Source organism: Paracoccus xiamenensis, from assembly GCF_011308835.1.
GTDB lineage: Bacteria > Pseudomonadota > Alphaproteobacteria > Rhodobacterales > Rhodobacteraceae > Paracoccus > Paracoccus xiamenensis.
The window spans coordinates 112,563-222,286 of record NZ_JAAOHY010000004.1 but is presented as its reverse complement, the minus strand read 5'-3'; the positions used below and the strand labels follow the sequence as shown (position 1 = coordinate 222,286).

The window sequence follows — 109,724 nt, the reverse complement described above, 5'->3', positions numbered from 1 at the left end:
GACATCGCGCCTTCGACTGCGCTGCGCGAATGGTTCGGCCATGATCCGGACCGCTGGGCAGAGTTCCGCTCTCGCTATCGCGCCGAGCTGGCGGACCACCCGGTCGAACTGGACCATATCCGCGACCTGGCAGGCAGGGGCATGGTCACCTTGGTCTACGGCGCTCGCGACAAAATCCGTAACAACGCCGTCGTCCTGCGCGACGCGCTTCTGGGGAAAGAGAATGGCTAGGCCCGCAAGGTTGCCCGGACAAGTTGTGGTGACGACACGCGCTCTCTCGCAGGCCAAATCATCACCAGCCCGCCGGCGGCTTCATCACCAAGGGGCACCCACCACGCCGCCGCACCGGGTTCTCGCGACAAGATCACCCTACCCGCACCCAAGACATGCAAAAGGCGCGGCCTTGGCCGCGCCTGCGGGCACCTTTGCCCCTTTTTCGCCCTTGCGCGACCTAGATCAGCAGGACCTGTGTGCCGATCTTGGTCAGGTCGTACATTTCCTTGATATGTTCGTTATACAGGCCAATGCAGCCGTTCGAGGATTTGCGGCCGATCTTGCGGGTGTCGTGGGTGCCGTGCAGGCGGTAATATTGCCAGCTGAACCACAGCGCATGCGTCCCCAGCGGATTGTCCGGCCCCGGCGGCACAAAATCGGGCCATTCCGGGTTACGCTTTTTCATTTCCGGCGTCGGCGCCCAGCTGGGGCCTTCCACCTTCTTGATGATCTCGGTCCGGCCGCGACGGGTCAGTTCGGGCGAAACCGGGATCGAGGAGGGGTACAGCCGATAGATTGTCTGATCCTCGGACCAGTAATGCACGCAGCGCGAGGTCAGGTCGCACAAGATCGCCCCATTCGTCAGGCTGCTGAAATAGGGCTGCCAGTCCTGCGCGCGAAAGCTGGAAATGTTGCGGCGCTGATCGGCATCCGAATCGAATTGCACCTGTCCCGCATCGGGCGTCTGCTGCGCCATTGCCGGTACAGTCAGCCCGGCCGCGCCAAGCGCTGTTGCGGTGGTCAAAAAGTTGCGGCGGCTAAAGCCGCTTGTCGTATCACTCATCTCTGTCTCCTGCTCCGGCCATCTGCCGCGGCCTTGCGGTCATATATTCCGCGATACGCCCGCAAGGCAGGGCTCGACAAATCAAACTGTTGTCACTGTGCCAGTTCGGTTCGGAAATGTGGTGAAAATCACGCAATATTGGCTTTGCGACATGCCAATGCCGCGCTAAACGGGCAAAAAACCACTAACAAGATCACGATCAAGGATCACGAGGGGCAGCATGAAGCAGTTCATCATTCTGACGCTGGCGGCGCTTGCGCTGACCGCCTGCGCGCCGCGCAACCCGGGCGCAGAGCTTGGGCCGGACGGGCAGCCGATTCCGGTGGCCTACACCATCAACGCGGCCGAGGCAGCAGCTATTCCCGACCGCGTTCTGGGCCAGATCAACACGCTGCGCGCCGGGTCGGGCGCGGTTCCCTTGCGCCTCGACCCCGGACTTGCCGCCGCCGCGGCAGCGCATTCGCGCGACATGGCAGCGCAGAACCGCGCCTGGCACTTCGGTTCTGACGGGTCGTCGCCGCTGGATCGGGCGCGTCGTGCCGGTTATGCTGGGCAGCTGGTCGGCGAAAACATCAGCGAAAGCTATGAAAATGACGTCGCCACGCTGCAAGCCTGGATGCAGGCCCGCGACACCCGCGATGTCATCATGGACCCCAGCGCGACCGCATTGGGCGTCGCCTGGTATCAGGAGCCGTCGCGCAAGATCTGGTGGACGCTGGTCACCGGCAAATAGAACCGCAAACAAAGCGGCATTCGAGGCTGGATCGCCGCGAATGCCGCCCCGTCCATGGCAGCCCCTCTGCGGCTTAATGCCGGACGGGGCCGCGCTTGGCCCTGCGACCCGTCCAATTGCGCCGCGTATTTAACCGGTCGCCCAGAATACCGGTGATCTCTCAAGGATGGCCGCCTGCTGCTGCCTTTAATCGCGCAAAGCAGTTTTTTTCAGAACGCCTCCGCGACGGTCGCGCCGCCTGTTTCCCAGCACCGCGCCCGCATTTCTCAACCGACCGGATGGCAGTTCCACACCCGCCGCCCTCGACAAAGCGCAAGCCGCTGAGGTGACGGATGCCCCGGCATTCGTCGTTGCAACACCGCCGGAGCGCTAGAACAGCAGATCAAAGGGGCTGACCGCGTCGCCGAAGATATTGATCCGCAGATCTGCGCGACGGTCGCCGTCAATATCGATCTGCATCTGCCCACCGCCCTTGATCGAACCATAGCGGACCTCGACGTCGCCTTGCCCGGTGAAGGCCTCAGCGCCTCGCCAGACCAACACCCCCGGCAGCGGGGTCAGGTCGATCACATCGCGGCCCGACGCAAAGTCGAAGATCGTGTCAAGTTCCCCCATACTGCCAGCCGAAGGCGTGATGAACACAAAGACATCCGCGCCGGTGCCGCCGGTCAGCCGGTCATAGCCATCGCCGCCGATCAGCGTGTCGTGGCCGATGCCGCCGTCCAGGGTATCGCTGCCCGCGCCACCGATCAGCTTGTCATCGCCGCGCTCCCCGATCAGGCGATCCCCGCCGCTTTCACCATCGATATGATCGTTTCCCGCACCACCATAGGCCAGGTCGGCGCCAGAACCGCCGGTAATGGTATCGCGATCGGCATCTCCGCTGAGATAGTCGTTCCCGCTGCCCCCGACCAAGTGATCGCGCCCGGCACCGCCTCGCATAGTGTCATTGCCGGTCCCGCCATCCATGAAATCCGCGCCACCATCCCCCCACATCGCATCATTGCCGGCATCGCCATAGACCCGGTCATTCCCATTCCCGCCGCGAAGCGCCTTGTCGTTGCCGCCGCCGCCATAGATCCGGTCGTCGCCATCCTCGCCCACCAGGCGATCGCTCCCGGATCCGCCGTAAATCAAATCATTGCCAGAGCCGCCCTCGATCGTATCCGAGCCGCCGGCCCCCCTCGCCTGGTCATCGCCCGAACCCAGGTTGACCCAGTCATTGCCAGAGCCGCCGGTTACCGTATCGTTGCCGGAATGCGCACTGACGAAATTATCGGTCCCCGCCGTGACGATCATGTCGTTTCCACCGCCCCCGCCAATCCGCGCGCCAGAGGTTTGACCGTAAAGCCGATCATGCCCGGCGCCGCCCAGGATCCTGTCCCTGCCGCCGCCGCCATAGATCAGGTCGCTGCCCGGCCCACCGTCCAGAAAATCGTTGCCTGACCCGCCCCAGAGGATGTCATTGCCATGCGCTCCACTGATAATGTCGCGCAGGTCATGGCCACGCAGCCGGTCGTCGCCCGATCCGCCATTGATGACGTTATGGCCCGCCCCGCCTTCGACTGAATCGTGACCGTTCTGGGCATAAATGACGTCATTGCCACCGCCGCCTTTTATGTAATCTGCACCATTGCCGCCGAAGATCTTATCATTTCCCGTGCCGCCATAGATCAGATCCTGCTGGTTGTTACCCTTCAGCACATCGTGACCATGACGGCCACTCAAATAAGAACCCGCAGAGGTCGCATGCAGCGTGTCACTCCCGCTACCGCCATATTGCCGGTCCGCCTTGGGCGTCAGCTTTGGCATCGCTGACGGCGGCTCATACCTGCCAGAGCTGCCCGGCTGCACTGGCTCAGCCGCCGGGGTTCCGGGGTGAGGGCTGACGGGCTGGACCAGGTCGGCATAGTCGATGTCATTGACGTAATGGGCCAACCTGAACATCTGCTCGGTGAAATCCGACGGGCGAAGCATCGTTCCGTTTTTTGTCATGATTTCGACCTTGACCGTACCGGCTGTCAGCAGGGCACCGGTCGAGGTCGGAACGATCTGCAGTTGCGCGATGCTGCGCACAAAGGCCAGTTCCGACAGGTCGAGCTGGTCGTAGCGGGGATCATAGTCGTGAATGACGACCATTGAGGCACCGTGGCCGGGCACGAAGATGTCTGACCCAAGCCCGCCCCGCATGTGAACGACACCTTCGCGCGCAACGAGGATATCGTCACCCGCCCCGCCCGACAGGGCGGAGGAGCCGCCGACGCCAACCAGAATGTCATCGCCATCCCGGCCACGGTTGTTGCCGGATCTCACCCGCGAAACGCCGATGTTACCCGGATCGAAAGAAAACTGGGTGATGCCGATTTCCGTGCCGCTGGTAACGAATACGGCGATCCGGTCGCCGATGACCCGCGCCTCGATGGCAGAGACATTGGCCAGTGCAAGAGCGTCGGTATCCTCGATCGAGGTGAGAAGGATCAGCCGCCCTTGGCCGTCCAGCGTCATCACCGAAATACCGTCATCACCGCCCCCAACGAAGATGAATGCCCGGCCCTGCATCTCGACCACGGCCATCGCGGTCGTGGCCTGGAACCGGGTGCTGCCGGAATCCACAACGTGATCGGCAAGCGAAAGGCCGCCAGAACTGGAAATCCGAAAGACGGTGATCGAATCGCTGTGCGCGCCGGTGACGATCAGGTAATTTCCGCTGGCCGTGGCGACCGCGGCGACCTCGCGCGGTGCGGAAATGCCGATGGTGTTGCCCGCGTCGATCCGCCCCGTCAACGCGATCCCTGCATCAGAGAGCCTGAAGACCGCCAGCATGTTGCCTTGGCTGGAAGCCGCATAGCCGAAGGTGCCCCCATTGACCGAGATGACATCCAGATCGACAAACTCCGCATCGACAGCAAAGCCGGACATCGGCTTAACCTCGCCGACCTTGCGCAGCCGGGCGCTGTCGCTCATCTCGAACAGCGACATGCCCATCACACCATCACGGGCGAACAGCATGTAGCCCTGGCCGTCGATCTCGAAATGCTTTGTCGCGACCACGTCGCCCGGGATCTGTGTCGTCGGAAACAGCGGGACAAACCTGCCCGGCTTGCCGGAACTGAACACCTGCAACCCAGAATTCACACTGCCCTGCATGCCGGTGTAGACGATCAGGTCATTGCCGTCGCGCTGAACCACCTCCATTCTGGGGCTGCTGTAATAGGTTCCGAATTTCAGCGGATTCGCCCGCGCAAGAGATGCGGCCGCCTTATCCGCATCGCTCAGCTTATAGAACAGGCTACTGCCCAGGTTGCTGGTCGAAACGAGGATCGAACCCGCCGCAGTGTCGACGATGGCCAGATCGGTGATGTTGTCGCTGTAGTCGGGCCTCTGCGAAACCAAGGTCGCGACATGATTGCACCTCAACACCCACCCCCGATTCCTTTGCACCTTCACCTGCGACGAGACTGGCATCCGGCGGTTAAGATCATCTTTCGGCAGCCGCGCTCACTGCTGGAAAACTCCCTAAAATTCTATGCACCACAGATGGATTACGCCCCTCGAGGTCGGCAGGCGCCGCTGCCGCGCGGATCGGCGGCGCGGGTCAGGATTATTCGCCAATGCTGGTTTTTTGATTTGCATCCACGGCAAGTTGTGGCAGTCCGGCAGCGGCCCAAAGCAGGATAAGGCGATGCAGATCGAAACCACCTCTCTTCCCGGCGTGCTGCTGCTGACGCCGCGCCGTCATGGCGATGCGCGTGGTTTCTTCAGCGAGAGCTGGAACCGCCGGACGCTGGAACAGGCGGGCATCCTCCTGCCCGAATTCGTGCAGGACAATCATTCCATGTCCGCCGCGCCCGGCACGCTGCGCGGGTTGCATTACCAATCGCCGCCGATGGCGCAGGGCAAGTTGGTGCGCTGCGGTCGCGGCGCGCTTTATGATGTGGCGGTCGACGTCCGGCGTGGCAGCCCGGCCTATGGCCAGTGGTTCGGTGCCGAGCTGAGCTTTGAAAACGGCCGCCAGCTGTGGATTCCGCCCGGCCTCCTGCATGGCTTCGTCACCCGCCAGCCCGAAACCGAGATCGTCTATAAATGCAGCGCGTATTATTCGGCCGAGCATGATGGCGGGGTACGCTGGGATACGCTGGGCATCGACTGGGGCGTATCCGCGCCGATCCTGTCTGACAAGGACCGCAACGCCCCCGCCTTCGCCGATTGGCAATCCCCCTTCACCTACGAAAGCTGAGCAATGAAGATCCTCGTCACCGGCGGGGCCGGTTTCATCGGCTCTGCCGTCGTCCGTCAAGCCATTCGCGCCGGGCACGAAGTCGTCAACCTGGACGCGCTGACCTATGCGGCCAACCTGGCGAATGTGGCCAGCGTCTCGAACGCGCCGGGCTATGTGTTTGAACATGCCGACATCCGTGACCGGCCGGCGCTTGACCGCATATTCGCCCTGCACCGCCCCGACGCGGTGATGCACCTTGCCGCCGAAAGCCATGTCGACCGCTCGATCGACGGGCCGGGCGCTTTCATCGACACCAACGTCACCGGCACCTTCAACCTACTGGAGGCCGCCCGCGCCCATTGGACCCACGAAGGCAGGCCCGACGCCTTTCGCTTTCAACACGTCTCAACGGATGAGGTCTTCGGCTCGCTTGGCGAAGGCGGCCAGTTCACCGAAGACAGTCCCTATGACCCGCGCAGCCCCTATTCGGCATCCAAAGCGGCCTCGGACCACCTTGTTCGCGCCTGGCACGAAACCTATGGCCTGCCGGTGGTGATGACAAATTGTTCCAACAATTACGGGCCTTTCCACTTTCCCGAGAAGCTGGTGCCAGTGGTGATCCTGAAGGCGCTTTCGGGTCAGCCGATCCCGGTTTACGGCGATGGCGGCCATGTGCGCGACTGGCTTTATGTCGAGGATCACGCCGATGCGCTGCTGACGGTCCTGCAAAATGGCGAACCCGGACGCAGCTACAATATCGGCGGCGAAAACGAGGCCCGCAATATCGACCTGGTGCTCACCATCTGCGCGCATATGGATGCGCTGCATCCCCAAGGCGAACCGCATGCCGACCTGATCACCTTCGTCCCCGACCGCCCCGGCCATGACCGCCGCTATGCGATCGACCCGGCACGGATCCGCGACGAACTGGGCTGGCGGCCCTCGGTCACGGTCGAGGAAGGGCTGCGCCGCACCGTTGCCTGGTATCTGGACAACGAGGATTGGTGGCGCCCCTTGCTTGCGCGCGACGGTGTCGGCAAGCGGCTGGGGCACGGCTGATGGACGGGCTTCTGGTATTCGGCAAGACCGGCCAGGTGGCGCGGGAACTGGCGCGGATCGCCCCGGGCGCGTGTTTCGCCGGCCGTGATGCCGTCGATCTGACCGATCCGGCCGGCTGCGCCGCACTGATCCGCGCGCAAAGCCCCCGCGCCGTCATCAATGCCGCCGCCTATACAGCAGTCGACAGGGCCGAAACCGATGCCGAGGCCGCCCGTGCGGTCAATGCCGCAGCCCCCGGCGCCATGGCCGCGGCCTGCGCCGAACTGGGTGTCCCCTTCGTCCATATCTCGACCGATTACGTCTTCGACGGCGCGGGCGACCAGCCCCGAACCGAGGACGCGCCGACCGGCCCGCTGGGTGTTTACGGCCAGACCAAACTTGACGGCGAGGCGGCCATTGCTGCCGTCGGCGGCCAATATGCGATCCTGCGCACCAGCTGGGTGTTTTCCGCCCATGGATCGAATTTCGTGAAAACCATGCTTCGCCTCGGCGCGGAACGCGACCGGCTAAGCATCGTCGCCGACCAGATCGGCGGCCCGACCGCTGCCGCCGATATCGCCGCTGCCCTGCTCTCCATGACGGCCACCATGGCCAGCGACGGCACGAAGGGCGGCATCTATCACTTTGCAGGCGAACCCGATGTCAGCTGGGCCGCTTTTGCCCGCGAGATCTTCGCCCAGTCGGGCCTCGCCACGCAGGTCGTGGACATTCCCAGCCGCGACTATCCGACCCCCGCCACGCGGCCACTCAATTCACGGCTCGACTGCCGCGCCATCACCCGCGATTTCGGCATCGCGCGGCCCGATTGGCGCGTCGCATTGCAAGACGTCATCAAGGAGCTTCGCGCATGACCCAACGCAAGGGCATCATTCTGGCCGGCGGCTCGGGGACGCGGCTTTACCCGATCACCATGGGTTTGTCCAAGCAGCTGCTGCCGATCTACGACAAGCCGATGATCTATTACCCGATCACGGTGCTCATGCTGGCCCAGATCCGAGAAATCGCCATCATCACCACGCCTGAGGATCAGGACCAGTTCCGCCGCCTGCTGGGCGATGGCAGCCAGTGGGGGCTGGATTTCACCTATATCGTGCAACCCTCGCCCGATGGCCTGGCACAGGCCTATCTGCTGGCGCGTGACTTCCTTAACGGTGCCGGTTCGGCCATGGTGCTGGGCGACAACATATTTTTCGGCCATGGCCTGTCCGAACTGCTGACCGCCGCCGACACCAAGCCGCAGGGCGGGACGGTTTTCGGCTATCGCGTGGCCGACCCCGAGCGTTACGGCGTGGTCGATTTCGACGGAAATGGTCAGGTCCGCGCGATCATCGAAAAGCCCGAGATCCCGCCGTCGCAATATGCCGTCACCGGGCTTTATTTTCTGGATGGCACCGCACCGGACCGCGCCGGCGAGATCCGCCCCTCGCAGCGCAACGAACTGGAAATCACAACGCTTCTGGAAACCTACCTGCATCAGGGCCAGCTGACCGTGGAACGCATGGGCCGCGGTTACGCCTGGCTGGACACCGGCACCCATGGCAGCCTGCTGGATGCAGGCAACTTCGTGCGCACGCTGGAACGGCGGCAAGGCCTGCAAACGGGATGCCCCGACGAGATCGCCTTTGACCAAGGCTGGATCGACGCAGATCAACTTTCCCAGCGCGCCGCGCTTTTCGCCAAAAACGAATATGGCCGCTATCTGGCCGGATTGCTGAAGCAGAGCTAGCCGAGCGCCCGGATCAGCCCCGGCAGTTCGGCGAAGTCCGAAAACAGCGCCCGGTGCGGCAGGCTGTCGGCAGGCGCGTGGCGATAGCCCTCGGTGAACAGGAAAAAGGGCAGAGCTGCGGCCTTTGCGGTGGCGGCGTCAACCTCGCTGTCGCCGACATAGGCCGCCGGACCGGGGGGCATACGCCGCAGGGTCTCGGACAGAGGCGCAGGGTCGGGCTTGCGCGGCAGGCCGCTGTCACCGCCCAGCACCACGTCGAAATACCCCGCCAGCTCCAGATGCCGCAGCACGGCCAGCGCCGGGGCCAGCGGTTTGTTGGTGCAGACCGCCAGCCGGTGGCCCGCCGCTTGCAGGGCCTGCAAGGCAGCCTCGACGCCGGGATAAGGCTGCGTCAGCGTCACCGCATGTTCGTATCGCGCGATCAGATTGTCGGCCATCCGGGCGGCGCGGGCGGAGTCCTTGATTCCATGCGCGCCAAGCAGGCTGTCGACCAGATGCGGCACACCGCGCCCGACAAAGCCGCGCACGGTCGGCAGGTCAAAGCCCCCCAACCCCTCGTCGCCCAGCACGATATTCGCCGTGGCGTGGATATCTGGGGCGCTGTCGATCAGCGTCCCGTCCAGATCGAAGACGATATTCACGCGTGTTTCAGCGCCGATTCTGCGGCGTCGCGAATGGCGCGCATATTCTCGCCATACACCTGCGGCGCGTCGACCGAGCCGCCCTTGAACACCGCCGAGCCAGCGACCAGAACATCGGCCCCTGCCTTGGCGACCAGGGCCGCAGTTTTCGGATCGACCCCGCCATCGACCTGAATATGGATCGGCCGGTCGCCGATCATGCCGCGCAGCCGGGCGATCTTGTCGACCTGGCTATGGATGAATTTCTGCCCGCCGAACCCGGGGTTCACCGACATGATCAGCACCATGTCGGCCAGATCCAGAACATATTCGATGGCTTCAAGCGGCGTGCCCGGATTCAACGCCACCCCCGCCTTCTTGCCAGTGCCGCGGATCGCCTGCAGCGTGCGGTGGATATGCGGGCCGGCCTCGACATGGGCGGTGATCATGTCCGCGCCCGCCTCGGCATAGGCTTCGATATAGGGGTCGACCGGCGCGATCATCAGATGCACATCCATGAAGGTCTTCACATGCGGGCGAAAGGCTTTCACGGCCGGCGGGCCGAAGGTCAGGTTCGGAACGAAATGCCCGTCCATCACGTCGACATGAACCCAGTCTGCGCCCTGATCCTCGATGGCACGGATCTCGCGGCCGAAATCGGCGAAATCGGCGGACAGGATCGAAGGCGCGATCTTGATGCTGCGGTCGAAACTCATGGCGGGCCTCGCGGTCGTATGGATGGAATGCGCCCGAGCGTTACGGCCTAAAGCGGGCCTGCGTCAACCTGCGTTAGCGCCGGTCAATGACCCGCGGCGCAAGACTTTTCCCGCCATGTGGGCAATGCCTGGCGCGATATTCACTTGTCATTGGCATCTTCAGCGCTCCAGCATCGCGCGATCAGTGCTGCCCCTCAGCCTTCCGCCGCAAGCGCCCCCCAAGCGCCGCCGCATAAAGCGCCGCCGTCCCCGCCAGCGTTTGCCGTCGAAGCCCCAGACGCGCGAACTCTCGCGCCATAAACCACCCTGGCCGCCCCAGCGCGGCGCTAAAGCGGGCAAGCACCTCCTCGTTCTCGGGTGTCAGCAGCCCAGGCGCCGATGACAGAGCCGCAACGTTAAGGTGCAGCCATCCCCCATAATCGCCGGCGAAAAGCTGTGCCAAACGGGCCTTCATGGCCGGGATCGTATCGTTGCGGCCTTTCAGATTGTCACCATGTTGCCGATACAGCAGCACCTCGGCATCATCACGAATGATGCCCATGCCAGCACCGGACACGGCCTGATACAGCCACCAGTCATGCGATTCGACGCCAACCGTCATCGCCGCCGGTGCAGCCTGCCGGACCAGCTGGATGGCCGCAGGCGTCAGCACGCAGGTATTGCCCGCCGTCACCGCCTGGACCAGAGCATTCCGGAAATTGAACGGCCCGGCAAAGCGTTTAGACCCCACCAGCGGCTTGAGCTGCGCATCACAGATCGTCGTGCAGGCTGAATACAGCCCCGCCTCTGGCCGCGCCTGCAATGCTGCGATCGCCCTGCTCAGCTTGTCTGGTCGCCAGACATCGTCCTGATCGGCAAGCGAAAGATACTCATCCGCCTCGGGCATCGCCAACATTGCCAGGAAGTTCCGTGTGGCCCCGCCCCTCGGCCCCTGAACCAGCGTGACCTGCCCGTCTGGAAACCGCGCGGCGAAATCCCGCACGATCCGTGGCCCGGCGTCGGAAGACCCATCATCGGAAACCACCAGTCGCCAATCCCGGTGATCCTGCGCCGCGATGCTGTCCAACTGCGCCGCGACGTGTTCCGCGCCATTGTACAGCGCCAGACCGATCATAACCCGAGCCACACCACTCTCCTGCAAGCCGCATCGGTGCGCTTGTCAAACCTCACCGAAAACAATGCGCAATCATCCTGCGCCATCTGCACGATCTATTCCCATCTCGCACGAGCGCAAGCCAATGGGCGCCATCGCCCCATTCCAGCGACCGCCCCCAGTTCATAATCCGCAGCCTTCCCGGGGCAAGTGTTATGGGCGCCCTGATTTCCATAGCAAGGCAGCATGTCTGCGAAACAATCTGGCAAGAGGAAGCCGCGAGCAGGCAATTCTAAACCGCATCCTGCCGAGCGATATCCTCAATGAGCACGTCTTTCACAATCCCGCCGGTGATGTCCGTGGCGGTTTTCATCAGCGCGTCACGCAGGCGGCGCATCCGCGGCTCGATGGTATAGTTGCCGTCGAACCCCCCTGTATTGGCCTGGATCAGCAAGGTTCGCAGGAAGGCGTCGCGCAAACGGAACTCCTGCTGAAAGATGGCTTCCTGCTGATCAGCGGGCATTTCGACGGTCAGCGTCAGGACCATCATCCCATCCAGTCGGTCACCATGCATGACCGGAACAAAGAACTGCGAGGGAAACCGGAAAAAGGCCGTCGGCGCCGCTTCCTTACCCGCAGAGCCCTGCGCATCGCGGTTCGCACCCTCGACAATCGGCGCATTGCTATCGTTGGCCGACGCGCCATCGTCTTGCACAACCGGATCGGGCGCGCCGTCAGCCTTCGGCTGGGGGCGCAGCATGTCGCCCCCGAACAGGCCAGCTGCTGCCGCAATGAAAATGGCGATCACCGGGATCAGCTTCTTCAGCATGATAGCCTCTCAATAGGGCAGGATGATGTCGGCGACCTGCTGGCCATAGCGTGGCTGCTGGACGTCCATGATCTGGCCGCGACCACCATAGGAAATCCGCGCGCCAGCGATGCGGTCATAGGAAATCTCGTTGTTTCGGCCGATATCCTCGGGTCGCACGAAGCCCGAAACCAGCAATTCGCGCATCTCGAAATTGACGCGAACTTCCTGACTGCCCTGAATATGCAGCGTGCCATTCGGCAGCCGGTCGATCACCGTCGCCGCGACCCGCAGCGTCAGCTTGTCGCGCCGCGAGACCTTTCCGGCCCCCTTGTAGGTCGAGGACGAATCCGCATCCACGGCATTGGCCATCGATGCGCCTTGCGTCATCCGCTTGTCGAGGCTTTGTGGCAGGCCGACAAAATCGGGAATGCTGACCTCGTCCGCGGCCGAGCGCGACCGGTTCGAGCTGTTCGAAATCTCGGCCCGGTCGTCGATTTCGATGACCACCGTCAGGATGTCCCCACGCGTCGCCGCGCGGCGATCGCGGACCAGCGAGCTCTGCTCGCCCGCCCAAAGCGAAGCATCCGCTTCGGGGCGCTGCGGGGTTTCGGGCAGGAACAGCTCGGGCGTGGTCATCGCGGTGAATTCGGGGGTGCTTTGCGGCTCTGACATGGTCGGCGGTCTGCCAAGATGGTCGGCGCGGTTGCACGCCGCCGTCACGGCCAGAAGGGCTGCTGCCAGAAGAAGGGTGCGCGGCGTCATTTGATCTCCGTCTTGCTGGAGGTGGAAACAAGGGTGCCGTCGGGATTGACGAGGGCCGAAATCGTGTTGCGCGAGGCGAGGTTCATCACCCGCACCACGTCGCCGGCGGCCCCTTCGGACAGGGCGCGACCTTCGGTTTCGATGCGCAGCGAGCCGGTATCAAAGGCGACGCGCACGATCTGGTTGCGCGACACCAGAACCGGCGCGCGCAGCGCACCCGGAACGACGGGCCGCCCCTCATAGATCGCCACGCGCGCCTGCATGCCGATGGCCAGTGCGGGATCGTCGATGCCGCCAGGGACTTCCTCGATCCATGCCAGATCGGCGGCACCGATAATCGTTCCGGGCGGCAGGTCGCGCGCAGCGGTGACTGCGGCATGCGCATTGGCGGACATCAAGGTCGCCATGAGGATCAGCAGGCCCCGCATCACCGCACCTGCACGGTCGCGCCAAGCATCTGGTCGGCGGCAGTAATGACCTTGGCGTTCAGTTCATAGCCGCGCTGCGCCTTGATCAGTTCGGTGATTTCGCGGACCGGATCGACAGAGCTTTCCTCAAGATAACCTTGCCGCAGCGTGCCCATCCCTTCCTGCCCCGGCAACGAGACGAGGGCCGCGCCAGAGGCATTGGTTTCCAGGAACAGGTTCGAGCCGATGGCCTCCAGGCCCTTTTCATTGGTGAAACCGGCCAGCGTCAACTGCCCCAGCAGCTCCGGCTCGACACGGTCGTTAAAATAGGCGTAGACCTCGCCATCGGCATTGATCGTGACACGTCGGGTTTCATCGGGAATCGTGATCCCCGGCGCCACCGGGTAGCCGTCCGAGGTCACGATCTGCCCATCAGGCGACCGCTTCAATGCGCCGTCCCGCGTATAGCCCGAGATACCGGAGGGCAACGTGACCTCAATATAACCGTGGCCATCAATGGCCAGATCAAGGTCGCCGCCAGTGGCCGAAGGCGTGCCTTGGGCGATACTCACCGTGACCGCTGTCGGGCGTGCCCCAAGACCCAACTGGATCCCCGCCGGGATCACCGTGCCATCCGACGCCGAAATCGTGCCGGGCCGTACCGCCTGCTGGTAATACAGATCGGCAAATTCGGCGCGGCGCGCGTTGTAGCCGGTCGTGGACATGTTCGCGAGGTTGTTGGAAATGACATCGACCCGGGTCTGCTGGGCGCTCATGCCCGTGGCGGCGATCTGTAGGGCTTTCATGGAAATTCTCCGTTATCGGGTCAGGGCAGTGATGGCGTCACGGATGCGCTTGTCTTCGCGATCAAGCAGGTTCTGACCCATTTCATAGGCACGCTGGACCTCGATCATGCGGCTGATTTCGGCAATGGGATCTACGTTCGAATCCTCCAGGAAACCCTGCTGGATCCGCGCGTCCTCTGCCGGTTCCATGGCGGCATCGCCGATTTCGAACAGGGTCCCGCCACTACGCAGCATCGCCGCAGGGTCGGGCGCGGAAAAGACGCCCACCCGCGCGAGCTGCTGGCCATCCGCCGACAGGGTGCCGTCCGGCCCGATGGCCACGTGCCTGGCACCGGGTGGTATCTGGATCGGCGCAAGCCCCTCATCCAGCAGGCGATGGCCGTCCGGGGTCATCAGCTCACCTTCTGCCGACGCCAGAAACGCGCCGGCGCGGGTGATCCGGGTGCCCTGCGGGGTTTCGACGGCGAAGAAGCCCTTGCCGTCAATGGCCAGGTCATAGTTGCCGCCAGTCATTGACATGCCGGCCTGTTCCAGATCCAGAAGGCGACCCCGAGCATTGGCCATCGACAGCCCCTCGCGCCCGTCGCCGGTCGCGCTTAGGTGCTCGGAGAAAATCACCCCTTCGCGCCGGAAGCCGTTGGTGTTGGCATTGGCGATATTGTTGGCAATGACGCGCATTTCACGCATCAGACCCGACTGCCGCGTCAGCGAGGCATAGATAGCGTTGTCCATGCTCAGCCTCCTTCGACCAGTGGGATGACTGCATCGGTGAAGAAGCCCGACAGAATGGCGGTCATGAAGCTCATCGAGACCCAGAAGACGGCCAGCATGAGGCCGACCTTTGGCACGAAGGTCAGCGTCATCTCCTGAACCGAGGTGAGTGCCTGGAACAGGCCGATCACCACCCCGGCGATCAGCGCCACGGCCAGCAGCGGCGCGGACATCCGCACCGCAATCCACAGCGCCTGACGGACGAGGTCGAAAATCAGGTTCTCATCCATGTCACACCGGCATCCGCAGGATTTCCTGATAGGCCTCGACGACCTTGTCGCGAATGGCGACTGCCGCATCCAGCGCCAGCTCGGCCTCGGTCAGGGATTGCACAAGCGCGTGGGTGTCGGTCGTGCCCGACATCGCGCCGATGGCGGTCTGGTCTGCTGCCGCCAGGACATGCTCGAACCCTTGCGCGGCGGCAGTAATCCCGCCGGCAAGCGGCTGTGCCGAAGGTTGGGGCGGCGTTGCTTCGGTCGCGCGAAGGTAGGCGGTAATGGCGTTCGTGGGGGTAATCATGGAAATTCCTTTCAGCGGCGCAGCAATTCAAGCAACGAAGAAGACATCTGCCGGGCCTGCTCAAACATGCGCAGGTTGGCCTCGTAGCTGCGGCTGGCCTCTCTCGCATCGGCCATCTCGGTAACCAGATCGACGTTCGAGCCGTCATAGAAGCCCTGCGCATCGGCCATGGGATGGGCGGGATCATGGATCCGATCCAGCGCCGAGCGGTCCAGATGCGGTTGCGACGCTTCGACCAGCCCGTTCGGCCGCCCCTGGGCGATCACCGCATCAAAGGTAACCAGCTTGCGCCGATAGCCGGGGGTATCGGCATTTGCGATGTTTTCGGAGACATGCCGCAGCCGGTCGGCCTGCGCGCGCATTCCGAAAGCAGCAATCTTGGTGGCTGAAATTTGGTTGTCCATCGCTTACCCCCGGCGCCCCATGGCGGTCCGCAGCATGGTCAGCGAGGACCGATACACAGCGATCGAAAGATCGTGTTGCCGCTTGGTTTCGGCGTTCTTCACCATTTCGTCCTCTAACGAGACGTTATTGCCATTTGGTGCCCGGCCGCCCCGCTCTTCGATCAACCGGGCGCTCATGCGGCCCGCATCGGACGATGTGAAATGCCCCGCCCGCGTCGCCTTGATCGGGTTGGCAGCCGCGCTGCGATAGGTTTCGGCAAAGGGCCGCAGGTCACGCGCCCGAAAGCCGGGTGTGTCCGAATTGGCCACATTTCCCGCGATCACCTTTGCGCGTTCGGCCGCATGGGCGGTCATTGCCCCTGCCATCCGGATCGTTTCAAGTTTTTCCAACAAAGAGGCTTCTCCTCTGCCGCGATAAACCCGGTCTTAACCTCAACTGGTTTAAAAACCGTTTCGAGCGGGACACTTACCGGCGCAGCACGAGGCGAAAAGTTGGATAAAATTGAATCTATCGCGGCAAAGATCGGACGTTTGCGCCCGGCACGCTATTTCGGCAGCGTGGTCGAGATCCGCGCCGGACTGGTACGGGTCGGCGGGTTGAACGCACATGCCTCGATCGGGGACCGGGTGCTGCTGTCGGCGGAACTTGACCTAGCGGGCGAAATCGTCGCGCTCGGGACCAAGTCCGCTGAAATTCTTCCTGAATCGCCTGTCGACGGGTTGTCCATCGGCACCGAAGTCGAACTGATTTTCGCCCCACGACTGGCACCCTGCGCGTCATGGATCGGACGCGTGGTGGACCCATTCGGGCGGCCCCTGGATGGCCGGCCCCTGCCCCATGGCAGCGAGGAATGCAGCTTCAGCGCGCCTGCGCCCGCAGCGGTCACGCGCAAGCGGCTGGGGGAAAGGCTGGATACCGGGCTGGCGGTGTTCGACACGCTTCTGCCCATCGTGCGCGGGCAGCGGATCGGGCTTTTTGCGGGTTCCGGCGTTGGAAAATCGACACTGCTTTCGAACCTGTCGCGGGGCGTGCAGGCCGATCTGGTGGTCATCGCGCTGATCGGCGAACGCGGGCGCGAACTGCGCGAATTCATCGAAAGCGTGCTTGGACCCGAAGGCATGGCGCGGGCGGTGGTGGTGGCGGCGACCTCGGACCAGTCGCCACTGATCCGTCGGCGCTGTGCATGGGCGGCGATGGCGGTGGCGGAGTATTTCCGCGACCGCGGCCGGCATGTGCTGTTTCTGGCCGATTCCATCACCCGCTTCGCCGAGGCACATCGCGAAATCGCGCTCGCATCCGGCGAAACCCCGTCCTATCGCGGCTTCCCGCCCTCGACCTCGCATCTGATCATGTCGCTCGCCGAACGCGCCGGGCCCGGCGCCGAAGGCATGGGCGACATCACCGGTATCTTCAGCGTGCTGGTCGCGGGATCCGACATGGAAGAACCGATCGCCGACATCCTGCGCGGCGTGTTGGACGGCCATGTGGTCCTGGACCGCGCCATCGCCGAACGCGGACGCTTCCCGGCGGTCGATGTGCTGCGCTCGGTTTCGCGATCGCTGCCACATGCTGCAACCGAGGCGGAAAACGCGCTGATCGGCAAGGCGCGCGCGGCGCTTGGCGCCTATGCAGAATCGGAATTGATGATCAAGGCCGGCCTTTATGCCAGCGGCTCGGATCCGGCCCTGGACGAGGCGGTCAGGCTTTACCCCGCGCTGGATGCTTTCGTCGCCCGGCAAAGCCCCGACGGCAGCGATGCCAGCTTCGACATGCTGGCCAGTGCGCTACGCCCGCCGCGCAGCGGAACCCCGCGTATTTGACACGGACTTGAAGGACAGTGGAACCAACACGGACTAACGAATGTTATCGCATCAGTGCATTGCGATTTACCAGTAAATCCGGCAACTTCCCCGAGCCTTTCAAGGAAACAACGTGGCCCTGTCAGACTATTTCATCCGCTATCTGGAGCGCCGGGATCGGCTGACGGAGGCCGAGCGTGCACGACTGGAATCATTGAAGACGCGGCACGAGCGTTTCGAAGGCGGCGAGGTCATCGTCGCGCGCGATGTTATCGTCAACCAAAGCTGTCTGATGCTGCAAGGGATGTCGGCGCGGGTGCATGATCTGCCGCGCGGCAATGGTCGGGTCATCACCGCGCTGCATGTGCCCGGCGACTTCGTCGATCTGCACGGTTTCGTGCTGGCCGGGCTGGAACACACCATCGTCGCGATGGGGCCGACCGAGGTCGAATTTGTCAGCCACGACCAGCTGCACGAAATCACCAATGATTGGCCACATCTGACGCGGCTCTTGTGGATGGCGACGACCATCGACGCGGCGATCCATCGTCAATGGCTGGTCGCGGCGGCGTCGCTGCGTTCCAGCGCGCATCTGGCCCATCTGCTTTGCGAGGTCTACACCCGGCTCAGCGCGGTGGGCGCGGCGCGCAACTACCGCTTCACGCTGCCTCTGCTGCAACGCGATCTGGCGAATATCCTTGGCTACTCGCCTATTCACATAAATCGCGCCGTTCGTGACCTGCGCGAACGTGGGCTGATCCGCTGGTCCGGTACCGAGGTCGAAATCCTGGACTGGCCGGGGATGGTCGCGCTGGCGCGTTTCCAGCCTGACTATCTGGACATGGAAAAGCTGGGCCGCTGAGGCGCTATTCGCACAGCCGCCAACCGCCCTTACGCGCCGCCCCGTCGAAATGCAGATGGTCGTCATGGGCGGCGTTCGACCCCGGTCCCAGGACGGTGGTGAAATACAGGCAGGCACCGTAGCGGATGGCCTTTTGGAAGCCTTCCTCGATCCCGCCGGAATCGCCGCGCGGCGCGATCAGCATCTCGGTATCATTGGAAAAGCGCAGCCCGGCCACGTCGAAAGCATTACCCAGCGCATGTTCCGACAGTTTCTCGGACTGCCCCCCTATCCGCGCGCGACATTGATAGGTCGATCCGGGAAGCAGCGCGGTGATCTGCGGCGCGCCGGGCAGCAGGGCAGCCGCGGGCTGCGCCTCGTTGCGCAGCCACAGCGCCAAGCGGCGCGCGGTATCGCAGCGCATCATCGCACCGCCGGCGATGCTGACTCCCGGCTGGGGACTGTCGACCTGCACCGGCCGGGCGATGCCGCAATCGGCATCCTCGGATGAGGTGACCGTCGCCACCTCACGATAGCCGACGCCCAACATGGTCAGGTTGAGAAGGCAGAAACGATAGGACAGCTCGCTTTCGGCAAGGGCCTGCCAGGCCGGCGGGGCGGTGGGGTCCGGGGCGGCATCAGGCGGGTCAGCGGCTGTCTGATCGCCATTCACCGGATCGTCTGCCACCGGATCGTCAGCCGAACGCAGCGGAGCGTCAGGCACCGAAACGTCGGGACGCGATGGAGGGCGGGCGTCTGTCGCGGGGGCCGCCTGTTGGTGGCCAGCCTTCAGGTCATCGGGCGGGCGGGGTGGTGGTTCCTGCGCCAACGCCGGGGGCACGACCAGTGCCACCCCCAGAACCGCCACCAGGAAACGCCCTTTCATCCCTAGCGCCCCGGCGGAATGTGTGTGCGGGGCAGCACCGCGCCCGGCAGCGGCACGACGCCAGCGGGTGGTATCGTGACTTGGGGCAGTCCGGCGGCCGGCATGGCCGTCGCAGGCATGGTGGCACCAGAGGCGCCGACCTCTGGCACCCGCAGGATATGTGGCGGCCGCGCCATCGGCGGGGCCGAGGAAAGCAGCGTCGTGGAAGCCAGTGTGGCGGCCGATGCCGCCGAGGCCGTCGCCGCCGACGCCACCGCAGCCTGCACCGCCTTCGACGTTCCCCGGGCTTCGCCCATGACATCGGCCAGCGTGGTGCCCTTTTCCAGAAACTCGACAGAGGTCACGCCGGGCTGCACCATATGGGCCAGTTCTTCGGCATCCCAATTGGTCAGGCGCACGCAGCCATGCGATTCGCTGACGAACAACCGCGAAGGTGTGGGCGTCCCATGCAGCCCGTATGTCGGCTTGCTGAGCGCGATCCACACCGTCCCCACCGGCCCGTTCGGCCCTGGCGGCAGGACCAGCACGGATTTGTTCGCGCCCTGGGTAAAGTTGATTGCCGGGTTATAGGTGTATTCGGGGTTCATCGCCACCGCGCGAACCGTATGGCTGCCGCTGGGCGAGGGCGTTTCGGCAGAACCGATCGTGGCCGGGTAATTCACCACCATATGGCCTTCGGCGTCATAGGCGGCGACGCGGTTCGTGCCCTTCTCGATCAGGATACGCGCCACGCGTGCGCGCAGCGGCTTTGTCGGCGCGATGACCTGGATCACCGCCCCGGCAGTCAGCGCCACACCGGGATTCATCGCCGCGATAAAGCGATCATCCATGTGGAACCGCTCGCCCAGCTTCTCGGCGACGCTGGTATATCCCAGCGAGGTCATGTTCGCCTTTTCCAAATAATCGGTCGGGATATGCGTGGTCAGCTGGCTGACATCGGCATCGGTGATCGTATAGCTGGTGGTCATCGCACCGCCTGCAAAGGGCTGCAATGCCGCCCAGACCTGCGGGTCCATGGCACCATCCGCCGGAAGCCCGCTGCGGCGTTCGAAGGCAGCGATGGCGCTGCGGCTCATGCCGCCCTTGATGCCGTCAATGACCCCGGGCGAAACGCCGGCGCGGTCCAGCATAACCTGGACCTTGGCGGTCAGGGCCGACTGCCCCGAAGGCAGCTCTCCTCCCTCATAGGTGACCGCCTCGATTGCTGCTGCGGTGACCGGACCGGCAGCGGCCAGCCCCGGCATGGCCATCGAAAGGACCGCCAGCGCGGCGACGGGACGCAGAGGGGAAATCATCGTGGTCTCCTGCTTCGAACCGGATCACAGGTAGCGCAGGATGGGGCAGAAGTTCAACGCGCGAAGCTGACCCGATGCCCCGGCGGATAGACCCGGCGCGAATGCGAAAGCGCCCGACCATCGCACCACAGTGTCCGATCCAGCGTCAGCACCGGCAGGCCCTTTTCCGCACCCAACTCGGTTGCGCATTCGCCGGTCAACCGGGTCGCCAGAATTTCCAACCGGCCAGAGATCTGCGCGACCGACTGCCGCAGCCATTCCAGCGGCTCGGCCGATTGCAGCATGTCTTCGGTCAGCTGTGCGGCACCGTGCTGCGCCAGATAGCCGACCTCGACGCAATAGGGTTCGTCATCGGCGGTGATGACGGCGCGATAGCGGATCAGCCGCTCGGCCTGCGGGACATGCATGATCGCGGCGATATCCTCGGGCGCGTCAACGGCCACCTGCCCGGCAAGGTGATAGGCGTAGACGGCGCCCGTGGCCTCGACCTCGGTACGGATCGGCGTTGCCTCAGCCCCGGCTTCGGGGACGCGGGTATCGGAAACGCGGGTGCCCACGCGACGACGGCGTTGCAGGATGCCGTCCTTGGCAAGCTGGCTCATGGCGCGGTTGATGGTGGCGCGTGCGCAGCCCAATTCGGCGGCAAGCTGGTGTTCGGTTGGGATCAACTGACCGGCTACCCATTCGCCGGTACGGATCCGGCGCAGGATTTCCGATTGGACGGCCTGCCAGGTATTCAACGCCTGCCGACCGGCCGGCCGAAGGTCTCCCTCGGCCAAGGATGATTCCCCTTTTGCTAGCAGCATCGTGTTAAGTTACCTCTTGATGGTAGGCAGACATATGAAATCGTGATTAGGTAAGTAAAGCTGTCCATAAGGTCAAAGAGAACAGAACAGTTCACTCAATCTTGAGATGTTGCCACATGCCAGGCACCCGAAGGTGTCCTCTGAATTTATGTTTACTTTCAACAACCCAATTTAAGTGGGCAGCTTTCCGCCCACTCCGCACCGAACCCATCGGTCCAATGCGGAGCACCCAGACTATGAGATTAAAGCCATGTCCAGCATCACGAATGCGTGCCCCGACTATGCCCATGAACTGGACGCGCAGCTGTCGGGCGCAAGACGCGTGGCTGGGGTGGACGAGGCCGGGCGGGGGCCGCTGGCCGGTCCGGTGACGGCGGCGGCAGTCGTGCTTGACCCGCGAAGGCTTCCGGCGGGCCTGAACGATTCGAAGAAGCTGGGGGCAAAACAGCGCGAGGCGCTGGCTGCAGAGATCCGCGCATCCGCCGATTGGGCCGTCGTCCATGTCTGGGTCGAGGAAATCGACAGGCTGAACATCCTGCGCGCCTCGCATGTGGCAATGTGTCGCGCCATTTCGCAGCTTCGCAACCCGCCCGATCTGGCACTGATCGACGGCAACCTGCTGCCGAAGGATCTGCCCGTTCCGGGGCGCGCGGTTGTAAAGGGCGACGCCCTTAGCCTCAGCATCGCGGCGGCGTCGATTCTGGCCAAGACGGACCGCGACGCGGTGATGGTGGATTTGGCGCAACAGTTCCCGGGCTATGGATGGGATCGGAACGCCGGATACCCCACACCCGCCCATAAACGAGCACTGCTTGAACTTGGCGTGACCCCATATCATCGGCGTTCCTTTGCCCCCGTCCACAATATCTTGTGTAAAGTCCCAAGCCCAACAGATTGATTCAAATAAATAAATTGACGGCGAATCGCCACTGAATCATCATTTGGGACATACCAGACCGGGAAAATCCGGCGATCCGAGAGGCAGAGATGACAGATTCCAAGACTACCGCGTCCGCGCGAACATTACCGCTTAACCAGATCCTCGCCGGCGATTGTGTCGACGTGATGAACAGCCTGCCAGCTGGCAGCGTTGATCTGATCTTTGCCGATCCGCCCTATAATCTGCAGTTGCGGGGCGACTTGCACCGGCCGGACAACAGCCGCGTCGACGCCGTCGACGATCATTGGGACCAATTCAACAGCTTCGCCGAATACGACCGCTTTACCCGCGACTGGCTGGCCGCCGCTCGCCGCCTGCTGAAGCCGAACGGGGCGCTGTGGGTCATCGGCAGCTATCACAACATCTTCCGCGTCGGCGCCGAGTTGCAGAATCAGGGTTACTGGATCCTGAACGACGTGGTCTGGCGCAAGTCGAACCCGATGCCGAACTTCCGCGGCAAACGTCTGACCAACGCGCATGAGACGCTGATCTGGGCCTCGAAATCCGAATCGGCGAAATACACCTTCAACTACGAAGCGCTGAAGATGCTGAACGAGGGCGTCCAGATGCGCTCTGACTGGGTGCTGCCGATCTGCAATGGCGGCGAGCGGCTGAAGGACGACCAGGGCGACAAGGCCCATCCGACCCAAAAGCCCGAGGCACTGCTGCACCGCGTCCTGATCGGCACCACCAATCCGGGCGACGTGGTGCTGGATCCGTTCTTTGGCACCGGCACCACCGGCGCGGTGGCCAAGATGCTGGGCCGCGATTTCATCGGGATCGAGCGTGAGGGCGGCTACCGCGATGCCGCCTCGAAACGTCTGGATCGCATCCGCCGCCTGCATGCCGAGGCACTGGCGACCTCGACCGGCAAGCGGGCCGAGCCCCGCGTGCCCTTCGGTCAGGTGGTCGAACGCGGCATGCTGCGCCCCGGCGAGGAGCTTTATTCGATCGGCAACCGCCACAAGGCCAAGGTCCGCGCCGATGGCAGCCTTTCAGGCGGCGACATCAAGGGGTCGATCCATCAGGTCGGCGCCAAGCTGGAAGGCGCGCCGTCCTGCAATGGTTGGACTTATTGGCACTTCAAGCGCGAGGGAAAGATGATTCCCATCGACGCGCTGCGCCAGCAGATCCGGGACGAGATGGACGAGCGCCCGAACTGAATTTTCACCTATCGGTTTCGCCATGTCCGACAGCCTCGCTCGTTCGGCTCGGACAGACTTGCCCCGCCGTCTTCGGATGGCGGGGCTTTTTGCCAGTGGCGGTCAGGCCTGCCGCAGCGCCTCGAGATCGCGGGCGATATCCTCGGCCAATGCGGCAACCCGGTCCTGCGAATCACGGCGCTGCGCATAGGCGCGCAGCCCGAAGATTGCCGCCTGCAAGCGGCTGGCCAGCCGCTGCGGATCGGCGCTGTCGGGCAATTCGCCGGCCGTGCGGGCAGCGCTGAAGGCGGCGGCGAAATCCCCCTCGATCAGGGCCATCATTTCCTCGGTTGCCGAACGCAGGGCCGGATCGTCATCGGGGACTTCCAGCAGCGTCTTGACCAGCATGCAGGCCCGCGAGGGTGCCGGAACATCGGGGGCGCAGCCCAATTCCCGCACATGATCCGCCAACCCGGCCAGTGGCGAAGCCGCCGTTGCCAGCGCTTCTGCCAGCTGCTCGCGCGAGTTCTGGCCATAGATGCGCAGGGTTTCGGCGAACAGCCCCTCCTTCGATCCGAAAGCCGCATAGATCGAGCCGGGCCGCAGGTTCAGCGCGCCTTCAAGGTCCTTCAGCGACGTCGCGTGATAGCCCTTGCGCCAGAACAGCGCCTGCGCGCGCGCCACCACTTCGTCGCGATCATAGCTTGCCCGTCTGGCCATATTCCAACTCCGCTCACCAATTCATGAGTGATCACTCAAATTTATATCTTGAGCAATCGTTCAAGTAAAGCTACGAGACAATTATTGAACGATCACTCAAGAAAGGAACAGCACATGAGCCGCTTTACGTTTCACACCATCGAGAACGCGCCCGAAAAAAGCCGGGCGCTGCTGGAACACAGCGCCAAGGGCTTCGGCCGCGTCCCCGGTCTTCACGCTGTCATGGCAGAGGCGCCCGCCCTACTGGAAGGCTACAAGCAACTTCACCGCCTGTTCGCCGAGGAAACCAGCTTCGACAAGGACGAGCTGACGGTCGTCTGGCAGACCATCAATGTCGAACATGAATGCCATTACTGCGTCCCCGCCCATACCGGCATCGCAAAGATGATGAAGGTCGACGACGCGATCAGCCAGGCACTGCGTGACGAAACCCCGCTGCCCAATGACCGGCTGGAGGCCCTGCGCGACTTCACCCTGCAAGTCGTGCGCCAGCGCGGCAATGTGACCGACGAACAGGTGGACGCCTTCATCAAGGCCGGCTTCACCAATCGCCATATCCTGGAAGTGATCCTTGGCGTCGCGCAGAAAGTCATGTCGAACTATACCAACCACCTCGCCGAAACCCCGGTGGATGCGCCGATGCAGGCATTCGCCTGGCAGCGCGCCGACAAGCGCAGCTAAGCGTCGCCGCTGCATCGACGCGCTGCGCCAGCAAACCCAAGACGAGATGGACGTGCCCGAACTGAGTTTCTGACAGTTCACCACCTTTGCACCTCGCTCGATCTGCGCGGACAGACTTGCCCCGCCGTCGTTGGATGGCGGGGCTTTTTCGCAACGCATGCCAGCAACCGCTGCTGCCGCGTTGCATTTCGTGCCGATCTTGCCTATGCGGCCCGCAGCGAACATGGATCCGGGTGCAAATCCTGGATGGCTCTTCCGGCCGCCGATCCGCCGGACAACCTGAACAGATCCGAAACGACCTGCGCCGCGCGCGGCAGGTTGGGAAAACACGCTTATGATTTCACTCGACACCTATCGCCGGGAGTGGACCGGCAATGTCCAACGCGACCTGATGTCTGGCCTCGTGGTGGCGCTGGCGCTGATCCCCGAGGCGATCGCCTTTTCAATCATCGCTGGCGTCGACCCGAAGGTCGGGCTTTACGCAAGCTTTTCCATTGCTGTCATCACCGCGATTGCCGGCGGACGACCGGGCATGATTTCGGCAGCCACGGCGGCGACGGCGGTGCTGATGGTCACGCTGGTGCGCGATCACGGGCTGCAATACCTGCTGGCCGCGACCGTGCTGGCGGGGCTTTTGCAGATCGGCATGGGGCTTTTGCGGCTGGGCTTCGTCATGCGCTATGTCTCGCAATCGGTGATGACCGGCTTTGTCAACGCGCTGGCGATCCTGATCTTTCTGGCGCAATTGCCGGAACTGGACCCGCGGCGCGTCACCTGGCTCACCTATGTCATGGTCGCGGCGGGTCTGGCGATCATCTATCTGTTCCCGCGCCTGACCCGCGCCGTTCCCTCGCCGCTGGTCACCATCGTCGTGCTGACCGCGCTAAGCCTGGCATTCGGGCTGGACGTGCGCACGGTGGGCGATATGGGCGCACTGCCGGAAACGCTGCCGGTCTTCCTGATCCCCGATGTCCCGCTGAACCTGGACACGCTGGTCATCATCTTCCCCTATTCGCTGGCGGTGGCTGTGGTCGGGCTGCTGGAAAGCCTGATGACGCAGAATCTGGTCGATGAGCTGACAGAGACCAAGACCAGCCGGAATCAGGAATGCATCGGCCAGGGGCTGGCCAACACCGCGACCGGCTTCATCGGCGGCATGGCGGGCTGTGCGATGATCGGGCAGAGCATGATCAACGTCAAATCCGGTGGTCGCGGGCGGCTGAGCTGCTTTTTCGCCGGCATGATGCTGCTGATTTTCTGCGTCTTCATGGGGCCCTTGGTGGCGCGCATTCCGATGCCGGCATTGGTGGCGGTCATGGTCATGGTGTCCATCGGCACCTTTTCCTGGGTGTCGCTCAGGAATCTGCGCACTCATCCCCGGTCATCCTCTATCGTCATGCTGGCGACGGTCGCGGCCGTGGTCTACACCCACAACCTCGCCATCGGCGTGCTGACCGGAGTGCTGCTGTCGGGCCTGTTCTTCGCCGCCAAGATCGCCCAGCTTTTCCGCGTCAGCTCGACCCTGACGCCGGATGGGCGGACGCGGATCTATCGGGTCGAAGGTCAGCTTTTCTATGGCTCCATCGAAGATTTCATTGATGCCTTCGACTTTCAGGAAACGCTCGATCAGGTGATCATCGACGTCTCTGCCGCGCATATCTGGGATATTTCCAGCGTGCAGGCCCTGGACAAGGCGGTGCTGAAATTCCGTCATGCCGGGGCGAAGGTCGAGATATTCGGGATGAATGCGGCCTCGGAAACCATCGTCGACCAGCTGGCCATCCACGACAAACCCGGCGAGAGGGACAAGCTGCTGACCGGCTGAGGCGCGGCGGCTACAGCGCGCCCTTCGGCATCGGCAATTCGCCCCGGTTATAAGGGCCCCAATCCGTGACATCGGGATAGAATTGCCGCCGCCACGCCCGCACACGCGGGTTCATCCGGCGGCGCCACAAGGGCGGGATCATCGCCATGAAGGTCATGCCCGGATAGCCGAAGGGCAGCTGCGGGGCCTCGCCCTCGGGGTAGGTCTGCAGCAGCGGAAAACGCCGGTCGGGTTTATAGTGGTGGTCCGAATGGCGCTGCAGATTGATCAGCAGCCAGTTCGAGGCCTTGTGCGCCGCGTTCCAGCTGTGGCGCGGCTGGACATGCTCATATTTCCCGTCGCCCAGATGGCGGCGGGTCAGCCCGTAATGTTCGACATAATTCGTCAGCTCCAACTGCCAGATGGCGGCAAATGCCTGCCAGACAAACAGCAGCAGACCCTGCCAGCCGCCGACCAGAAGCGCCAATGCCAGCATCGCCAGTTGCAAGGCCGCATAGCGCCAGAACGGATTTCGCCGGTCGAAGGGCGACCGTCCGGCGCGGGCCTGCAAGCCTTTCTCGGCCCGCCAGGCGCTTGCCGGGCCTTCGGTCAGCACGCGCCAGAAGAAGCGGTGAAACCCTTCGTTATAGCGCGCCGAGACCGCGTCGCGCGGGGTGCCGACCCAGGCGTGATGCACCAGCAGATGCTCGGTCCTGAAATGCGAATACAGAACCGAGGCCAGCAGCAGATCCCCCAGCCAACGCTCCCATTTCGGGCGCTGATGCAGCAGCTCATGCGCATAGACCATGCCGATCGTGCCAGAGGCGATGCCAAGGCCAAAGAACAGGCCCAGCTTTTCCCATCCCGACAGGTTGGAACGGGTCGCATACCAGATCAACCCGAAGATCAGACAGAACTGGACGGGAAACCAGATCGCGGTGATGGCGCGATACCAGAACATCTGTTCCAGCGGGGTGTCGGTATCTGGATTGTCCCGGTTCAGCCCCAGGAACAGGTCCAGCAATGTCACCATATACCAGGCGTAGCCGGGCATCAGCAGCCACCACCAGCCCCCCCAGCCAGCGGCCAGAACGGCCAGCGGCACAAGGCCGAGCGACATCCAGAAAGGCAAGGCGGTACGAAGGGAATGGCTCATGGCACGCTTATACACCGCCAAAAGCCGCCCCGTAACTGCGACGTTTTCGCCTTATCTTCCTCGCCCAGGCACCACAGCATCTGGAAAGGAAGCTTAGCCTGCGATCAGGCCCGTACCAGCGCTTCATAGGATTCGGCAATATCGCGCGTGGTCTGACCGACCTGATAGTGATGCTCGCCGATCTGACCGACCGGGGTCACCTCGGCCGCGGTACCGGTCAGCCAGCATTCGCTGAAATCTGACAGCTCCTCGGGGCGGATGCGGCGTTCATGGACGGTAAATCCCTTGTCGCGGGCCATTTGGATGATGGTCTGGCGGGTAATGCCGTTCAGGAAACGGTCAGCCAGCGGGGTGTGGATCTCTCCATCCTTGACGAAGAAGATATTCGCGCCGGTCGCTTCGGCGACATAACCCTCCCAGTCATAGAACAGCGCGTCGGAACAGCCCTTCGCCTCGGCCGCGTGTTTCGACATGGTGCAGATCATGTACAGTCCCGCCGCCTTCGCTGCCGCCGGGATGGTGTCGGGATCGGGGCGCTTCCACTTGCTGATGTCCAGCTTGGCGCCCTGCCACTTGGCGTCGCCGTAATAGCTGCCCCATTCCCATGCGACGATGGCCACGCTGACCGGGTTACGCGACGCCGAAACGCCCATATCCGGCCCCGAGGCGCGCCATGCGACCGCGCGGATATAGGCATTGGTCAGCCCGTTGGCCTTCAGCACCTCTTCCTTGGCGGCGTCCAGCTCTTCGGCGGAATAGGGGACGGGCATGTCCAGCAGACGACCCGATTCGATCAGGCGCAGCGAATGTTCATGGCCCTTGAAGATCTTGCCGTCATAACAGCGCTCGCCTTCAAACACAGAGGATGCATAATGCAACGCATGGGTCAGGACATGCACCTTGGCGTCGCGCCAGTCGACCAGCACGCCATCCATCCAGATCTTGCCGTCACGATCGTCATAGTTCCCGGCCATGCCATTCCCCTCACATCTACGTTTCCAAATGTTGCGCAGAAGGATCTTTATCAGACCTAATCTTGCGCCCACTGAGCGAAGCGCTAATGATTGATTCTTGGAATGTCAATAAGACTGACTTAAACTGATCGGAATGCAGGAGGAGCGATGAAAGAAACCGCTATCAAGCCAGTCTCGGGACAGGGTCCGGAGAACCTGCTTTTCCTGACGGATGAACAGATCCGTGGCGGGATCGAGGCCTTCTATTTCGCCTATCGCGCCTTCACCTCGGATCCTGACGAGATTCTGGAGGGCATGGATTACGGCCGCGCCCACCACCGTGCGCTGCATTTCATCGCCCGCAAGCCGGGCCTGACCGTATCGGGCCTGCTGGACATTCTTGGGGTCACCAAGCAATCGCTGAACCGGGTCTTGCGCGCGCTGCTGGACGATGGGCTGGTCGAATCGCGCGTGGGCAAGCGCGACCGGCGCGAAAGGCTGCTGTCGCTGACCGCTGCCGGCGCCGAGCTTGAACGCCGACTGTCCGAAGCGCAGCGCGCCCGCGTCCGCGCCGCCTATCGCGCTGCCGGCCCGCAGGCCGTCGCCGGCTTTCGCGTCGTGTTAGAGGCGATGATGGACGAGGCCGGCGCCCGCCAGTTCCGCGAGATGCGCGGCGCCGAGGCCGCTGAATGAGCGATACTGCCCATATCCTTGTCGTCGACGATGACGAACGCATCCGCAGCCTGCTGCGCAAGTTCCTGGTCAAGAACGGCTATATGGTTTCTGCCGCGACGGATGCGGCCCATGCCCGCAAGATCCTGCGCGGGCTTGAATTCGACCTGATCGTGCTGGACGTGATGATGCCGGGCGAAGACGGGATCAGCCTGACCCGCGAGTTGCGCAAGCGTATCACGACGCCGATCCTGCTGCTGACCGCGCGCGGCGAAACCGAGGATCGCATCGCGGGACTCGAGGCAGGCGCCGACGACTACCTGCCCAAACCCTTTGAGCCGCGCGAGCTGCTGTTGCGCATATCGGCCATCTTGCGGCGGGTCCCGCAGGCCCAGCCGGCGGGGCCGAAATTAATGACGCTCGGCGGGCTGCGCTATGACACCGAACGCGGGCAGCTGTTTGAAGGTGACAGCCATATTCACCTGACCGGGACTGAGGCCGCTTTGCTGCGCCGCCTGGCCGAAACGCCAGGCCAGGCCGTCAGCCGCGTCGATCTGACCACCGATCTGGGCCGCACCCCGTCCGAGGAAGCAGACACCTCGGACCGCGCCATAGACGTGCAGATCACCCGGTTGCGCCGCAAGATCGAACCCGACCCAAAGGAACCGCGGTATTTGCAGACGGTGCGCGGGGCGGGTTACATGCTGATGCCGGACTGACAGCCGGGGCGCTGCCCCGGACCCCGGGATATTTCTGCCAGAATGAAAGGATCAGCCGCGCGCCGAGCTGCGGCGGGCATCTGTCGCGATATTGGCGCGCAATTCCAGCAGCGCGATATGGCGCTGCAGGGCGTGGCGTTCTTCGGGGTCGGCGATCTGGGCGAGGACGGCGCGTTTCGCCTCGACCTCTTTTCGCAGGCGGAATTCCTCGGGGAGGAAGCCGGTATCGGCCATCATCCGGTGCAGCACGTCTTCTGCCCGCTCGCGCAGGCGTTCGGGGTCGAGCGGCTTGCCCTCGCCAGCCAGGCCGCGCAATTCGCCTTTGGCTTCCGCTTCGTCGATGCGCTTGAGGGCAATCCGCTCGAACCAGTGCATTACATGGCCTTGAGCTGCGTCAGTGCCGCATTGATGCGGGCGAGGTCTTCGTCCAGATCGGCGAGCTTCTGGCGGGTTTCCTCGATCACTTCGAAATCCGCATTCTCAACGAATTTCGGATTGTCGAGCCGCTTGCGCAGTCCGTCCGCGTCCTTGCCGGTTTTGGCCGCGTTCTTTTCCAGCCGTGCCGTTTCTGCCGCCACGTCGATCACATCACCGATGGGCAGCGCGAAGGACGCGCCGGGGGCGGACACCGCGATCATGCCCTTGCCTGCAGTGCCCTGCGCAGGCGGGTTCACGCGCGCAAGACGTTCGACCAGCGGCGCATTGGCAGCCAGTGCATCGCGGGCTGCCTGATCGGCCTCGGTGACGATCAGGTCGATGCGGGCACCAGCAGGCACACCCATCTGGGCGCGGGCCGAGCGGATGTTTTCGATCAGCTGGATCACCCAGTTCATTTGGCGGTCAGCCTCGGCGTCGATGACATCGGCGCCCAGTTCGGGCCAATCGCCATGAACGAGCATTTTTGTCCGGTCGCCGGTCAGCGCCCACAATTCTTCGGTCACGAAGGGCATGATCGGGTGCAGCAGCGCATAGCATTGATCCAGCACCCAGCCCATGGTGGCGCGGGTTTCATCCGCATATTCGCCATCGAACAGCGGCTTGGCGAATTCGACATACCAGTCGCAGACCTTGCCCCAGACAAAGGCGTAAAGCCCGGTTGCTGCATCGTTGAAGCGATAGGTTTCCAGCGCTGCATCCATGGCTTGCGTCGCCCGCGCGACCTCGCCGATGATCCAGCGGTTGACCGTGTGCTGCGGGTTCGGGCGATCCCCGCCGCCGCGCACGCCGTTCATTTCGGCAAAGCGGGTGGCGTTCCAGATCTTGGTGACGAAGTTGCGGTTCGCCTCGACATGTTTCGGCCCCAGCTTCGGGTCGCGGCCCATCGCCGCCATCGAAGTCAGAGTAAAGCGCAGCGGGTCGGCGCCGTATTGGTCGATCAGCGTCAGCGGGTCGATGACGTTGCCCTTGGACTTCGACATCTTCGCGCCTTTTTCGTCGCGCACCAGACCGTGGACATAGACCGTGTGGAACGGGATATCGCCCACGACTTCCAGCTGCATCATCATCATCCGGGCGACCCAGAAGAAGATGATGTCAAAGCCGGTGACCAGCACGTCGGTCGGGAAATACTTTCGCATCTCCGGCGTATCCTCGGGCCAGCCGAGCGTGCCGATGGGCCAGAGACCCGAGGAGAACCAGGTGTCGAGCACATCAGGGTCGCGCCAGACCGGATAGACCAGCTGGGTCGGGTCTTGCGTCAGGTTATAATTCGCCAACCCCTGGGCGAAGGCATCAACGGCGGCTTCGCGGTCGGCGACCTCGATCACGCGGCTGATTTCCAGCGGTTGCGGCAGGCCGGCGATATCGTCGCGGAACTTCTCGACCACGCCGTCGAAATTCGGCGCGGCGTGGTGGAAGTCGCCCTTCTGGACGAGGCCGTTGAGCAGCAGTTCGAACAGCTCGACCTCATCCAGCGCGCCGTCGCCATCGTCATCGGGGAAGGATGGCGGTTCCAGATCAAGGCCGTACCAGACCGGGATCTGGTGCCCCCACCAAAGCTGGCGCGAGATGGTCCAGGGCTCGATATTCTCCAGCCAGTTGAAATAGACCTTGCGGTGCTGTTCGGGCAGGATCTGGGTGCGGCCGTCGCGGACGGCCTCCAGCGCCGGGCCGACGATGCGCTGCGTGTCGACGAACCACTGATCGGTCAGCATCGGCTCGATCACCACGCCCGAGCGGTCGCCGAAGGGCTGCATGATCGGCTTGGCGTCGACCAGCGGGCGCATTTCCAGATGCTCGGCCCCGGTCTCCTTGTCGAGCTCCTTGTGCAGATAGGTCACCGCGAGGCCCTCGGCGTTGATCTGCTCGATCACCTGCTTGCGGGCGTCATAGCGGTCCAACCCGCGCAGATCGTCGGGGACGAGGTTGACGTTCGACACATCACCCACATCCTCGCCCCGCGCGGCACGGGTGGCGATTTCGGCGCTTTCAGCGTAGGGCAGGCCGTCCTCACGCATGGCACCCTTGCTGTCCATCAGCGCGTAAAGCGGGATGTTGTTCCGGGTGGCGACGCCGTAATCGTTGAAGTCATGCGCGCCGGTGATCTTGACCGCGCCAGAGCCGAAATTCATGTCCGGGTATTCATCGGTGATGATCGGGATCAGGCGGCGGTGTTCCTTCGGGCCGACCGGGATTTCCACCAGCTTGCCAACGATCGGCGCGTAACGCGCATCATCGGGGTGAACCGCAACCGCGCCGTCGCCCAGCATGGTTTCCGGCCGCGTCGTGGCGATGCTGATATAGTCCCGCGTCTCGCGCAGGGTGACGTGGCCAGCCTCGTCACGCTCAACATATTCATAGGTTTCGCCGCCCGCGAGCGGGTATTTGAAATGCCACATATGGCCGGGAACCTCGCGATTCTCGACCTCCAGATCGCTGATGGCGGTCTCAAAGTGCGGGTCCCAGTTCACCAGCCGCTTGCCGCGATAGATGATGCCCTTGTCATAGAGGTCCACGAAAACCCGGATCACGGCGTCGTGGAAATTGCCCTCCTCGCCCGCAGGCGCGCCGGGGGCGCCGGACATGGTGAAGGCGTTGCGCGACCAGTCGCAACTGGCACCCAGCCGCTTCAGCTGGTTGATGATCGTGTCGCCGGATTCCTGCTTCCAGGCCCAGATCTTTTTGACAAAAGCCTCGCGCCCGATCTCGCGGCGGTTCGGTTCCTGGCGTTCGGCCATGCGGCGTTCGACCACCATCTGGGTGGCGATGCCGGCATGGTCCTGACCGGGCTGCCAAAGCACATCGAAGCCGCGCATCCGGTGCCAGCGGACCAGAATATCCTGCAGCGTGTTGTTCAGCGCGTGGCCGATATGCAGGCTGCCGGTGACGTTCGGGGGCGGGATCAGCACGGAAAAGGCCTCTGCCCCCGGCTGCGCGTTGGCGCCGGCGGCAAAGGCGTTTTCCGCCTCCCACTCGGTGCTGATGCGGGCTTCGGCACTGGCGGCGTCGAAAGTCTTGTCCATGCTCATCGGTGATCCCCTGATCTTTGCCGATTTTCCTAGACCTTTCGGCGGCCAAGGCCAAGACCGGGAACCGCCCTGCGCCGCAGGTGTTGTCTGCCGAACAGTCAGGCAGGCAAGAATGAGCGACCATTTCGACCTTTCCCGCGCCCGGGTGGCCGCGATCCTGAACCGCAAGGCCGGGCGCAATGACAGCGACGGCACCGGCGCATTGCTGGATGAAAAAATCGCCCCCGCCTGCGCCAGCTTCGAGGTCTTGCGCCCCGGCAAGCATGAAAGCCTGACCGACATCGCCGCGCGGGCCGCAAAGGACCACGACCTGCTGATCGCCGTGGGCGGTGACGGCACGCAGGCGGCGGTGGCACAGGCGCTGGCGGATGGCGGCGGCGACACCGTCATGGGCGTCATCCCCGGCGGCACCTTCAACTATTTTGCCCGCGACCTTGGGGTCGGAGAAACGCAGGAAGAAGCGATCGAGACGCTGCTGAATGCGCGGATCGCGCCGGTTTCGGTCGGTGACATGAACGGCAAGGTGTTCCTGAACAATATCAGCCTCGGCGCCTATCCCGAGATTCTGGAACGGCGCGAGGAAGCCTATCGCCGCTTTGGTCGCCGCCGCATTCTGGCCTATTGGGCCGTGCTGCGTGCGCTGCGCGACCTGCGCCACCCGATGAAGCTGACGGCGCATGTGGGGGGCAAGACGCTGGAATTCGACACAGCGCTCGCCTTTGTCGCGCAAAGCGAGACGCAGCTGGAAAGCTTTGGCCTTGAAGGCGCCGAGGAGGTCAAGCGCGACCGCCTGCCTTTGTTCATCGCCAAGGCGAAGAACGGGCGGGCGCTGATCGCGGCTGCGCTGCGGCTGGCGCTTGGCCGGACCTCGCATGGCGAGGATTTCGAACTGATCATCGCCGATGATTTCGTCATCAATACCGATGCCCCGACCCGCCACGTCGCCCATGATGGCGAACGCTCGCGCGTGCCCGCGCCGCTGAACCTGACCATTCGCAAGGACGCGCTGCGCGTGCTTGTCCCAGCCGAGCCGAAATCCGACTGATGCGTATCGCCCTGCTTTCCGACCTGCATATCGGCATGCATCGCCCGCGTCTGGTCCAGCCGATGCTGGACGCCATCGCCGATGCTGCGCCTGAGCATATCGTCATTGCCGGCGATCTGGTCCAACGCGCCCGCCCCGATCTGTTCGCCGAGGCAGAGGCGATCCTGGACCAGACCGGCCTGCCGTGGCTGTGCGTGCCCGGCAATCACGACATTCCGCTGATGAACGTGCCGGGGCGGCTGCTGTGGCCGTTTCGCGATTATCAGAGCGCCGTTCCCGGCCCGCGAGAGCCGCTGCTGGAGCTGCCGGGGTTGAAGATCATCGGCGTGAATTCGACCTTTCCCTATCGCTGGCGCAATGGCCGGCTGACCAGCCGGCAGATCGAACGCGTCAAGCATCTTGCACGGACCGGGCCGACGCTGGTCGTCCAGCACCACCCGATCAGCCTGCTTCCGGGCGAAACCAAGGAGCTGATGCTGAACGCGGAAAACGCGCTTTCGGGCTATGACGAGGCAGGTGTGGATCTGGTGCTGACGGGGCATCTGCACAGCTTCAACACCGCGACCTCGGCCAGCGGGATGACGCAGATCCATGCCGGATCGGCGCTGTGTGACCGGGTTGAGGATCCGCCAAACGAAATCGCCATGCTGGATGTCGAGGCGGGCGAATTTCAACTGACCCGCATGATCGCGCCGAAGGACGGGGCGGATTTCGTCGCACAGCCCCCGATCGCTCTGCCCAGCCGTCACTGACGGCCAGGGTCAGTCCAGACCCAGCACGTCCAGCATGTCATACTCGCCGGGGCCCTTGTCCTGGCCCCAGATCGCCGCCCGCAGCGCCCCGCGTGCAAAGATCGCGCGGTCCGTCGCCAGATGGCGCAGCACGACGCGTTCACCCTGCCCCGCAAAAATGACATCATGTTCGCCCACCACATCGCCGCCGCGAATGGCGGCAAAGCCGATGCTGCCTTCCTTGCGCGCGCCGGTGATCCCCTCGCGCGCAGGCGTGCGCAACTCGGCCAGCGGGGCACCCCGGCCTTCCGCCGCAGCCTCGCCCAGCATCAGCGCCGTGCCTGACGGCGCATCGACCTTGTGGCGGTGATGGGCCTCGACCACGTCGATATCCCAGTCCGCACCTAGGGCCGCCGCCACGCGGCGGGTCAGCCCCATCAGCAGATTGACACCAAGGCTCATATTGCCGGCGCGGATGATCGGGGCGTGGCGGGCGGCGCGCGAAATCGCCGCCAGATCGTCAGCCTCCAGCCCGGTGGTGCCGATCACATGGACGGCGCGGGCCTGCGCGGCCAGTTCTGCAAAGGCCACGGTCGCCGCCGGGGTGGTGAAGTCGATGACCGCCTGCGCCTTGGCAATCGCGCCGACCGCATCATCGGTGACGATGATCCCGCTCGACTGCCCGCCCATCGCCTGCCCCAGATCACGCCCGACCCAATCGCTGCCCGGCCGCTCGATTGCGCCGACCAGCCGCACCTTGTCAGATTCGCCGACCACGCGCACCAGCATCTGCCCCATGCGCCCCGATACGCCCGTGATGACGATGCCCGGCTTGTCCATATCGCGTCTCCTGACCGTTTCCCCATCGCTTAGTCCATTGCGGGGCGCGGCCCAACCCCCTACATCTGGCGACATGGCACAGAACCGCTTTCATACCGGCCCCGGCCCCTCGCAGCGTCAGCTTCGCGTGGGCGAGCTGATCCGTCACCGCCTGTCCGAGCTGCTGCTGCGGGCAGAGGTCCACGACCCCGACCTGAACCGCCACTCGATCACCGTGGGCGAGGTCAGCGCCTCGCCAGATCTGAAGGTCGCCACGGCCTATGTCATGCCGCTTGGCGGCAATGACGCGGAAGAGGCGCTGAAGGCGCTGCGTCGCAACTCGCGAGAGCTGCGCCACATGGTCGCCAAGGGCCTGAACCTCAAATACGCGCCCGAGCTGCGTTTCCAACTGGACGAGACCTTCGACCGCATGGACGACACCCGCCGCCTGTTCGCCGACGAACGCGTGCAGCGCGACATTCAGGCCGACCATGACGACGAAGATCTGGAATAGCCTGCGCCGCCGTCTGGGTGTAGCGGTCGGGGCGCTGTTTGCATTGGGACTGCCTGCCGCTGCCGCCGATTGCGCGCGCATGGCGCATGACGGGCAGGGCTATACCCTGTGCACCGTCACCGCCGAGGAAGAACCGCGCCTTGGCCTGTGGCTTTATGACGACGGTGGCGCGCCGCTGAACAATTTCGGCCGCCTGCGCAGCCATCTGGACGGCAAGACGCTGGCCTTCGCCATGAATGCCGGCATGTTCCATTCCGACTACGCCCCGGTCGGCCTGTTCAAATCGGGCGAGGCCACCCACGGCCAGTTGGTCACTGCGGGCGGCGGGGGAAACTTCGGACTGCTGCCCAACGGGGTTTTCTGCACCGGCGGCGCCCGGCCTTTCCAGGTCATCGAATCGCGCGCCTTCGCAAGCGCACCCCCCCAATGCCGGCTCGCCACGCAATCCGGCCCCATGCTGGTGATCGAGGGCGATCTGCACCCCCGCTTTCTGGTCGATTCCGACAGCCGCTATATCCGCAACGGCGTCGGTGTTTCGGCGGACGGGCAGACGGCGTGGTTCGCGATCTCCGACCGCCCCGTCACGTTCCACGAATTCGGCCGCCTGTTCCGCGACGGTCTGAAGGCGCGGAATGCGCTGTATTTCGACGGCTCGATCTCGCGGCTTTACGCGCCGCAACTGCGCCGCAACGATTTCGGCTGGTCGATGGGGCCGATCATCGGGCTGGTTGACGAAGGCTAGGTCCGGCGCTATCCGCATCGCCTTCCGAAGGAGGCTGCCATGGCACGCAAGAAGGGCCGCGAGATTTCCGGCTGGCTGATCGTCGACAAGCCTGCGGGCGTTGGTTCGACCGATGTTGTCGGGCGCGTGCGTTGGGCGCTGGATGCGAAAAAGGCGGGCCATGCCGGCACGCTGGACCCTGACGCGACCGGGGTGCTGGCGGTGGCTCTGGGCGAGGCGACAAAAACCGTGCCGCTGCTGACCGAGGCGCTGAAAGCCTATGATTTCACCGTCAACTGGGGTGCGGAAACGGCGACCGATGACGCGTCGGGCGAGGTGACCGACCGATCCGATGCGCGCCCGTCAGCGGACGCGATCCGCGCCGCCCTGCCCGCCTTCATCGGCGACATCATGCAAGTCCCGCCAGCCTTCTCCGCCGTGAAGGTCGATGGCGAACGCGCCTATGACCTCGCCCGCGAAGGCGAGGCGGTCGAACTCGCCGCCCGCCCGCTTTACGTCGACGAACTGACCCTGCTGGATGCCCGCGACGATCAGGCCGACCTGCACATGGTCTGCGGCAAGGGCGGTTACGTCCGCAGCATCGCCCGCGACCTTGGCCGGACGCTTGGCTGCCTTGGCCATGTCCAAAGCCTGCGCCGCGTCTGGTCCGGCCCGTTCGAGGTCGACGCAGCCACCCCCTTCGACCTAGTCGACCGTGCCAATCAGGCCGAACTCGAATCGCGGCTGCTGCCCATCCAATCCGCGCTGAGCGACCTGACCGAGATGCGCGCCACCGATCAGGGCGCGGTGCGCATCCTGAACGGCAATCCCGGCCAGGTGCTGGGCACGGCCGAATTCGGCGAACAGGTCTGGGTCAGCCATCAGGGCCGGGCGCTGTGCATTGGCCGCTATCTGTCGGGCGAGGTCCAGCCCGACCGCGTATTCGTTCAGGGTCCCGCCTGATGCCCGCCCCGCTGATCCGGCCCGAGACGCCCGCGGACGCTGCCGCCATCTCTGCCCTGACCACGGCAGCCTTTGCCGGCGCCGAACACAGCGACGGAACCGAGGCGCAGATTGTCGCGCGCCTGCGCGACGCGGGCGCGCTGCTGCTGTCGCTGGTGGCGGAACGCGACGGGGAAATCATCGGTCACGTCGCCTTTTCCGATGTCACCATCGACGGCAAGGACCGGGGTTGGGTCGGGCTTGGCCCGGTCTCGGTCTCGCCCGGGCTTCAGGCCGGCGGTATCGGATCGGCGCTGATCCGCGATGGGATCTCGCGCCTGAAATCCAGCCGCAAGGGCTGCGTGGTGCTGGGCGATCCCGGCTATTACACGCGCTTCGGCTTTGCGGTCGCGCCCGGCCTGACCTATCCGGACGTGCAGGCGGAATATTTCATGGCGCTTAGCTGGGACGGCCCCGCGCCCATGGGCGAGGTCGCCTATCACCCGGCTTTTACAGGCTGATCGGCAGCGCTGGCGGCCGCCGTGCGCCCCGGAACGGGCCGTACCCGGCCGCATCGATGCGGGCAATCGCGCTGGCGATATCCTCGTGGATGACCCGCATCTGCCACGCGGTCGCATGGATCATGCGGCCGTCGCCGCAGGCCATCGCAACATGGCCCGGCCAGAACAGCAGATCGCCGCGCTGCATGTCATCGACCGGGGCAAACGCGGCCTCTTGCAGATCAGCATCGCCCGGGCAGGCGATGCCGCAGGCAAACAGCGCCGCCTGCACCATCCCCGAACAGTCGATCCCGCCGCGCGAATTGCCGCCCCACAGATAGGGCGTCCCCAGCAGCGCTTCCGCCACCGCGACCGGATCATCGGCAAAACGGTCCGAGATCGCCTGCACCGGAACCCAGCCGCCCGTCGCAAGCCGGGCGAAACCGTCACGCGTCTCGACCACCGACAGCCGCGCATTCAGCGACAGCCAGCCGATCTCGCGTAGCTTCATGTTCGGTTCCGGGTAAAGATGCGTGGCGGGCGCGCTAACGCGATGGGTGATGGCTGGCATTTCGACCGTCAGGTCACCTTCAGCCACCCAGCCGACATAGCCGTCGCGCGTGGTCTGCACGAAGGCCCAGCCGTCACGGCGGTCAATCACCGTCACATCAGCGCCGAAATTCAACTGCCGGTCGCGCGCGCCGTCGGGGCGGGCCAGCAGTTCTGCCAGCGATGCACCCACGCGCGCCGGGGCGCCATCGGTATAGTCCGGGCGCTCCAGAGTCCCGCGCAGAGACGACAGCGCAATCCGGTCATTGGCCGGGGTCAGGCGCCGGTCGGTCATTTCAGCAGCCCCGGCAGCGCCCCCAGCAGCGCCCGCGCGCCCTGCTGGACGCCGCCCTTGGTGCGACCGGGCGCTGGCTTCGGCTGCCAGCCGTAAATGTCGAAATGCGCGTATCGCCCCGCCCCTTCGGCAAAGCGGCGCAAGAACAGCGCCGCCGTGATCGACCCCGCCATACCGCCCGAGGGCGCGTTGTCCAGATCGGCGATGCCGGGCTCGATCATCTCCTCATATGGCTCCCAGAATGGCATCCGCCACAGCGGGTCCCAATTCGCCCGGCTGGCTTCCGAAATCGCCGCCGCTGCGGCGTCGTCATCGCAGTAGAAGGGCGGCACATCGGGGCCGAGCGCTACCCGCGCCGCCCCCGTCAGCGTCGCCATGGAAACCAGCCAGTCGGGCCGATCCTCTGCCGCCAGCGCCAGCGCATCGGCCAGCACCAGCCGGCCTTCGGCATCGGTATTGTTGATCTCGACCGTCAGGCCCTTGCGGCTGGTCAGGATATCGCCGGGCCGAAAGGCATTGGCGGAGATGGAATTTTCGACCGCTGGGATCAGCACCCGCAGGCGAATGCCATCAGCCGCCCCGGTCGCGGCCAGCATCTGCGCCAGCCCCAGCACGGTGGCAGCACCGCCCATGTCCTTCTTCATCAACCCCATGCCGGCGGCGGGCTTGATGTCCAGCCCGCCGGTGTCGAAGCACACCCCTTTACCGACCAGAGCAAGCTGCGGGCCAGCGGTGCCGCGCGTCAGTTCGATCAGGCGCGGGGCCTGTGCGCCGGCCCGGCCAACCGCATGAATCAGCGGGAAGTTCTGCGCCAACAGATCCTCGCCCGCGATCACGTTGACCGCGAAACCGTGCCTGGTGGCCATATCACGCGCGGCGGCTTCCAGCGCGTCGGGGCCCATGTCATTCGCGGGCGTATTGATCAGGTCGCGAGTCAGAAACTCGGCCTCGGCCATGGCCAACAGGCGCGCGGTATCCACGCCCTCGGGCGCGACCAGCCGGGCTTTCGCGCCTTCGGCCTTGCGATAGCGGCCAAAGGCGTATTGCGCCAGCAGCCAACCAAGCGCGGCCTCGGCCCGGTCGACGCCTTCGGGCCAGTCCACAACCTGCCACGCCCCTTCCGGCAGCGCCGAGGCCGCCTTCGCCAAAGCAAACCGCTCGCGAGAGGGCCGCGCGGCCGCCGCTTCGACCCCGACCAAGGCCCCCGCAATCACCCCATCCGCGCCCGGCAGCAGGCAGACCTGTCCGGGCTTGCCCGCGAAGCCGTTGGCCTTTGCCCAAGCACGCGCCGCCGGGTCCAGCCCATCGGGCAGCGCCCCCTGCACCAGCCAGAGCGGTCGGGCAGCGGCGTTCGGAGCGGCAAATTCAGGTGTCATTTCGGCCTCAAATCCTTGGATCGGCGCAAGCATGTCACTGCGGCACCCCAACCGCAACTAGAGCCCCGACACCTCGTCCCAGATTTCCGTAAGCGAGCGGTTCGCAACCCGCACCGCGCGTGCCAGCGTGGCCGTCAGCGCCACTGCCTCGTGTCTGCGGGCGCAATCGGCCACGTCGATCGCCACCCCCGCCAATGAGACCAGCCCGACCTGCCACGCCAACCGCGACAGCCGTTCGGCCTGCGACACCACGGCCGCATCATCGCCCTGCCGGGCGCTTTCCAGAACCCCCTCGACCAGACTGGCCATCTGTTCCAGCGCCAGCTGAATGACCCCTTCGGCCGCGCTACCGCCCAGTTCGGTCACGATGTTCTGAATGCGCCCCGCATCGACGCGAATTGGCTCGGTCACACCAAGTGGCGCAATCTTGCTCATTACTCTCACTCCACACACTCGTGTCCCCACACGTCGGGGCAAGATGGCAGTGTGGGGTTATGATTTCCTTACCCTGCCTTGGAAAAATCGCTCGAATTGAAGACAATCCCGGCCTATCTGTGGGGGCGCGCGATGAAAGGACAATCCATGCACAACGCCAAGCCCCTGCCGCATTACCTTGTCAGCCGCTATAATGGCTGGCGTGCGACGACCTTTGCGGAAAATCGCGCCTGGTATCACCGGCTGGCCGAGGACGGGCAGCGGCCGCGGGCGATGGTTATTTCCTGCTGCGATTCACGTGTGCATGTGACCTCGATTTTCGGGGCCGATACGGGCGAGTTCTTCATTCACCGCAACATTGCCAACCTCGTCCCGCCCTATTCGCCTGACGGGCTGCAGCACGGCACCTCGGCTGCGGTGGAATACGCAGTCAAGGCGCTGAAAGTCGCGCATCTGATCGTCATGGGCCACACGAAATGCGGCGGCGTTGCCGGCTGCCATGCGATGTGTTCAGGCCACGCGCCGGATCTGGAAGACGAATCCAGCTTTGTCGGCCGCTGGATGGACATTCTGCGCCCCGGCTATGACCGCGTGAACACCCTGCCCGAGGACGAACAGGTCCCGGCGCTGGAACGCGAGGCGGTCATGGTGTCGCTGGAAAACCTGATGGGCTTCCCCTTCGTACGCGAGGCCGTGGAATCCAGCCAGATGACCCTGCACGGGTTGATCCACGATATCGGCGACGGCACGCTGTTCCAATATGACGGCGGAGAAGGAAAGTTCGTTCGGGTCTGATGCGGCGCTTCTCGGCGGGGATATGGGTGCTGGTGCTGGGCTATACGCTCAGCCAGTTCTATCGCGCCTTCATGGCGGTGCTCAGCCCCGTCCTGCGCGAGGATATCGGCGCCGGGCCGGGCGATCTGGCGATCTCGTCAGGTGTGTGGTTCTTCGCCTTCGCGGGCATGCAGGTTGCGGTGGGCAGCTGGCTGGACCGCTACGGCCCGCGCCGCACTGCGTCGGGGCTGATGCTGGTCGCGGCGGCGGGGGCGGCGGTCTTTGCCTGTGCCAGCGCACCCTGGCATCTGCATGTCGCGATGGCGCTGATCGGGATCGGCTGTTCGCCGGCGCTGATGGCGGCCTATTACATTTTCGCGCGCAATTTCAGCCTGCGCGAATTCGGCACACTTGCCGGCACATTCGTGGCGGTCGGCGCGCTTGGCAATATCCTCAGCGCCTCGCCGCTGGAAGCCTATGCCGACGCCGTGGGTTGGCGCGCGGCGATGTGGTCGATGGTGGCGGTGACGCTGGGCGTGGCCGTGGCCGAATACCTGGTCGTTCGCGACCCGGAGCGGCTGGATGCCAGCCACCCCGCCGGGCGGCTTTCGGACATCCTGCGGCTGCGGGCCTTGTGGTTCATCCTGCCGCTGTTTTCGGTCAATTACGCGGCATCCGCCGCCATTCGCGGACTGTGGGCAGGCCCCTATCTGGAGGAGGTCTACCACGCCTCGGGCGAGATGATCGGCCATGCAGCGCTGCTGATGGGGCTGGCAATGATCGCGGGGAATTTCCTTGCCGGACCGGCTGTGCGGCTGGTCGGGTCTGTGCGCCGGACCATCCTGATCGGCACTGCGGGCACCGTGGTGGTGATTGGGGGGCTTTGGCTGTTTACGGCCAGCAGCCTTACGCTGTCGGTCACGCTGCTGGCGCTGGTGGGGTTCTCGGGTGCCTCCTATGTGCTGCTGATCGCCCATGGACGCGCCTTCCTGCCGCCGCATCTGGTCGGGCGCGGGGTGACGTTCCTCAACATGTTCTCGATCGGGGGCACCGGCATGCTGCAATTCGGATCTCGCCCGGTCTATCAATGGGCGTCGGCGCATGGCGATGCGGCGCAGGCCTATTCGACCTTGTTCCTGTTCTTCACCCTGCCACTTGCGCTAGGCTTGGCATTGTATTTCCTGACGCCGGAGGCCCCGCGTGACTGACCCCCGCCAGATCGAGGTGGTTGCACCCAATCTGAAAAAGCGCCTGTCCGGCGTGACCGCAACCGTCGTGCGGCTGATCCCGGTGCAGGCGCGGATGATCGGCATCGTGACCACCGGGCCGGGCCTGCCGGACGAATTGCCCCATATCCCGCTGTCCACCGCCGCCACCCTGCCACGCGACCGCTGGCGGGTCTGGCACGCGCGGCGCAACACTGAAATGGCCCTGGGGCTGATCTATCGCCGGGTGCTGGGGCGGCGCTACAAGCTGCTGTTTACCTCGGCCGCGCAGCGACACCATACCGGCTTCACCAAATGGCTGATCCGCCAGCAGGACGCGCTGATCGCCACCTCGCCCCAGGCCGCAAGCTATCTGGAACGCCCGGCAAAGGTGATCCTGCATGGTGTCGATACGCAGGTCTTCCACCCGGCAGAGGACAAGCGCGCCCTGCGCGAAAGCCTTGGCCTTGATCCCGATGCGGTGCTGATCGGCTGCTTTGGCCGGGTGCGGGCGCAGAAGGGCGTCGACCTGCTGGTCCGCGCGGCGCTGCGCCTGTTCGCGGAACGGCCCAGGGCGCAGATGGTCTTTACCGGGCGCATCACCTCGGACAACCAGCAATTCACCGATGAATTGAGGGCCGAAATCGCCGCTGCCGGGCTGCCCGACCGCATCCGCTTTCTGGGCGAATTGCCTTGGGAGGATGTCGTGCGCCATTATCAGGCCATGGACCTGTTTGCCGCCCCCGCCCGGTGGGAGGGCTTTGGCCTGACCCCGCTGGAAGCCATGGCCTGCGGCGTTCCCGTCGTCGCCACCCGTGTCGGGGCCTATGAAACCCTGATCCGCGAGGGCCAGACCGGCTCGCTGGTCCCGCCCGACGATCTGGACGCCCTGACCGAAGCCTTGCGCCACTGGCTGGACGACGCCCCCGCGCGCGAGGCTGCCGGCCCCGCCGCCCGCGCCCATGTCGTCGCCAATCACGCGATCGAGGATGAGGCCCGCGCCATCGTCGAGGTGTATCGGGGGCTGTTGGCATGACGCCCATGCGCTTTATCACCGCGCGGCTGATGCGGGACGAGGATTTGCTGGCGACCCTTTCCGTCCCGCAGCCGGATCTGCTGGCGACGCTGGCGGGCAAGACCGTGGCGCTTGTCGGCAATGCGCGCGCGCTGACCAATTCGCGGCACGGGCAGGACATCGACGCCCATGACGTGGTTGTCCGCGTCAACCTCGCGCCGATGCCCTATGTCGAAAGCCATGGGGCGCGGACCGATTGGCTGGGACTGGCCGTGCGCCTGCCCGGCCGGGATCGGGCGCGGATCGAACCGGGGCGGATCCTTTGGATGTCGCACAAGCGCAAACGGCTGGATTACCTCAGCGCGCGCTCCAAGGGCTTTTACCTGCATCCCTTGGATGACTATGAGGCGCTGAAGGACCAACTTGGCGCGCAGCCGACCACCGGGGCAATGCTGATCGAGCTGCTGCTGCGATCGGATCTGGCCCGGCTGGATCTGTACGGCTTCGACTTCTTCGCCTCGCAATCGCTGACCGGCAGCCGCTCGGCCGAGCAGGTTCCCCATGATTTCAGCGCCGAGGCCGCATGGGTCGAGGACCTGCTGAACACCGACCCCCGCCTGAGCCTGCATCGCCCGCATAACTGAAAACGCCCCGCGAGCGGCTCGCGGGGCGTTCGTGTTGTCATCAGGCTTGGCCTAGCTGCGCAAGACGCCGCCGGTTGCCTTCGCAACCTTTTCAACAATCTTCGCGCTGACCGCCTCGATCTCGGCATCGGTCAGAGTCTTGTCGCGCGGTTGCAGGCGGGCGGTGATGGCCACGGATTTCTTGCCCGCGCCCATCTGCGCCTCGGCCTTGTCGCCGGTGAACTGGTCGAAGACGCGCACGCTGTCGATCAGCGCCTTGTCGGCACCGGCAGCGGCATTCACCAGCGTCAGCGCCTCGACCCCCTTGTCGACGACAAAGGCGAAGTCACGCTCGACCGGTTGCAGGCTCGATGCATTCAGCGCCGAACGCGTGGTCACGCTGGCCTTGGGCAGCGGCACGTTCGGGATGTGAATGGTGAAGGCCACGGCCGGCCCCTTCACGTCCAGCGCCCGCAGCACCTTGGGATGCACCTCGCCAAATGTCGCCAGCCGGTTCGGGCCCAACTGGATATTGCCCGCGCGGCCCGGATGCCACCAGCCGTCCAGCTTGCGGTCGATCTGCACCCTGGCGGGCGCGCCGATGGCGGCAAGGATCGCCTCGGCATCGGCCTTGGCGTCATAAATATCGACCGGACGACGCGAGCCATAAGGGTCGCGCGCCGCGTTCGCACCGACCAGCAACCCGGTCAGGCGCAGGGCCTGCTCGCCCGGTTCGCCACCTGAAAAGACCGGGCCGCATTCGAACAGCGCCAGATCGGCAAAGCCGCGCGCCTGATTGCGCGCCGCCGCCGCCAGCAGGCCGGGCAGCAGGTCGGGGCGCAGGTGGGTCATCTCGCTGCTGATCGGGTTTTCGATCCGCACCGCATCGGTCCCGCCGCCGAACAGTTCCGCCGCCTGCTGGTCGATGAAGCTGTAGGTCACGCATTCATTATACCCCAGCGAGGCCGCCAGCCGCCGCGCCGCGCTTTCGCGGCGCTGCAAGGGCGTCAGCACCGGCTGCGGAACGCCCGCGCGCGGACGCGGCAAGGGCTTGCCGACCAGCTGGGTCAGCGAGGCGATGCGTGCGATTTCCTCGATCAGATCAGCCTCGCCCTGCACATCGGGGCGCCAGCTGGGCACATGTGCCATGTCGCCTTCCATGCGGAAGCCCAGGTTTTCCAGCGTATTGCGCTGCATGTCGGCGTCGATCTCCATGCCCACGAGGCTAACGACGCGCTGCGTGTCCAGCCGGTAGGCGCGTGCATGGTCTGGCACCTCGCCCGCAGTCACGATGTCCGAAGCCTCGCCACCGCACAGGTCCAGCACCATCTGCGTCGCCAGTTCCAGCCCTGGCACGGTGAATTCAGGGTCGATGCCGCGTTCGAACCGGTAACGCGCATCTGAATTGATCTTCAGCGCCCTTCCCGTCGTGGCAACCGCGATGGGGTCGAAGAAGGCGGCCTCGATGAACACATCGGTGGTGTCATCTGACGCACCCGAGGCCGCGCCGCCCATCACGCCGCCGATGGATTCGATGGCCTTGGCGTCTGTGATCACAACCGCGCCCTCGGGCAGCGTATAGGTCTTGTCATCCAGTGCCACGATGGTTTCGCCCGCACGCGCCGCACGCAGGTTCAGATCGCCGGTGACCTTGGCCGCATCGAAGACGTGCAGCGCACGGTTCAGGTCATAGGTGAAGAAGTTGGTGATATCGACGAGGGCATTGATCGGACGCAGCCCGATCGCGCGCAGTCGCTTTTGCAGCCAATCCGGCGATGGGCCATTCTTGAGCCCGCGCACCACACGACCCGAGAAGAAGGGCACCTTATCGGCCACTTCAGCGTCGATGGTGACCTTGATCGGGCTTTCGAAGCTGCCTTCGACCTTTGCCTCGCGCAGGGGCTTCAGCGTGCCCAGACCGCGCGCCGCCAGATCGCGGGCGATGCCGCGCACGCCAAGCGCGTCGGGGCGGTTTGGGGTGATCTTGATGTGGATCATCGGGTCGATCTTGTCGGGCGCGTTTTCCGCCAGCCAGTCGACGAAGCGCTGCCCGACCTGCCCCGAGGGCAACTCGATGATGCCGTTATGTTCGTCCGACAGCTCCAGCTCGCGTTCAGATGCCATCATGCCGTGGCTTTCGATGCCGCGGATCTTGCCGACGCCAAGGGTGGTGTCGATCCCCGGAACATAATCGCCCGGCTTGGCCAGCACGCCGATGATCCCCGTCCGTGCATTGGGCGCACCGCAGACGATCTGCTTTTCGCCCTCATCCGTGTCGACCTTCAGCACCCGCAACCGGTCGGCATCGGGATGAGGCTCGGCATGGGTGACGCGTGCCAGCGTGAAACCGCCCAGCTTGGCGGCGGGGTCGACGATTTCCTCGACCTCCAGACCCAGATCGGTCAGCGCTTCGGTGATCTCGGCGACCGATGCGTCGGTCTCCAGATGGTCCTTCAGCCAGGACAGGGTGAATTTCATGGCACACCTTCATGTCAGCACCCGCCCTTGCGGGGCGGGTGAGGGGTTTGTGGTTCTTCAATCCAACGAATGCCGGGGCGTCAAGCCCTGCGAGGACCGAAAAGCTTAGTCGTTGCGATGCTTGTCCAGATATTCGCGGGTCAGCATCAGCACCACCGGCGTCAGCACGATCAGCGAAATCAGGTTCGGGATCGCCATCAGCGCGTTCAGCGTATCCGCCACCAGCCAGGCGAAATCGAGGCTGACCACCGTGCCCACAAAGACCGCGATGGTCCAGAGCAGGCGGAACGGCGTCTCGACCTTGCTGCCGAACAGGAACTCCCAGCATTTCTCGCCATAGAAGGCCCAGCCGAGGATGGTGGTGAAGGCAAAGACCGACAGCAACAGGGCCAGCAATTCCTCGCCCATGCCCGGAAGCGCCGTTTCAAAGGCCGCAGCCGACAGCGCCGCCCCGGATTCGCCCGAGGTCCAGACCCCGGTGACCATGATCGCCAGCGCCGTCATGGTGCAGATGACGATGGTGTCGATGAAGGTGCCCATCATCCCGATCATGCCGGAATAGACCGGATCGCGGGTGGCGCCTGCCGCCTGCGCGATGCCGGCGGTGCCCAGACCCGCCTCGTTCGAGAAGATGCCGCGGGCCACGCCATAGCGAATGCCCGCCATCACCGCCGCGCCGGCAAAGCCGCCAACGGCCGAGGTCGGCGAAAAGGCCGAGGTCAGGATCGTCATGAAGGCCCCCGGCACTGCCGAGGCGTTCAGGATCAGCACCACCAGAACCGCGACGACATAGATGATGGCCATGGTCGGGACCAGCCGTTCTGCCACTGCCCCGATGCGGCGAATGCCGCCCAGCACGACCGCGCCGGTCAGCACCGCCAGCACCAGCCCGATCACCCAGTTGGGCACGCCAAAGGCCGTCTGCATGGCCTCGGCGATAGAGTTCGACTGCACCATATTGCCGATGCCGAACCCGGCCAGCCCGCCGAAAATGGCAAAGGCCGCGGCCAGCCAGCCCCAACGCGGGCCCAGCCCGTTCCTGATCGCATACATCGGACCGCCGGACATTTCGCCCTGCTCGTCCTTCTGGCGGTAATGCACCGCCACGACGACCTCGGCATATTTGGTGGCCATGCCGACAAAAGCGGTCATCCACATCCAGAAGACCGCACCGGGACCGCCAAGCGCAATCGCCGTTGCCACACCGGCAATGTTGCCGGTGCCGATGGTCGCCGAAAGCGCCGTCATCAGTGCCGCGAAGGGCGTGATCTCACCCTCTGCCATCTCATCGGGCTTGCGGCTTTTGGCGATCATGCGGAAGCCATAGCCGATCTTGCGGATCGGCAAAAATCCCAGCCGGATCTGCAGGTAAAGCCCGGTGCCAAGGATCAGCACGATCATCGGCACGCCCCAGACGATGCCGTTCAGCCAGCTGACGAAGTTATGGATGCTTTCCATCTCTGTCCCTCACATTTTTGTTAAGCTATGCAGAGGAAAGCCAGATTGTCGAGTGTGCCGCCCAAGGATGAGGCCGATGCCCGCAGAAGACCAGGAAGCAATCGTCGTGATTCTGACCGCAATCGCCATGTGCGGCGGTGCAGGCGCGCTGTGGCTGTGGTCTGACCGGTCGAACAAGGCCCTGCTGCTGATCGGCGGATTATGGCTGGTAATCGGCCTGGCGGGGCTGGTGATCGGCCCGCCATGGGATGTCGGCGTCATGGCCGCAACGGTGCTTTTGGTCCTGCTGCTGGTCGCGGCGTCCTATGCGGCGGGGGGCTGGCGGCGCTAGATATCGGCCCCGAAGCCGATCCGATAGGGCGGCTGTTCCGGTGCGGGCGGCACCGCCACCAGCATGAAATTCAACTGCGAGACATGCTGCACCACCGCAACCTGCGTCAGCCCCTCCAGCAGCCCATAGAATTCGATGATATTCGGGTTGCGAAAGCCCATGCCGCGCACATGAACCGCACGCTCGCCGCCGAAATTGGCAAGCTGAATGCCCAATTCGTGATGCTCGGGCAGGCTGGCCTGAAACTCTTTCACGCGGGCCAGAAGGTGGTTGAACACCTCCTCGGCGGCGCGCAGCGTGGCCTGATCGGCCGCGTCCTCCTGCGGCCACAGATCCTCGGCAATGGCGGGAACCGGGGACATGATCGCGCGCGGGGCGGGTGCTGGCTCGGGTTTCTCGGGCTTGGCCTTGGTCTTTCTGCCTTTGGATTTCGGCGGCTTGGTCATGGTGATCTGCCCCTTCTGATTTTCGGGCAGGATGCACGGATCGACCGGAAAGGAAAAGGCGGGCGCCTAGAACAGCATCCCGAAAATCGCGAAGGTCAGGAACACCGCCGCGACCGCCATAAAGCCCCCGCGCCGCGCCGGGCGGCTGTAATAGGCCAGTGCCGCAAAGCACAGCGCATAGATCAGCGCCCAGCTTTTGACCACCCACAGCGCGGCGCCGGTCAGCCCGAATGCCGCCAGCCCGTAACCCGCCAGAGCCAGCGCACCCATGCCGCAGGCAACCAGCATCCCATTCATCAGCAGGGTTTCTTCGGTTTGCGCACTGTTCCACCGGCGCCCGCCCGGCAGGACATGGCGCGACAGCACCACCGCCGTCAGCGCAAGAAACAGCAGGCAGACAATGACCAGCAGCGGCAACAGATAGGTGCCAGTCGCCGGCATTGCACCCGCGGGCTGCCGCGAATTGACCAACGCCAACAAGCCAAGCGTCACCATGAAAGTCGTGAAATAGCCGACAAGATTGATTCGGGCCGTATCGTTACCCACCGCGTTTCCTCCCCTGCGCATTTTGTCGCACCCTATCCGAGGATGGGGTGCTGGGTCATGTTGAAAGATCGTGAAGTGAGGCGCCGAATGCTGCGGCTGCTTTCGTCATCGGCCCGTTCTGCGTTAACGGTTTCGCAAGCTTTGTGCGCGTAAGCTTCTGCTTATGTGTGTATTGGAGCCTATTGAATGAACCTGACCACCCAACAACAGATGCTTGTCGAACAGCGGATCACCAATGACGCGAAATCGCCGCTGGTCGCCTATCTTCTTCTGATTTTCCTGGGTGGCTTTGGGGCCCACCGCTTCTACTTGGGCAAGACTGGCACAGCGATCACCATGCTGGTTCTGTTCATCCTCGGCTGGTTGACCGTCGTGATCGGGATCGGCCTGCTTGCGCTGGCGGCGGTCGGGATCTGGTGCCTCGTGGACATCTTCCTGATCCCTGGGATGATTCAGGAAAACAAGGATGCGCTGCGGCAGCAATATTCGGTGATCGCGGCGTCGACTCCCGCGGCTGGCTGACACCGGGCGGGTTGCACAAAGTCACGCCCCGGACCCAGCGACGAAAAACCGCCGGAGCCTGATGGCCCCGGCGGTTCTCAGACCGGTTGCGCAGTCTTATTTCGGCATCTGGGCTGCGGCTTGCTCCACCAACGAGGCGAGCTGCCCGCACAGTGCCTTCACATCGGTGCTCTGGGCGGTGGCGGCGTCGGCAAGGGTCTGTTCGACCCCCATCGCGCTGACGGTGCCTTCCTTGCCCTTGGCATAGGCGGCATCGACGGTTTCCTGATTCTCGGCCGCCGGAACCATCTCGATCATCTTGGTCTGAATCTCGACGGCGCTGCCCTCGATATGCCCTTCGGCCTGGCAATATTCCAGGATGCCCAGCTGGTTCTGTGCTGCGGCAGCCGCCGCATCGGGATCGGGCGTCGCCGTCTGGGCGAGGGCCGCGGTGCCAACAAATGCAAGCGACAGGGTCAGAATGGACGTCTTCAACATGGATATACCTCTGTGATCCAAGGGAATCACCGACCTAACGCGGCCAGACCACAGCGGGTTCAAATGGTTCCGTCCCCCGCACTGGGGTCGGTGAAAACCTGCCGAGATCGAACCGGGACGCGCGGGCAAGGCAGGTCAGCCGGGCTGTCGATTCCCCCTGCCCTTCGCCGGGGGCGCACGCTAGTGTCGCGGCCATGTCACAGCAGCCGCAAGCCACTGATTCGCCAAAAGGCTATGCCTTTGCCTTGGGCGCATATCTGCTCTGGGGGATGCTGCCGCTTTACATGAAGGCGATGGCGCATATCCCGCCATCCGAGGTCATCGCCCACCGGGTCATCTGGTCGCTGCCGATCGCCGCCGGGGTGCTGCTGTATCAACGCCGCACCAGCGACATCCGCGCCGCCATCGCCCGCCCGCGCCTGCTGGCCATGGCGGCGCTGACGGCGGCGCTGATCAGCGTGAACTGGCTGATCTATGTCTGGTCCATCGCCAACGGCCACGCGCTGGAAGCGGCATTGGGATATTACATCAACCCGCTGTTTTCGGTCTGTCTGGCCGCGCTTTTGCTGGGCGAACGGCTAAGCCGGATGCAATGGGTGGCCATCGCAATCGCTGCGGCGGCGGTGGTGATCCTGACGTTCGAGGCCGGCCGCCTGCCCGCCGTGGCCGTGGGCCTGACCCTGTCATGGGGCTTTTACGCCTTTTTCAAGCGCAGCCTGCCGCTGGGTCCGAACCAGGGCTTCACGCTGGAGGTGATGCTGCTGACCCTGCCGGCCGTCGCCTATCTGGTCTGGCTGCACAGCCAGGGCCAAAGCCATTTCGGCAAGGATTGGCGCGACACGCTGCTGCTGATCGGTTGCGGCCCGGTCACGGCGATCCCGCTGATGTTCTATGCCAATGGCGCCAAGCTGCTGCGGCTGTCGACCATCGGGATCCTGCAATACATCACCCCCACCATGGTCTTCCTGATCGCCGTCTGGCTGTTCGGCGAACCTTTCGAGGGCGCCAAGCGCATCGCATTCCCGATGATCTGGGCGGCGCTGGCGATCTATTCCGTGACGCTGATCCAGTCCGCCCGCAACCGTCGCCGCGCGCTGCATAACGAAACCGCCCTGCGGCCGGAATAAGGCTGAGAAATCCTTTTATTCCTGCGCCATGGCTCGGGAAGGCAAGAGATTATCGTTATGGAAATCTTTCTTTCAGTCCTGCTTTTTGCCGCCATCATTGGCTGGGTCTGGCTGGCCGCGGTGTGGGCTCCGCGGCGTTTCTCGGACGGGAATACTGACCAACGAAAGACAGCGATCTTTGTCATTCTGGTGCTGGCCGCGTCCGGTATCGGCCTTGGGGTCTTCTGGGATTCCCTAAGCGCCCTATCCTATCGGATCGCGCATATACGGCCGATGATTTCGCAGTGCCGCGATGACGGCGATGCCGATGCCTGCATGGAGCTTGCGCAGTCTTACAGGCAGGGTGTCATGGGCCGTTGCGAAACGCAAAGTCGGTACGGGCACCGCAGCTCTCACAGTTGCAGGCTGCTAAGCCCCGACCCCGGAAAAGCCCTGCAATTCGCCGAGCTGGCCTGCGCCGCCGGCAATCCCGATAGCTGCCTGGCCGCACTGCCCGCCGAAACGGCCCCCGCCGACCGTCAAAGCGATCTGCACGACCTGTGCGGCCTGGGCGCGATGGGGGCATGCGACGAATTCCTGCGCGCGCAGCCGAAAACCAAGCTGGCTGAGTTGCTGCCGGGCGATCTGACGACGCTGTGCGAGGCGGGAAATCACTCTGTCTGCCTGTATCAGATGCGCGACCGGTTGCTGGCGGCCCTGTCGCCAGAGGTCGCAGACGATCTGTCCCGCCGGATGCAGCTGATGACGGCAGCCATGCAATCGGCGCCCGTCCTGTTTGTCGACACACCCGCGCAGGCAGAGGCCGCGAAGCAGCTTGTCGATGCGATGGACCATACGGCCATCACCGCCGCGATGACGGACCCGACCGGCGCAAAGGCAGGTGAGCTTCGCGCCCGGCTGCAGGCCATTCGAATGCCGACCCTCGCAGAGGGCGCGCCGCGCTAGGCCGGATCGCCGACCGGCAGCGCCTCGATCACCACGAAAGCCTGCGCCCACGGGTGGTCGTCGGTCAGGGTGACGTGGACGGTGGCCTGATGGCCGGCGGGCGTCATTTCGGCCAGCCGTTCGGCCGCCCAGCCGGTCAGCTGCATGACGGGCTGGCCGGTGCGCAGGTTCGACACCGCCATGTCCTTCCAGCTGATCCCCATGGCCAGCCCGGTGCCAAGCGCCTTTGAACAGGCCTCTTTCGCGGCCCAACGCTTGGCCAGCGTCCCGGCCTCGTCCTTGCGCCGCGCGGCCTTGGCCAGTTCGACAGAGGTGAAGACACGGTTGCGAAAGCGGTCGCCATGCCGTTCCAGAACGCCCTGAATACGGTCGATATTGGCCAGATCGGTGCCGATGCCGAGAATCACGAGCCCGCCACCTCGGCCCTGATTTCGCCGGTGGATTGGTTGATTGTCACCGTCAGCTCAGCCGGTTCGCCGCCGCCGGTTTCGGGGACATAGACCGCCATCGGCATGGTCAGCACCAGCCCTTGCGCGGGATCATATGCCGCTTCATGCGCGGCGAAATCGATGTCGAAGAAGCCGATCGGGCCGCCGCCCTCGGATCGCGAAAGCGAAACGAACCTGCATTGCCGTTCGCCGATCTCGTCGCGGGGCGGCGACAGGACCAGCAGGTGCACGGCAGCAGCGGCAGGTTCCATCGTGTCGATCAGTGCGACCCGGACATCGCCATTCGCGAATGTGGCCGTGTTCTGCCCCCACGGCTCGGCGATGTAGGCCGCGGCGGCCAGATGGCCGCAATCGCCGACGGATTGCGCCAGCGCAGGCGCGGCCAGAAACAGCAGCGGCAGGGCATAGCGGATCATGCGCGGGCCTCGTCCATCAGGCGGCGCATTTCACGGATCGCCGCAGGCAGTCCAATGAAGACGGATTCGGCAATCAGGAAATGGCCGATATTCAGCTCGGCGATTTCTGGGATCGCGGCGATGGGGCCGACATTGTCGAAGGTCAGGCCGTGTCCTGCGTGAACCTCCAGCCCCAGACTTGCCGCCAGCGCCGCGCCTTCGCGGATTGCGGCCAGTTCGGCGTCGCGTTCGGCGATGCGCCCCTCGGTGTCGTAATCGCAGTAGGCGCCGGTATGGATTTCCACCACCGCAGCCCCGATCCGAGCCGAGGCGCGGATCTGTTCGGGCTGGTGACCGATGAACATGGACACCCGGCAGCCCGCATCGCGCAGCGGCGCGATGTAATGGGCAAGCGCGTTGTCATTGCCGACCACGTCCAGCCCGCCTTCGGTCGTGCGCTCCTCGCGCTTTTCGGGGACCAGGCAGATGGCATGGGGCTTGTGACGCAGGGCGATGGTCTGCATCTCTGCCGTCGCCGCCATTTCAAGGTTCAGTGGCAGACGCAGCGTGTCCATCAGCGCGTCGATATCGGCATCGGTGATGTGGCGGCGATCCTCGCGCAGATGGGCCGTGATGCCGTCGGCGCCCGTTTCCTCGACCAGCTTCGCGGCGCGCAGCGGGTCGGGCCAGGGCGTGCCGCGTGCGTTGCGGATCGTGGCCACGTGGTCGATATTGACGCCAAGTCTCAGCATGTCGGCACCTCCTGCAATGCTATCCTAAAACGGCGCTGGCGGTGCAGCCAGCCCCGTCGCGGTGATCCACCAATCCACCGGACCCGTCCCGATGCGATATGCCGCCAGCCCGGCCGTTGCGGCATCGGGGAATATCCCGAAACAGGTCGCGCCCGATCCCGACATCCGCGCCAGAAGTGCGCCTTCGTCCTGCAAGGCGGTCAGCACGTCGCCGATCTGAGGGCACAGCGCGACAGCGGGGGCCTGCAAATCGTTGCGGCAAAGCTGCAAATAGTCGACCAGAGCGCCAAGGTCAAAGCTGTCCGGCAGCGGCGGCAGTGGCGGATTGTCCTTCCGGTCCAATGCCTTGAAGATCTGCGGGGTCGAGATGCCGACGCCCGGATTGATCAGCACCAGATGCAGATCCGGCAGCGCGGGCACGGGGTCCAGAACCTCGCCCACCCCGCGCATCCGGCGCGGTTCCGAAACGACGCAGACCGGCACATCCGCGCCCAGCCGCTCGGGCCGGTCAGGCAGCGGGGTGCCGCGCCGGGCCAGCCCGCGCAGAACCGCCGCCGCATCGGCCGAGCCGCCCCCGATGCCAGAGGCCACCGGCAGGTTCTTGGTCAGGGTGATTGCGGCCTCGGCCCCCGCCAGCCGGGCGGCATCGAGGCACAGGTTTTCCTCGACCGACAGCCCGGCGCCAAACTGGCCGTCTATCCGCAGCGACAGCGGGCCGGGATCCAGCCTGACCAGATCACCCGCCGCCGCAAAGACCACCAGCGAATCCAGCAGGTGATAGCCGTCGGCGCGCTGCCCGGTGACATGCAACGCAAGGTTCAGTTTGGCGGGCGCGGCCTCGGCGATGGTCATTCGGCGGGGGTCATTCGGCCGGCGGCACGACTTCGGGGTCGTCGCTGTCGGGTTCCGGTTCCGGCGGCGGCGGCAGCTTGCCGCCATTGGCCTTTTCCTCGGCCAGCACGGCATCCAGCCCCCGGTCCAGCTTGGCGCGGATGCGGTAGGCGTCTTCTTCGGATTCAGGCTTGAAGCTGAGCGCGCGTTTCCACTGGATCTCGGCCTCGCGCTTGCGATCGACCATCCAGTAGATATCGCCGAGGTGGTCATTCACCAGCGGGTCATTGCTCATTTCCAGCACGGCGCGTTCCTGCGGCGCCACCGCTTCGGAATAGCGGCCAAGCCGATACAGCACCCAGCCCAGCGAATCGAGGATATATCCGTCATCCGGCGAAAGCTCGACCGCGCGCTGGATCAGGCTCAGCGCCTCGTCCAGATTCTGGCCGCGATCGACATAGGAATAGCCGAGGTAGTTCAGCATCTGCGCATTGTCCGGGCGGATCTTCAGCGCTGCCCGCAGGTCGGTTTCGGCAGCATCGAAGTCGCCCCGGCGCTCCTCTGCGATGGCACGGGCATAAAGCGGGAACCAGATCATGTCTTCATTGGCCGGATCGGTCAGGTCGATGGCCTTGTCATAGGCGTCAACGGCCTCGGCCCATTTGTCCTGCTGGCGCCGCAGATCGCCAAGCGCGATCCAGGCCTCGGCCATGTCGGGATAGGCCTCGGTCAGGGCGATGCCGGCCTTTTCGGCATCGGCGATGCGGTCGGCACGCGCCAGCGTGTCGATGCGGCCCAGCTCGGCCAGCGGGCGCATCTGGCCCTTTTCGCGCAGTATGGTGAATTCGGCTTCGGCGGCGTCGAACTGGCCGGTGGCCTGCAGCATCTGCGCCACCATCAGCCGCGCATCGGTCATGTCCGGCGCGATATAGCTGGCCAGGCGGGCATGGATCAGCCCCAGCGGCGTTGGTTCCACATCGCTGTCCAGCAGTGTGGCGAAGGTCAGGAAGACCTGCGCGATGCCGTCACGCGGGCCGGTAACGAAGTCGAAGGGCACCTGTTCCGATGATTTCAGCCGCGCCAGCAGCTCATCGGCGGCCGTGTCGACGCCGGCGCCCGTCGCGGCAAGTTGTTCCAGCATCGTGATCGCCTCGTCCCGGCGGTCCAGCTGGGCCAGCACCTGCGCACGGGCGAGCGCACCCATCAGGTTCTGGTCCGGATTGTCTGTTTCCAGCAGATCGGCCGCGCCCTCATAATCGCCCACCAGCGCCTTGGACAGGGCGCGGTGATACTCGACCAGCCCCTCGGTGCCGCGAATCCTGCGCAATTCCAGGAAAGTGGCGTCGGCCTCGCCGGCTTTGCCCGCGCCCAGCAACGCCCAGGCACGCAACATGCCGTCGAACAACCGCTCTGAGCCCTCGTCCGCGCTGCGCGATGCGTCCAGCAGCGCGATCAGGCCGGTCCAATCTTCCTGCTGTGCCAGTCGGCTGCGCGCAACCAGTCCGGCGATCTGTGCGGGCGCGATGGGCGCATCGGGCTGTGCCATCTCATCCGCCAGCTTGATCGCGCGCTCGACCTGACCCGAGGCGAGAAGCGATACCAGCGCACTGTCCCCGATGAACCGCGACGAGGGATCCTGCTTCAGCGCCCGCAGGTAATATTCGGCGGCAGTGTTGAAATTGCTGTCGATGGCAGCGACGCGACCGGCCAGATAGGGACCGGCCAGATCGCGGGTCAACGGCGCGCTTGCCCCGTCCGGCGTATTGCCCCCCTCGGCGTCGTCCGCGCCGCGTTCGGGACGGGGCGGCGGCGGCGTATCGTCCTGTGCCCCGGCCGGAAATGCGGCGGGAAGGGCGATTAGGGCGGCAAGGACCAGCGAGTGCAGAAGTTTCATCAGCGCGTTCCGGTTTTTCGGTGTCGGCACGACCCTAGCCGCGCCGCACGGCACACGCAACGGCGCCCCGGAAACTGCGCGGAAAGCCCCGATCACATGTTCGGGTAGTTCGGCCCGTCCCCGCCCTGCGGGGTCGTCCAGACGATGTTCTGGCTGGGATCCTTGATGTCGCAGGTCTTGCAGTGGACGCAGTTCTGGAAGTTGATCTGAAAGCGCGGACCGTTATCGCCCTCGATCACCTCATAGACGCCGGCCGGGCAGTAACGCTGCGCGGGTTCGGCATATTCGGGCAGGTTCACCGCGATCGGGATCGCAGCATCCTTCAGCTTCAGATGCGAGGGCTGCGATTCCTCGTGGTTGGTGAAGCTGAAACTGACATTGGTCAGGCGGTCGAAGGACAGTTTTCCATCCGGGCGCGGATAGTTGATTTCCTTGAAATCCTTGGCCTTGCCGGTCGCCTGCGCGTCAGTCTTGCCATGCTTCCACGTCCCCAGCGGGTTCCAGCCGGTCAGGCTCGCCACCCACATGTCAAAGCCCCCAAGCGCGAGGCTGGCCCACAGGCCCATCTTCGACCAGATCGGCTTGACGTTGCGGACCGGCTTCAGGTCCTTCGCAATCGGACCGCTGCGCAGATCGTCCTCGTAAGCCACCAACTCGTCACCTTCGCGGCCTTCGGCAATCGCTGCGGCGGCGGCATTGGCGGCGGCGATGCCCGAGAGCATGGCGTTGTGGTTGCCCTTGATGCGCGGCACGTTCACCAGCCCGGCCGAACAGCCAAGCAGCGCGCCGCCCGGAAAGGTCAGCTTCGGGATCGACTGCCAGCCGCCTTCGCTGATGGCGCGGGCACCGTAGGCCACGCGTTTCCCGCCCTCCAGCAGTTCCGCCACCATCGGGTGATGCTTGAAACGCTGGAATTCCATATACGGATACAGATAGGGGTTGGCATAGTTCAGGTGGACGACGAAGCCAACCAGCACCTGATTGTTTTCCATGTGATAGATGAAGCTACCGCCGCCGGCATTCTTGCCCAGTGGCCAGCCCATAGTATGGGTCACCGTGCCGGCCTTGAACTTTGCCGGATCAACCTCCCAGATCTCTTTCATGCCGAGGCCGAATTTCTGCGGCTCGTGCCCGTCCGACAGGTTGTATTTCGCCATCACTTCTTTCGAGAGTGATCCGCGCACGCCCTCGGCCAGCAGCACGTATTTGCCGCGCAACTCCATGCCGGGTTCATATTGCGGGCCGGGGGTGCCGTCGGCGTTCAGACCCATCTCGCCCGCGATGACGCCAGCCACGCGGTCGCCATCCATCACCAACGCGGAACAGGCCATGCCGGGGAAAACCTCGACGCCCATACCTTCGGCCTGTTCGGCCATCCAGCGGGTCACATTCCCCATGCTGACGATGTATTTGCCGTGGTTCGACATCAGGGGCGGCATCGGCCAGTTCGGCACCCGCATCTGCCCGCCTTCGCCCAGCATATAGAAGTTGTCGGCGGTGACTTCCTGGCTGATCGGCGCGCCCTTTTCCTTCCAATCGGGGATCAGCGCATCCAATCCTGCGGTATCCAGCACCGCACCCGAGAGGATATGCGCCCCGATCTCGGACCCTTTTTCCAGCACCACCACGTTCAGATCCGCGTCAATCTGCTTCAGCCGGATCGCCGCTGACAGGCCAGCCGGGCCGCCACCCACGATGACAACGTCGAAATCCATCGACTCGCGTTCAATGCTGTTGTCCGTATCGGCCATGGCTTGCCTCCCGCTTGCAGATTGCCCCCGTTTTGGTAGCCGGTTGAACCGGTGCGGGCAATCGTTACGCGGCGGTGCATCTGCCCCAATTGGTGCAAATCGGTCCGATTGGCCGGATTTCAGCGCCCAACCCGAAAGATTTCCGTTCAATTTCGCAGAATTGCGCGGTGCTTTGCCGAGTCGCGCCCATATGACTTGCAATGCGGGCGCGGATCGGGGAACGCTACCCAGAACGGAATCGCGCACCCCTGCCATTCGCTTGGCGGGGGTTTTTCCCAACACCCCGTCGCGGATCAGGCCGCGGCAACCAAAGGCAGAACGACGATGGAAAAGATCCCCATGACCCGCGGCGGCTTCGATCAGCTGGACGCAGAACTTCGCGACCTGAAAGGCACCGAGCGGCCAGCGATCATTGCCGCCATCGCCGAGGCGCGCGCCCATGGCGACCTGTCGGAAAATGCCGAATATCACTCCGCCCGCGAAAAGCAGAGCTTCATCGAGGGCCGGATCAAGGAATTGGAAATCGTGCTGTCGCGCGCCGAGGTGATCGACCCGTCCAAATTTTCCGGCGCGGTAAAATTCGGCGCCACGGTGCAGCTGCTGGACGAAGATACCGACGAGGAAAAGACCTATCAGATCGTCGGCGAACACGAGGCGAGCCTGGAAAAGGGCCTGCTGAACATGCGTTCTCCGCTGGCGCGGTCGCTGATCGGCAAGGAAGAAGGCGACGTGGTCGAGGTGCAGACCCCCGGCGGCGTGAAAAGCTATGAAATCCTGTCAGTGCGTTTCTCGTGATGTTTGCGGGCCCGGGCGACGGCGGGCGCGGTAATCGCGCGCTGGTTATCGGCGCCGGGCTGACGGCGCTGTGGCTGGTGATGCTGCTGGTCTTCTGGCTGACCAGCAGTGGCACGGCTGCGGGCGCACCGCGCTGGATTTCGGTCGTGGCCGCGCTGATGCCGCTGGGATTGATCTGGATGGCGGTCGGCATCGCCCGCGCCATCGACACCCTGCGGGCCGAGGCAGACACATTGCGCGCCCAGCTTGACCGCGAGCGCCTGATGGCAGAGCCGCCACGCCGCATGAGCTCCGCAGGTGCCGACACCACCCCCGCCCCCGCGACCCCGGCCAGCCGCGCGCCGATCCCGGCCGCCCCGCGCCCCGCGGCCGCGCCGCGCACGATGCCGGCCCCGCGCCGGACCGAGCCCACCGCTGCAACCGATCCGCGCCAGACCTCGCTTGGCCTCGACGCGCCCGAGCCGCTGGAACTGCCCGGCGAGACGGTGATTCTGGCGCTGAACTTCCCGGACGGGCCTGACGACACCGCCGCCATCGCGGCCCTGCGCGAGGCGCTGCGCGACCCAGATCAGGCCCGGTTGATCCGCAGCGCCCAGGATGTGGTCACCCTGCTGGCAGAGCGCGGCATCATCACCGACGAGCTTCAGCCGGATCCCACCGATCCCGCCGCCTGGCGCCGCTTTGGCGACGGGCAGCGCGGCCGGGCGGTCGGCGATGTCGGCGCCATCCGCGATCCCGCAGCGCTGGAAGCCGCAACCGCCGCGATGCGCGCGGACGAGGTATTCCGCGACGCCGTTCACCACTTTTTGCGCCTGTTCGACCGCAACATAACCGAGTTGATGCCGCAGCTCAGCGACGATGAAATCCTGTGGCTGGCCGAGACACGCTCTGCCCGCGCCTTCATGCTGCTGGCCCGCGCCGCCGGATTGTTCGGGCAGGACCAATAGCGCCGGGCGGACGCGCGAAAAACCTGCCCCCTGTGATCACTAAGCCCCTGTCAACGCTTGCACCGGCAGCGATGGGGGCTAAGGTGGGCGCGAAATTCGCAAATACGCATCACCATGACCCAAGCTTCCAACGCCCCGTCCAGACGGGCCGCCGCGATCGAGGCCTCGCGCGCCCGTGCCCTGGCGCGAACGCCCCTGCAAAGCATGCGCCACGGCGCCACCCATTCGCTGCCCTTCCTGCTGGTGATGGTCCCCTTCGGGATGCTGTTCGGGGTCGTCGCCACGAATGCCGGCTTCGATCTGGCGCAGACCATGGGCTTTACGATCCTGGTGCTGGCCGGCGCGTCGCAGTTTACCGCCGTGCAGCTGCTGACCGACAATGCGCCGCTGTGGCTGGTGATCCTGTCCTCGTTGGCGGTGAACCTGCGGATGGCGATGTATTCGGCATCGCTGGTGCCGTGGCTTGGCGCGGCCTCGCAGCCGGCGCGGGCCGCGGTGGCTTATTCGCTGGTCGATCAGACCTATGCGCTGTCCATCGACTATTTCCAGAACACGCCCAAGCTCAGCATTCCGCAAAGGCTGGGGTATTTCTTTGGCACCGCCTTCGTGCTGTGCGGGGCGTGGATGACCTTCGCCTATCTGGGCGCGACGGTCGGGCGCGCCATTCCCGACAGCATCCCGCTGGATTTCGCGGTTCCGATTACCTTCCTTGCGATGATCGCGCCGGCGCTGCGCAGCCTGCCCCACATGGCGGCGGCCACGGTGGCGGTCGTTGTATCGCTGTTTCTGGTCGGACTGCCCGCGGGGGTTGGCCCGATGATCGCGGCGATCCTGGCCATGCTGGCGGGATCCGCGACCGAGGTTTGGCAAGTGCGCCGCAGCGGAGGCCGGGCATGACCTATAGCAATGCCGAGATCTGGTTTACCATCCTCGCACTCGGCGCGGGGACCTTCCTGCTGCGCTACAGCTTTCTGGGCGCGATCGGCAGCCGGCCAATGCCGGAATGGTTCCTGCGGATGCTGCGCTATACCGCCGTCGCGGTGCTGCCGGCCCTGGCGGCGCCGCTGGTGGTCTGGCCGGCTGCAACGCACGGCCAGACCGATCCCGTCCGGCTGGCGGCGGGGGCGGCCACGGTCATCGCCGGATACGCCACCCGCAATACGCTGGCCGCCATCGTTGCCGGGGCGGCCACGCTGATGATCGGCTTCTACCTGTCGTAAGCCCGGACAGAGCCGTCCTTCATCCGCAGCAGATCGCCGTGGACCAGACGCGGATCGGCATCGTCATAGCGCGTCGACTGCACGCCCGGAACGGTCAGGAACCAGTTGCGCATTCGGATCGGGCTGAAGCCGCCCGGCGCACCCTGAAAGCCCGGCACCTGCCGCAGGACTGCGGTGGTCGCATTGGCGCAGAAAGCCTTGTTGGCGGGGCCGTTCGCCTCGGCCGCGCGGATGGCGGCATCGGCAACCTCGCGGCTGACGGGAACGGTGTCGACGGCGACATAGTAGTTTTCGCCCGCGACATTGCGCGCGTGATAGTCGATATAGACGTTCCGCATCTCGGGCGTGATGCCATACAGCACGTCATGGCGTTCCGGCGCGCGGGGATGTTCAAAGCTGCCGGCCGGGTCGAAGATGACCGTCTGGCTGCCATTGATCAGCAGCGCCGAATGCCCGCCCTCGCCGCGCGGAATGCCGATCACCGTCATGAGTGAGATCGAGGGCTGCGTGTTCGAGGTATAGCGCGCAGTTCGCACCGCCTCGTCGCTGGCCCATTTGTTATCGGCGCCGCAAGCCGCCAAAAGCAGCGGCAGCGCCAAGGCAAGCAGGATACGGCGCAGCATCAGGCGTTCGACAATGCCATGAAGACCAGAACGCCAAGCGACAGGACCACCACCCAGCTGGCGAAGGTCAGGAAGCCGCTGAAGGTCTTCTGCTGTTCGCGGATATCCATCGAGCCGTGCACATATTCGGAGGTTTCGTTGTCAGCCATGTCCTGTCCCCTCGGGTACTGCGTTTCGCTTCTCCATAGCGGATCGCGGGGGCGCTGTCACGCGGGCGCACGCCACAACTCGGCCCCGTGATCGTCCGTCCCGGCACGGGTGATGCGGTTCTGCCGCGCAAGGTGGTTCAGATGCGCCACCGATTCGACCAGGGCGAGGCCGATCTCGGCCGTGCCGATCTGGCGCTTGAACAGCGCCGGAAAGCAGCCGACGGCGCTTTGCGGCGATTCGGTCAGAAGCTCGACCACCCGATCCAGCGCCGAGACATGGTTGTCATGCATCTGTTCCAGCCGCAGCGGCAGGCCGGTGAAGGGCAGTTTGTGGCCGGGCAGGACCAGGTGGCGATCCTCGGCCAAGCCAAGGAACCGGGTGCAGCTGTCCAGCCATTCACCCACCGGGTCGGCGCCCGGCTCGGTCGGGTAAACGCCCAGATTGGGCGAAATGCCGGGCAGCAGCTGGTCACCGCCGATCACCAGATCGTCGTCGCGCGACCAGAATGTCGCATGTTCCGGCGCATGACCGTCCCCGGTCGCCACGGCCCAATCGCGACCGCCGAAGCGTACCGTCTGGCCGTCCTGCAACCGCGTGAAACCCAGCGGAAGCGGGTGGACGCAATCGGCAAAGTTGAAGGGGCGTTCTGCGGCGCGCTGCGCCAGCAGATCGGGCGGCATACCGGCGGCGCGCCAGAAGGCGATGGCTTCAGGCGGCGGCGCGTCCTGTTCGTCCAGCACCAGCATCCGCGTGGTCAGCCAGGCGGTGCGCGTGGTCCAAAGCTCTGCCTCGCGTTCCATGAACCAGCCGGCCAGCCCCATGTGGTCGGGATGGTGATGGGTCGCGATCACCCGCGTCACCGGCTTGCGCCCCAGCGGGCCGTCCAGCAGCATCTGCCAGATCGCCCGCGACTTTGCCGTATCGAATCCGGTATCGACCACCGTCCAGCCTTCGCCGTCTTCCAGCGCATAGACATTGACGTGGTCCAGCTTCATCGGCAGCGGCAGCCGCATCCACAACACGCCCGGCGCGACCTCGGTCGCGGTGCCGGGGGCGGGCGGTTCGGCCCAGGGGTATGCGATGCCCGCGCTCACCCGGCGAGGCCGAGCGCGCGGTCGCTGATCGCGTTCAGGTCGGCGACGCCGGCCTCGGCCTCGATCAGGTCCGAACGATAACGCGGCAGGATCCGGTCGATATAGATGCGGGCAAGCAGCTTTTCATCCTCGCCCCCGGCAACTGCGGCCTTCAGGTGGAAATAGGCCCCCAGCACGCGGGCAAAGGCCGACAGATAGGGCACGGCGGCAGCGTTGCGGTCATCCATATTCGCCTCGACCAGACGCGAGGTCGCCTCGGACAGGGTTTGCGCGGCTTTCCAGATCGTTTCGACCCGCGCGGGCCACAGCTGGCTGTTGGCGCGGGCGGCGTCCATGATTTCGTCCAGCATCGCCTGTGCGGCGGCACCACCATCCATCATCTTGCGGCCGACGAGATCCATGGCCTGAATGCCGTTGGTCCCTTCATAGATGGGGGTGATGCGGACGTCGCGCAGATACTGGGCGGCGCCGGTTTCCTCGATATATCCCATGCCGCCATGGACCTGCACCGCGGTATCGGCGACGCGGCAACCGACATCGGTGCCGTATGCCTTGGCGATGGGGGTCAGCAGCGCGCCGCGCGCGGCCCAATCGGCCTCGCCGGTGGCGGCAGCCATATCCAGCGCGGTGGCACAGGCAAGACCGATGGCGCGGGCGGCAAAGATTTCCGCGCGTGCGGTGGCCAGCATCCGGCGCACATCGGCATGGCGGATGATGGGGCCGAACTGTTCGCGTTCGGCCGCGTATTCGGCGGCCTTCTGCAACGCCGCCTCGCCCACGCCGACGCCCTGCATCCCAACGGCCAGCCGGGCGTTGTTCATCATCGTGAACATCGCAGCCATGCCGCCATTTTCCTTGCCGATCAGCCAGCCCTTCGCGCCATCATAGCTCATTACGCAGGTGGGCGATCCGTGGATGCCCATCTTGTGTTCCAGCGAGACCACTTTCAGGCTGTTCGCCTGCCCCGGATTGCCGTCTTCGTCGGGCAGGTATTTCGGCACCATGAACAGGCTGATGCCCTTGGTTCCCTTGACCCCATCGGGCAGGCGCGCCAGCACCGCGTGACAGGTGTTCGCGGTCACGTCGCTGTCGCCCCAGGTGATGAAGATCTTCTGACCGGTGATGGAAAAGCTGCCATCGCCATTCGGCTCGGCCTTGGTCTTCAGAGCCCCCACATCCGAGCCCGCGCCCGGCTCGGTCAGGTTCATGGTGCCGTTCCACTCCCCCCCGATCAGCTTGGGCAGATAAAGCGCCTTCATCTCGTCACTGGCATGATGTTCCAGCGCCTCGATTTGCCCCTGAGTCAGCAGCGGGTTCAGTTGCAGCGCCAGACATGCGCCGGCCATCATCTCGCTGACGGCCATGTTCAGCGCCTGCGGCAGGCCCGCGCCGCCATATTCGGGATCCGCCGACAACCCGATCCATCCGCCCTCGGCAATGGCCTGAAACCCCTTGTCATAGCCGGGCGAGGACCGCAGCACCCCGTTTTCCAGCCGCGCCGGCGTCTGATCGCCGGCAATGTTGAGCGGCGCCAGCACCTCGGACGACATGCGCCCGGCCTCGGTCAGGATGGCGTCAACCATGTCGGGCGTGGCCTCGGCATAGGTCTCGGTCGCGGCGACCGCGTCGAAGGGGACGACATTGGCAAGGATAAAGCGGATCTGGTCGACGGGTGCGCGGTAGGCCATGAAAACTTCCTCGCGCCGGGTTACCCGAAAGGCATGCGGCGTCAAAGCGGGGTTGCGTTTGTGCCAGATTACAAGGCAGAAGCGATCCGGCAAGCCATCCAACCACGCGACCCTGCGTAACAGCGCGAATCCCGCCGAATGTCCGAACAGACACGCCTGCTGACGCCCGAAGCCGAACATGTCGCCTATGCCGCCATGATGCTGGCCAAGGGCCGGCTGGTCGCGATGCCGACCGAAACGGTTTACGGTCTGGCCGCCGATGCGCGAAATGCGCAGGCTGTTGCAGGGATTTACGCGGCCAAGGGGCGGCCCAGCTTCAACCCGCTGATCGTCCATGCGCCGGATCTGGCCACCGCCGAAACGATCGGCATCTTCGACGCGTCAGCCCGGCGGCTGGCCGATGCCTTCTGGCCCGGCGCGCTGACGCTGGTGGTTCCGTTGCGTCACGATGCGGGCATTGCCTCGCTGGTGACGGCGGGGCTGGACACGGTGGCGATCCGGGTGCCCGCCCATCCGGTCGCGCAGGATCTGCTGCACGCGTTTGGCGGCGTGGTGGCCGCGCCTTCGGCGAACCCCTCGGGGCGGATCAGCCCGACTTCGGCCAGCCATGTGATGGCGGGGCTGGCGGGCAAGCTGGCGGCGGTGCTGGATGCGGGGCCGTCCCCGGTCGGTGTCGAATCGACCATCATCGGCTGGCAGCAGGGCACCCCCCGGCTGCTGCGCCCCGGTGGCATCCCGGCCGAGGCGATTGCCGATTGTCTGGGCCAACCCCTTGCCGCGCCCATTGCCGACCCCGACCGCCCCGCCGCGCCGGGGATGCTGTCCAGCCACTATGCACCCGGCGCGCCGGTGCGGCTGAATGCCGATCACGCCAAGGCGGGAGAGTTCCTGATCGGCTTCGGTCCGGTGGCAGGTGATATCTCGCTGTCGCCCACAGGCGATCTGGTCGAGGCAGCGGCGCGGCTGTTCGACGCGCTGCATCGCGCCGATGCCGCAGGCCGGCCCATCGCCATCGCCCCGATCCCCGATCACGGCATGGGCCGCGCGATCAACGACCGCCTGCGCCGGGCCGCAGCGCCGCGCTAGGCCCGGCCCGCAGCACCTGACAGCGAAATCGGGTCGACACCCAGCGAATGCAGCGCCCGCATCCAGGCCGCACCGGGATCGCCAAAGGCATAATCGGGGTCCATGTCGGCGGTCAGCCAGCCATTGGCGCGGATCTCGGTATCCAACTGCCCCGGCCCCCAGCCGGCATAACCAAGCGCAAGGATGGCCCGATCCGGGCCGCGCCCCTCGGCCAGTTCGACCAGAATGTCGCGGGTGGTGGTCAGTTCCAGACCGCAGCCCACATCCATACTGCCATCATGGGGCGGGTCGGATTTCGGATGCAGCACGAAGCCGCGCACCGGCTCGACCGGGCCACCGGTACGCACCGGCAGGTCGGGGGCGTTGTCCACGTCCTCGATCCCCAGCAGGTCCAGCAGCTTGATGAACTGCATGTCCTTCATCGGCTGGTTCAGCACGATCCCCATCGCGCCATCTTCCGAATGGGCGCAGACCAGCACGACCGAGCGCCGAAAGCGCGGGTCGCCCATGTCGGGCATGGCGATCAGGATCTTGCCGGTCAGGTCGCTGTCAGGCGTCATGTCTTGGCCTCCTGCCCCCAAGATCGGGCTTTTGGGGCCATTCGGCAAGGGTGTGGCGAAAAGGTGATTTCAGCCGCCGCCCGCACCGCGCTATGGCTTGCTGTATGAGACATGTGCTGATCCTTTCCCTGCTGACCGCCCTTCCCGCCGCCGCCCAGAACCTGCCGCAAGGTCTGGAATCGGCGCGTTTCCTGCCTGGCTGGACCGATGCCGAAGGCCGCCGGGTGGCGGCGCTGGAACTGGTTCTGGAACCGGGCTGGAAAACCTATTGGCGCAGCCCCGGCGATGCCGGGCTGGCACCGGTCTTCGACTGGAAAGGCAGCAATATCGGCAAGGTCGATTTCCACTGGCCCGCGCCCGAGGTGGTCATCTCGGACGGGGTGCGCACGCTGGGATATCACGACCGGCTGGTGCTGCCCTTCACGGTGACCCCCGCCAAAACGGACGAGCCGGTTGGCATTTCCGCCAATGTTGCCTTCGGGCTGTGCGAAAACATCTGTATCCCAGCCGAGCTGGACCTTGTCGCCACCCCGGCCGGCCCCCGGCCTGATCCGGTGATCGAAAAGGCCATCGCCCTTGCCCCTCGGCCCGGCAAGGACCGGCCCGCCTGCGAGATTTCGGAAATCGAGGACGGCATGACCGTGACCCTGTCGCTGCCGGAACCGGGGGCAGAGCTGGCGATCGAATATGCGACAGACCCCGATATCTGGGTCTCGGCGCCGGAATTGTCGAAGAACGGGCGCGAGGTCAGCGCCGATTTCGTGGCCCCCAGCGGCAAGCCGTTCCCGCTGGACGCCGATGCGGTGGTGATGACCGTTCTGGCCGAGGACGGCGCCACCGAATATCGCGGTTGCGCCGCCGGCTAGCCCCGAAGGGTCACACCCCCAGACACCAGCGCATGATCGCCTTCTGGGCATGCAGGCGGTTTTCAGCCTCGTCGAAGATCACCGAATGGGGGCCGTCCATCACCGCGCTCGTCGCCTCGTCATTGCGATGGGCGGGCAGGCAATGCATGAACAGCGCGTCGGGCTTGGCCCGCGCCATCAGATCCTCGTTCACCTGATAGCCGCGCAGCTGGTTGTGGCGGCGTTCCTTGGCCGATTCGGGGTCATGCATGCTGACCCAGGTATCGGTAACGACCAGATCGGCGCCCTCGACCGCCTTGTGGGGGTCGCGTTCGATCAGCGCCTCGACCCCCTTGCTGCGGGCAAAGCCGATCCATTCGGGTTCGGGGTCCAGCGGCATCGGGCCGGTAAAGGTGAAATCGAAACCGAACTGACCGGCGGCATGCAGGAAGCTGGCGCAGACATTGTTGCCGTCGCCAGACCAGACCACCTTCTTGCCGGCGATGGGGCCGCGATGTTCTTCGTAAGTCAGCACGTCCGCCATGATCTGGCAGGGATGGGTGCGGTTGGTCAGCCCGTTGATGACCGGCACGGTGGCGTGTTCGGCCATCTCGTGCAGGGTCGCTTCTTCAAACGTGCGGATCATGATCAGGTCGACATAGCGCGACAGGACGCGGGCGGTGTCGGCGATGGTCTCGCCATGGCCCAGCTGCATTTCCTTGCCCGACAGCACCATGGTTTCGCCGCCCAGCTGGCGCACGCCCACATCGAAGCTGACGCGCGTCCGGGTCGAGGGCTTTTCGAAGATCAGCGCCACCATGCGGCCCGCAAGCGGCAATTCGTCGTCCGGTGTGCCCTTTGGGCGGCCATTGCGGGCGATCTTCATGGTGCGGGCATTGTCGATAATGCTGCGCAGATCTGCGGGCGAGGTAGTGTGGATATCAAGGAAGTGCTGCATCTTCATGTCTTTCGGCTGATCGGGCCAGCAAGCCCGCTTGTGGCTGCGGGGTCAAGGGGGCGGCTTTGCCCCCGCCGCATCTGCGGCACCCCCAAGGTCGTTCGGCATGGAAGATGGCATTATCGTCGGCGCGTCATCACCAGCACCGGCTTTCCGTCGGCATCCGGGCGAATGACATCACCATCGAAGCCCGCCTTGCGATAGGCGCGGACGGCGGCCACGTTGTCGGTGGTCGGGTCAGTCGCCAGCATCGAGACGCGGCCCAACAGGTCGTCCCCCAACTGCCGCAACCACGACGCGCCGTGACCGAACCCCATGGGTCCGCTGAACAGATCCAGCGCCACGGTGTCATGGGGCAGATGGGCGAATTGCGGCGCGGGCCAGCGGCGGGCGCTGTAATGCTGGACATAGGCGATGGGATCATCGCCCCGGCTGACGATCAACGGGCTGATGGCCGGGTCGGCAATATGGGCGCGAATCTGGTCAAGCTCATCGTTCTCGCGCCACCAGCGGCGGACCTGCAATTGCTGCAACCAACCAGACAGCATGGTCAGGTCGTTCCCGGTCACCGCCCGAAAGCTGTAATCAGCCATGCAGCCCCCCCGCCGCCCGGTCAAGGCGCGCGACGGCCTCGGTCATTTCGTCATCGGTGATGGTCAGCGGCGGCAACAGGCGCAGGGTATTGTCGGCGGCGGCCACGGTCAGGATCTGCTGGTCATAACCGGCCTTGACCAGATCGCCGGGCGCAATCTTGCATTTCAGCCCCAGCATCAGCCCCTGCCCGCGCACGCTTTCGAAGATGTCCGGATGCGCAGCGACCAGCCCCTCCAGCTTTTGCCGCATCAGCGCCCCCTTGCGGCCGACCTCGGCCAGAAAGGCGGGATCGGCGACGATTTCCATCACCTTTGCCCCGACCGCGCAGGCCAGCGGGTTGCCGCCATAGGTCGAGCCATGCGTCCCCGCCACCATGCCCGAGGCCGCCTTGGCCGTGGCCAGCACCGCGCCCAACGGAAAGCCGCCGCCAATGCCCTTGGCGACCATCATGATGTCGGGGGTGATGCCCGCGAATTCATGCGCGAACAGGCGGCCGGTGCGGCCCATGCCGGACTGCACCTCGTCCAGTATCAGCAGCGCGCCGGTGGCGTCGCACAATGCGCGGATTTCTTTCAGCTCGGCATCGGGCAGCGGGCGGATGCCGCCCTCGCCCTGAATGGGTTCCAGCATGACCGCGCAGGTCTTGTCACTGATGGCGGCGCGCAGCGCCTCGACATCGCCGAACGGAAGCTGCCGGAAGCCCGGCATCAGCGGGCCGAAGCCCTTGACCATCTTGTCCGATCCCGCCGCCGCGATGGCGCCGGTCGAGCGGCCATGGAATGCGCCCTCGAAGGTCAGGATCTCGACCCGTTCGGGCTGCCCTTCATGGTCCCAGTATTTACGGGCCATCTTGATCGCCAGCTCGGCCGCCTCGGTGCCTGAGTTGGTGAAGAAAACTGTCTCGGCAAAGGTGTTGTCGACCAGCAGGCTGGCCAGCCGTTCCTGTTCAGGGATGTGATACAGGTTCGAGACATGCCAGATCCGCCCCGCCTGTTCGGTCAGCGCCGCCACCAGATCGGGGTTGGCGTGACCCAGCGCGTTGACCGCGATGCCCGCACCAAGATCCAGATAACGGGTGCCGTCGCGGGTGATCGCCCAGACGCCTTCACCACGGTCAAAGGACAGCGGCGCGCGGTTATAGGTCGGCAGGACATGCGGAAATTCGGACATGGGAAGGCTCCGGGTTTGGGGTGGCCTGAGGGATAGCGATGGGATTTGCCCGCGAACCGCCGGACATGCGGGATCATGCGCCTCAGCGGCGTCGGGGACGGGCAAACAGGGCGGTCCGTGCGATCATGCGCGATCCTTGCGGCAAAACCACCGCATCGGCAAGCGCTAATTTCGTTGCAGCAGATCCCGACGGTTGCCCCGGGGATCGCGGAACTTCACCACCTTGCCAGAGGCTTCGCTGCCTTGGGGGCTGCGAAATGCACGCCATGGGCCAACATGCGGGCGATATGGCTTACGGTTTCATCCGATAGCCGCTGCGCAGAACCGCCCAGCCGGTGACGCAGACGGCCAGTGCGGCCATGGAACAGACCGCCAGCCCCAGCCGGGGATCGGCATCACTGACCCCGGTAAAGCCGTAACGCGCGCCGTCGATCAGGTAAAAGATCGGGTTCATATGGCTGATGGCCCGGAAGAAGGGCGGCAGCGCGTCAATGGAATAAAACGTGCCCGACAGAAAGCTGAGCGGCGTGACCACGAAATTGGTGATCGCCGCCATCTGGTCCCATTTCTGCGCCAGCACCCCGCCGATCAGCCCCAGCCCGCCCATGAACAGCGCCCCCAGCAGGATGAACCCCACCGCCCAGACCGGATGCGCAGGCCCCTGCCCCAGCAGCAGCGCCATGCCGGTGCCGATCACCAGCCCGACCAGCCCCGCCCGCGCCACCGCGCCGATCAGATAGCCGGCCAGGATCTCGGCCGCGGACAGGGGCGGCATCAGCGTATCGACGATATTGCCCTGCATCTTGCTGGAAACGATACTGGACGACGTATTGGCGAACGCATTCTGGACCACCGTCATCATCAGGATGCCAGGGCCAAGGAATGCCAGATAGGGCAGCCCCATCACCTGCCGGTCACCCCCAAGCGCCAGCGCAAAGACGACCACAAACAGCCCCGCCGTCATCAGCGGCGCAAAAACCGTCTGCTGCCAGACCGCCATGAAGCGCATGATTTCGCGGGCGCAAAGTGTGTAAAGACCCAGCCAGTTAACACGGCCAAAGCGGCGCGCGCCCATCGGGCGCAGGGTGATATCACGATCTGTCATGGCGGACTGCTTGAATTGGGGCGCGTGGCAGGATATTTCTGTCCGATCCCGGTTTGGCCGGGTCAGTCTGAAATTGCAAGATCGGCGGCGGGTCCGCCAGAAAGGCCGAAATGTCCTGGACCGACGAACGCGTCGAAACGCTCAAGCGGATGTGGTCCGAGGGCCAGTCCGCCAGCCAGATCGCGAAAGAACTGGGCGGGGTCACTCGGAACGCCGTCATCGGCAAGGTGCATCGCCTTGGCCTGTCGAACCGCGACGAGGGCGAGGCAGAGGCCGCGCCCGCCGCCGCTGCCCCTGCGCCAGCCCCCGAACCGAAGGTCGAGGCAAAGGCAAAGCCCGCACCGAAGCCCAAGGCCGCGCCGACCTCGCGTCCTGAACCGGCTGCCGCCGCCCCGGCCTCTGCGTCGCAGGGCGCAACCGACGCGGCACCCGCAGCCGAGGCCCCTGTTGCCTTCACCCCGCGCCGCCCCATCGTGCCGGCCGGCCAACCGCTGCCGCCGCAGCCCTCGGCCAATGAAATCAGCCCCGAAGCACTGGCGAATGTGCGCGAGGTCGAGAAATCGGCCCGCAAGCTGTCGCTGATGGAACTGACCGAGCGGACCTGCAAATGGCCGATCGGCGACCCCGCGACCGAAAAATTCTGGTTCTGCGGCCTGCCCAGCCAGCCCGGAAAACCTTATTGCGAGGCCCATGTCGGCGTCGCCTTCCAGCCGATGAGCTCGCGCCGGGACCGCCGCCGCTGATGCTGGGCTGGCTGGATCAGTCGGCGACCGGCGGGGGCGATGGCGCGCATGACCTGATGCGCCAGATCGCCGCCCAACTGGCCGCCGAAGGCATCGCCGTGCGCGGTGCGATCCAGACCAACACCCCCAAGGGCGCGGATTGTCATTGCGACATGATGCTGGAGGTCTTGGGGGACGATGGGCCGGACGTAGCCATCTCGCAGGATCTGGGGCGCGAATCGACGGGTTGCCGGCTGGATGCGGGTGCGCTGGAAGGCGCGGCGCAACGCGTTCTGGAAACCCTGCCCGAGGCCCAGATGGTCGTGCTGAACAAGTTCGGCAAGCAGGAGATTCTGGGCCGCGGCATGGTGGCGGTCATTGCTGCCGCAATGGAGCGCGACCTGCCGGTGCTGATTTCCGTGGCACCGCAGCAGCAGGCCGAATTTCTGGCCTTCGCCGGCGATCTTGCCGTGCAGCTGGCCCCCGAAGAAGCGGCGAACTGGTGCCGCCGCGCCCTGCGGGTCGCGGCATGACCGAACTGGACGCGCGCGGCCTGTTATGCCCGCTGCCGGTCCTGCGCCTGCGCAAATTCCTGAACGCCGCTGCCCCCGGCAGCCGCGTGGCGCTGATCGCCACCGATGCCATGGCGGCGGTCGACGTGCCGCATTTCTGCGCCGAATCGGGGCATGTCCTGATCTCTGTCACCGAAATCGACGGCGCCACCCGCTATGAGGTGATGCGCGGCGATGCCTTCGCCTGCCGCGCCCCGGCCTGACACGGCGGCCTAGCGCACCTGCCCCAGCCGCCCCGCCGCAATCGCGGCCATGTTCAGGATGTCGTTGACCGTGGACGAGGTCGAACAGATCTGGATCGGCTTGTCGACGCCGGTCAGGATCGGCCCGATCACCGTCGCCCCCGCCATTTCCTGCATCAACTTCACCGAAATGCTGGCCGAATGCCGCGCCGGTACCACCAGCACATTGGCCGGTCCCGTCAGGCGCGAGAAGGGATATTTCGCCGCCTGATCCATGTTCAGCGCGACATCGACGGTCATTTCGCCTTCATATTCGAAATCGACTTGGCGGCGGTCCAGAACATGGGTCGCCTCGGCCATCTTCTCGGCCCTCTCGCTGACCGGATAGCCGAAATTGGAAAATGACAGGAAGGCGACGCGCGGGTCCAGCCCCAGATCGCGGGCGACATGGGCGCCGCGGGTGCCAATATCGGCCAGATCCTCTGCCTCGGGCCATTCATGGACCAGCGTATCGCCGATCAGCACGATCCGGCCCTTGTGCAGCACCGCCGTAATCCCGACCGCACCGTCCTGAGGGCGCACGTCGAAGACCTGACCGATCTGGGCCAGAACATGCGCGTTCTTGCGCGTGGCCCCTGCCACCAGCCCATCGCCATGGCCATGGGCCAGCATCAGCGAGGCGAAGACATGACGGTCGCGGTTGACCTCTTTATCGGCATCCTCGCGGTCGACGCCCTTGCGTTGCAACCGGCGGTAAAGAAAATCGTGATAGGCATCCAGATGGCGGGTGCTGTGAGCGTTTACCACGGTCAGTTCGCGCACGGCATCACCAAGGCCGGCGGCCTCCAGCTTCTCGCGCACGTCGGATTCGCGGCCCACAACGATGGAGGATCCCATCCCGCCCCGCTGCCAGGCGACGGCGGCCCGCAGCACGCGCGGATCGTCGCCTTCGGCGAAGATCATCCGCGCCTGATGCTGGCGCGCGCGGGCGTGGATGCCTTGCAGGATCGCCGCCGTCGGGTCCATCCGCGCCTTCAAGGCATGGGTATAGGCCTCCATGTCGATGATCGGGCGGCGGGCGACGCCGGTATCCATCCCGGCCTTGGCGACGGCGGGCGGGATCACATGGATCAGGCGCGGATCGAAGGGCGTCGGGATGATATAGTCGCGCCCGAATTGCAGCTTGCGGCCATAAGCCACGGCAACCTCGTCCGGCACATCCTCGCGCGCGAGTTCGGCAAGCGCGCGGGCGCAGGCCAGCTTCATTTCGTCATTGATGGCGCGGGCGTGGATATCCAGCGCGCCCCGGAACAGATAGGGGAAGCCCAGGACGTTATTGACCTGATTGGGATAATCGCTGCGCCCGGTGGCTACGATGGCGTCAGGGCGGACGGCATGGGCGTCCTCGGGCGTGATTTCCGGGTCCGGGTTGGCCATGGCGAAGATGACCGGGTTTTCCGCCATGCTTTCGACCATTTCCGGCGTCACCGCGCCCTTGGCCGAGACACCAAGGAACACATCCGCGCCCTTCATGGCTTCTTCCAGCGTGCGGGCCTCGGTCACGACGGCATGGGCCGATTTCCACTGGTTCATGCCCTCGGTCCGGCCCTGATAAATCACGCCCTTGGTGTCGCACATGATGCAGTTTTCTTGCCGCGCGCCCATCGTCTTGATCAGTTCCAGACAGGCAATGCCCGCCGCGCCCGCACCGTTCAGGACGATCTTCACATCCTCGATCCGCTTGCCGGACAGCTGCAGCGCATTCATCAGCCCCGCCGCGCAGATCACCGCCGTGCCATGCTGGTCGTCATGGAAGACGGGGATGTCCATCAGCTCTTTCAGGCGGCTTTCGATGATGAAGCATTCCGGCGCCTTGATGTCTTCAAGGTTGATGCCGCCGAATGTGGGGCCCATCAGACGGACGGCCTGAATGATCTCGTCAGGGTCTTCGGTGTCCAGTTCGATGTCGATGGCGTTCACGTCGGCGAAGCGCTTGAACAGAACCGCCTTGCCTTCCATCACCGGCTTCGATGCCAGCGCGCCGAGGTTACCCATTCCCAGAATGGCCGTGCCATTGCTGATGACCGCGACCAGATTGCCCTTGGTGGTATAGTCGTAAGCGGTTTCGGGCCGGTCGGCGATGGCCTGCACCGGCACCGCCACCCCCGGCGAATAGGCCAGCGACAGGTCGCGCTGCGTCGCCATCGGGGTCGAGGGCACGACGTCGAATTTTCCCGGACGCGGCTCCAAGTGATAGGCCAGCGCCTCCTCGGGCGTGATGCGGTTGCGCGGCGTCTTGTCGGTCATGGATCCTCCGGGCGGGCTGGGGTCAGGCATTCCTACGCGCACGGCCCCTGCCGTCAATCAGTTTGCGCCATCATCGCCGGGCGGTTTGACCCCGAAGACCGCGCAATACAGCGCCGGCACGAACAGCAGCGTAATCAGCGTGCCGGCGATGATTCCGCCCATCATGGCAAAGGCCATCGGCCCCCAGAACACCTGCCGCGAGATCGGGATCAGCGCCAATGACGCCGCCGCCGCCGTCAGCAGGATCGGGCGGGCGCGGCTGTCCGATGCCTCGTAAACCGCATCCCAGCGGGTGCGGCCCTTGTCGATCAGGACCTGCACCTCGTGGACAAGGATGATCGAGTTGCGGATCAGGATCCCCACCAGCGCCAGAATCCCCAGAATGGCGACAAAGCCCATCGGCACGCCGAAACCGGCCAGAACCGCGACCACGCCAATCAGGCCAATGGGGGCGGCGGCAAAGACGATGGCCGACAGCCGGAAGCTTTGCATCTGCGCCATGACCAGGAAGGCCATGATCAGCAGCATCAGCGGCACGACGGCCGCGATCGGTTCCTGGCTGTCGGCCGAGGTTTCGACGGTGCCGCCGACCTCGACCCGGATGTTCGAAGGCAACGTCTCTTCGAACTCGGCAACGCGCGATGACAGTGCATTGACCAAAGTCGCCGGCTGATCCTTGGTAGTGATGGCTGCCTTGACGGTCACCGTGGGCAGCCCGTCGCGCTGCATGATCAGCGGCTGCTCGGTCCCGTAAACGGCGGTTGCCAGACTGGCCAGCGGAATCGGCGTGCTGGTCGGTGTTGCCAGTTGCAGGTTACGCAGCGTGTCGATAGTTGTGCGTTCGTCCGCGCTGCCCCGGCTGACCACGTCGATCAGGAACTCACCGTCGCGCAGCTGGGTGATGGTGCGCCCGGAAAACATCGCCGCCAACGAGCTGGCAATATCGGCAGAGCTGATCCCCAACCGCCGCGCCTGATCCTGACTGACCTGCAGGCGCACGACCCGCGCGGGTTCGTTCCAGTCCAGAGCCACGCCGGTCAGCCGCGGCTCGGTCGCGATAACCGCCGCCAGCTTGCGGGCAGCGTCGCGCGTCGCGTCGATATCGGGGCCAGAGACGCGGTATTGCACCGGCTTGCCGACCGGCGGGCCGATTTCCAGGTTCTTGACGTAGATGTCGGCGGCGTAAAGTTCTGTCTCGGCGATCTGGTCCAGCTTTGCCTTCACGCGGTCGCGCGCCGCCAGATCCGGCGTCTGGATCAGGATCTGCCCGATATGCGGCCCCGGCGTCTGCACATCCATTGCAAGGACAAAGCGCGGCGCGCCCCGCCCGACATAAGACGTCCAGAACAGCACATCCTCGTCATCCTTCAAATGCGATTCCAGCTTGTCCATCGTCTCGCGCGTGCCGGCGATGGATGCGTTCTGGCGCATAGTGATATCGACGAGCACCTCGGGGCGGTCGGATGTGGGGAAAAACTGCTGTTCGACAAAGCGCATCCCCCAGATCGAAATCGCAAAGGCGATCACGGTGACGGCGATGGTCAGCCACTTGAACCGCATCGACAGGCGCAGCATGCCGTGGAACCGACCGCGCAGCCAGCCGACCTTTTCGCCGTGATGCTTCAGCGTCCTCGGCAGGAAGGCAACGCCCAGCAGCGGCGCGAACAGCACCGCAACCACCCAGCTGACGACCAGCGAAATCGCGATCACCACGAACAGCGAGAAGGTAAACTCCCCCGCAGCCGAGCTGTTCAGCCCGATCGGGATGAAGCCCGCCACCGTGACCAGCGTCCCGGTCAGCATCGGGAATGCAATAGAGGTCCAGGCGTAAGAGGCCGCGTCGGTCAGCGTTTCGCCCAGTTCCAGCCGCGAGATCATCGTCTCGATGGCGATCATGGCATCGTCGACCAGCAGGCCAAGCGCGATAATCAGCGCCCCCAGTGAGATCCGCTGAAGCGTGATGCCCCAGTAATCCATAAAGACGAAGGTGATCGCCAGCACCAGCGGGATGGTCATGGTCACGACCATCCCCGCCCGCAGCCCAAGGCTGACAAAACTGACCAGCAGAACGATGGCCACCGCCTCGATAAGGGCCTTAACGAAATGACCCACGGCCTCGTCAACGACATGCGGCTGGTCGGCGAATTTCGCCATCTCGATGCCGATGGGCAGGTCGGCGGCGACGTCGTTCATCAGGGCGTCGACCTGTTCGCCGAATTCCAGGATATTGCCACCGGACTTCATGCCGATCTGCAGCCCGATGGCGGGCTTGCCCTCGAAACGGAACAGCGTCTGCGGCGGGTCCTCATAGCCGCGCCTGACCGTCGCCACATCGGCAAGGTTGAAGAACCGATCCGCGATGCGCAGGTTCACGGCGGCGATTGCGGCGGCATCGCCAAATTCGCCATCGACGCGGACGAGGACACGTTCAGGGCCCGCCTCGATCACACCCGAAGGCGCGATGGCGTTCTGGTTCGCCAAGGTGGCCATGACATCTTCCTGGTTCAGCCCCAGCGCCGCCAGCCGCGAGGGCGAAAACTCCAGATAGATCTCCTCGTCCTGTTCGCCCAGCAGCTCGACCTTGCCGGCCAAAGGCAGCGCCTGCACCAGATCGCGGATGTCGTCCACGCGGTCGCGCAATTCGCGCGGGGTGAAGCCATCGGCGGTGAAGGCATAGATATTGCCGAACACATCGCCGAAATTGTCGTTGAACTGAAAGCCGGCAAATTCCTGCGGGAAGTCGGGGCGAATGTCCGACATCATCTCGCGCACGCGCTTCCAGACCTCGGGGACGCGCCTGCCGCGCACGGTCGGGTCAAGCTCGATATAGACGACCGCCTGCCCGGGCATGGTGACGGAACGGGTAAAGTCCAGCTCGTCCAGTTCCTCCAGCTTGTTCTCGATCCGCGTGGTGACCTGATTCAGCGTCTCGTCAATGCTGGCGCCGGGCAGCGCGGCGCTGATGACCATGACTTTGATGGTGAAGTTCGGGTCTTCCTCGCGCCCCAGATTGGCATAGGAAATCGCGCCGGCCAGCATCGACACGATCAGGAGGAACCAGACAAAGCTGCGATGCTTCAACGCCCAATCCGACAGGTTGAACCTTGGCCCGTGAATCATGGCTTTACCCTTTCGCCGACCGGCTGTCCTTCGGTCAGCGAATGAACCCCGCGCACGACCACCTCTTCGCCCGCCGACAGGCCGGCGCTGATTTCAACCAATCCGTTCAGCCGCAGCCCCAATTCGACTTTTCGCGCCGAAACCGTGGCCGCGTCGCCGCGCCGGGCTACGATCCAGATCCACGGCGCGTCGGCTGTGCCGGCAATGGCCGCTTCGGGCAGGGCCACGAAATTGCTGCGCGGGCCGCCGCGCTGTGCGCGGATCAGCGTGCCAAGGCGGAAATTCGTCGGGTCATCCATGGACAGATGCAGCCGGCGGGTGCGCGTGGCGGCATCCGCCAGCGGGTCAATCCGGCTGATCCGGCCGGTGCTGCGGGTCTCACTGTCGGATTCCAGCTGGATCTCGACCTCGGTGCCGACGGGCATCGCCGAAAGCACGGCCTCGGGCAGGTCGATCACCGCCTCGCGCGTGTTGACGTCCGACAGCGTCAGCACCGGCGTGCCCGAGCCCACCACCGCACCCGGCGTTTCCATCACCGCCGAAACCACCCCGTCAAAGGGCGCCAGCAAGCGTGCGAAGCCTTCGGCATCGGCGGCGCGGGCCAGTTCCGATTGCGCCTGTGCAAGCCCGGCCTCGGCCGATTTCAGGCCGCGTTCGGCCTGTTCAAGCTGCGCACGCGAAGCGACATTGCGCTTGGCCAGGTCGCGCGTACGCTCTGCCGTTGCCTGCGCGGTTTCCAGCCTCACCTGCGCTGCGTCGACGGCAGATCGCGCAGCGCGGACATTGTCTTGCAGGTCATCCGGCGTCAGTTCGGCCAGTAGCGCGCCGGTCCGAACGTGATCGCCCACATCCACGGGACGGGCAGATAACCGTCCAAGGGTCTGAAAGCCCAGCTGCACCTCGGTTCCGGCCACAACCACACCGGGGAAGCTGCGCAGCTCAGACGGCAGGTCAGTCACCACCACCGACACCACCGGGCGCGGCGACAGTTGCGGCAATGCTTCGTCCTTCTTGCCCCACGGCAGTTCAAATGCCGCGGCCGGCGCCGCAAGCAGCAGGGCCGAGATTACAGCCAAAATGCATCGGGGCGTCGCGCGGGTCATTTGTTTCCTGTCTTCACGTCGTTCCCCGCCACGACCTCGCGACCGGGATAGAGCTTCTGCGAGCCGTCACCGACCACGATCTCGCCCGCCGAAACCCCGCCCGACAACAGCACCCGCCCATCATCGAAACGCGAAATCTCGACCGCGCGCAGCTCTACCTTGTTGCCTTCGCCCACGATCCAGACACAGGGCGTCCCCAGTCCAGAGGTCAGCGCGGTCCACGGAATTTCCATTGCCTCGCCGGTGCCCAGCATCATCTTGCCCCGGACCGAGGCCCCCAGCAGGTCGACATTCTCGGGCGCGTCCGCAACTTGCGCCCGCACCCGCACAGAGCCGGTCGCGGGATCGACCAGCGGCGCGATTTCGGTCACCGTTCCGGTCATCGGTGGCGCGATGATATCCAGCGTCGACAGCTGGACGGGAGTGCCCATCACCTCGTTCAGGATCGGCAGGTCAGGGGTCATGAAAACCGCCTCGATCCCACCCTTGCCGGCCAGCGACAGCACCGTCTGCGCCGCGCCGACAACCTGCCCCGGCTCGCCCGCGCGGGCGGTCACCACGCCGGCGAAGGGCGCGCGCAGCTCGGTATCCTCGACCGAGCGGCGGGCCTGGTCCAGCGTGCTGCGGGCCTGCTGGAGCTGGGTCTCGGCCTCGCTGAGGGTCTGGCGGGCGGTGTCACGCGCGGCACGCGTGCCGACACCGCGATCCAGCATCGCCTGCGCCCTGTCGGCGGCTTGACGGGCCTGTTGTTCGGCTGCCTCGGCCGCCGCAAGCGCGGCCATAGCGACATTCAACGATTGCTGAAGCTGCAACGGGTCGATCCGGCCCAGCACCTGCCCGGCGGTGAAATGATCGCCCTCATTTACCAGCATCTCGGTGATCCGACCGGACTGGCGAAAACCCAGGTCGACACTGTCCAGTGCCTCCAACGTGCCGGTCAGTTCGATCTGCATACCGGTTTCGCGGGCGGCGACGGTCAGAAACTCGACACGCAGCGCCTCCTCCGCACGGGTGGGAACGGCAGCAAATATGGCAATCGTCAGGCTTATCCCGCCCACCCTAATGCCGGTGGCGACATCTCGGACCAACTTGACCTCCTCACGTCTGGATGACGATTGCCTCATACTTCCCTGATTGAAAAGCCCCGCCGCGACACGTGCCGTGGCGTCAATCGCCTGAATGTGGCGAATTTTCGCGCGAAATTTACTTAATTTACGCAGGGTAGCCTAAGGCCCGAAAGCGGGCAGCGGAACAATGCGCCCTTTCGTCGCATTCGGGTACTACTTATATCTACGGCAAAGTGAAGGTCCTGCCACCAGATGTTGCGTATCAACGACCAAATCTCCATCGAGGAATGGGAGCTTGTCGAAAGCTTCACCCGCGCCCAGGGGCCGGGTGGGCAGCATGTGAACAAGGTCGAAACCGCCGTTGAGCTGCGCTTCGAGGCCGAACGCTCGCCCAACCTGCCCGAGCCGGTAAAGCGCCGCCTGCAGCGTCTGGCCGGGCGACGCTGGACGCAGGACGGCGCGGTCGTGATCCTCGCGCAGGAAACCCGCAGTCAGTTGCGCAATCGCGAACTGGCCCGCGAGAAGCTGGCCGACCTGATCCTGCGCGCCACTGTCGCGCCGAAGCGCCGCATTGCCACCCGCCCGACGCTGGGCAGTCAGCGCCGGCGGCTGAAGGCGAAATCCGAACGCGGCGCGGTCAAGGCCCTGCGCGGCCGGGTGGAGGGCGGCGATGAATGACATGCTGCGCGATCTGTTGGGTCGCATGCTGGGCCGCCGCCCGCCCGCCTTGCAGGTCGGCGCGCTGTGCCTTCATCCCGAAACCGGCAAGGTGCTGATGGTGACAAGCCGGGGCACCGGGCGCTGGATCATCCCGAAGGGATGGCCGATGGACGGCCGCAGCACCGGCGGCGCCGCCCTGCGCGAGGCCTGGGAAGAAGCCGGCGTGCGCGGCGAGGTCGAAGAACGCCCGCTGGGCCGTTACAGCTATGACAAGAAACTGACACGCGGGTTGTCGGCACCGGTCGAGGTGCAGGTCCATCTGGTCCGTGTCGCCGGTCTCGACAGGGATTTTCCCGAACGCAAACAACGCCGCCGCCGCTGGTTTTCTCCAACCGAGGCCGCCAAGCTGGTCGATGAGCCCGGCCTCGCCACGCTGATGCGCCGCCTGCCGCGATAGGGATGTCCGCAAAGGCCGCTTGCTGTCTCGTCGCGATGGCCTATGGTCGGCGCAATGCAGAGCAGCCGTGATTTTCGCATTTTGGATAAAGACCTCGACCGGCTCGGCCATGCCGAAGGCGCGGGGCGTGCTGCCGCGCGCCCGCTGCGCCGGCTGGGGCTGGTCCTGGGCCTTGGCCTGCTGGCGCTGCTGGCTGCGGCACTGGCCGGAATCGGCTTGCCGGCACAGGCGCCAATCGTGGCGGGTTTTTCGGTCGCGATCTATCTGGGGCTGAACATCGGCGCGAACGACGTTGCCAACTCTGTCGGTGCGGCCGTGGGTGCGCGTGCGGTGCCGGTTGGGCTTGGGCTGGCGCTGGTGGCTGCGGCCCAGCTTGCCGGCGCGCTTCTGGCCGGCGACATGGTGACCGAAACCATCGCCACTGACATCCTCGCCCTTGGTCAGATCGGACCGGATGGCCAGCCTGGCCGAATCATGGCGGCGGCGCTTGTGGGCGCGGCGATGTGGATCACGCTTGCCAACTGGGCGCGGGCGCCGGTTTCGACCACGCACAGCGTGATCGGCGCGGTCGCCGGTGCCGGCATGGCCGGACTGGGCGTGGCGGCGATAAATTGGCCGGTGGTGGCCGGGATCGCGCTTGGCTGGGTGGTGGCACCGGTGGCCTCGGCGCTGATGGCGGCAGGTGTGCTGGGATTGCTGCGCTGGCGCGTGCATTTCGCCGCCGACCGGGTCGCTGCCGCGCGGGTCTGGCTGCCGCTGCTGATCGGGATCACGGCCTTTATCTTTGCGGCCTATCTGCTGACGCTGCCGGGCCGCCCTCCCCTGCAGGGCGGCGCATTGGCTGCCTGCGCCGCGCTGGGGCTGGTCGCCTTTGCCTTCGCGCGCCGCCATCTGGATCGCCAGATCGCCGCCGAGCGGGGCGAGAGCCTGGCCCTGAAGAACCTGCTGGCCGGGCCGCTGATCGTGACTGCGGTGCTATCGGGATTTGCCCATGGCGCCAATGACGTGGCCAATGTCGCAGGCCCGCTGTCGGTGATGATGAACAGCGCCACCACGGGCGCGCTGCCGCTGTGGGTGGTCGGACTGGCGGGGCTGAGCGTGGCGCTGGGATCGCTGATCTTCGGGCGCCGGCTGGTGCGCATGGTCGGGTCCGCAATCACCCGGCTGAACACGGTGCGCGCCTTCTGCGCGGCGCTGGCGGCGGCGGCGACGGTGCTGGCCTGTTCCGCCGCCGGGTTGCCCGTGTCGACCACGCATTGCGCGGTTGGGGGGATCTTCGGCGTCGGCTTTTATCGCGAATGGGAAGACCGTTTTCGCCGCAAGACCCCGAAATCCCTGCCGATTGAGGAACAGCACCGCCGCCGTCTGGTCCGGCGCAGCCATGTCTGGACCACGCTTGCCGCCTGGGCGGTGACAGTGCCGGGCGCCGGCAGCGTGGCGGCGGCGACATACTCGCTGCTGGCTTTGCTGGGCTGAATCGGAATCATTATGGTGACGTTAACCGCCTCGTGATAATCAGGTGATATATCAACGCGAACAACAGCGTGACGAGGCAGTGATGATTCGAGCAATCCGGGCCGGTCTGGCCCTGACCCTTCTGGCAATTCTGGCCGCCTGTGGCGGCGGCGGTGACAGCGCGCCGGGTACCCCGCGCGCACCGCGTTTTCTGTCCTATGACGGCCCGCAGGTCACACAGGTTGTGATCAACAAGTCCGACCGGATGATGTATCTGGTCTCGGGCAAGACAGTGCTGAAATCCTACAAGATCGGGCTTGGCAACCAGCCGATCGGGGCCAAGCAATTCGAAGGCGACGGCAAGACGCCGGAAGGCATCTATTTCATCGACCGGTTCAACCCGCGCAGCACCTATCACCTTTCGGTCGGCGTCAGCTATCCGAACACCCAGGATACCGCACGCGCCCTGGCCGTCGGACTGAAGCCGGGTGGCGACATCTTCATCCATGGCCGCGGCCGTGAAGGCGCTGCAGCAGCCGCAGCCAAGAAGGTGGACTGGACCGCCGGCTGCATCGCGGTCGAGGATAGCGAGATCGAGGAAATCTTCGCCATGCTTCAGGGCGGCGTCCCTGTCGTCATCAACCCCTGATCTCTGACCCAGCTGTCACGACATTGCGCAGGGCCGGTTCCCCAATGCGGGGCCGGCCCTTTTGCGTGGCCTGACGCGGCGGCATTCCCCGTCAGCTGCGACCGCGCTTGACCATGCCCGCCCGCGCCCGCACAAGTTCCGCCGTACCCGGTGCGGTTGATACCGGGCGACAAATCAGGCCGGAGACATGCCGTGAAACTTGAGAACAAGACCTTCGACGAACTGCGCATCGGCGACACCGCCGAGCTTCGCCGGCTTATCACGCCAGACGACCTGATCGCCTTCGCTGCGACCTCGGGGAATTACAACACGCTGCACCTGCCCGGCTTTGACACCGACGGCGACGGCCGCCCTGATGAAGTCGCGCCGGGAATGTTTCTGGCCAGCCTGATTGCTGGCGTGCTCGGCTCTATCCTGCCCGGGCCGGGGACGCTGTATCGCAACCAGGTGCTGTCCTTTCAGGACCGCGCCCATGCCGGAGACGAGCTGCTCGCCCGCGTCACCGTGACCGATATCGCCTCGACCGGCATCGTCACCCTGCGGACCGAGGTGCTGCGCCCCGCCGACGACACGATGATCGTCGCGGGCGAAGCGCAGGTCATCGCCCCCGCCCGCAAATTCGCCGCCGAGGACGTCCATATCCCCGGCCTGATCGTCCAGCGTCACCGCCATTTCGAAGCGCTGATCGCCCGCGCCGCGCCGCTGCCGGCGCTGATCACTGCCGTAGTCTGCCCGACCGAGGACGAATCGCTGCGCGGGGCGCTGCTGGCCAGCGACGACGCCATCATCACCCCCATCCTGATCGGTGATGCCGCCCGTATCCGTGCCGCCGCAGAACGGATCGGACGCGACATCGCGGCCTTCGAGATCATAGATGAGCCGACCGATACCGGCGCCGCGCTGCTGGCCTGCAAGCTGGTCCATGAGGGCCGCGCCAATGCGGTGATGAAGGGGCATCTGCATACTGACGACCTGCTGCGCGCGCTGCTGGACAAGGAGGTTGGTCTTCGCGCCGGCCGCCGATTCACCCATGTCTTCGTCATGGACGTGCCGGGCGAACCTGAACCGCTGCTGGTCACCGACGCCGCCATCAACATCGCCCCCGACCTGAAGACCAAGGTCGATATCACCCAGAACGCGATCGAGTTGGCAACGTCGCTGGGGTTGGTGCCACGCGCCGGGATCCTGTCGGCGGTTGAAACGGTGAACCCTGAAATCCAGTCCTCGGTCGATGCCGCGCTGCTGTCCAAGATGGCCGAGCGCGGCCAGATCAAAGGCGGCGCGGTCGATGGGCCGCTGGCGATGGACAATGCCGTCGACATGGGCGCCGCGCATACCAAGGGGCTGAAGGGCGATGTCGCGGGCCGCGCCAATATCCTTGTCGTGCCGGGGATCGACGCGGGCAATATGCTGGCCAAGCAGCTGGCCTATATCAGCCATGCCGAGGCCGCCGGGATCGTGCTGGGCGCGAAGGTGCCGGTTATCCTGAACTCGCGTTCGGACGGGTCGATGTCGCGGCTGGCCTCTTGCGCGGTTGCGGCAATCCGCCACTTCCACGGGGCGGAGACAAAGGGATGAACGGCGAAATCCTGATCCTGAATGCCGGTTCATCCTCGCTGAAGTTCTCGATCTATATCGACGGCGACGAAACGCCCGAGGTCAGCGGGCTGATCGACCGCATCGGCGCGGCCGACCGGGCCGAGATCAAGCTGAAGGACGCGCAGGGCCAGCCGCTTTCGACCGGCGAAATCGGGGCGGTCGCCGATCACGGCGCCGCGCTTATGGTGGCCATCGGCGCGATGGGTCAGCACTATCCCGGCCATACGATCAAGGCGGTGGGGCATCGCGTTGTCCATGGTGGCCCCGACTTTGCCGCGCCGGTCGCGATCGACGACGACGTGCAAGCGCAGCTGGAGGCATTGACGCCGCTGGCCCCGCTGCATCAGCCGCACTGCCTGGCGGGCATCCGCGCCGCCCGTGCGGCTTTTCCCGATGCGGTGCAGATCGCCTGTTTCGACACCGCTTTCCACCGCACCATGCCACGCCTGAATGAAACCTATGCCATCCCGCGCGAATATTTCGATGCCGGCGTGCGTCGCTATGGGTTTCACGGCCTCAGTTACGACTATATCGCCGGAGCGCTGCGGGAACATGACCCGAAGCTTGCCTCGGGGCGCGTGATTGTCGCCCATCTGGGCAACGGCGCGTCACTTTGCGCGATGCAGGACGGCAAGTCGGTCGCAACGACCATGGGGTTTTCGGCGCTTGACGGGCTGGCCATGGGCACGCGCTGCGGGCAGATCGACCCCGGCGTGCTGCTGTATCTGCTGGACCGGGGAATGAGCAGTGCCGAGCTGTCAGACATGCTCTATCGCAAATCGGGCCTGCTGGGGCTGTCAGGAGTATCCAGCGACATGCGCACGCTTCTGGCCAGCCCCGCGCCCGAGGCAACCGAGGCCGTCGCCTATTTCGTCCAGAGCATCTGCCGCGGGGTGGCCGAGCTGACCGCGATGCTGGGGGGGCTGGATGCGCTGATCTTCACCGCCGGGATTGGCGAGAATTCCTATGAGATCCGCGAAAACGTCTGCGCCGGGCTGCACTGGCTGGGCGTTCGTCTGAATGCGCGCGCCAACGATTATAGCGCCTTTGGCATCGCAGATCAGGATTCCCGCGTCGAGGTCCTGGTCATTCCCACGCGCGAGGATCTAACGATCCTGCGCGCGGTCCGGGCAGCAGCCTAAAAGGCTGACGGGTCAGGTGCCCGTCATCCCTTCCCAGAAGTTCTTGACCTTATTGAAGAAACCAGCCGATTGCGGCGAATTGTCGGCCTTGATTTCATCAAATTCGCGCAGCAGTTCCTTTTGCCGCGGGGTCAGGTTGACCGGGGTTTCGACGACCAGTTCGATCATCATGTCGCCGGGTTCGTCATTGGCGCGCGCGCCGTGGCGCAGCGGCGGCATGCCCTTGCCGCGCAGGCGCATCTGCCGGCCGGTCTGGCTGCCAGCGGGGACTTTCACGCGCGAGCGGCCGCCGTCGATGGTGGGCACCTCGACCTCGCCACCCAGGGCGGCGATGGCCATGCCGACAGGCACCTGACAGGCCAGCAACTTGCCGTCACGCAGGAAGATCTCGTGTTCGGCGACGGTGACGAAGATATACAGATCGCCCGCCGTGCCGCCACGCAAGCCGGCCTCGCCCTCGCCTGCCAGGCGGATGCGGGTGCCGGTTTCGACGCCGGCCGGGATATTGACCTGAAGCGCGCGCTTCTGTTCGACGCGGCCCTGTCCGGCGCAGGCCTGACAGGGATTCTTGACCATCTGGCCCTGACCGTTACAGGTCGGGCAGGTGCGTTCGACGGTGAAAAAGCCTTGGCTGGCGCGGACCTTGCCCATGCCCGAACAGGTCGGGCAGGTCACCGGTTCGACCTTGCCCTCGGCGCCGGTGCCGTCGCATTCGTCGCAAGCGACCGAACCGGGGATATTGATGGTTTTCTGGACGCCCTCGAACGCTTCTTCAAGTGAGACCGAAAGATTATAGCGCAGGTCCTGGCCGCGGCTGGGCCGCGCACGGCCTGCGCCGGCACCGGCACGCCCGCCAAAATCGCCGAACAGGTCTTCGAAAATATCGGCGAAGGCCGAACCGAAATCGCCCTGCCCCGCGCCACCGCCGCGCCCGAAGCCGCCAAAGCCGCCGCTGCCGTCAAAGGCACCATGTCCGAAGCGGTCATAGGCCGCCTTCTTCTGCGGATCCTTCAGGCAGTCATAGGCTTCGTTGACTTCCTTGAACTTCGATTCCGCCGTCGGATCGGCGCTGTTGCGATCGGGATGAAGCTCTTTCGCCTTGCTGCGAAAGGCCTTCTTGATCTCGTCGCCCGCGGCGCCCTTGGACACGCCAAGTGTTTCGTAATAGCAGCGTTTCGCCATTCCGTACCCCTTACGCAAAGGCCGGCCCGAGCGGGGTGCCCGAACCGGCCTCGCCGTTCATCCGCGCTTACTTGCGCTTGCCTTCACCGAGATCTTCGAAATCGGCGTCGACAATATCGTCATCGACGTCACGCGGGCCTTCGCTGGCAGCAGCCTCGCCCTCATCGGACTGCTGCGCCTTGTAGATGGCCTCGCCCAGGCGCATCGAGGCGTCCATGACGTTCTGAATGCCGCCCTTGATCTTGCCGGCATCTTCCGACTTGAGGGCTTCTTCCAGCGCGCCGATGGCCAGTTCGATCGCCTCGACGGTCGAGCCGTCGACCTTGTCGCCATGCTCGTCCAGCGATTTCTTGGTCGAGTGGATCAGGCTTTCGCCCTGGTTCTTGACCTCGACCAGTTCGCGGCGGGACTTGTCGGCCTCGGCATTCGTTTCCGCGTCGCGGACCATCTTGTCGATTTCTTCATCCGACAGACCACCCGAGGCCTGGATGGTGATGTCCTGCGACTTGCCGGTGCCCTTGTCCTTGGCGTTCACCGACACGATGCCGTTGGCGTCGATGTCGAAGGTCACCTCGATCTGGGGCAGACCGCGCGGCGCCGGGGGGATGTCTTCCAGGTTGAACTGGCCCAGCAGCTTGTTGTCCGCAGCCATCTCGCGTTCGCCCTGGAACACCCGGATCGTCACCGCGTTCTGGTTGTCCTCGGCGGTCGAGAAGACCTGGCTTTTCTTGGTCGGGATGGTGGTGTTGCGGTCGATCAGCCGGGTGAAGACACCGCCCAGGGTTTCAATGCCCAGCGACAGCGGGGTCACGTCCAGCAGCACCACGTCCTTGACGTCGCCCTGCAGAACGCCGGCCTGAACGGCAGCACCCAGCGCCACGACCTCGTCGGGGTTCACGCCCTTGTGGGGTTCCTTGCCGAAGAAGCCCGAGACCTCCTCGATCACTTTCGGCATCCGGGTCATCCCGCCGACCAGCACGACCTCGTCAATGTCGGCCTTGGAAACGCCGGCATCTTTCAGCGCGGCTTTCACCGGGTCCATGGTGCGCTTGATCAGGTCGCCGACCAGGCTTTCCAGCTTGGCGCGGGTCAGCTTGACGACCATGTGCAGCGGCGTGCCCGAGTTCTTGTCCATCGAGATGAACGGCTGGTTGATCTCGGTCTGGGTCGAGCTGGACAGTTCGATCTTGGCCTTTTCCGCCGCCTCTTTCAGGCGCTGAAGGGCCATCTTGTCCTTGGTCAGGTCGACGCCATGTTCCTTTTTGAACTCGTCCGCCAGATAGTTGACGATGCGCATGTCGAAGTCTTCGCCGCCCAGGAACGTGTCCCCGTTGGTCGATTTCACTTCGAACAACCCGTCGTCGATTTCCAGAATGGTGATGTCGAAGGTACCGCCGCCAAGGTCATAGACCGCGATGGTTTTCGATTCTTTCTTGTCCAGACCGTAAGCCAGTGCGGCGGCGGTCGGTTCGTTGATGATACGCAGCACTTCAAGGCCGGCGATCTTGCCCGCGTCCTTGGTGGCCTGACGCTGGGCGTCGTTGAAATAGGCGGGCACGGTGATGACGGCCTGGGTGACGGGTTCGCCAAGATAGCTCTCGGCGGTTTCCTTCATCTTGCCCAGGATCATGGCGCTGATCTGCGCGGGCGAATATTTCTCGTCCCGGACCTCGACCCAGGCGTCGCCATTGCCGCCGTCGACGATCTCGTAAGGAACCAGCTTGCGGTCCTTTTCCACGGCCGGGTCGGTGACGCGGCGGCCGATCAGGCGCTTGACGGCGAAGACGGTATTGGTGGGGTTGGTCACAGCCTGGCGTTTCGCCGGCTGACCGACCAGGCGTTCACCTTCGGTGAAACCGACGATCGAGGGCGTGGTACGTGCGCCTTCGCTGTTTTCGATCACCTTGGGCTGGCTGCCGTCCATAATGGCGACAACGCTGTTGGTGGTGCCCAGGTCGATCCCGATGACTTTAGACATGTATAAACCTTTCTTCCGGCGATTTCTGCGGTCCACGGGTCCATGAAAGGCCCCCGCGGGCCTGATCCCTTATGCAACCGGCCGTCCCGATGGCCGGCTTCGTTGGGCTATATAGGAAGGCTGTTTTCGGGCTGCAAGAACCGCCGCGACCTGTCGGGCACCCGTTTTTCATCAATTTGGGCAGGCGTTTCAGCGCCCCGCCGTCCAGCTGAGCGAGACCTGGTTGCGGGTCACGAATTCCCCCATCAACCCGATCATCGCCAGTGCGATCGAGACATAGATCGGATACATCAGGCTGGAATTGTGCGGCGTATAGTTGATGAAGGCGAAGCCGCGGGTCTGGTCGATGACGTGAAACAGCGGATTCCAGTCGAACATGCGCAGCACGAAATGGGGCAGCGTGTTAGCCACTACCATCTTGCCCGAGGTGAACATGTTCATCCGCATGTAGAACTGGCTGATGATCGTGATCCCGCGCGGCCACCAGGGCTGCGCGGCACGGAAGACCAGCCCGATGCAGCAGCCGGTGAACCAGGCCAGCAGGAACATGCCGAGGCAGGGGACCAGCCGGTCTATCCCCAACGGCTCGATGAATGTATTGGTGAACAGCAGCAGCACCGTACAGGCGAGCAGCTGCTGATACAGCGCCGCCAGCGCTGCCGCACTGATCGAGATCGCGGTGTTCATCGGCGTGTGCTTCATTAGCGGCGAAACCGGGCCTTCTGCAGACATGACCGCCGTGATGGCCTGGTTATGGGTCATGAACATGAAGATGCCGGTCATGATGTAGACGATGAAATTCCCCCGGATCGGCGAGGTGCGCACCCCAATGATCGTGAACAGCGCATAGAAGACCGCCACCATCATCATGCCGCGCAAGATCGTCATCAGCAGCCCGACAATCGCGCTGCGCTCGCTCTTGCGCAGCTTGTAGACGGTCATGTGATAGATCAGCGCCATCGTGGTAAGCGAGGCCTGGAAAAGGTTCGTGGTTCTGCGCTGTTGAAACAATTGTCCCTCGCTGGCGGGTCGGCCTGCCGGCGCGTCCGGCTTGCCCTGAACCCACGCCCGGATCATAAGTGTCCGAACAGCCCTGCACAATCAAACATGCAAGGCTCGATGAATGAACGATTAACGTCCGGAGGGCGACATGGATTTCGACAGGCTCACCACGGTGATGCGCCGGCTTGCGCTGGAAGCTGGCGACAGGATCATGCAGATTTACGGCGCCGAGGATTTCGAGGTTCGTTCGAAATCCGACGCCTCACCCGTTACCGAGGCGGACGAGGCCGCGGATGCGCTGATCTCGGCCGGGCTGCGCGCGGAATTTCCAGATGTCACGCTGGTGACCGAAGAACAGGCCGCCACCCACGGCCAGCAGGCCACGACTTTCCTGATCGTGGACCCGTTGGACGGAACCAAGGAATTCGTCCAGCGGCGCGGCGATTTCACCGTCAACATCGCCTATGTCGAAAACGGCGTGCCGTTGCGGGGCGTTGTCTATGCACCGGCCAAGGGGCGGCTGTTCTATACCACTGCCGATGGCCGCTCGGTCGAGGAGACAGGTCCCTTTGGCGAGGCTCCCGGCGCCACCCATTCGATCGGCGTCAATGCCACGCCTGACAATCGCGGGCTGATGATCGTGGCGTCGAAATCGCACCGCGACGCGGCGACCGATGAATATATCGGGCGTTACCGGACGCGCGACATGACCTCGGCCGGGTCGTCGCTGAAGTTCTGCCTGGTGGCGACGGGCGAGGCGGATTTGTATCCGCGCCTTGGCCGGACGATGGAATGGGACACGGCCGCAGGCGATGCGGTGCTGCGCGGCGCGGGTGGCGAGGTGGTGCGTTTTGACGATCACACGCCCTTGGCCTATGGCAAGCCCGGCTTCGAAAACCCCTTCTTCATCGCCTATGCGCCGGGCGTGCTGCTTGTGAAAGATACCGCCTGATGTCGGTTGTCATCGTCATCCCGGCCCGCTTTGCCTCTACCCGCTACCCCGGCAAGCCGCTGGCGATGCTGAAAGGCGCGACCGGTCAATCGCTGTCGCTGATCGAACGCAGCTGGCGCGCGGCGCAGGATGTGGCGGGCATCGACCGGGTCGTCGTCGCCACCGATGACGACCGCATCCGCGATGCCGCAGAAGCTTTCGGGGCCGAGGTGGTGATGACCTCGCCCGAATGCCGCAACGGCACCGAACGCTGCGCCGAGGCGGTGACGAATATGGGCATCACGCCCGAGATCGTGGTCAACCTGCAAGGCGACGCGCCCCTGACACCCGCCTGGTTCATCGAGGATCTGGTCGCCGGCCTGCGCGCCGATAGCGCGGCCGATCTGGCCACGCCGGTGCTTCAGACATCGGGCAAGATGCGGGCGGATCTGCTGGCCGACCGCGCCGCCGGCCGCGTCGGCGGCACCACGGCGGTCTTCGGGGCGCGGATGCAGGGGCTGTATTTCTCGAAAGAGGTGATCCCCTATGCCGGCCGCGACTTCGCCCCGGACGAAATCACCCCGGTCTTCCACCATGTCGGCGTCTACGCATACCGGCCCGACGCGCTCGCCGCCTATCCTGGCTGGCCCGAGGGCAAGCTGGAAAGGCTGGAAGGGCTGGAACAGCTGCGCTTCCTGGAAAACGGTCGCCGTATCCTCTGCGTCGAGGTCGCCGCACGCGGCCGCCAGTTCTGGGAGCTGAACAACCCCGAGGACATCCCCCGCATCGAATCCATGCTGGCGGAGATGGGTCAGGCGTGAGCCCGGCCACCGCAGCCCCCGCGATAAGGGCGAGTGTCGTCGTCGTCTCGCGCGGGCGGCCGGAATTGCTGGGGCTGTGCCTGACCGCGCTCAGCTATCAAACGCATCCGGATTTCGAGGTCATTCTGGTCGCCGACCCGGAGGGGCTGACGCAGCGCCCCGATCTGCCAATCAAGCGGGTCGGGTTCGACCTGCCGAATATTTCGCAGGCGCGCAACCTCGGAATCGCGCAGGCGGCGGGCGACATCATTGCCTTCATCGACGACGATTCGGTGGCGGAACCGACCTGGCTGTCGCGGCTGGCCGCGCCCTTCGCGGATGCGCGGGTGATCGCCGCCGCCGGCTGGACCCGCGACCGCGACGGCTTTCGCTGGCAAAGCCGGACCCAACGGATCAGCCGCCAAGGCCTCCCGCGCGAACTGCCCCGCGCTCCCGCACTGCAGCTGCTGCCTGTCGAGGCGGAAGAACCCGTCAGCACACTGGGCACCAATTGCGCGTTCCGCGCCAGCGCGCTGCGCCAGGTGGGCGGCTTCGATCCGATCTTCTCCTATCACCTGGACGAATCGGACGTGAACATGCGCATGGCCCAAACCTTCCCTGAGGGGCTGACGGCGGTAGAGCCCTCCGCGCAGGTGATCCACGCCCGCGCGGGCAACCCGCGGCGGACCGGGCCGGCGACGCCGCTGGATCTGCATGTGCACGGCCGCTCGGCCGCGCTGTTTGCACGCCGGCACGGCGGCGCAGCGCCCGATGACGTGCTGCTGCCCCGCCTGCGGCGGCAGATGCACCGCGCCATGCTGGACGGACGGATGGACCCGCTGCGCATAGCCCCGGTGCTGACCACACTGCGCGCCGGTCTGCGCGATGGCCGACAGATGGCGCTGGAAGGCCCGCCGCCGCCGCGCAACGACAGCCCTGCGGCCTTTCGTCGCATGCCGTCCCCCTGCCATGACAGCGCGGTGATCGGGGGCTGGCACTGGCACGCGAACCGCCTGCGTGGCGAGGCAGCCAAACTGCTGTCGCAGGGCCTGGTCCCCACCATTTTCCTGTTGACGCCCAGCGTTCTGCCGCACCGGGTCCGGCTGACCAAACAGGGTTGGTTCGAACAGACCGGCGGAATCTGGGGGCCCTCGGAACCGGGTGATTCGCCCATGGCGCGCTGGCATATGCGCAGCAGACTTACGCGCGAGGCGAATTTGGCGAACTCGCGCCGGAACTTAGCACTTTCTGCGGACGTTGGCGCGCCACGCTTGTTCACTTGCAGAACTTGCGGATAAAAAGGAAATACGCGGAAAACCGCAATTCGAAGGGAATACCGTCATGAGCCGGAAAGTCACCAAAGCAATTTTCCCGGTCGCCGGTCTTGGCACGCGTTTTTTGCCAGCCACCAAGTCGATCCCGAAAGAGATCATGACCCTGGTTGACCGCCCACTCATTCAGTATGCAATTGATGAAGCCCGGGCAGCCGGGATCGAAGAATTCATTTTTGTGACCTCGCGCGGCAAGGGCGCGCTGGAGGATTATTTCGACCACGCCCATGAACTGGAAGCGACCCTGAAGCGGGGCGGCAAGAACGACCTTTTGGACATTCTGCGCGGCACGAACATGGATTCGGGCGCGATCGCCTATGTGCGCCAGCACAAGGCCATGGGCCTGGGTCACGCCGTCTGGTGCGCCCGCCGGCTGGTTCCTGAAAATGAATCCGTCGCTGTCATCCTGACCGATGACGTCATCATGGGCGAGCCCCCCTGCCTTCAGCAGATGATCGAAGCCCATGGCGAAACCGGCGGCACCATGGTTGCGACCATGGAAGTGCCGATGGAAAAGACCAAGTCCTACGGCGTTCTGGACGTGGCCGAAGATATGGGCGCCATCGTCAAGGCCAAGGGCCTGGTCGAGAAGCCGAAGGAAAACCCGCCGTCGAACCTGGCGGTGATCGGGCGCTATATTCTGGCGCCGACGGTGCTACAAAACCTCAACAAGCTGCGCGAAGGCGCGGGCGGTGAGATCCAGTTGACCGATGCCATCGCCGACGAGATCGTCGAGGGCCGCGAGGTGTTCGGCCTGCGCTTCCGCGGTCAGCGCTATGACTGCGGTTCGAAAGCTGGCTTCCTGCAGGCCACCGTCGCCTTCGGTCTGGAACGCGACGAGTTGCGCGACGAGTTCCTCGACTATCTGAACGAGGTCGTTTCGATGCAGCGCGCGGCCGAGTAATGGCGGACAAGGTTCTGGTAACCGGCGGTGCCGGTTACATCGGCTCTCATGCCTGCAAGGCGCTTGCGGCGGCGGGTTTTGTTCCCGTGACCTATGACAGCCTGATCACGGGCTGGCGCGAGGCGGTGAAGTTCGGCCCCTTCGAGGAAGGCGAGCTGATGGACCGCGCCCGGCTTGATGCGGTTTTCGCCAAGTATAAACCCGTCGCGGTGATGCATTTCGCCGCCCTCAGCCAGGTTGGCGAGGCGATGTCACAGCCCGGCAAGTACTGGCGCGGCAATGTCAGCGCCTCGCTGTCGCTGATCGAGGCGACGCTGGCCGCTGGCGTGCGTGATTTCGTCTTTTCCTCGACCTGCGCGACCTATGGCGATCAGGACGGGGTGGTCCTGAATGAGGGCAGCGCCCAGCTGCCACTGAACGCCTACGGCGCCAGCAAGCGCGCGATCGAGGATATGCTGAAGGATTTCGGCGCCTCGGACGGGTTGAACAGCGTGATCTTTCGGTATTTCAACGTCGCCGGCGCCGATCCCGATGGCGAGGTGGGCGAGTTCCACCAGCCGGAAACCCACCTGATCCCGCTGATCCTTGACGCCATAGACGGCCGCCGCGCGGCGCTGACCATCCACGGCACCGATTACCCGACCGAGGACGGAACCTGCATCCGCGACTATGTCCATGTCATGGATCTGGTCGACGCCCATGTGCAGGGCCTGAACTGGCTGCGTGCCGGGAAAGGCCCGACGAAAGGCGGGACCGAGGTTTTCTGCCTTGGCACCGGCGATGGCTTCTCGGTCCGCGAGGTCGTGCGCGCTGCCGGAACGGTCACCAATCGCGAAGTTCCCATGCAGGACGGGCCGCGCCGCGCGGGCGATGCGGTCAAGCTCGTATCTGGCAGCGAACGCGCCGGGCGGGTTCTGGGCTGGACGCCCGACCGGTCCACCATGCCACAGATGATCCGCGATGCCTGGCGATGGCATCAGAATGGCGGATATGACCGCTAGCCCGGCATTTCTGCTGGACGTCTCGCGGCTGGTCTCTCGGATCGGGACCGGCCCCTTGACCGGAATTGACCGCGTCGAAGCCGCCTGGCTGGCCCATATGGCCGACCGCCCGCACCTGCTTCTGTGTCGTGTCACCCGCGGCCAGGCCCTGCTGCCACCGGCTGCGGGGCCTTTGATCCTGCGCTGGATCGCCGGCGACCTGTCGGGCCTGCCCGCCCGACCCGGCTGGCGTGAACGGCTGGCCCGGCAGTCCGGGGCGCCCGCGCTTGCCAGAACCGCGCTGCGCCAGATGGCCCTGACGGTTGCCAACCGTGACGGACGCGGCCTTGCGGCGGAAATGCAGCGCCGCCTGCCCGGCGCGGCTTATCTGAATGTCGGTCATTCCAATCTGGATCGGAGACTGTTGATCGGCCTCGCACCGCTGATGCGGGTGGTGCTGATCCATGACACCATCCCGCTGGACCACCCGGAATTTACCCGCCAGGGGCAGGCTCCGAAATTCCGCGCCCGGCTGATGAACGCGTTGAACTTCGCGGACCTGATCGTCACCGTCTCGCAAGCCACCGCCGAGAACGTCGCGCTTTGGCGCGGCCGGCTGGCCGTCACCCGCCGTGCGCCGATCATCGCAGCCCCGATCGGCACAACCCTGACCCCGCCCGATCCAAGCGCCATTCCAGCCGATCTGCCCCTGGACCGGCCCCTTTTCGTGACCCTCGGCACCATAGAGCCGCGCAAGAACCACGCACTGCTGCTGGATGTCTGGGAACGGCTTGCCCGCCGCCTGTCGGCGGAAAAGATGCCGCGCCTGCTGATACTCGGCCGGCGCGGCTGGGAAAATGCCGAGGTTTTCGCCCGGCTCGACAAACTGCCAAAGGACGGCGCGGTGATCGAACGCGCAGGCCTGCCCGACGCCGCTGTGGCCGCATTGATCAGTCGCAGCCACGGCCTGCTGATGCCCTCCCGTGCCGAGGGCTTCGGCCTGCCGCTAACCGAGGCTGCGGGGCGCGGTATCCCGGTTCTGACCGCCCCGCTGCCATCGGCGCGAGAACTGCTGGGCGATTACCCGCGCTATCTGGACGCTGACGATTCCGCGGCATGGGCAGACACGATTGCAGAGCTGGCGGCTGGCCCTGCTATGTCACTGAAACCTATTGCAGTTTCATCATGGAGCGGGCATTTTATGCCTATCGAGCAGGCAATCATGTCGCGACAGAACAACCTGACAGCGTGAATGGTGGCAGCTGGTGGCGAGACATTGGAAATCCAGCTGGAACGCGCTGAGACTTCGCGCAATCCGGCAATGGTATCTTGGCCGTGCATTGCGCCGCCGGAAACAGGTGAAGCCTGTCAAGCTGCGCCTGAAATCGGTGCCCAAGGACGCCATTCTTTGCTTTGTCACCCAGCGGAATGAACGTATTCGCCTGCCCTATTTCCTGGACTACTATCGTCGCGCGGGCGTCGGGCATTTCCTGTTTGTCGACAATGATTCCGACGACGGCAGCGGCGAATACCTGGCCGGCCAGCCAGATGTATCGCTGTGGCGGACGACGACCAGCTATAAGGCCGCGCGCTTTGGCATGGACTGGCTGAACTGGCTGCTGTTTCGCTATGGCACCGGTCATTGGTGCCTGACAGTCGATCCCGACGAGTTTCTGGTCTATCCCCATTGCGACACTCGACCGCTGCAGGCGCTTGTCGACTGGATGGACAATTCCGGGGTCAAGAGCTTCCCGGCAATGCTGCTGGATGTCTATCCCGAAGGCCGCATCGGCGATCAGCCCTATCACGAGGGTCAGAACCCGATGGAGATCGCACGCTATTTCGACGCTGCGAATTACATGATCCACAAGAACGGCCGGCACGGCAATCTGTGGATCCAGGGCGGCCCGCGCGCGCGCGCCTTCTTCGGACGCAACCCGGAACTGGCGCCGGCGCTGAACAAGGTGCCGCTGATCCGCTGGGAACGGCAATATGCCTATATCTCGTCGACGCATATGGCGCTGCCACGGACGCTAAACCTCGTCTATGACGAAAACGGCGGAGAGCGTATCTCTGGCGTGTTGCTGCATGCGAAATTCCTGTCGACCTTCATCACCAAGTCCAGCGAGGAAATGGAGCGTGGCGAGCATTACGCCAACAGTCAGGAATACCGTGCCTATAATGCCGTGTTGCATAACGACATGGTGCTGCACACGCCGGAATCCCGCCTGTACGAGGATTGGCGGCAGCTTCAGGATCTTGGGCTGATCTCGCAGGGGAACTGGCCATGACGGGGCCGGTCCGCCTGGGCGTCGTCTTCCTGTGCCACAACGAACTGGACGTGGCCGCATCTATGGTGCGCGTCTGGCATGACGGCGGGGCGGCAGTGGCGATCCATGTCGACAGCCGTGCGAACGAGGTCAACTATCAGACCATGCGCCAGTCGCTGGCCGACCTGACGGATATCGTCTGGGTCGACCGCCGGCGCTGCGAATGGGGCATGTTCAGCATGGTCGGCGCGACACAGGCCGCCGCAACCGCGCTGCTGGACCGGTTCGAGGACGTGACCCATGTCCTCGTCGCCTCGGGCTCCTGCCTGCCACTGAGGCCGGTGGCCGAACTGTGCGACTATCTGCGCCGACACCCGCGCGTCGATTTCATCGAAAGCGTCAGCGCCCAGGATGTCGGCTGGACAATGGGCGGCCCGAATATCGAGCGGTTCGAGCGGTATTTCCCCGTTTCGTGGCGCAAGCGGCGGCGGCTGTTCGACTGGCTGGTCGAGATGCAGCGCAAACTCCGCATTCGCCGGACGATGCCGCGCGGGCTGGTGCCGCATCTGGGTTCGCAATGGTGGTGCCTGACCCGGCAGACGCTGGACGCGATCCTGCACGATCAGCGGCGCAGCGAATTCGACCGGTTTTTCCGATATTGCTGGATCCCGGACGAAAGCTATTTTCAGACGCTGGCACGGCGGCATTCCACCCGGATCGAAAGCCGCTCTTTGACGCTGTCGAAATTCGACTTTCAGGGCCGGCCCTACACGTTTTACGGCGACCACGCCGACATGCTGTCGCTGTCGCGCTGCTTCGTTGCGCGCAAGATCTGGCCCGGCGCACGAGAGCTTCTGTCGCGCTTCCCCGAGGATCTCGGCGCCGAGGGCCAGCGTGATGAACCCGATCCCGGCCGGATCGACCGCCTGATCGCCGCCACCGTGGCCCGGCGCACGCTGGGGCGGCCGGGCCTGTATATGCAAAGCCGGTTCCCGCTGAAGGACCGCGAGAATGGCAAAACCGCCGGGCCTTATGCGCTGCTGCAGGGTTTCACCGACCTGTTCCCGGATTTCGAGGCATGGCTGCAGGCCCGCGTCGACGCCGATGTTCATGGCCATCTTTTCGCGCGTGAAAGCGTCGAATTCGCCGGCAGGCCACGCATCGGGCCGGGGGCGATTTCGACGCATCCCGAAAGCCGCGACTATGATCCTTACGGTTTCCTGACCAGCCTGATCCGCATCACCGACCGCATGCAGGTCTTCCAATACGGGCCGCGCGACCTTCAGGCGCTGAACTGGTTCATGGTGACCGACCCCAATGCAACGATCCGGGTGATCACTGGCGCCTGGGTGGTGCCGCTGATGCATTCCGATATGCCATTCGACGATGTCCGACACATCGCCGCCCGCCTGCAACGGACAGAGCTGAGTCAGCTGAAGGTGCTCCGCTCGGTCTGGGTCAAGGCCGATGTCGAGATTTGGGAGCTTTCCGATTTCGTCGCCCGCCCCGCAGCCACCCTTCAGCGCGTGGTCCGCGACCTGACGCCGGGGACATGGCCGCTTTACGATCAATACCCGCAGCTGCGCGATCTGGATCAGCTGGGCCGCTTTCTGCAACGGTTGCGCAATGCCGGCCTGCAACCGCGCCTGATGGGCGATTTTCCGGCCACGCGGTCAGAACAGGAATGGAATGTCTGAGGTCAACAGCTTCGTCATCTTCGCGGAAATGCGCACCGGCTCGAACCTGCTGGAGGCGACGCTCAACAAGATCAAACGGGTCACCTGCTTTGGCGAGGCCTTCAACCCCTATATGTTGGGTTGGCCCGATACTGACCAGATCCGCGGCGTGACCCAGGCCGAACGCGACGCCGACCCCGCCCACCTGCTAGAGGCGATTACCGCGCGCGAAGGGCACCTGTCCGGCTTTCGCTATTTCCACGACCATGACCCGCGCGTACTGGATGCGATCATGGCCAACCGGCGCTGCGCCAAGATCGTGCTGACCCGCAACCCGGTCGACAGCTACGTCTCGACCGAGCTTGCCCGCGCCACCAACCAGTGGAAGCTGAACCAGACGGAAACGCCGATCCCCGCCGCCATCACCTATGACGGCCCCGCCTTCCGCGATACGCTGTCGGCGATCCAGGCCTTTCAGGCGCGCATCCTGCGCGGATTGCAGGTGTCGGGGCAGACGGCCTTCTGGCTGAACTACGATGACCTGCGCGATGCCGGGGTGATGACCGGCCTGCTGCATTGGCTGGGGCGCCGCGATCTGGAAGCGGTCGAGCCGGCCTCGGATCAGGTGCCGCAGAACCCGCGCGAAATGTCCGAAAAAGTCACCAATATCGCCGAGATGCAGGCCGATCTGGCGGCGATGGACCCGTTCCAGCTGTCGCGCATCCCCACATTCGAACCGACCCGAGGCCCGGCAGTCCCCAGCTTCGTCGCCTCGGATGCCGGGGGCGGGTTGCTTTACCTGCCCGTACGTGGCGGACCGCAGGACGCGGTGACCGGATGGCTGAAGGCAGCGGGCGCCGAGCTGACCCGGGACTTTACCCAGAACAGCCTGCGCGGCTGGCTGCGGGAACACCCCAAGCATCGCAGCTTTACGGTGCTGCGTCACCCGCTGCACCGGGCCTGGCAGGCCTTCACCCATCTGCTGGCGGCAACCTCGCCCGAATTGCGCCAGCAGATGCGCGACAACCAACGCGTCGCCCTGCCCGAAGACGCCGCCCTGCATGACATGTCCGCCGAGGATCAGGCCCGCGCCTTTGCCGATTTCCTGGGCTTTCTGAAGCGGAACCTGAACGGACAGACCGGGTTGCAGGTGCTGCCGATCTGGGCCAGCCAGACCGAGATCCTGGCCGGTTTTTCCCGCTTTATCACCCCGGATCTGGTCCTGCGCGAGGGAACCTTGCCCCGCGATCTGTCCTGGCTGGCCGAGGCCGCCGGGTTACCCGCCCCGCCGCCGCCTGAACCGGAACCAATGCCCGACTTCCTGGCTGAAAAATCGCTGCAACAGGCCGCCCGCGCCGCCTATCTGCGCGACTATGTCCAGTTCGGATTTGCCAACCAGCCCTGACGGGCGCAGCGGCGGCGCGCCCTAGGCCGTCTCGGCCCGCAGGATCGCCTGCAACCCGGATACCACATCGGGATAGCGCAGATGATAGCCGATCTCGTCGCGCAGGCGGTCGTTCCGCACGCGCTTGGATTCGGCATAGAAGCTGCGGGCCATGGGGGTCATCTCTGCCGTTGCAAAGGGCTCGGCCGGGGGCACCGGCAGGTCCAGCATGTTGGCGGCAAGCTCGATCACCGTCTCGGGCGGTGCGGGCTGATCGTCGCACAGATTGATGACCCGCGCGCCGGGCACCGGCGGCCGGTCCAGCGACGCCATGATTGCGCCGGCAATGTCGTCCACATGGATGCGCGAAAACACCTGCCCCGGCTTGACGATGCGGCGGGCCGTCCCGGCGCGCAGCTTGGCAAAGGGGCCACGGCCGGGGCCGTAAATGCCGGCGAGACGAAAGATGGTCAGCGGCCACCCGGCGCGGCTGGCAAGCGCGGTCCAGTCATCCTCTGCCTGAAGCCGTGCCTTGCCGCGCGTGGTGGTCGGGGCGGGGGGCGTGGTCTCATCCACCCAATCACCGCCACGATCGCCGTAAACATTGGTCGAGGACAGATAGCCCACCCAGCCAGGGCGGGCGCGCAGCAACTCGCCTGCAAATTCCGCCAGAACCGGGTCGCCGGTCACGGGGCCGGGGGCCGCGGAAATCAGGATCGTATCGGCGCGGGCGATTTCCGCGCGCAGCCGGTCGGCATCGCCGGGCCAAAGGATCGGCGTGGCCCCGGCGGCCGTGACCCGCCCCGGATCGCCCCGCGTGGTCCCCGCCACCGTCCAGCCAGCCGCGATCAGCTGCGGGGTCAGGGCGGCGGCGGTATAGCCGTGGCCAAAGATCAGCATATGCATGGGGTCACCGGAATAGGTTTCTGTCGCGGCGAAGATGCAGGCGCCGGTGCGGGTTGGTCAACCCGACGGATGGCCGCGGCCCATTGCTGCGGCTATCCGGGGGCGGAAGGTCAGGGCCGGGTCAGGCCGGCGACTTCATTCCCTCCATGACCTCGGCGGCGATGCGGAACGAGTTGCGGCGCGCCTCGGGGTCGTGGATCTGGCCGGTCAGGATCACTTCGTCCGGGGCATAGCGCGCGATCAGTTCGGACAGTTGCGCGCGCACGGTGGTGGGGCTGCCAACGGCGCTGATGCGCAGGGCCTCACCCACCATGCGCTGGATCGGCGGGGTGATTTCCGACAGGTCATCTGTCGGCGCCGGCAGCTTGCCCGGCTTGCCGCTGCGCAGACGTGCAAAGGCCAGTTGCTGGCTGGATTGCAGCAGCCGCGCCTGTTCATCCGTGTCGGCGGCGATGACGTTGATCGCCAGCATGAAGCGCGGGCCGTCTTCGGCATCGGGGCGGCCGGCGGGCTGGAACCGGTCGCGATACAGCGCCAGCGCATCCTCCAACGCGGTCGGCGCGAAATGCGAGGCAAAGGCGTAAGGCAGCCCCAGCATCGCCGCCAGTTGGGCACCGAACAGGGACGAGCCGAGCATCCAGACCGGAACATGGGTTCCCTGCCCCGGATGGGCCTGCACCGCCGCCGCCGGGTTCGGAACGTCCAGATAGGAGATCAGCTCCAACACGTCCTGCGGGAAATTCTCGGCCATGTCGGGGGATTTGCGCAACGCGCGGAACACCGCCCCATCACCGCCCGGCGCGCGGCCCAGACCAAGGTCGATCCGATCGCCATGGATGGTGGCCAGCGTGCCGAACTGTTCGGCGATGGACAGGGGCGAGTGGTTGGGCAGCATCACGCCCCCGGCGCCCACCCGGATGCGCGAGGTCGCGGCCGCAATATGGCCGATCAGCACCGAAGTCGCCGCCGAGGCGATGCCGATCATGTTGTGATGTTCGGCCAGCCAATAGCGGTGATAGCCAAGCCCGTCGGCCATCTGCGCCAGCGCGACACTGCTTTCGATAGCCTCACGAGTGCTGCTGCCTTCGGGAACGGGGGCAAGATCGAGGATGGAATAACGCATGAGATTTTCCTTTCGCGAAGGACTTAGGCACCGCGGGGCTGTCTTGCCAGTGTCGCGCCCGGCTGGCACTGTCATCAGAACGACGAGGTTATTTGATGAACGACGAACAATTGCAGCTGGAAACGCCTGCCGCTGGCGCGCCGGAATATTTTACCGATCCCCGCGCAGCAGTGGAACGCCTCAAGGAACTTTATGACCAGTCGAGCGGCTTTCTGACCGACCGCTTCGTTCATACGCTAAGCGGCGAAAAGCCCACTGCCCGCTATCGCGCCTTCTACCCCGAGGTGCGCCTGACGACGACCAGCCACACCAAGGCGGATTCGCGCCTGTCCTTCGGCCATGTCTCGCTGCCCGGCACCTATGCCGCAACGATTACCCGCCCCGACCTGTTCGAACATTACCTCCGCGAACAGCTGGGCCTGCTGATCCGCAATCACGGCACCCCGATCGCCGTGGGTTACAGCGACACGCCGATGCCGGTGCATTTCGCCGTCGCCACCCGCACAGACCTGAACGTGCCCCAGGAAGGGGTTCTGGATTACAGCCTGCGCGATGTCTTCGACGTGCCCGACCTGAACACCGTAAACGATGATATCGTCAATGGCGTGGCGGTGCCGGGGCCAGACGGGGTGCAGCATCTTTCGCCCTTCACGGCGCAACGGGTCGATTATTCGCTGGCGCGGCTGGCGCATTACACCGCCACCGACCCGAAGCATTTCCAGAATTTCGTGCTGTTCACCAACTATCAGTTCTATGTCGACGAGTTCGAGGCCTTCGCCCGCACCGCGCTTGGCGATCCGGCCTCGGGCTATACCGAATTCGTGGCACCGGGAAACCAGGTCATCGACCAGCCAGACGGCGAAATCGTGCCGCTGGCCAAGATGCCGCAGATGCCCACCTATCACCTGAAACGCGCCGGCAATCAGGGGATCACGCTGGTTAATATCGGCGTCGGCCCGTCGAATGCCAAGACCGCGACCGACCACATCGCGGTGCTGCGCCCGCATGCCTGGCTGATGGTCGGCCATTGTGCCGGGTTGCGCAACAGCCAGCGACTGGGTGATTTCGTGCTGGCCCATGCCTATCTGCGCGAGGATCACGTGCTGGACGACGACCTGCCGGTCTGGGTGCCGATCCCGGCCCTGGCCGAGGTGCAGGTGGCCCTGCAGGAAGCCGTGGCCGAAGTCACCAAGCTGGAAGGATACGAGCTGAAGCGCATCATGCGCACCGGCACCGTCGCCACCATCGACAACCGCAACTGGGAACTGCGCGACCAGTCCGGCCCGATCCACCGGCTGTCGCTGTCGCGCGCCATCGCGCTGGATATGGAAAGCGCCACCATCGCCGCCAACGGCTTCCGCTTCCGGGTTCCCTACGGCACGCTTCTCTGCGTCTCAGACAAGCCGCTGCATGGAGAGCTGAAGCTGCCCGGCATGGCCACCGATTTTTATCGCACGCAGGTTGCCAATCACCTGCTGATCGGCGTCCGGGCAATGGAAAAATTACGCGACATGCCGCTGGAACGGATCCATTCGCGCAAACTACGCTCTTTCAGCGAAACAGCGTTCCTCTGAGCGCGCCAAAGCATGTTGACCTTGCGTAAATCAGCGCTGAATCGGCGGAAATTGCGCTTTCCTGCGTCAGATCGTGCCAACCCCGCGAAAAACGGTTGAAAAGTTGGGCGAAACCTTGTGTAGCAAGGGAATGCCGCAGCCAGCGGTAACTAAAGTTCCCCACCGAAGGGGATAACGAGGAGACTGACTTATGGCTCAAGCCGTCAAGCCGATGACCAAGACCCAACTCGTCGCCGTTCTGGCCGAGGAAATGGGCAGCGACAAGAAAACCGCCACTGCCGCACTGGACGCGATCGCTTCGGTCGTGACCCGTGAAGTGTCGAATGGCGGTGCCGTGACGCTGCCGGGCATCGGCAAAGTTGCCTGCCGCGCACGCCCCGAGCGTCAGGTTCGCAACCCGCAGACCCAGGAAATGATGACCAAACCCGCGGACAAGCAAGTCAAGGTCACCGTTGCCAAAGCGCTGAAAGACAGCGTGAACGCCTGATTGGCCGTTGACAGCTTTTCAGGGCCGCCTTTCGGGGCGGCCTTTTCTTTTGGCGGGCCTTTTTCTTTCTGCGCCAAACCGACTGCCGGGACTGGCGCCCCCCTTCCGCCGCGCCTAAGGTCGCCCACGCAGCAAGGGGTGTGGCGATGGATTTCAAGGCCGTTCTGATGGGGCTGGCATTCGCGGTGATGTGGTCGTCGGCCTTCACCTCGACCCGCGTGATCGTAACCGCCGCCCCGCCGCTTACGGCATTGGTGATCCGCTTTGCCCTGTCGGCAGTGATCGGCATCGCTATCGCCCGCGCCATGGGCCAGACATGGCGGCTGACGCGAGCCGAATGGCGGGTGCTGATCGTCTTCGGGATCATGCAGAACGCGTTTTATCTGGGCCTCAACTGGATCGCCATGCGCACGATCGAGGCCTCGGCCGCGTCCATCATCGCCTCCATGATGCCGCTGCTGGTGGCATTCTTCGGCTGGGTCTGGCTGGGCGAAAAGCTGCGGCCGGTGGCGATTGCCGGGCTGGTGCTGGGGGTGCTGGGCGTGGCCCTGATCATGGGGGTGCGGCTGCAACACGGGCTGGACCCGCTGGGCGCGATCCTTTGCGTGATCGCGGTGGTTGCCCTGACGGTGGCGACGCTGGTCGTGCGCGGCACCGGGGGCAGTCGCAACATGCTGATGATCGTGGGGCTGCAGATGGCCGTGGGCGCCGTGGCGCTGATCATCCCCGCAGCCGTCATGGAATGGGGCCAGCCGATCGAATGGAGCTGGCGGCTGGTTCTGGCCTTTATCTATACGGTCGCCGCCCCGGGGCTGGCGGCGACCTTCATCTGGTTCCGGCTGGTCAGCCGCATCGGTGCGGTGCGCGCGGCGACCTTTCATTTCCTGTCGCCGATCTTTGGCGTCACCATTGCCGCGCTGTTTCTGGGCGAGCGCTTCGGGTGGAGCGATGTGATCGGGGCCAGCATCGTGGCGGCGGGCATCCTGATGGTGCAGATGGCCCGCCTGCCAGCTGCGCCCGATCAGCGTTCGCCGACCAGCCTGACCGATTCCCGGTCCTGACAGCGCGTGACCCAATCCTTGATCGCAGGCGTCGCGGGCAACTGGTCACCGAACCACGCAAAGGGGCCGGCGCAAAGCAGATCGGCGGCACTGAAATCATCGCCCAGCAGATAGGGCTGACGGGTCAGCACCTCGTCCAGCCGCTGGATTGCGGTGTCATAATCGCGCAGCGATGCCTTGATCGCCGGATGGTCCACCTCGGCCCAGCTGAGGATCGCCACCGGCTCGAACACCCCCTGATACCAGGCCAGCCAGGACAGGTAGCGCCCGCGCTGCGGGTCGCCGACCGACCGGCCCAGCCCCGCCTTGGGGAAGCGGTCGGTCAGGTACAGGATGACCGCCGCACGCTCGCGCACGAAATCCTCGCCATCAGTCAGATAGGGCACCTTGCCTTCGGGGTGGGGATTCGACGGATCGCGCGCGCCTGATCCGTCCTGCCGGGGAATGGTGACGACTTTCGTCTGCACCTGATCGGTAATGCCCAGTTCATGCAGCAATTGCATCACCGAGGTCGAGCGGGATTGCGGGGCGTGATAAAAGGTCAGCATCATGGACTCCTTGAGTTCGATGCGTCACTTATGGCCCGAAGCCCCTGACAGAATATGGCAGCATGGCACGCACCGACCGGCTGATGCGATTGATGGACTGCTTGCGCCGCCTGCCCGCGCCCGTAACCGCCGCGCGGCTGGCCCAGGAAACCGGCGTCAGCCCCCGCCAGCTTTACCGCGACATTGCCACGCTGCGCGCAGGCGGCGCGCTGATCGACGGCGAGGCGGGCCTTGGTTACCGGCTGACGGAAGACCCGGCACTGCCACCGCAGAGCTTTTCACGGCTGGAGATCGAGGCCCTGCGTCTGGCGGTCGAGGCGCTGCCCCGCATCGGCGACCCCGACCTGACCGAGGCCGCCCGCGCCGCATTGGCGCGCATCATCGCCACCCTGCCGGATCGCCAAGCCCAGCAGGCCGCGCATACGGCACTGCGCAGCTTTTCCTTGAAGACTGAACGCCCCTTGCCCGCTGTCGACATGGCGCTGATCCGCCAGGCCTGCTGGGACGAGGCAGAGCTGCGCATCACCTATCGCGACCTGCAAGACCGCCAGAGCACGCGCGAGATCCGCCCGCTGGGCATGTCCTATTCCGAACACTCGCTGCTGCTGCTGGGCTGGTGCCTGCTGCGGCAGGATTTCCGCATGTTTCACTGCAACCGCATCCTCAGTGCCGAGCTGAGCGGCCACAGCTTCCGCCCGCAGCGCGTCGCGCTGTTGCGGGCATATACGCGGGCGCTGCGCGACCGGCACTCACCACGCGCATGAAAAAGGGCCATGCGGTCACCCGCACGGCCCAAACCCCAGAAAGCCGGGATCAGAAGCGGTAGTTCACACCGATCTTGATATTGTGGTATTTCGGCGTGGCTTCCGTGTGGAGATCCCCAAATTCGCGGGTTTCCTTGCCGAAATTCGCATATTCATATTCGCCGCTGACCGACAGCTTTTCCGAGACGCGCTTTTCAAGCCCGACGCCGACGATATAGCCGGTTTTCTTGAAATCCGCTTCGCCCGAGCTGGCGATGCCATTGTCATCGACAAAGCTGGCACGGTATTCGATATCCGCGCGGGCAACGCCGGCTTTGGTGAACAGCAGCAGGTCCGGCTTCACCAGATAACCGCCCTTCAGCACCAGCGAAACGACGTTCTTCACCTTCGACTCGGTCTCTGCCTCGAAGGGCACATAGCCGCCGGGGGTCAGCCGGCCACTGGTCTCATCTTCGATATTGCCGAAATCAGCGCTCAGTTCCGGGCCGAAAACCCAATCTTCGCGCTGCCAGCGATAACCGGCACGAATACCGCCATTCACGCCTTTCAGCTTCAGTTCGCCCGCATTGCCCAGCGAGCGTTCGGCATTGGTTGCAGTCGCCGTTTCGTGGTAGCCCACGCGATCTTCGCCCTGAAATGCATAGCCCAGCGTACCGCCAACATAACCGCCAGCCCACAGCGGAGCAGGTGCGGCGTCGACGACCGGGACAACCTGTTCAACCACCGGGGCGATATAGCCGCCAGCCAATGCAGCGGAGCCGGCAAACACAAAGGCGGCGGCAAACGGGAACGCGTTAATTTTCATGACTGACTCCACGAACATAGAGGGCGACTCTTGATGAATTGATATCTCAGGATACGGCTCCTCTTTTTGCGGAGCAATTGCGCTTATGGATAGTGTATTAACATGCAGCAATCCAGCCGCTGACTGCGGCAGGATTGTCACGTATTTCATCGCAAGGTGGTGAAAACGGGATCAGATGTCCAGATTTTCAACGCTCAGCGCGTTCTGCTGGATAAACTCGCGACGCGGTTCGACCAGATCGCCCATCAGCTTGCTGAAGATATCCTCGGCTTCCGACAGGTCCTCGATCTTGACCTGCAACATGGTCCGCGCCTGCGGGTCCAGCGTGGTTTCCCACAACTGTTCCGGGTTCATCTCGCCCAGCCCCTTATAGCGTTGCAGCGACAGGCCCTTTTCGCCTTCCAGCAGGATCGCCGACAGCAGGCTCAGCGGGCCAAAGATCGGCACCTCGCGGTCCTTGCGCACCAGCACAGCCGGCTTGGCGTAGATTTCCTGAAGCTTCGCCGTCATCGCGCCCAGTCGACGCGATTCAGCCGACCGCAGCATCGGGCCGTCCAGCGTCCGGCCCTCTTCGACCCCGCGCACCAGACGCGACAGCCGGATGCCGCCGTCCTGGG

114 protein-coding genes and 1 other annotated feature (2 of these 115 cut by a window edge) are annotated in these 109,724 nt (G+C 64.8%); of the genes, 56 read left to right on the top strand and 58 right to left on the bottom strand.

Annotated elements, in window-relative coordinates; all coding sequences use genetic code 11:
* Nucleotides 1-231 carry the 3' portion of a DUF488 domain-containing protein gene (locus G7044_RS11160; RefSeq protein WP_328803845.1) on the top strand. It extends 147 nt beyond the left edge of the window, so 231 of the gene's 378 nt are visible here — the last part of the coding sequence; its start codon lies off the left edge, out of view; the stop codon is at nt 229-231.
* 220 nt (nt 232-451) lie between these two features.
* Here G7044_RS11160 and G7044_RS11155 read toward each other — a convergent pair whose 3' ends face one another.
* Nucleotides 452-1,057, bottom strand: a complete 606-nt coding sequence (locus G7044_RS11155) for a L,D-transpeptidase (RefSeq protein ID WP_166328900.1) — start codon at nt 1,055-1,057, stop codon at nt 452-454.
* Between the two features lie 220 nt (nt 1,058-1,277).
* Here G7044_RS11155 and dalA point away from each other — a divergent pair, with 220 nt between their 5' ends.
* Nucleotides 1,278-1,790 carry a divisome-associated lipoprotein DalA gene (gene dalA, locus G7044_RS11150; protein ID WP_166328898.1) on the top strand — a complete coding sequence of 171 codons (513 nt, stop codon included), beginning with the start codon at nt 1,278-1,280 and terminating at the stop codon, nt 1,788-1,790.
* Nucleotides 1,791-2,159: 369 nt separating this feature from the next.
* Here the strand turns inward: dalA and G7044_RS11145 are convergent, their stop codons facing one another.
* The gene (locus G7044_RS11145) at nt 2,160-5,183 is read right to left on the bottom strand and encodes a calcium-binding protein (protein WP_166328896.1); all 3,024 of its coding nucleotides are present in this window, start codon (nt 5,181-5,183) and stop codon (nt 2,160-2,162) included.
* Nucleotides 5,184-5,472: 289 nt separating this feature from the next.
* Between G7044_RS11145 and rfbC the strand changes: the two genes are divergently transcribed.
* Genes rfbC through rfbA form a run of 4 tightly spaced genes read left to right on the top strand, consistent with a single transcriptional unit; the run spans nt 5,473 to nt 8,794 of the window.
* On the top strand, nt 5,473-6,027 hold the full coding sequence (gene rfbC / locus G7044_RS11140; RefSeq protein ID WP_166328894.1) for a dTDP-4-dehydrorhamnose 3,5-epimerase: 555 nt from the start codon (nt 5,473-5,475) through the stop codon (nt 6,025-6,027).
* Nucleotides 6,028-6,030: 3 nt separating this feature from the next.
* Nucleotides 6,031-7,068 (top strand): dTDP-glucose 4,6-dehydratase, encoded by a 1,038-nt coding sequence (gene rfbB / locus G7044_RS11135; protein WP_166328892.1) that lies wholly within the window; start codon nt 6,031-6,033, stop codon nt 7,066-7,068.
* Nucleotides 7,068-7,919 (top strand): dTDP-4-dehydrorhamnose reductase, encoded by an 852-nt coding sequence (gene rfbD, locus G7044_RS11130; RefSeq protein WP_166328890.1) that lies wholly within the window; start codon nt 7,068-7,070, stop codon nt 7,917-7,919. Before rfbB ends, rfbD begins: the two co-directional genes overlap by 1 nt.
* Nucleotides 7,916-8,794 (top strand): glucose-1-phosphate thymidylyltransferase RfbA, encoded by an 879-nt coding sequence (gene rfbA, locus G7044_RS11125; protein WP_166328888.1) that lies wholly within the window; start codon nt 7,916-7,918, stop codon nt 8,792-8,794. Before rfbD ends, rfbA begins: the two co-directional genes overlap by 4 nt.
* On the opposite strand, the gene gph is transcribed toward rfbA, so the two are convergent.
* The 12 genes from gph to G7044_RS11065 all read right to left on the bottom strand — a co-directional run bounded on the left by gph (nt 8,791) and on the right by G7044_RS11065 (nt 16,093).
* Nucleotides 8,791-9,435 carry a phosphoglycolate phosphatase gene (gene gph, locus G7044_RS11120; RefSeq protein ID WP_166328885.1) on the bottom strand — a complete coding sequence of 215 codons (645 nt, stop codon included), beginning with the start codon at nt 9,433-9,435 and terminating at the stop codon, nt 8,791-8,793. The genes rfbA and gph overlap by 4 nt on opposite strands.
* On the bottom strand, nt 9,432-10,130 hold the full coding sequence (rpe, locus tag G7044_RS11115; RefSeq protein WP_166328883.1) for a ribulose-phosphate 3-epimerase: 699 nt from the start codon (nt 10,128-10,130) through the stop codon (nt 9,432-9,434). Before rpe ends, gph begins: the two co-directional genes overlap by 4 nt.
* A 181-nt stretch (nt 10,131-10,311) precedes the next feature.
* Nucleotides 10,312-11,256, bottom strand: a complete 945-nt coding sequence (locus G7044_RS11110) for a glycosyltransferase (RefSeq protein ID WP_166328881.1) — start codon at nt 11,254-11,256, stop codon at nt 10,312-10,314.
* A 259-nt stretch (nt 11,257-11,515) separates the two neighbouring features.
* Entirely contained in the window at nt 11,516-12,052 is a 537-nt protein-coding gene (locus G7044_RS11105; RefSeq protein WP_166328879.1) for a hypothetical protein, read from the bottom strand.
* Between the two features lie 9 nt (nt 12,053-12,061).
* Nucleotides 12,062-12,796: a flagellar basal body L-ring protein FlgH gene (gene flgH, locus G7044_RS11100; protein WP_166328877.1), complete on the bottom strand. Its 735-nt coding sequence runs from the start codon at nt 12,794-12,796 to the stop codon at nt 12,062-12,064.
* Nucleotides 12,793-13,224, bottom strand: a complete 432-nt coding sequence (gene flgA / locus G7044_RS11095) for a flagellar basal body P-ring formation chaperone FlgA (RefSeq protein WP_166328875.1) — start codon at nt 13,222-13,224, stop codon at nt 12,793-12,795. Before flgA ends, flgH begins: the two co-directional genes overlap by 4 nt.
* Nucleotides 13,224-14,009 (bottom strand): flagellar basal-body rod protein FlgG, encoded by a 786-nt coding sequence (gene flgG, locus G7044_RS11090; protein WP_166328873.1) that lies wholly within the window; start codon nt 14,007-14,009, stop codon nt 13,224-13,226. The genes flgA and flgG overlap by 1 nt, the downstream gene beginning before the upstream one ends.
* A 12-nt stretch (nt 14,010-14,021) precedes the next feature.
* Entirely contained in the window at nt 14,022-14,741 is a 720-nt protein-coding gene (locus tag G7044_RS11085) for a flagellar hook-basal body complex protein (RefSeq protein ID WP_166328871.1), read from the bottom strand.
* Between the two features lie 2 nt (nt 14,742-14,743).
* Nucleotides 14,744-15,010 carry a flagellar biosynthetic protein FliQ gene (locus G7044_RS11080; protein WP_166328869.1) on the bottom strand — a complete coding sequence of 89 codons (267 nt, stop codon included), beginning with the start codon at nt 15,008-15,010 and terminating at the stop codon, nt 14,744-14,746.
* A gap of 1 nt (nt 15,011) precedes the next feature.
* The gene (locus G7044_RS11075; RefSeq protein ID WP_166328867.1) at nt 15,012-15,299 is read right to left on the bottom strand and encodes a flagellar hook-basal body complex protein FliE; all 288 of its coding nucleotides are present in this window, start codon (nt 15,297-15,299) and stop codon (nt 15,012-15,014) included.
* 11 nt (nt 15,300-15,310) lie between these two features.
* Nucleotides 15,311-15,703: a flagellar basal body rod protein FlgC gene (gene flgC, locus G7044_RS11070; RefSeq protein ID WP_166328865.1), complete on the bottom strand. Its 393-nt coding sequence runs from the start codon at nt 15,701-15,703 to the stop codon at nt 15,311-15,313.
* A gap of 3 nt (nt 15,704-15,706) precedes the next feature.
* Nucleotides 15,707-16,093: a FlgB family protein gene (locus G7044_RS11065; RefSeq protein WP_328803844.1), complete on the bottom strand. Its 387-nt coding sequence runs from the start codon at nt 16,091-16,093 to the stop codon at nt 15,707-15,709.
* 111 nt (nt 16,094-16,204) lie between these two features.
* Here G7044_RS11065 and G7044_RS11060 point away from each other — a divergent pair, with 111 nt between their 5' ends.
* Both G7044_RS11060 and G7044_RS11055 read left to right on the top strand, forming a co-directional pair.
* On the top strand, nt 16,205-17,524 hold the full coding sequence (locus tag G7044_RS11060; protein WP_328803849.1) for a FliI/YscN family ATPase: 1,320 nt from the start codon (nt 16,205-16,207) through the stop codon (nt 17,522-17,524).
* A gap of 112 nt (nt 17,525-17,636) precedes the next feature.
* The gene (locus G7044_RS11055) at nt 17,637-18,365 is read left to right on the top strand and encodes a Crp/Fnr family transcriptional regulator (protein ID WP_166328859.1); all 729 of its coding nucleotides are present in this window, start codon (nt 17,637-17,639) and stop codon (nt 18,363-18,365) included.
* A 4-nt stretch (nt 18,366-18,369) separates the two neighbouring features.
* Here the strand turns inward: G7044_RS11055 and G7044_RS11050 are convergent, their stop codons facing one another.
* The 3 genes from G7044_RS11050 to G7044_RS11040 are packed head-to-tail and all read right to left on the bottom strand — an operon-like array spanning nt 18,370 to nt 21,304.
* Nucleotides 18,370-19,230 carry an extensin-like domain-containing protein gene (locus G7044_RS11050; protein WP_166328857.1) on the bottom strand — a complete coding sequence of 287 codons (861 nt, stop codon included), beginning with the start codon at nt 19,228-19,230 and terminating at the stop codon, nt 18,370-18,372.
* A 2-nt stretch (nt 19,231-19,232) separates the two neighbouring features.
* A complete protein-coding gene (locus G7044_RS11045; RefSeq protein ID WP_166328855.1) occupies nt 19,233-20,525 on the bottom strand; it encodes a L,D-transpeptidase family protein in 1,293 nt (430 codons plus the stop codon).
* 53 nt (nt 20,526-20,578) lie between these two features.
* Nucleotides 20,579-21,304 (bottom strand): GntR family transcriptional regulator, encoded by a 726-nt coding sequence (locus tag G7044_RS11040; RefSeq protein ID WP_166328853.1) that lies wholly within the window; start codon nt 21,302-21,304, stop codon nt 20,579-20,581.
* Between the two features lie 277 nt (nt 21,305-21,581).
* Between G7044_RS11040 and G7044_RS11035 the strand changes: the two genes are divergently transcribed.
* Together G7044_RS11035 and G7044_RS11030 are read left to right on the top strand one after the other, a co-directional pair.
* On the top strand, nt 21,582-22,229 hold the full coding sequence (locus tag G7044_RS11035; protein WP_207630269.1) for a ribonuclease HII: 648 nt from the start codon (nt 21,582-21,584) through the stop codon (nt 22,227-22,229).
* Between the two features lie 89 nt (nt 22,230-22,318).
* On the top strand, nt 22,319-23,434 hold the full coding sequence (locus G7044_RS11030) for a site-specific DNA-methyltransferase (protein ID WP_166328851.1): 1,116 nt from the start codon (nt 22,319-22,321) through the stop codon (nt 23,432-23,434).
* A gap of 102 nt (nt 23,435-23,536) precedes the next feature.
* Here G7044_RS11030 and G7044_RS11025 read toward each other — a convergent pair whose 3' ends face one another.
* Nucleotides 23,537-24,133, bottom strand: coding sequence for a TetR/AcrR family transcriptional regulator (locus G7044_RS11025; RefSeq protein ID WP_166328849.1), 597 nt, complete (start codon nt 24,131-24,133; stop codon nt 23,537-23,539).
* A gap of 114 nt (nt 24,134-24,247) precedes the next feature.
* Here G7044_RS11025 and G7044_RS11020 point away from each other — a divergent pair, with 114 nt between their 5' ends.
* Complete coding sequence (locus G7044_RS11020; RefSeq protein ID WP_166328847.1) at nt 24,248-24,814, top strand: carboxymuconolactone decarboxylase family protein; 567 nt, start codon at nt 24,248-24,250, stop codon at nt 24,812-24,814.
* Nucleotides 24,815-25,036: 222 nt separating this feature from the next.
* Nucleotides 25,037-25,094 (top strand) — a sequence feature (sul1 is cis-regulatory element that is thought to sense ions involved in sulfur or methionine metabolism; They are found in Alphaproteobacteria).
* Between the two features lie 54 nt (nt 25,095-25,148).
* Nucleotides 25,149-26,639 carry a SulP family inorganic anion transporter gene (locus tag G7044_RS11015; protein WP_166328845.1) on the top strand — a complete coding sequence of 497 codons (1,491 nt, stop codon included), beginning with the start codon at nt 25,149-25,151 and terminating at the stop codon, nt 26,637-26,639.
* A 10-nt stretch (nt 26,640-26,649) separates the two neighbouring features.
* Here the strand turns inward: G7044_RS11015 and G7044_RS11010 are convergent, their stop codons facing one another.
* Together G7044_RS11010 and G7044_RS11005 are read right to left on the bottom strand one after the other, a co-directional pair.
* Nucleotides 26,650-27,774, bottom strand: a complete 1,125-nt coding sequence (locus G7044_RS11010; RefSeq protein ID WP_166328843.1) for an alkane 1-monooxygenase — start codon at nt 27,772-27,774, stop codon at nt 26,650-26,652.
* A 104-nt stretch (nt 27,775-27,878) separates the two neighbouring features.
* A complete protein-coding gene (locus G7044_RS11005) occupies nt 27,879-28,748 on the bottom strand; it encodes a branched-chain amino acid aminotransferase (RefSeq protein ID WP_166328841.1) in 870 nt (289 codons plus the stop codon).
* A gap of 147 nt (nt 28,749-28,895) precedes the next feature.
* On the opposite strand from G7044_RS11005, the gene G7044_RS11000 reads away from it, so the two are divergent.
* Both G7044_RS11000 and G7044_RS10995 read left to right on the top strand, forming a co-directional pair.
* The gene (locus G7044_RS11000) at nt 28,896-29,420 is read left to right on the top strand and encodes a MarR family winged helix-turn-helix transcriptional regulator (RefSeq protein WP_166328839.1); all 525 of its coding nucleotides are present in this window, start codon (nt 28,896-28,898) and stop codon (nt 29,418-29,420) included.
* The gene (locus tag G7044_RS10995; protein WP_166328837.1) at nt 29,417-30,118 is read left to right on the top strand and encodes a response regulator; all 702 of its coding nucleotides are present in this window, start codon (nt 29,417-29,419) and stop codon (nt 30,116-30,118) included. The genes G7044_RS11000 and G7044_RS10995 overlap by 4 nt, the downstream gene beginning before the upstream one ends.
* A 51-nt stretch (nt 30,119-30,169) precedes the next feature.
* On the opposite strand, the gene G7044_RS10990 is transcribed toward G7044_RS10995, so the two are convergent.
* Both G7044_RS10990 and G7044_RS10985 read right to left on the bottom strand, forming a co-directional pair.
* Nucleotides 30,170-30,493 carry a DnaJ family domain-containing protein gene (locus tag G7044_RS10990; protein WP_166328835.1) on the bottom strand — a complete coding sequence of 108 codons (324 nt, stop codon included), beginning with the start codon at nt 30,491-30,493 and terminating at the stop codon, nt 30,170-30,172.
* Nucleotides 30,493-33,585, bottom strand: a complete 3,093-nt coding sequence (locus tag G7044_RS10985; protein ID WP_166328833.1) for a valine--tRNA ligase — start codon at nt 33,583-33,585, stop codon at nt 30,493-30,495. Before G7044_RS10985 ends, G7044_RS10990 begins: the two co-directional genes overlap by 1 nt.
* 112 nt (nt 33,586-33,697) lie before the next feature.
* Here G7044_RS10985 and G7044_RS10980 point away from each other — a divergent pair, with 112 nt between their 5' ends.
* Nucleotides 33,698-34,630, top strand: a complete 933-nt coding sequence (locus tag G7044_RS10980) for a diacylglycerol/lipid kinase family protein (protein ID WP_166328831.1) — start codon at nt 33,698-33,700, stop codon at nt 34,628-34,630.
* Nucleotides 34,630-35,382, top strand: a complete 753-nt coding sequence (locus tag G7044_RS10975; RefSeq protein WP_166328829.1) for a metallophosphoesterase family protein — start codon at nt 34,630-34,632, stop codon at nt 35,380-35,382. The genes G7044_RS10980 and G7044_RS10975 overlap by 1 nt, the downstream gene beginning before the upstream one ends.
* 9 nt (nt 35,383-35,391) lie before the next feature.
* Here G7044_RS10975 and dapB read toward each other — a convergent pair whose 3' ends face one another.
* Nucleotides 35,392-36,201 (bottom strand): 4-hydroxy-tetrahydrodipicolinate reductase, encoded by an 810-nt coding sequence (gene dapB, locus G7044_RS10970; RefSeq protein WP_166328827.1) that lies wholly within the window; start codon nt 36,199-36,201, stop codon nt 35,392-35,394.
* A gap of 73 nt (nt 36,202-36,274) precedes the next feature.
* On the opposite strand from dapB, the gene rbfA reads away from it, so the two are divergent.
* Genes rbfA through G7044_RS10950 form a run of 4 tightly spaced genes read left to right on the top strand, consistent with a single transcriptional unit; the run spans nt 36,275 to nt 38,878 of the window.
* Nucleotides 36,275-36,694 carry a 30S ribosome-binding factor RbfA gene (rbfA, locus tag G7044_RS10965; RefSeq protein WP_166328825.1) on the top strand — a complete coding sequence of 140 codons (420 nt, stop codon included), beginning with the start codon at nt 36,275-36,277 and terminating at the stop codon, nt 36,692-36,694.
* A complete protein-coding gene (locus tag G7044_RS10960; RefSeq protein ID WP_235931255.1) occupies nt 36,672-37,436 on the top strand; it encodes a phosphodiester glycosidase family protein in 765 nt (254 codons plus the stop codon). Before rbfA ends, G7044_RS10960 begins: the two co-directional genes overlap by 23 nt.
* A gap of 39 nt (nt 37,437-37,475) precedes the next feature.
* A complete protein-coding gene (gene truB / locus G7044_RS10955) occupies nt 37,476-38,378 on the top strand; it encodes a tRNA pseudouridine(55) synthase TruB (RefSeq protein ID WP_166328823.1) in 903 nt (300 codons plus the stop codon).
* On the top strand, nt 38,378-38,878 hold the full coding sequence (locus G7044_RS10950) for a GNAT family N-acetyltransferase (protein WP_166328821.1): 501 nt from the start codon (nt 38,378-38,380) through the stop codon (nt 38,876-38,878). Before truB ends, G7044_RS10950 begins: the two co-directional genes overlap by 1 nt.
* On the opposite strand, the gene G7044_RS10945 is transcribed toward G7044_RS10950, so the two are convergent.
* From G7044_RS10945 to G7044_RS10935, 3 genes are read right to left on the bottom strand one after another with little or no spacing between them, the layout of a single operon-like run.
* Nucleotides 38,868-39,701 carry a C40 family peptidase gene (locus G7044_RS10945; protein WP_166328819.1) on the bottom strand — a complete coding sequence of 278 codons (834 nt, stop codon included), beginning with the start codon at nt 39,699-39,701 and terminating at the stop codon, nt 38,868-38,870. The genes G7044_RS10950 and G7044_RS10945 overlap by 11 nt on opposite strands.
* A complete protein-coding gene (locus tag G7044_RS10940; RefSeq protein ID WP_166328817.1) occupies nt 39,698-41,077 on the bottom strand; it encodes a leucyl aminopeptidase family protein in 1,380 nt (459 codons plus the stop codon). Before G7044_RS10940 ends, G7044_RS10945 begins: the two co-directional genes overlap by 4 nt.
* Nucleotides 41,078-41,134: 57 nt before the next feature.
* Nucleotides 41,135-41,512, bottom strand: coding sequence for a hypothetical protein (locus G7044_RS10935; protein WP_166328815.1), 378 nt, complete (start codon nt 41,510-41,512; stop codon nt 41,135-41,137).
* A 147-nt stretch (nt 41,513-41,659) separates the two neighbouring features.
* Between G7044_RS10935 and G7044_RS10930 the strand changes: the two genes are divergently transcribed.
* From G7044_RS10930 to G7044_RS10915, 4 genes are read left to right on the top strand one after another with little or no spacing between them, the layout of a single operon-like run.
* Nucleotides 41,660-42,307 carry a carbonic anhydrase gene (locus tag G7044_RS10930; RefSeq protein WP_166328813.1) on the top strand — a complete coding sequence of 216 codons (648 nt, stop codon included), beginning with the start codon at nt 41,660-41,662 and terminating at the stop codon, nt 42,305-42,307.
* Nucleotides 42,307-43,494 carry an MFS transporter gene (locus tag G7044_RS10925; RefSeq protein WP_166328811.1) on the top strand — a complete coding sequence of 396 codons (1,188 nt, stop codon included), beginning with the start codon at nt 42,307-42,309 and terminating at the stop codon, nt 43,492-43,494. The genes G7044_RS10930 and G7044_RS10925 overlap by 1 nt, the downstream gene beginning before the upstream one ends.
* Nucleotides 43,487-44,527: a glycosyltransferase family 4 protein gene (locus G7044_RS10920; protein WP_166328809.1), complete on the top strand. Its 1,041-nt coding sequence runs from the start codon at nt 43,487-43,489 to the stop codon at nt 44,525-44,527. The genes G7044_RS10925 and G7044_RS10920 overlap by 8 nt, the downstream gene beginning before the upstream one ends.
* Before the next feature lie 5 nt (nt 44,528-44,532).
* Complete coding sequence (locus G7044_RS10915; protein WP_407947399.1) at nt 44,533-45,150, top strand: glycosyltransferase family 29 protein; 618 nt, start codon at nt 44,533-44,535, stop codon at nt 45,148-45,150.
* Nucleotides 45,151-45,201: 51 nt separating this feature from the next.
* Here the strand turns inward: G7044_RS10915 and pheT are convergent, their stop codons facing one another.
* Nucleotides 45,202-47,607, bottom strand: a complete 2,406-nt coding sequence (pheT, locus tag G7044_RS10910) for a phenylalanine--tRNA ligase subunit beta (RefSeq protein WP_166328805.1) — start codon at nt 47,605-47,607, stop codon at nt 45,202-45,204.
* 105 nt (nt 47,608-47,712) lie between these two features.
* Nucleotides 47,713-49,065: an alanine/glycine:cation symporter family protein gene (locus G7044_RS10905; protein ID WP_166328803.1), complete on the bottom strand. Its 1,353-nt coding sequence runs from the start codon at nt 49,063-49,065 to the stop codon at nt 47,713-47,715.
* 76 nt (nt 49,066-49,141) lie between these two features.
* On the opposite strand from G7044_RS10905, the gene G7044_RS10900 reads away from it, so the two are divergent.
* Entirely contained in the window at nt 49,142-49,396 is a 255-nt protein-coding gene (locus tag G7044_RS10900; protein WP_166328801.1) for a hypothetical protein, read from the top strand.
* Here G7044_RS10900 and G7044_RS10895 read toward each other — a convergent pair.
* On the bottom strand, nt 49,393-49,842 hold the full coding sequence (locus G7044_RS10895; protein WP_166328799.1) for a DUF6173 family protein: 450 nt from the start codon (nt 49,840-49,842) through the stop codon (nt 49,393-49,395). The genes G7044_RS10900 and G7044_RS10895 overlap by 4 nt on opposite strands.
* Before the next feature lie 66 nt (nt 49,843-49,908).
* Entirely contained in the window at nt 49,909-50,388 is a 480-nt protein-coding gene (locus G7044_RS10890; RefSeq protein ID WP_166328797.1) for a hypothetical protein, read from the bottom strand.
* Between the two features lie 186 nt (nt 50,389-50,574).
* Here G7044_RS10890 and G7044_RS10885 point away from each other — a divergent pair, with 186 nt between their 5' ends.
* A complete protein-coding gene (locus G7044_RS10885; protein ID WP_166328795.1) occupies nt 50,575-50,910 on the top strand; it encodes a TM2 domain-containing protein in 336 nt (111 codons plus the stop codon).
* A 96-nt stretch (nt 50,911-51,006) separates the two neighbouring features.
* On the opposite strand, the gene G7044_RS10880 is transcribed toward G7044_RS10885, so the two are convergent.
* Nucleotides 51,007-51,387, bottom strand: a complete 381-nt coding sequence (locus tag G7044_RS10880; protein WP_166328793.1) for a pore-forming ESAT-6 family protein — start codon at nt 51,385-51,387, stop codon at nt 51,007-51,009.
* Nucleotides 51,388-51,581: 194 nt separating this feature from the next.
* On the opposite strand from G7044_RS10880, the gene rarD reads away from it, so the two are divergent.
* Nucleotides 51,582-52,514 (top strand): EamA family transporter RarD, encoded by a 933-nt coding sequence (gene rarD, locus G7044_RS10875; protein WP_166328791.1) that lies wholly within the window; start codon nt 51,582-51,584, stop codon nt 52,512-52,514.
* Nucleotides 52,515-52,571: 57 nt separating this feature from the next.
* Nucleotides 52,572-53,459 carry a hypothetical protein gene (locus G7044_RS10870; protein WP_166328789.1) on the top strand — a complete coding sequence of 296 codons (888 nt, stop codon included), beginning with the start codon at nt 52,572-52,574 and terminating at the stop codon, nt 53,457-53,459.
* Here G7044_RS10870 and acpS read toward each other — a convergent pair.
* From acpS to G7044_RS10840, 6 genes are all read right to left on the bottom strand, one after another.
* Nucleotides 53,456-53,866: a holo-ACP synthase gene (gene acpS / locus G7044_RS10865; protein ID WP_166328787.1), complete on the bottom strand. Its 411-nt coding sequence runs from the start codon at nt 53,864-53,866 to the stop codon at nt 53,456-53,458. The two genes, G7044_RS10870 and acpS, sit on opposite strands and share 4 nt — an antisense overlap.
* Nucleotides 53,863-54,324 (bottom strand): hypothetical protein, encoded by a 462-nt coding sequence (locus G7044_RS10860; RefSeq protein WP_166328785.1) that lies wholly within the window; start codon nt 54,322-54,324, stop codon nt 53,863-53,865. The genes acpS and G7044_RS10860 overlap by 4 nt, the downstream gene beginning before the upstream one ends.
* On the bottom strand, nt 54,321-55,055 hold the full coding sequence (locus tag G7044_RS10855; protein WP_166328783.1) for a pyridoxine 5'-phosphate synthase: 735 nt from the start codon (nt 55,053-55,055) through the stop codon (nt 54,321-54,323). Before G7044_RS10855 ends, G7044_RS10860 begins: the two co-directional genes overlap by 4 nt.
* Nucleotides 55,056-55,079: 24 nt before the next feature.
* On the bottom strand, nt 55,080-55,907 hold the full coding sequence (locus tag G7044_RS10850; protein WP_166328781.1) for a 4-(cytidine 5'-diphospho)-2-C-methyl-D-erythritol kinase: 828 nt from the start codon (nt 55,905-55,907) through the stop codon (nt 55,080-55,082).
* 10 nt (nt 55,908-55,917) lie between these two features.
* Nucleotides 55,918-57,780: a tetratricopeptide repeat protein gene (locus tag G7044_RS10845; protein ID WP_166328779.1), complete on the bottom strand. Its 1,863-nt coding sequence runs from the start codon at nt 57,778-57,780 to the stop codon at nt 55,918-55,920.
* Nucleotides 57,781-57,872: 92 nt separating this feature from the next.
* Nucleotides 57,873-59,531: an electron transfer flavoprotein-ubiquinone oxidoreductase gene (locus G7044_RS10840; protein ID WP_166328777.1), complete on the bottom strand. Its 1,659-nt coding sequence runs from the start codon at nt 59,529-59,531 to the stop codon at nt 57,873-57,875.
* Between the two features lie 324 nt (nt 59,532-59,855).
* Here G7044_RS10840 and greA point away from each other — a divergent pair, with 324 nt between their 5' ends.
* The 4 genes from greA (at nt 59,856) to G7044_RS10820 (ending at nt 62,493) form a co-directional block, all read left to right on the top strand.
* The gene (gene greA, locus G7044_RS10835) at nt 59,856-60,326 is read left to right on the top strand and encodes a transcription elongation factor GreA (protein WP_166328775.1); all 471 of its coding nucleotides are present in this window, start codon (nt 59,856-59,858) and stop codon (nt 60,324-60,326) included.
* Entirely contained in the window at nt 60,326-61,273 is a 948-nt protein-coding gene (locus G7044_RS10830; protein WP_166329077.1) for a hypothetical protein, read from the top strand. Before greA ends, G7044_RS10830 begins: the two co-directional genes overlap by 1 nt.
* A gap of 114 nt (nt 61,274-61,387) precedes the next feature.
* Complete coding sequence (locus G7044_RS10825; protein WP_166328773.1) at nt 61,388-62,170, top strand: AzlC family ABC transporter permease; 783 nt, start codon at nt 61,388-61,390, stop codon at nt 62,168-62,170.
* Nucleotides 62,167-62,493, top strand: a complete 327-nt coding sequence (locus tag G7044_RS10820) for an AzlD domain-containing protein (protein WP_166328771.1) — start codon at nt 62,167-62,169, stop codon at nt 62,491-62,493. The genes G7044_RS10825 and G7044_RS10820 overlap by 4 nt, the downstream gene beginning before the upstream one ends.
* Here G7044_RS10820 and G7044_RS10815 read toward each other — a convergent pair.
* Genes G7044_RS10815 through G7044_RS10800 form a run of 4 tightly spaced genes read right to left on the bottom strand, consistent with a single transcriptional unit; the run spans nt 62,481 to nt 66,048 of the window.
* The gene (locus G7044_RS10815) at nt 62,481-63,116 is read right to left on the bottom strand and encodes a hypothetical protein (protein WP_166328769.1); all 636 of its coding nucleotides are present in this window, start codon (nt 63,114-63,116) and stop codon (nt 62,481-62,483) included. The two genes, G7044_RS10820 and G7044_RS10815, sit on opposite strands and share 13 nt — an antisense overlap.
* Nucleotides 63,116-63,265 carry an aa3-type cytochrome c oxidase subunit IV gene (locus G7044_RS10810; protein WP_166328767.1) on the bottom strand — a complete coding sequence of 50 codons (150 nt, stop codon included), beginning with the start codon at nt 63,263-63,265 and terminating at the stop codon, nt 63,116-63,118. Before G7044_RS10810 ends, G7044_RS10815 begins: the two co-directional genes overlap by 1 nt.
* Before the next feature lie 57 nt (nt 63,266-63,322).
* Nucleotides 63,323-64,360, bottom strand: coding sequence for an MBL fold metallo-hydrolase (locus tag G7044_RS10805; RefSeq protein ID WP_328803842.1), 1,038 nt, complete (start codon nt 64,358-64,360; stop codon nt 63,323-63,325).
* Nucleotides 64,357-66,048 (bottom strand): acyl-CoA dehydrogenase, encoded by a 1,692-nt coding sequence (locus G7044_RS10800; RefSeq protein WP_166328765.1) that lies wholly within the window; start codon nt 66,046-66,048, stop codon nt 64,357-64,359. Before G7044_RS10800 ends, G7044_RS10805 begins: the two co-directional genes overlap by 4 nt.
* A 138-nt stretch (nt 66,049-66,186) precedes the next feature.
* Here G7044_RS10800 and G7044_RS10795 point away from each other — a divergent pair, with 138 nt between their 5' ends.
* Entirely contained in the window at nt 66,187-67,134 is a 948-nt protein-coding gene (locus G7044_RS10795; protein WP_166328763.1) for an L-threonylcarbamoyladenylate synthase, read from the top strand.
* Here the strand turns inward: G7044_RS10795 and G7044_RS10790 are convergent.
* Nucleotides 67,131-67,694 carry a YqgE/AlgH family protein gene (locus G7044_RS10790; RefSeq protein ID WP_166328761.1) on the bottom strand — a complete coding sequence of 188 codons (564 nt, stop codon included), beginning with the start codon at nt 67,692-67,694 and terminating at the stop codon, nt 67,131-67,133. The two genes, G7044_RS10795 and G7044_RS10790, sit on opposite strands and share 4 nt — an antisense overlap.
* Nucleotides 67,695-67,798: 104 nt before the next feature.
* On the opposite strand from G7044_RS10790, the gene G7044_RS10785 reads away from it, so the two are divergent.
* The gene (locus tag G7044_RS10785; RefSeq protein WP_166328759.1) at nt 67,799-68,560 is read left to right on the top strand and encodes a protein-disulfide reductase DsbD domain-containing protein; all 762 of its coding nucleotides are present in this window, start codon (nt 67,799-67,801) and stop codon (nt 68,558-68,560) included.
* A gap of 10 nt (nt 68,561-68,570) precedes the next feature.
* Here G7044_RS10785 and argF read toward each other — a convergent pair whose 3' ends face one another.
* The 4 genes from argF to G7044_RS10765 form a co-directional block, all read right to left on the bottom strand.
* Complete coding sequence (gene argF / locus G7044_RS10780; protein WP_166328757.1) at nt 68,571-69,497, bottom strand: ornithine carbamoyltransferase; 927 nt, start codon at nt 69,495-69,497, stop codon at nt 68,571-68,573.
* Between the two features lie 119 nt (nt 69,498-69,616).
* Entirely contained in the window at nt 69,617-70,090 is a 474-nt protein-coding gene (locus G7044_RS10775; protein ID WP_166328755.1) for a GNAT family N-acetyltransferase, read from the bottom strand.
* Complete coding sequence (locus tag G7044_RS10770; protein WP_166328753.1) at nt 70,083-71,261, bottom strand: aspartate aminotransferase family protein; 1,179 nt, start codon at nt 71,259-71,261, stop codon at nt 70,083-70,085. The genes G7044_RS10775 and G7044_RS10770 overlap by 8 nt, the downstream gene beginning before the upstream one ends.
* A gap of 292 nt (nt 71,262-71,553) precedes the next feature.
* Nucleotides 71,554-72,366, bottom strand: a complete 813-nt coding sequence (locus G7044_RS10765) for an ABC transporter permease (RefSeq protein ID WP_235931254.1) — start codon at nt 72,364-72,366, stop codon at nt 71,554-71,556.
* Nucleotides 72,367-72,476: 110 nt separating this feature from the next.
* Between G7044_RS10765 and G7044_RS10760 the strand changes: the two genes are divergently transcribed.
* Genes G7044_RS10760 through G7044_RS10750 form a run of 3 tightly spaced genes read left to right on the top strand, consistent with a single transcriptional unit; the run spans nt 72,477 to nt 73,863 of the window.
* Entirely contained in the window at nt 72,477-73,109 is a 633-nt protein-coding gene (locus G7044_RS10760; protein ID WP_166328751.1) for a GcrA family cell cycle regulator, read from the top strand.
* Nucleotides 73,109-73,621, top strand: a complete 513-nt coding sequence (locus G7044_RS10755) for a DUF2478 domain-containing protein (protein WP_166328749.1) — start codon at nt 73,109-73,111, stop codon at nt 73,619-73,621. The genes G7044_RS10760 and G7044_RS10755 overlap by 1 nt, the downstream gene beginning before the upstream one ends.
* On the top strand, nt 73,618-73,863 hold the full coding sequence (locus G7044_RS10750) for a sulfurtransferase TusA family protein (protein ID WP_166328747.1): 246 nt from the start codon (nt 73,618-73,620) through the stop codon (nt 73,861-73,863). The genes G7044_RS10755 and G7044_RS10750 overlap by 4 nt, the downstream gene beginning before the upstream one ends.
* 9 nt (nt 73,864-73,872) lie before the next feature.
* Here G7044_RS10750 and G7044_RS10745 read toward each other — a convergent pair whose 3' ends face one another.
* The 4 genes from G7044_RS10745 to G7044_RS10730 are packed head-to-tail and all read right to left on the bottom strand — an operon-like array spanning nt 73,873 to nt 81,460.
* Nucleotides 73,873-76,149 carry an NADP-dependent malic enzyme gene (locus tag G7044_RS10745; RefSeq protein ID WP_166328745.1) on the bottom strand — a complete coding sequence of 759 codons (2,277 nt, stop codon included), beginning with the start codon at nt 76,147-76,149 and terminating at the stop codon, nt 73,873-73,875.
* A gap of 57 nt (nt 76,150-76,206) precedes the next feature.
* Nucleotides 76,207-79,269, bottom strand: coding sequence for an efflux RND transporter permease subunit (locus G7044_RS10740; protein WP_166328743.1), 3,063 nt, complete (start codon nt 79,267-79,269; stop codon nt 76,207-76,209).
* Entirely contained in the window at nt 79,266-80,372 is a 1,107-nt protein-coding gene (locus G7044_RS10735; protein WP_166328741.1) for an efflux RND transporter periplasmic adaptor subunit, read from the bottom strand. The genes G7044_RS10740 and G7044_RS10735 overlap by 4 nt, the downstream gene beginning before the upstream one ends.
* A complete protein-coding gene (locus G7044_RS10730) occupies nt 80,369-81,460 on the bottom strand; it encodes an efflux RND transporter periplasmic adaptor subunit (RefSeq protein ID WP_235931253.1) in 1,092 nt (363 codons plus the stop codon). Before G7044_RS10730 ends, G7044_RS10735 begins: the two co-directional genes overlap by 4 nt.
* Before the next feature lie 231 nt (nt 81,461-81,691).
* On the opposite strand from G7044_RS10730, the gene arfB reads away from it, so the two are divergent.
* The 6 genes from arfB to G7044_RS10700 all read left to right on the top strand — a co-directional run bounded on the left by arfB (nt 81,692) and on the right by G7044_RS10700 (nt 87,401).
* Nucleotides 81,692-82,117: an alternative ribosome rescue aminoacyl-tRNA hydrolase ArfB gene (gene arfB, locus G7044_RS10725; RefSeq protein WP_166328737.1), complete on the top strand. Its 426-nt coding sequence runs from the start codon at nt 81,692-81,694 to the stop codon at nt 82,115-82,117.
* Nucleotides 82,110-82,556, top strand: coding sequence for an NUDIX hydrolase (locus G7044_RS10720; RefSeq protein WP_166328735.1), 447 nt, complete (start codon nt 82,110-82,112; stop codon nt 82,554-82,556). The genes arfB and G7044_RS10720 overlap by 8 nt, the downstream gene beginning before the upstream one ends.
* An 81-nt stretch (nt 82,557-82,637) precedes the next feature.
* Nucleotides 82,638-84,032: an inorganic phosphate transporter gene (locus G7044_RS10715; RefSeq protein ID WP_235931252.1), complete on the top strand. Its 1,395-nt coding sequence runs from the start codon at nt 82,638-82,640 to the stop codon at nt 84,030-84,032.
* Between the two features lie 82 nt (nt 84,033-84,114).
* Nucleotides 84,115-84,660, top strand: coding sequence for a L,D-transpeptidase family protein (locus G7044_RS10710; RefSeq protein WP_166328731.1), 546 nt, complete (start codon nt 84,115-84,117; stop codon nt 84,658-84,660).
* A gap of 192 nt (nt 84,661-84,852) precedes the next feature.
* Nucleotides 84,853-86,238 carry a bifunctional enoyl-CoA hydratase/phosphate acetyltransferase gene (locus G7044_RS10705; RefSeq protein ID WP_166328729.1) on the top strand — a complete coding sequence of 462 codons (1,386 nt, stop codon included), beginning with the start codon at nt 84,853-84,855 and terminating at the stop codon, nt 86,236-86,238.
* Nucleotides 86,235-87,401, top strand: coding sequence for an acetate/propionate family kinase (locus G7044_RS10700; RefSeq protein WP_166328727.1), 1,167 nt, complete (start codon nt 86,235-86,237; stop codon nt 87,399-87,401). Before G7044_RS10705 ends, G7044_RS10700 begins: the two co-directional genes overlap by 4 nt.
* Nucleotides 87,402-87,413: 12 nt before the next feature.
* Here G7044_RS10700 and dnaJ read toward each other — a convergent pair whose 3' ends face one another.
* From dnaJ to G7044_RS10685, 3 genes are all read right to left on the bottom strand, one after another.
* On the bottom strand, nt 87,414-88,583 hold the full coding sequence (gene dnaJ, locus G7044_RS10695) for a molecular chaperone DnaJ (protein WP_166328725.1): 1,170 nt from the start codon (nt 88,581-88,583) through the stop codon (nt 87,414-87,416).
* 67 nt (nt 88,584-88,650) lie between these two features.
* Nucleotides 88,651-90,561, bottom strand: coding sequence for a molecular chaperone DnaK (dnaK, locus tag G7044_RS10690; protein WP_166328723.1), 1,911 nt, complete (start codon nt 90,559-90,561; stop codon nt 88,651-88,653).
* 189 nt (nt 90,562-90,750) lie between these two features.
* Nucleotides 90,751-91,521 carry an ABC transporter permease gene (locus tag G7044_RS10685; protein WP_235931251.1) on the bottom strand — a complete coding sequence of 257 codons (771 nt, stop codon included), beginning with the start codon at nt 91,519-91,521 and terminating at the stop codon, nt 90,751-90,753.
* Nucleotides 91,522-91,711: 190 nt separating this feature from the next.
* Between G7044_RS10685 and cysQ the strand changes: the two genes are divergently transcribed.
* Genes cysQ through G7044_RS10640 form a run of 9 tightly spaced genes read left to right on the top strand, consistent with a single transcriptional unit; the run spans nt 91,712 to nt 101,860 of the window.
* On the top strand, nt 91,712-92,515 hold the full coding sequence (cysQ, locus tag G7044_RS10680) for a 3'(2'),5'-bisphosphate nucleotidase CysQ (protein WP_166328721.1): 804 nt from the start codon (nt 91,712-91,714) through the stop codon (nt 92,513-92,515).
* Nucleotides 92,515-93,315, top strand: coding sequence for a 3-deoxy-manno-octulosonate cytidylyltransferase (locus G7044_RS10675; RefSeq protein WP_166328719.1), 801 nt, complete (start codon nt 92,515-92,517; stop codon nt 93,313-93,315). The genes cysQ and G7044_RS10675 overlap by 1 nt, the downstream gene beginning before the upstream one ends.
* Entirely contained in the window at nt 93,312-94,592 is a 1,281-nt protein-coding gene (locus G7044_RS10670) for a glycosyltransferase family 2 protein (protein WP_328803841.1), read from the top strand. The genes G7044_RS10675 and G7044_RS10670 overlap by 4 nt, the downstream gene beginning before the upstream one ends.
* A gap of 43 nt (nt 94,593-94,635) precedes the next feature.
* Nucleotides 94,636-95,529, top strand: a complete 894-nt coding sequence (locus tag G7044_RS10665) for a UTP--glucose-1-phosphate uridylyltransferase (RefSeq protein WP_166328717.1) — start codon at nt 94,636-94,638, stop codon at nt 95,527-95,529.
* A complete protein-coding gene (gene galE / locus G7044_RS10660) occupies nt 95,529-96,530 on the top strand; it encodes a UDP-glucose 4-epimerase GalE (RefSeq protein WP_166328715.1) in 1,002 nt (333 codons plus the stop codon). The genes G7044_RS10665 and galE overlap by 1 nt, the downstream gene beginning before the upstream one ends.
* Nucleotides 96,511-97,761 carry a glycosyltransferase gene (locus G7044_RS10655; RefSeq protein ID WP_235931250.1) on the top strand — a complete coding sequence of 417 codons (1,251 nt, stop codon included), beginning with the start codon at nt 96,511-96,513 and terminating at the stop codon, nt 97,759-97,761. The genes galE and G7044_RS10655 overlap by 20 nt, the downstream gene beginning before the upstream one ends.
* A gap of 46 nt (nt 97,762-97,807) precedes the next feature.
* Nucleotides 97,808-98,800, top strand: coding sequence for a glycosyltransferase family 2 protein (locus tag G7044_RS10650; RefSeq protein WP_235931271.1), 993 nt, complete (start codon nt 97,808-97,810; stop codon nt 98,798-98,800).
* Nucleotides 98,797-100,476 carry a beta-1,6-N-acetylglucosaminyltransferase gene (locus G7044_RS10645; RefSeq protein WP_166328713.1) on the top strand — a complete coding sequence of 560 codons (1,680 nt, stop codon included), beginning with the start codon at nt 98,797-98,799 and terminating at the stop codon, nt 100,474-100,476. Before G7044_RS10650 ends, G7044_RS10645 begins: the two co-directional genes overlap by 4 nt.
* The gene (locus G7044_RS10640; protein ID WP_166328711.1) at nt 100,469-101,860 is read left to right on the top strand and encodes a hypothetical protein; all 1,392 of its coding nucleotides are present in this window, start codon (nt 100,469-100,471) and stop codon (nt 101,858-101,860) included. The genes G7044_RS10645 and G7044_RS10640 overlap by 8 nt, the downstream gene beginning before the upstream one ends.
* 21 nt (nt 101,861-101,881) lie before the next feature.
* Here G7044_RS10640 and G7044_RS10635 read toward each other — a convergent pair whose 3' ends face one another.
* Together G7044_RS10635 and G7044_RS10630 are read right to left on the bottom strand one after the other, a co-directional pair.
* Entirely contained in the window at nt 101,882-102,745 is an 864-nt protein-coding gene (locus G7044_RS10635; RefSeq protein WP_166328709.1) for an SDR family oxidoreductase, read from the bottom strand.
* Between the two features lie 121 nt (nt 102,746-102,866).
* Nucleotides 102,867-103,868: an LLM class flavin-dependent oxidoreductase gene (locus G7044_RS10630; protein WP_166328707.1), complete on the bottom strand. Its 1,002-nt coding sequence runs from the start codon at nt 103,866-103,868 to the stop codon at nt 102,867-102,869.
* 95 nt (nt 103,869-103,963) lie between these two features.
* Between G7044_RS10630 and G7044_RS10625 the strand changes: the two genes are divergently transcribed.
* The 3 genes from G7044_RS10625 to G7044_RS10615 all read left to right on the top strand — a co-directional run bounded on the left by G7044_RS10625 (nt 103,964) and on the right by G7044_RS10615 (nt 106,990).
* Nucleotides 103,964-105,442, top strand: coding sequence for an AMP nucleosidase (locus tag G7044_RS10625; protein WP_166328705.1), 1,479 nt, complete (start codon nt 103,964-103,966; stop codon nt 105,440-105,442).
* Between the two features lie 190 nt (nt 105,443-105,632).
* A complete protein-coding gene (locus G7044_RS10620; RefSeq protein ID WP_166328703.1) occupies nt 105,633-105,929 on the top strand; it encodes an HU family DNA-binding protein in 297 nt (98 codons plus the stop codon).
* Between the two features lie 146 nt (nt 105,930-106,075).
* The gene (locus G7044_RS10615) at nt 106,076-106,990 is read left to right on the top strand and encodes a DMT family transporter (protein ID WP_166328701.1); all 915 of its coding nucleotides are present in this window, start codon (nt 106,076-106,078) and stop codon (nt 106,988-106,990) included.
* Here G7044_RS10615 and G7044_RS10610 read toward each other — a convergent pair.
* Nucleotides 106,951-107,541: a glutathione S-transferase family protein gene (locus G7044_RS10610; protein ID WP_328803839.1), complete on the bottom strand. Its 591-nt coding sequence runs from the start codon at nt 107,539-107,541 to the stop codon at nt 106,951-106,953. The two genes, G7044_RS10615 and G7044_RS10610, sit on opposite strands and share 40 nt — an antisense overlap.
* Before the next feature lie 59 nt (nt 107,542-107,600).
* Here G7044_RS10610 and G7044_RS10605 point away from each other — a divergent pair, with 59 nt between their 5' ends.
* Nucleotides 107,601-108,302 (top strand): helix-turn-helix transcriptional regulator, encoded by a 702-nt coding sequence (locus G7044_RS10605; protein ID WP_166328699.1) that lies wholly within the window; start codon nt 107,601-107,603, stop codon nt 108,300-108,302.
* Nucleotides 108,303-108,351: 49 nt separating this feature from the next.
* On the opposite strand, the gene G7044_RS10600 is transcribed toward G7044_RS10605, so the two are convergent.
* Together G7044_RS10600 and gyrB are read right to left on the bottom strand one after the other, a co-directional pair.
* Nucleotides 108,352-109,257 carry an outer membrane protein gene (locus tag G7044_RS10600; RefSeq protein ID WP_235931249.1) on the bottom strand — a complete coding sequence of 302 codons (906 nt, stop codon included), beginning with the start codon at nt 109,255-109,257 and terminating at the stop codon, nt 108,352-108,354.
* Nucleotides 109,258-109,278: 21 nt separating this feature from the next.
* Nucleotides 109,279-109,724: the final stretch of a DNA topoisomerase (ATP-hydrolyzing) subunit B gene (gyrB, locus tag G7044_RS10595; protein WP_166328696.1), read on the bottom strand. It continues 1,993 nt past the right edge of the window; only the last 446 of its 2,439 coding nucleotides appear in the window; its start codon lies beyond the right edge, outside the window; the stop codon is at nt 109,279-109,281.

What these genes read in the sequence shown, in the direction of transcription:
- G7044_RS11155 (WP_166328900.1), bottom strand. Translation starts at nt 1,057, where the DNA reads ATGAGTGATACGACAAGCGGCTTTAGCCGCCGCAACTTTTTGACCACC.
- dalA (WP_166328898.1), top strand. Translation starts at nt 1,278, where the DNA reads ATGAAGCAGTTCATCATTCTGACGCTGGCGGCGCTTGCGCTGACCGCC.
- rfbC (WP_166328894.1), top strand. Translation starts at nt 5,473, where the DNA reads ATGCAGATCGAAACCACCTCTCTTCCCGGCGTGCTGCTGCTGACGCCG.
- rfbB (WP_166328892.1), top strand. Translation starts at nt 6,031, where the DNA reads ATGAAGATCCTCGTCACCGGCGGGGCCGGTTTCATCGGCTCTGCCGTC.
- rfbD (WP_166328890.1), top strand. Translation starts at nt 7,068, where the DNA reads ATGGACGGGCTTCTGGTATTCGGCAAGACCGGCCAGGTGGCGCGGGAA.
- rfbA (WP_166328888.1), top strand. Translation starts at nt 7,916, where the DNA reads ATGACCCAACGCAAGGGCATCATTCTGGCCGGCGGCTCGGGGACGCGG.
- rpe (WP_166328883.1), bottom strand. Translation starts at nt 10,130, where the DNA reads ATGAGTTTCGACCGCAGCATCAAGATCGCGCCTTCGATCCTGTCCGCC.
- G7044_RS11105 (WP_166328879.1), bottom strand. Translation starts at nt 12,052, where the DNA reads ATGCTGAAGAAGCTGATCCCGGTGATCGCCATTTTCATTGCGGCAGCA.
- flgH (WP_166328877.1), bottom strand. Translation starts at nt 12,796, where the DNA reads ATGACGCCGCGCACCCTTCTTCTGGCAGCAGCCCTTCTGGCCGTGACG.
- flgA (WP_166328875.1), bottom strand. Translation starts at nt 13,224, where the DNA reads ATGCGGGGCCTGCTGATCCTCATGGCGACCTTGATGTCCGCCAATGCG.
- flgG (WP_166328873.1), bottom strand. Translation starts at nt 14,009, where the DNA reads ATGAAAGCCCTACAGATCGCCGCCACGGGCATGAGCGCCCAGCAGACC.
- G7044_RS11085 (WP_166328871.1), bottom strand. Translation starts at nt 14,741, where the DNA reads ATGGACAACGCTATCTATGCCTCGCTGACGCGGCAGTCGGGTCTGATG.
- G7044_RS11080 (WP_166328869.1), bottom strand. Translation starts at nt 15,010, where the DNA reads ATGGATGAGAACCTGATTTTCGACCTCGTCCGTCAGGCGCTGTGGATT.
- G7044_RS11075 (WP_166328867.1), bottom strand. Translation starts at nt 15,299, where the DNA reads ATGATTACCCCCACGAACGCCATTACCGCCTACCTTCGCGCGACCGAA.
- flgC (WP_166328865.1), bottom strand. Translation starts at nt 15,703, where the DNA reads ATGGACAACCAAATTTCAGCCACCAAGATTGCTGCTTTCGGAATGCGC.
- G7044_RS11050 (WP_166328857.1), bottom strand. Translation starts at nt 19,230, where the DNA reads ATGAAAGGGCGTTTCCTGGTGGCGGTTCTGGGGGTGGCACTGGTCGTG.
- G7044_RS11045 (WP_166328855.1), bottom strand. Translation starts at nt 20,525, where the DNA reads ATGATTTCCCCTCTGCGTCCCGTCGCCGCGCTGGCGGTCCTTTCGATG.
- G7044_RS11035 (WP_207630269.1), top strand. Translation starts at nt 21,582, where the DNA reads ATGTCCAGCATCACGAATGCGTGCCCCGACTATGCCCATGAACTGGAC.
- G7044_RS11030 (WP_166328851.1), top strand. Translation starts at nt 22,319, where the DNA reads ATGACAGATTCCAAGACTACCGCGTCCGCGCGAACATTACCGCTTAAC.
- G7044_RS11025 (WP_166328849.1), bottom strand. Translation starts at nt 24,133, where the DNA reads ATGGCCAGACGGGCAAGCTATGATCGCGACGAAGTGGTGGCGCGCGCG.
- G7044_RS11020 (WP_166328847.1), top strand. Translation starts at nt 24,248, where the DNA reads ATGAGCCGCTTTACGTTTCACACCATCGAGAACGCGCCCGAAAAAAGC.
- G7044_RS11015 (WP_166328845.1), top strand. Translation starts at nt 25,149, where the DNA reads ATGATTTCACTCGACACCTATCGCCGGGAGTGGACCGGCAATGTCCAA.
- G7044_RS11010 (WP_166328843.1), bottom strand. Translation starts at nt 27,774, where the DNA reads ATGAGCCATTCCCTTCGTACCGCCTTGCCTTTCTGGATGTCGCTCGGC.
- G7044_RS11005 (WP_166328841.1), bottom strand. Translation starts at nt 28,748, where the DNA reads ATGGCCGGGAACTATGACGATCGTGACGGCAAGATCTGGATGGATGGC.
- G7044_RS11000 (WP_166328839.1), top strand. Translation starts at nt 28,896, where the DNA reads ATGAAAGAAACCGCTATCAAGCCAGTCTCGGGACAGGGTCCGGAGAAC.
- G7044_RS10995 (WP_166328837.1), top strand. Translation starts at nt 29,417, where the DNA reads ATGAGCGATACTGCCCATATCCTTGTCGTCGACGATGACGAACGCATC.
- G7044_RS10990 (WP_166328835.1), bottom strand. Translation starts at nt 30,493, where the DNA reads ATGCACTGGTTCGAGCGGATTGCCCTCAAGCGCATCGACGAAGCGGAA.
- G7044_RS10985 (WP_166328833.1), bottom strand. Translation starts at nt 33,585, where the DNA reads ATGAGCATGGACAAGACTTTCGACGCCGCCAGTGCCGAAGCCCGCATC.
- G7044_RS10980 (WP_166328831.1), top strand. Translation starts at nt 33,698, where the DNA reads ATGAGCGACCATTTCGACCTTTCCCGCGCCCGGGTGGCCGCGATCCTG.
- G7044_RS10975 (WP_166328829.1), top strand. Translation starts at nt 34,630, where the DNA reads ATGCGTATCGCCCTGCTTTCCGACCTGCATATCGGCATGCATCGCCCG.
- dapB (WP_166328827.1), bottom strand. Translation starts at nt 36,201, where the DNA reads ATGGACAAGCCGGGCATCGTCATCACGGGCGTATCGGGGCGCATGGGG.
- rbfA (WP_166328825.1), top strand. Translation starts at nt 36,275, where the DNA reads ATGGCACAGAACCGCTTTCATACCGGCCCCGGCCCCTCGCAGCGTCAG.
- G7044_RS10960 (WP_235931255.1), top strand. Translation starts at nt 36,672, where the DNA reads ATGACGACGAAGATCTGGAATAGCCTGCGCCGCCGTCTGGGTGTAGCG.
- truB (WP_166328823.1), top strand. Translation starts at nt 37,476, where the DNA reads ATGGCACGCAAGAAGGGCCGCGAGATTTCCGGCTGGCTGATCGTCGAC.
- G7044_RS10950 (WP_166328821.1), top strand. Translation starts at nt 38,378, where the DNA reads ATGCCCGCCCCGCTGATCCGGCCCGAGACGCCCGCGGACGCTGCCGCC.
- G7044_RS10945 (WP_166328819.1), bottom strand. Translation starts at nt 39,701, where the DNA reads ATGACCGACCGGCGCCTGACCCCGGCCAATGACCGGATTGCGCTGTCG.
- G7044_RS10940 (WP_166328817.1), bottom strand. Translation starts at nt 41,077, where the DNA reads ATGACACCTGAATTTGCCGCTCCGAACGCCGCTGCCCGACCGCTCTGG.
- G7044_RS10935 (WP_166328815.1), bottom strand. Translation starts at nt 41,512, where the DNA reads ATGAGCAAGATTGCGCCACTTGGTGTGACCGAGCCAATTCGCGTCGAT.
- G7044_RS10930 (WP_166328813.1), top strand. Translation starts at nt 41,660, where the DNA reads ATGCACAACGCCAAGCCCCTGCCGCATTACCTTGTCAGCCGCTATAAT.
- G7044_RS10925 (WP_166328811.1), top strand. Translation starts at nt 42,307, where the DNA reads ATGCGGCGCTTCTCGGCGGGGATATGGGTGCTGGTGCTGGGCTATACG.
- G7044_RS10915 (WP_407947399.1), top strand. Translation starts at nt 44,533, where the DNA reads ATGCGCTTTATCACCGCGCGGCTGATGCGGGACGAGGATTTGCTGGCG.
- pheT (WP_166328805.1), bottom strand. Translation starts at nt 47,607, where the DNA reads ATGAAATTCACCCTGTCCTGGCTGAAGGACCATCTGGAGACCGACGCA.
- G7044_RS10905 (WP_166328803.1), bottom strand. Translation starts at nt 49,065, where the DNA reads ATGGAAAGCATCCATAACTTCGTCAGCTGGCTGAACGGCATCGTCTGG.
- G7044_RS10900 (WP_166328801.1), top strand. Translation starts at nt 49,142, where the DNA reads ATGCCCGCAGAAGACCAGGAAGCAATCGTCGTGATTCTGACCGCAATC.
- G7044_RS10895 (WP_166328799.1), bottom strand. Translation starts at nt 49,842, where the DNA reads ATGACCAAGCCGCCGAAATCCAAAGGCAGAAAGACCAAGGCCAAGCCC.
- G7044_RS10885 (WP_166328795.1), top strand. Translation starts at nt 50,575, where the DNA reads ATGAACCTGACCACCCAACAACAGATGCTTGTCGAACAGCGGATCACC.
- G7044_RS10880 (WP_166328793.1), bottom strand. Translation starts at nt 51,387, where the DNA reads ATGTTGAAGACGTCCATTCTGACCCTGTCGCTTGCATTTGTTGGCACC.
- rarD (WP_166328791.1), top strand. Translation starts at nt 51,582, where the DNA reads ATGTCACAGCAGCCGCAAGCCACTGATTCGCCAAAAGGCTATGCCTTT.
- G7044_RS10870 (WP_166328789.1), top strand. Translation starts at nt 52,572, where the DNA reads ATGGAAATCTTTCTTTCAGTCCTGCTTTTTGCCGCCATCATTGGCTGG.
- G7044_RS10860 (WP_166328785.1), bottom strand. Translation starts at nt 54,324, where the DNA reads ATGATCCGCTATGCCCTGCCGCTGCTGTTTCTGGCCGCGCCTGCGCTG.
- G7044_RS10855 (WP_166328783.1), bottom strand. Translation starts at nt 55,055, where the DNA reads ATGCTGAGACTTGGCGTCAATATCGACCACGTGGCCACGATCCGCAAC.
- G7044_RS10850 (WP_166328781.1), bottom strand. Translation starts at nt 55,907, where the DNA reads ATGACCATCGCCGAGGCCGCGCCCGCCAAACTGAACCTTGCGTTGCAT.
- G7044_RS10845 (WP_166328779.1), bottom strand. Translation starts at nt 57,780, where the DNA reads ATGAAACTTCTGCACTCGCTGGTCCTTGCCGCCCTAATCGCCCTTCCC.
- G7044_RS10840 (WP_166328777.1), bottom strand. Translation starts at nt 59,531, where the DNA reads ATGGCCGATACGGACAACAGCATTGAACGCGAGTCGATGGATTTCGAC.
- greA (WP_166328775.1), top strand. Translation starts at nt 59,856, where the DNA reads ATGGAAAAGATCCCCATGACCCGCGGCGGCTTCGATCAGCTGGACGCA.
- G7044_RS10830 (WP_166329077.1), top strand. Translation starts at nt 60,326, where the DNA reads ATGTTTGCGGGCCCGGGCGACGGCGGGCGCGGTAATCGCGCGCTGGTT.
- G7044_RS10825 (WP_166328773.1), top strand. Translation starts at nt 61,388, where the DNA reads ATGACCCAAGCTTCCAACGCCCCGTCCAGACGGGCCGCCGCGATCGAG.
- G7044_RS10820 (WP_166328771.1), top strand. Translation starts at nt 62,167, where the DNA reads ATGACCTATAGCAATGCCGAGATCTGGTTTACCATCCTCGCACTCGGC.
- G7044_RS10815 (WP_166328769.1), bottom strand. Translation starts at nt 63,116, where the DNA reads ATGCTGCGCCGTATCCTGCTTGCCTTGGCGCTGCCGCTGCTTTTGGCG.
- G7044_RS10810 (WP_166328767.1), bottom strand. Translation starts at nt 63,265, where the DNA reads ATGGCTGACAACGAAACCTCCGAATATGTGCACGGCTCGATGGATATC.
- G7044_RS10800 (WP_166328765.1), bottom strand. Translation starts at nt 66,048, where the DNA reads ATGGCCTACCGCGCACCCGTCGACCAGATCCGCTTTATCCTTGCCAAT.
- G7044_RS10795 (WP_166328763.1), top strand. Translation starts at nt 66,187, where the DNA reads ATGTCCGAACAGACACGCCTGCTGACGCCCGAAGCCGAACATGTCGCC.
- G7044_RS10790 (WP_166328761.1), bottom strand. Translation starts at nt 67,694, where the DNA reads ATGACGCCTGACAGCGACCTGACCGGCAAGATCCTGATCGCCATGCCC.
- G7044_RS10785 (WP_166328759.1), top strand. Translation starts at nt 67,799, where the DNA reads ATGAGACATGTGCTGATCCTTTCCCTGCTGACCGCCCTTCCCGCCGCC.
- argF (WP_166328757.1), bottom strand. Translation starts at nt 69,497, where the DNA reads ATGCAGCACTTCCTTGATATCCACACTACCTCGCCCGCAGATCTGCGC.
- G7044_RS10775 (WP_166328755.1), bottom strand. Translation starts at nt 70,090, where the DNA reads ATGGCTGATTACAGCTTTCGGGCGGTGACCGGGAACGACCTGACCATG.
- G7044_RS10770 (WP_166328753.1), bottom strand. Translation starts at nt 71,261, where the DNA reads ATGTCCGAATTTCCGCATGTCCTGCCGACCTATAACCGCGCGCCGCTG.
- G7044_RS10765 (WP_235931254.1), bottom strand. Translation starts at nt 72,366, where the DNA reads ATGACAGATCGTGATATCACCCTGCGCCCGATGGGCGCGCGCCGCTTT.
- G7044_RS10760 (WP_166328751.1), top strand. Translation starts at nt 72,477, where the DNA reads ATGTCCTGGACCGACGAACGCGTCGAAACGCTCAAGCGGATGTGGTCC.
- G7044_RS10755 (WP_166328749.1), top strand. Translation starts at nt 73,109, where the DNA reads ATGCTGGGCTGGCTGGATCAGTCGGCGACCGGCGGGGGCGATGGCGCG.
- G7044_RS10750 (WP_166328747.1), top strand. Translation starts at nt 73,618, where the DNA reads ATGACCGAACTGGACGCGCGCGGCCTGTTATGCCCGCTGCCGGTCCTG.
- G7044_RS10745 (WP_166328745.1), bottom strand. Translation starts at nt 76,149, where the DNA reads ATGACCGACAAGACGCCGCGCAACCGCATCACGCCCGAGGAGGCGCTG.
- G7044_RS10740 (WP_166328743.1), bottom strand. Translation starts at nt 79,269, where the DNA reads ATGATTCACGGGCCAAGGTTCAACCTGTCGGATTGGGCGTTGAAGCAT.
- G7044_RS10735 (WP_166328741.1), bottom strand. Translation starts at nt 80,372, where the DNA reads ATGACCCGCGCGACGCCCCGATGCATTTTGGCTGTAATCTCGGCCCTG.
- arfB (WP_166328737.1), top strand. Translation starts at nt 81,692, where the DNA reads ATGTTGCGTATCAACGACCAAATCTCCATCGAGGAATGGGAGCTTGTC.
- G7044_RS10720 (WP_166328735.1), top strand. Translation starts at nt 82,110, where the DNA reads ATGAATGACATGCTGCGCGATCTGTTGGGTCGCATGCTGGGCCGCCGC.
- G7044_RS10710 (WP_166328731.1), top strand. Translation starts at nt 84,115, where the DNA reads ATGATTCGAGCAATCCGGGCCGGTCTGGCCCTGACCCTTCTGGCAATT.
- G7044_RS10700 (WP_166328727.1), top strand. Translation starts at nt 86,235, where the DNA reads ATGAACGGCGAAATCCTGATCCTGAATGCCGGTTCATCCTCGCTGAAG.
- dnaJ (WP_166328725.1), bottom strand. Translation starts at nt 88,583, where the DNA reads ATGGCGAAACGCTGCTATTACGAAACACTTGGCGTGTCCAAGGGCGCC.
- dnaK (WP_166328723.1), bottom strand. Translation starts at nt 90,561, where the DNA reads ATGTCTAAAGTCATCGGGATCGACCTGGGCACCACCAACAGCGTTGTC.
- G7044_RS10685 (WP_235931251.1), bottom strand. Translation starts at nt 91,521, where the DNA reads ATGGCGCTGATCTATCACATGACCGTCTACAAGCTGCGCAAGAGCGAG.
- cysQ (WP_166328721.1), top strand. Translation starts at nt 91,712, where the DNA reads ATGGATTTCGACAGGCTCACCACGGTGATGCGCCGGCTTGCGCTGGAA.
- G7044_RS10675 (WP_166328719.1), top strand. Translation starts at nt 92,515, where the DNA reads ATGTCGGTTGTCATCGTCATCCCGGCCCGCTTTGCCTCTACCCGCTAC.
- G7044_RS10665 (WP_166328717.1), top strand. Translation starts at nt 94,636, where the DNA reads ATGAGCCGGAAAGTCACCAAAGCAATTTTCCCGGTCGCCGGTCTTGGC.
- galE (WP_166328715.1), top strand. Translation starts at nt 95,529, where the DNA reads ATGGCGGACAAGGTTCTGGTAACCGGCGGTGCCGGTTACATCGGCTCT.
- G7044_RS10655 (WP_235931250.1), top strand. Translation starts at nt 96,511, where the DNA reads ATGGCGGATATGACCGCTAGCCCGGCATTTCTGCTGGACGTCTCGCGG.
- G7044_RS10645 (WP_166328713.1), top strand. Translation starts at nt 98,797, where the DNA reads ATGACGGGGCCGGTCCGCCTGGGCGTCGTCTTCCTGTGCCACAACGAA.
- G7044_RS10640 (WP_166328711.1), top strand. Translation starts at nt 100,469, where the DNA reads ATGTCTGAGGTCAACAGCTTCGTCATCTTCGCGGAAATGCGCACCGGC.
- G7044_RS10635 (WP_166328709.1), bottom strand. Translation starts at nt 102,745, where the DNA reads ATGCATATGCTGATCTTTGGCCACGGCTATACCGCCGCCGCCCTGACC.
- G7044_RS10630 (WP_166328707.1), bottom strand. Translation starts at nt 103,868, where the DNA reads ATGCGTTATTCCATCCTCGATCTTGCCCCCGTTCCCGAAGGCAGCAGC.
- G7044_RS10625 (WP_166328705.1), top strand. Translation starts at nt 103,964, where the DNA reads ATGAACGACGAACAATTGCAGCTGGAAACGCCTGCCGCTGGCGCGCCG.
- G7044_RS10620 (WP_166328703.1), top strand. Translation starts at nt 105,633, where the DNA reads ATGGCTCAAGCCGTCAAGCCGATGACCAAGACCCAACTCGTCGCCGTT.
- G7044_RS10615 (WP_166328701.1), top strand. Translation starts at nt 106,076, where the DNA reads ATGGATTTCAAGGCCGTTCTGATGGGGCTGGCATTCGCGGTGATGTGG.
- G7044_RS10610 (WP_328803839.1), bottom strand. Translation starts at nt 107,541, where the DNA reads ATGATGCTGACCTTTTATCACGCCCCGCAATCCCGCTCGACCTCGGTG.
- G7044_RS10605 (WP_166328699.1), top strand. Translation starts at nt 107,601, where the DNA reads ATGGCACGCACCGACCGGCTGATGCGATTGATGGACTGCTTGCGCCGC.
- G7044_RS10600 (WP_235931249.1), bottom strand. Translation starts at nt 109,257, where the DNA reads ATGAAATACGTGACAATCCTGCCGCAGTCAGCGGCTGGATTGCTGCAT.